Origin of the sequence: Micromonospora sp. NPDC050397, assembly GCF_044901685.1 — a bacterium.
In the GTDB taxonomy this organism is placed as follows: Bacteria; Actinomycetota; Actinomycetes; order Mycobacteriales; family Micromonosporaceae; genus Micromonospora_G.
Map to the genome: position 1 here is coordinate 1,247,201 of NZ_JBJDPS010000001.1, position 115,343 is coordinate 1,362,543.

General features: G+C 72.0%; 97 protein-coding genes (2 of these 97 running past the window's edge). 43 read left to right on the forward strand and 54 right to left on the reverse strand.

What is annotated here, in order from left to right:
• The 7 genes from ACI2K4_RS04965 to ACI2K4_RS04995 form a co-directional block, all read right to left on the reverse strand.
• Window positions 1–181: the beginning of a beta-N-acetylhexosaminidase gene (locus tag ACI2K4_RS04965; RefSeq protein WP_404508835.1), read on the reverse strand. Its footprint begins 1,481 nt before the window's first position; the window shows 181 of its 1,662 coding nt (coding positions 1–181); the start codon lies at window positions 179–181; the stop codon falls past the left edge of the window.
• A complete protein-coding gene (locus ACI2K4_RS04970; protein WP_404509193.1) occupies window positions 181–1,014 on the reverse strand; it encodes a carbohydrate ABC transporter permease in 834 nt (277 codons plus the stop codon). Before ACI2K4_RS04970 ends, ACI2K4_RS04965 begins: the two co-directional genes overlap by 1 nt.
• Complete coding sequence (locus tag ACI2K4_RS04975) at window positions 1,014–1,898, reverse strand: carbohydrate ABC transporter permease (RefSeq protein ID WP_404508837.1); 885 nt, start codon at window positions 1,896–1,898, stop codon at window positions 1,014–1,016. Before ACI2K4_RS04975 ends, ACI2K4_RS04970 begins: the two co-directional genes overlap by 1 nt.
• 11 nt (window positions 1,899–1,909) lie before the next feature.
• Window positions 1,910–3,196, reverse strand: a complete 1,287-nt coding sequence (locus tag ACI2K4_RS04980) for an extracellular solute-binding protein (RefSeq protein WP_404508839.1) — start codon at window positions 3,194–3,196, stop codon at window positions 1,910–1,912.
• A 184-nt stretch (window positions 3,197–3,380) separates the two neighbouring features.
• Complete coding sequence (locus ACI2K4_RS04985) at window positions 3,381–3,761, reverse strand: RidA family protein (RefSeq protein ID WP_404508841.1); 381 nt, start codon at window positions 3,759–3,761, stop codon at window positions 3,381–3,383.
• Between the two features lie 3 nt (window positions 3,762–3,764).
• Window positions 3,765–5,045: an amidohydrolase/deacetylase family metallohydrolase gene (locus ACI2K4_RS04990; protein WP_404508843.1), complete on the reverse strand. Its 1,281-nt coding sequence runs from the start codon at window positions 5,043–5,045 to the stop codon at window positions 3,765–3,767.
• Window positions 5,042–6,352, reverse strand: a complete 1,311-nt coding sequence (locus ACI2K4_RS04995) for a transcriptional regulator (protein WP_404508845.1) — start codon at window positions 6,350–6,352, stop codon at window positions 5,042–5,044. Before ACI2K4_RS04995 ends, ACI2K4_RS04990 begins: the two co-directional genes overlap by 4 nt.
• A gap of 151 nt (window positions 6,353–6,503) precedes the next feature.
• Here ACI2K4_RS04995 and ACI2K4_RS05000 point away from each other — a divergent pair, with 151 nt between their 5' ends.
• Complete coding sequence (locus ACI2K4_RS05000) at window positions 6,504–7,748, forward strand: alanine racemase (protein WP_404508847.1); 1,245 nt, start codon at window positions 6,504–6,506, stop codon at window positions 7,746–7,748.
• 6 nt (window positions 7,749–7,754) lie between these two features.
• On the opposite strand, the gene ACI2K4_RS05005 is transcribed toward ACI2K4_RS05000, so the two are convergent.
• The gene (locus tag ACI2K4_RS05005) at window positions 7,755–10,580 is read right to left on the reverse strand and encodes an FtsX-like permease family protein (RefSeq protein ID WP_404508849.1); all 2,826 of its coding nucleotides are present in this window, start codon (window positions 10,578–10,580) and stop codon (window positions 7,755–7,757) included.
• Window positions 10,581–10,808: 228 nt separating this feature from the next.
• Between ACI2K4_RS05005 and ACI2K4_RS05010 the strand changes: the two genes are divergently transcribed.
• Window positions 10,809–10,997: a DUF397 domain-containing protein gene (locus ACI2K4_RS05010; RefSeq protein ID WP_404508851.1), complete on the forward strand. Its 189-nt coding sequence runs from the start codon at window positions 10,809–10,811 to the stop codon at window positions 10,995–10,997.
• A 326-nt stretch (window positions 10,998–11,323) separates the two neighbouring features.
• Window positions 11,324–13,000 carry a heme peroxidase family protein gene (locus ACI2K4_RS05015; RefSeq protein ID WP_404508852.1) on the forward strand — a complete coding sequence of 559 codons (1,677 nt, stop codon included), beginning with the start codon at window positions 11,324–11,326 and terminating at the stop codon, window positions 12,998–13,000.
• Window positions 13,001–13,070: 70 nt separating this feature from the next.
• Here the strand turns inward: ACI2K4_RS05015 and ACI2K4_RS05020 are convergent, their stop codons facing one another.
• Window positions 13,071–14,018 carry an aldo/keto reductase gene (locus ACI2K4_RS05020; RefSeq protein WP_404508854.1) on the reverse strand — a complete coding sequence of 316 codons (948 nt, stop codon included), beginning with the start codon at window positions 14,016–14,018 and terminating at the stop codon, window positions 13,071–13,073.
• 233 nt (window positions 14,019–14,251) lie between these two features.
• Entirely contained in the window at window positions 14,252–14,473 is a 222-nt protein-coding gene (locus ACI2K4_RS05025; RefSeq protein WP_404508856.1) for a hypothetical protein, read from the reverse strand.
• 199 nt (window positions 14,474–14,672) lie between these two features.
• Between ACI2K4_RS05025 and ACI2K4_RS05030 the strand changes: the two genes are divergently transcribed.
• Complete coding sequence (locus ACI2K4_RS05030; protein ID WP_404508858.1) at window positions 14,673–15,104, forward strand: hypothetical protein; 432 nt, start codon at window positions 14,673–14,675, stop codon at window positions 15,102–15,104.
• A gap of 43 nt (window positions 15,105–15,147) precedes the next feature.
• On the opposite strand, the gene ACI2K4_RS05035 is transcribed toward ACI2K4_RS05030, so the two are convergent.
• The 8 genes from ACI2K4_RS05035 to ACI2K4_RS05070 form a co-directional block, all read right to left on the reverse strand.
• Window positions 15,148–15,723, reverse strand: a complete 576-nt coding sequence (locus tag ACI2K4_RS05035) for a helix-turn-helix domain-containing protein (protein WP_404508860.1) — start codon at window positions 15,721–15,723, stop codon at window positions 15,148–15,150.
• A gap of 97 nt (window positions 15,724–15,820) precedes the next feature.
• A complete protein-coding gene (locus ACI2K4_RS05040) occupies window positions 15,821–17,023 on the reverse strand; it encodes a Dyp-type peroxidase (RefSeq protein ID WP_404509194.1) in 1,203 nt (400 codons plus the stop codon).
• 56 nt (window positions 17,024–17,079) lie between these two features.
• Window positions 17,080–17,688, reverse strand: a complete 609-nt coding sequence (locus ACI2K4_RS05045) for a copper chaperone PCu(A)C (RefSeq protein WP_404508861.1) — start codon at window positions 17,686–17,688, stop codon at window positions 17,080–17,082.
• Between the two features lie 147 nt (window positions 17,689–17,835).
• On the reverse strand, window positions 17,836–19,587 hold the full coding sequence (locus tag ACI2K4_RS05050; RefSeq protein ID WP_404508863.1) for an ABC transporter ATP-binding protein: 1,752 nt from the start codon (window positions 19,585–19,587) through the stop codon (window positions 17,836–17,838).
• Between the two features lie 79 nt (window positions 19,588–19,666).
• Window positions 19,667–21,421: an ABC transporter ATP-binding protein gene (locus ACI2K4_RS05055; RefSeq protein ID WP_404508865.1), complete on the reverse strand. Its 1,755-nt coding sequence runs from the start codon at window positions 21,419–21,421 to the stop codon at window positions 19,667–19,669.
• Window positions 21,418–22,353: an ABC transporter ATP-binding protein gene (locus ACI2K4_RS05060; RefSeq protein ID WP_404508867.1), complete on the reverse strand. Its 936-nt coding sequence runs from the start codon at window positions 22,351–22,353 to the stop codon at window positions 21,418–21,420. Before ACI2K4_RS05060 ends, ACI2K4_RS05055 begins: the two co-directional genes overlap by 4 nt.
• A gap of 2 nt (window positions 22,354–22,355) precedes the next feature.
• Window positions 22,356–23,423, reverse strand: coding sequence for a FecCD family ABC transporter permease (locus tag ACI2K4_RS05065; protein WP_404508869.1), 1,068 nt, complete (start codon window positions 23,421–23,423; stop codon window positions 22,356–22,358).
• Complete coding sequence (locus tag ACI2K4_RS05070; RefSeq protein ID WP_404509195.1) at window positions 23,423–24,388, reverse strand: FecCD family ABC transporter permease; 966 nt, start codon at window positions 24,386–24,388, stop codon at window positions 23,423–23,425. The genes ACI2K4_RS05065 and ACI2K4_RS05070 overlap by 1 nt, the downstream gene beginning before the upstream one ends.
• 255 nt (window positions 24,389–24,643) lie before the next feature.
• Between ACI2K4_RS05070 and ACI2K4_RS05075 the strand changes: the two genes are divergently transcribed.
• Window positions 24,644–25,681, forward strand: coding sequence for an iron-siderophore ABC transporter substrate-binding protein (locus ACI2K4_RS05075; RefSeq protein ID WP_404508871.1), 1,038 nt, complete (start codon window positions 24,644–24,646; stop codon window positions 25,679–25,681).
• Complete coding sequence (locus ACI2K4_RS05080; protein WP_404508873.1) at window positions 25,681–26,595, forward strand: siderophore-interacting protein; 915 nt, start codon at window positions 25,681–25,683, stop codon at window positions 26,593–26,595. The genes ACI2K4_RS05075 and ACI2K4_RS05080 overlap by 1 nt, the downstream gene beginning before the upstream one ends.
• Window positions 26,596–26,658: 63 nt before the next feature.
• On the opposite strand, the gene ACI2K4_RS05085 is transcribed toward ACI2K4_RS05080, so the two are convergent.
• On the reverse strand, window positions 26,659–27,603 hold the full coding sequence (locus ACI2K4_RS05085) for a methionyl-tRNA formyltransferase (RefSeq protein WP_404508875.1): 945 nt from the start codon (window positions 27,601–27,603) through the stop codon (window positions 26,659–26,661).
• 141 nt (window positions 27,604–27,744) lie between these two features.
• On the opposite strand from ACI2K4_RS05085, the gene ACI2K4_RS05090 reads away from it, so the two are divergent.
• The 4 genes from ACI2K4_RS05090 to ACI2K4_RS05105 all read left to right on the forward strand — a co-directional run bounded on the left by ACI2K4_RS05090 (window position 27,745) and on the right by ACI2K4_RS05105 (window position 51,276).
• Window positions 27,745–29,094 (forward strand): lysine N(6)-hydroxylase/L-ornithine N(5)-oxygenase family protein, encoded by a 1,350-nt coding sequence (locus ACI2K4_RS05090; RefSeq protein WP_404508876.1) that lies wholly within the window; start codon window positions 27,745–27,747, stop codon window positions 29,092–29,094.
• Between the two features lie 161 nt (window positions 29,095–29,255).
• Window positions 29,256–50,201 carry an amino acid adenylation domain-containing protein gene (locus ACI2K4_RS05095; RefSeq protein ID WP_404508878.1) on the forward strand — a complete coding sequence of 6,982 codons (20,946 nt, stop codon included), beginning with the start codon at window positions 29,256–29,258 and terminating at the stop codon, window positions 50,199–50,201.
• Window positions 50,198–50,413 (forward strand): MbtH family protein, encoded by a 216-nt coding sequence (locus ACI2K4_RS05100; protein ID WP_404508880.1) that lies wholly within the window; start codon window positions 50,198–50,200, stop codon window positions 50,411–50,413. The genes ACI2K4_RS05095 and ACI2K4_RS05100 overlap by 4 nt, the downstream gene beginning before the upstream one ends.
• Before the next feature lie 170 nt (window positions 50,414–50,583).
• Complete coding sequence (locus ACI2K4_RS05105; protein ID WP_404508882.1) at window positions 50,584–51,276, forward strand: RraA family protein; 693 nt, start codon at window positions 50,584–50,586, stop codon at window positions 51,274–51,276.
• Window positions 51,277–51,380: 104 nt separating this feature from the next.
• On the opposite strand, the gene ACI2K4_RS05110 is transcribed toward ACI2K4_RS05105, so the two are convergent.
• Window positions 51,381–52,289 (reverse strand): hypothetical protein, encoded by a 909-nt coding sequence (locus tag ACI2K4_RS05110; RefSeq protein ID WP_404508884.1) that lies wholly within the window; start codon window positions 52,287–52,289, stop codon window positions 51,381–51,383.
• 154 nt (window positions 52,290–52,443) lie between these two features.
• Here ACI2K4_RS05110 and ACI2K4_RS05115 point away from each other — a divergent pair, with 154 nt between their 5' ends.
• Both ACI2K4_RS05115 and ACI2K4_RS05120 read left to right on the forward strand, forming a co-directional pair.
• On the forward strand, window positions 52,444–56,349 hold the full coding sequence (locus ACI2K4_RS05115) for a hypothetical protein (RefSeq protein WP_404508885.1): 3,906 nt from the start codon (window positions 52,444–52,446) through the stop codon (window positions 56,347–56,349).
• 109 nt (window positions 56,350–56,458) lie between these two features.
• On the forward strand, window positions 56,459–57,376 hold the full coding sequence (locus ACI2K4_RS05120; RefSeq protein ID WP_404508887.1) for a lytic polysaccharide monooxygenase: 918 nt from the start codon (window positions 56,459–56,461) through the stop codon (window positions 57,374–57,376).
• A 33-nt stretch (window positions 57,377–57,409) separates the two neighbouring features.
• Here the strand turns inward: ACI2K4_RS05120 and ACI2K4_RS05125 are convergent, their stop codons facing one another.
• The 4 genes from ACI2K4_RS05125 to ACI2K4_RS05140 all read right to left on the reverse strand — a co-directional run bounded on the left by ACI2K4_RS05125 (window position 57,410) and on the right by ACI2K4_RS05140 (window position 60,229).
• Window positions 57,410–58,390: an NAD(+)/NADH kinase gene (locus ACI2K4_RS05125; RefSeq protein ID WP_404508888.1), complete on the reverse strand. Its 981-nt coding sequence runs from the start codon at window positions 58,388–58,390 to the stop codon at window positions 57,410–57,412.
• A gap of 97 nt (window positions 58,391–58,487) precedes the next feature.
• Window positions 58,488–58,991 carry a DUF664 domain-containing protein gene (locus ACI2K4_RS05130; RefSeq protein WP_404508889.1) on the reverse strand — a complete coding sequence of 168 codons (504 nt, stop codon included), beginning with the start codon at window positions 58,989–58,991 and terminating at the stop codon, window positions 58,488–58,490.
• 179 nt (window positions 58,992–59,170) lie between these two features.
• Window positions 59,171–59,407, reverse strand: coding sequence for a SecDF P1 head subdomain-containing protein (locus ACI2K4_RS05135; protein ID WP_404509196.1), 237 nt, complete (start codon window positions 59,405–59,407; stop codon window positions 59,171–59,173).
• A 93-nt stretch (window positions 59,408–59,500) separates the two neighbouring features.
• Window positions 59,501–60,229, reverse strand: a complete 729-nt coding sequence (locus tag ACI2K4_RS05140) for a DUF7003 family protein (protein ID WP_404508890.1) — start codon at window positions 60,227–60,229, stop codon at window positions 59,501–59,503.
• 87 nt (window positions 60,230–60,316) lie between these two features.
• Between ACI2K4_RS05140 and ACI2K4_RS05145 the strand changes: the two genes are divergently transcribed.
• Window positions 60,317–61,240: an NAD-dependent epimerase/dehydratase family protein gene (locus tag ACI2K4_RS05145; protein WP_404508891.1), complete on the forward strand. Its 924-nt coding sequence runs from the start codon at window positions 60,317–60,319 to the stop codon at window positions 61,238–61,240.
• 34 nt (window positions 61,241–61,274) lie between these two features.
• On the opposite strand, the gene ACI2K4_RS05150 is transcribed toward ACI2K4_RS05145, so the two are convergent.
• Both ACI2K4_RS05150 and ACI2K4_RS05155 read right to left on the reverse strand, forming a co-directional pair.
• Window positions 61,275–61,982 (reverse strand): response regulator, encoded by a 708-nt coding sequence (locus ACI2K4_RS05150; RefSeq protein ID WP_404508893.1) that lies wholly within the window; start codon window positions 61,980–61,982, stop codon window positions 61,275–61,277.
• Entirely contained in the window at window positions 61,979–63,199 is a 1,221-nt protein-coding gene (locus tag ACI2K4_RS05155) for a sensor histidine kinase (RefSeq protein ID WP_404508895.1), read from the reverse strand. Before ACI2K4_RS05155 ends, ACI2K4_RS05150 begins: the two co-directional genes overlap by 4 nt.
• A 110-nt stretch (window positions 63,200–63,309) precedes the next feature.
• Here ACI2K4_RS05155 and ACI2K4_RS05160 point away from each other — a divergent pair, with 110 nt between their 5' ends.
• The 6 genes from ACI2K4_RS05160 to ACI2K4_RS05185 all read left to right on the forward strand — a co-directional run bounded on the left by ACI2K4_RS05160 (window position 63,310) and on the right by ACI2K4_RS05185 (window position 68,556).
• Window positions 63,310–64,230, forward strand: a complete 921-nt coding sequence (locus ACI2K4_RS05160) for an ABC transporter ATP-binding protein (RefSeq protein WP_404508897.1) — start codon at window positions 63,310–63,312, stop codon at window positions 64,228–64,230.
• The gene (locus ACI2K4_RS05165; protein ID WP_404508899.1) at window positions 64,227–65,069 is read left to right on the forward strand and encodes an ABC transporter permease; all 843 of its coding nucleotides are present in this window, start codon (window positions 64,227–64,229) and stop codon (window positions 65,067–65,069) included. Before ACI2K4_RS05160 ends, ACI2K4_RS05165 begins: the two co-directional genes overlap by 4 nt.
• Before the next feature lie 245 nt (window positions 65,070–65,314).
• The gene (locus ACI2K4_RS05170) at window positions 65,315–65,785 is read left to right on the forward strand and encodes a hypothetical protein (RefSeq protein WP_404508901.1); all 471 of its coding nucleotides are present in this window, start codon (window positions 65,315–65,317) and stop codon (window positions 65,783–65,785) included.
• A 12-nt stretch (window positions 65,786–65,797) separates the two neighbouring features.
• Entirely contained in the window at window positions 65,798–66,970 is a 1,173-nt protein-coding gene (locus ACI2K4_RS05175; protein ID WP_404508903.1) for a sensor histidine kinase, read from the forward strand.
• A 49-nt stretch (window positions 66,971–67,019) separates the two neighbouring features.
• On the forward strand, window positions 67,020–67,625 hold the full coding sequence (locus ACI2K4_RS05180; RefSeq protein WP_404508905.1) for a DNA-binding response regulator: 606 nt from the start codon (window positions 67,020–67,022) through the stop codon (window positions 67,623–67,625).
• 13 nt (window positions 67,626–67,638) lie between these two features.
• On the forward strand, window positions 67,639–68,556 hold the full coding sequence (locus ACI2K4_RS05185) for an aminoglycoside phosphotransferase family protein (protein ID WP_404508907.1): 918 nt from the start codon (window positions 67,639–67,641) through the stop codon (window positions 68,554–68,556).
• A gap of 74 nt (window positions 68,557–68,630) precedes the next feature.
• On the opposite strand, the gene ACI2K4_RS05190 is transcribed toward ACI2K4_RS05185, so the two are convergent.
• From ACI2K4_RS05190 to ACI2K4_RS05205, 4 genes are all read right to left on the reverse strand, one after another.
• Window positions 68,631–68,822: a DUF397 domain-containing protein gene (locus tag ACI2K4_RS05190; protein WP_404508909.1), complete on the reverse strand. Its 192-nt coding sequence runs from the start codon at window positions 68,820–68,822 to the stop codon at window positions 68,631–68,633.
• A gap of 4 nt (window positions 68,823–68,826) precedes the next feature.
• Complete coding sequence (locus tag ACI2K4_RS05195) at window positions 68,827–69,228, reverse strand: Scr1 family TA system antitoxin-like transcriptional regulator (RefSeq protein ID WP_404508910.1); 402 nt, start codon at window positions 69,226–69,228, stop codon at window positions 68,827–68,829.
• Window positions 69,229–69,552: 324 nt separating this feature from the next.
• Window positions 69,553–69,735, reverse strand: a complete 183-nt coding sequence (locus ACI2K4_RS05200) for a DUF397 domain-containing protein (RefSeq protein WP_404509197.1) — start codon at window positions 69,733–69,735, stop codon at window positions 69,553–69,555.
• Complete coding sequence (locus ACI2K4_RS05205; protein WP_404508912.1) at window positions 69,732–70,529, reverse strand: helix-turn-helix transcriptional regulator; 798 nt, start codon at window positions 70,527–70,529, stop codon at window positions 69,732–69,734. The genes ACI2K4_RS05200 and ACI2K4_RS05205 overlap by 4 nt, the downstream gene beginning before the upstream one ends.
• A 483-nt stretch (window positions 70,530–71,012) precedes the next feature.
• Between ACI2K4_RS05205 and ACI2K4_RS05210 the strand changes: the two genes are divergently transcribed.
• Genes ACI2K4_RS05210 through ACI2K4_RS05220 form a run of 3 tightly spaced genes read left to right on the forward strand, consistent with a single transcriptional unit; the run spans window position 71,013 to window position 72,781 of the window.
• Window positions 71,013–72,233: a helix-turn-helix domain-containing protein gene (locus ACI2K4_RS05210; RefSeq protein WP_404508914.1), complete on the forward strand. Its 1,221-nt coding sequence runs from the start codon at window positions 71,013–71,015 to the stop codon at window positions 72,231–72,233.
• Between the two features lie 35 nt (window positions 72,234–72,268).
• Complete coding sequence (locus ACI2K4_RS05215) at window positions 72,269–72,520, forward strand: hypothetical protein (RefSeq protein ID WP_404508915.1); 252 nt, start codon at window positions 72,269–72,271, stop codon at window positions 72,518–72,520.
• A 30-nt stretch (window positions 72,521–72,550) separates the two neighbouring features.
• The gene (locus tag ACI2K4_RS05220; protein ID WP_404508917.1) at window positions 72,551–72,781 is read left to right on the forward strand and encodes a hypothetical protein; all 231 of its coding nucleotides are present in this window, start codon (window positions 72,551–72,553) and stop codon (window positions 72,779–72,781) included.
• Window positions 72,782–72,923: 142 nt separating this feature from the next.
• Here ACI2K4_RS05220 and ACI2K4_RS05225 read toward each other — a convergent pair whose 3' ends face one another.
• The 7 genes from ACI2K4_RS05225 to ACI2K4_RS05255 all read right to left on the reverse strand — a co-directional run bounded on the left by ACI2K4_RS05225 (window position 72,924) and on the right by ACI2K4_RS05255 (window position 79,398).
• A complete protein-coding gene (locus tag ACI2K4_RS05225; RefSeq protein ID WP_404508919.1) occupies window positions 72,924–73,388 on the reverse strand; it encodes a peptidoglycan-binding protein in 465 nt (154 codons plus the stop codon).
• Window positions 73,389–73,680: 292 nt separating this feature from the next.
• Window positions 73,681–75,255 (reverse strand): tripartite tricarboxylate transporter permease, encoded by a 1,575-nt coding sequence (locus ACI2K4_RS05230; RefSeq protein ID WP_404508920.1) that lies wholly within the window; start codon window positions 75,253–75,255, stop codon window positions 73,681–73,683.
• The gene (locus ACI2K4_RS05235) at window positions 75,256–75,798 is read right to left on the reverse strand and encodes a tripartite tricarboxylate transporter TctB family protein (RefSeq protein WP_404508921.1); all 543 of its coding nucleotides are present in this window, start codon (window positions 75,796–75,798) and stop codon (window positions 75,256–75,258) included. It abuts the gene before it with no gap.
• On the reverse strand, window positions 75,795–76,817 hold the full coding sequence (locus ACI2K4_RS05240) for a tripartite tricarboxylate transporter substrate binding protein (RefSeq protein WP_404508923.1): 1,023 nt from the start codon (window positions 76,815–76,817) through the stop codon (window positions 75,795–75,797). Before ACI2K4_RS05240 ends, ACI2K4_RS05235 begins: the two co-directional genes overlap by 4 nt.
• Before the next feature lie 147 nt (window positions 76,818–76,964).
• Complete coding sequence (locus ACI2K4_RS05245) at window positions 76,965–77,480, reverse strand: 2'-5' RNA ligase family protein (RefSeq protein ID WP_404508924.1); 516 nt, start codon at window positions 77,478–77,480, stop codon at window positions 76,965–76,967.
• A gap of 32 nt (window positions 77,481–77,512) precedes the next feature.
• Window positions 77,513–78,517: an ion transporter gene (locus tag ACI2K4_RS05250; protein ID WP_404508926.1), complete on the reverse strand. Its 1,005-nt coding sequence runs from the start codon at window positions 78,515–78,517 to the stop codon at window positions 77,513–77,515.
• 293 nt (window positions 78,518–78,810) lie between these two features.
• Window positions 78,811–79,398: a TetR/AcrR family transcriptional regulator gene (locus ACI2K4_RS05255; RefSeq protein WP_404508927.1), complete on the reverse strand. Its 588-nt coding sequence runs from the start codon at window positions 79,396–79,398 to the stop codon at window positions 78,811–78,813.
• Window positions 79,399–79,493: 95 nt separating this feature from the next.
• Between ACI2K4_RS05255 and ACI2K4_RS05260 the strand changes: the two genes are divergently transcribed.
• Complete coding sequence (locus tag ACI2K4_RS05260) at window positions 79,494–80,333, forward strand: alpha/beta fold hydrolase (RefSeq protein WP_404508929.1); 840 nt, start codon at window positions 79,494–79,496, stop codon at window positions 80,331–80,333.
• Here the strand turns inward: ACI2K4_RS05260 and ACI2K4_RS05265 are convergent.
• Window positions 80,273–81,250, reverse strand: coding sequence for a LysR family transcriptional regulator (locus ACI2K4_RS05265; RefSeq protein ID WP_404508930.1), 978 nt, complete (start codon window positions 81,248–81,250; stop codon window positions 80,273–80,275). The genes ACI2K4_RS05260 and ACI2K4_RS05265 overlap by 61 nt on opposite strands.
• Window positions 81,251–81,331: 81 nt before the next feature.
• Here ACI2K4_RS05265 and ACI2K4_RS05270 point away from each other — a divergent pair, with 81 nt between their 5' ends.
• Window positions 81,332–82,300: an FAD-dependent oxidoreductase gene (locus ACI2K4_RS05270; RefSeq protein ID WP_404508931.1), complete on the forward strand. Its 969-nt coding sequence runs from the start codon at window positions 81,332–81,334 to the stop codon at window positions 82,298–82,300.
• A 12-nt stretch (window positions 82,301–82,312) separates the two neighbouring features.
• Here the strand turns inward: ACI2K4_RS05270 and ACI2K4_RS05275 are convergent, their stop codons facing one another.
• Window positions 82,313–83,206 (reverse strand): shikimate dehydrogenase family protein, encoded by an 894-nt coding sequence (locus tag ACI2K4_RS05275; RefSeq protein WP_404508932.1) that lies wholly within the window; start codon window positions 83,204–83,206, stop codon window positions 82,313–82,315.
• A gap of 348 nt (window positions 83,207–83,554) precedes the next feature.
• On the opposite strand from ACI2K4_RS05275, the gene mmsA reads away from it, so the two are divergent.
• The 4 genes from mmsA to ACI2K4_RS05295 all read left to right on the forward strand — a co-directional run bounded on the left by mmsA (window position 83,555) and on the right by ACI2K4_RS05295 (window position 88,505).
• Window positions 83,555–85,075, forward strand: a complete 1,521-nt coding sequence (gene mmsA / locus ACI2K4_RS05280; RefSeq protein ID WP_404509199.1) for a multiple monosaccharide ABC transporter ATP-binding protein — start codon at window positions 83,555–83,557, stop codon at window positions 85,073–85,075.
• A complete protein-coding gene (mmsB, locus tag ACI2K4_RS05285; protein WP_404508933.1) occupies window positions 85,072–86,370 on the forward strand; it encodes a multiple monosaccharide ABC transporter permease in 1,299 nt (432 codons plus the stop codon). The genes mmsA and mmsB overlap by 4 nt, the downstream gene beginning before the upstream one ends.
• Window positions 86,371–86,437: 67 nt before the next feature.
• Window positions 86,438–87,541, forward strand: a complete 1,104-nt coding sequence (locus tag ACI2K4_RS05290; RefSeq protein WP_404508935.1) for a substrate-binding domain-containing protein — start codon at window positions 86,438–86,440, stop codon at window positions 87,539–87,541.
• Window positions 87,542–87,713: 172 nt separating this feature from the next.
• Entirely contained in the window at window positions 87,714–88,505 is a 792-nt protein-coding gene (locus tag ACI2K4_RS05295) for a maleylpyruvate isomerase family mycothiol-dependent enzyme (protein ID WP_404508936.1), read from the forward strand.
• Between the two features lie 119 nt (window positions 88,506–88,624).
• On the opposite strand, the gene ACI2K4_RS05300 is transcribed toward ACI2K4_RS05295, so the two are convergent.
• The 9 genes from ACI2K4_RS05300 to ACI2K4_RS05340 all read right to left on the reverse strand — a co-directional run bounded on the left by ACI2K4_RS05300 (window position 88,625) and on the right by ACI2K4_RS05340 (window position 97,407).
• Window positions 88,625–89,002, reverse strand: coding sequence for a DUF3037 domain-containing protein (locus tag ACI2K4_RS05300; RefSeq protein WP_404508937.1), 378 nt, complete (start codon window positions 89,000–89,002; stop codon window positions 88,625–88,627).
• Window positions 88,999–89,757, reverse strand: coding sequence for a HipA family kinase (locus ACI2K4_RS05305; RefSeq protein ID WP_404508938.1), 759 nt, complete (start codon window positions 89,755–89,757; stop codon window positions 88,999–89,001). Before ACI2K4_RS05305 ends, ACI2K4_RS05300 begins: the two co-directional genes overlap by 4 nt.
• 105 nt (window positions 89,758–89,862) lie before the next feature.
• A complete protein-coding gene (locus ACI2K4_RS05310; protein WP_404508940.1) occupies window positions 89,863–90,915 on the reverse strand; it encodes an LLM class flavin-dependent oxidoreductase in 1,053 nt (350 codons plus the stop codon).
• Between the two features lie 298 nt (window positions 90,916–91,213).
• On the reverse strand, window positions 91,214–91,558 hold the full coding sequence (locus ACI2K4_RS05315) for a hypothetical protein (protein WP_404508942.1): 345 nt from the start codon (window positions 91,556–91,558) through the stop codon (window positions 91,214–91,216).
• Window positions 91,559–91,591: 33 nt separating this feature from the next.
• A complete protein-coding gene (locus ACI2K4_RS05320) occupies window positions 91,592–92,824 on the reverse strand; it encodes an extracellular solute-binding protein (RefSeq protein ID WP_404508944.1) in 1,233 nt (410 codons plus the stop codon).
• A gap of 168 nt (window positions 92,825–92,992) precedes the next feature.
• The gene (locus ACI2K4_RS05325) at window positions 92,993–94,015 is read right to left on the reverse strand and encodes an SEC-C metal-binding domain-containing protein (protein ID WP_404508946.1); all 1,023 of its coding nucleotides are present in this window, start codon (window positions 94,013–94,015) and stop codon (window positions 92,993–92,995) included.
• Window positions 94,016–94,073: 58 nt separating this feature from the next.
• The gene (locus ACI2K4_RS05330) at window positions 94,074–95,198 is read right to left on the reverse strand and encodes an alcohol dehydrogenase catalytic domain-containing protein (RefSeq protein ID WP_404508948.1); all 1,125 of its coding nucleotides are present in this window, start codon (window positions 95,196–95,198) and stop codon (window positions 94,074–94,076) included.
• On the reverse strand, window positions 95,195–96,613 hold the full coding sequence (locus tag ACI2K4_RS05335; protein ID WP_404508949.1) for an aldehyde dehydrogenase family protein: 1,419 nt from the start codon (window positions 96,611–96,613) through the stop codon (window positions 95,195–95,197). The genes ACI2K4_RS05330 and ACI2K4_RS05335 overlap by 4 nt, the downstream gene beginning before the upstream one ends.
• Before the next feature lie 149 nt (window positions 96,614–96,762).
• A complete protein-coding gene (locus tag ACI2K4_RS05340; protein ID WP_404508951.1) occupies window positions 96,763–97,407 on the reverse strand; it encodes a TetR/AcrR family transcriptional regulator in 645 nt (214 codons plus the stop codon).
• A 135-nt stretch (window positions 97,408–97,542) separates the two neighbouring features.
• Between ACI2K4_RS05340 and ACI2K4_RS05345 the strand changes: the two genes are divergently transcribed.
• The 5 genes from ACI2K4_RS05345 to ACI2K4_RS05365 are packed head-to-tail and all read left to right on the forward strand — an operon-like array spanning window position 97,543 to window position 101,168.
• The gene (locus ACI2K4_RS05345; RefSeq protein ID WP_404508953.1) at window positions 97,543–97,893 is read left to right on the forward strand and encodes an acyl-CoA dehydrogenase family protein; all 351 of its coding nucleotides are present in this window, start codon (window positions 97,543–97,545) and stop codon (window positions 97,891–97,893) included.
• On the forward strand, window positions 97,871–97,948 hold the full coding sequence (locus ACI2K4_RS05350; RefSeq protein ID WP_404509201.1) for a hypothetical protein: 78 nt from the start codon (window positions 97,871–97,873) through the stop codon (window positions 97,946–97,948). The genes ACI2K4_RS05345 and ACI2K4_RS05350 overlap by 23 nt, the downstream gene beginning before the upstream one ends.
• 30 nt (window positions 97,949–97,978) lie before the next feature.
• Entirely contained in the window at window positions 97,979–99,151 is a 1,173-nt protein-coding gene (locus ACI2K4_RS05355) for an acyl-CoA dehydrogenase family protein (protein ID WP_404508955.1), read from the forward strand.
• Complete coding sequence (locus tag ACI2K4_RS05360) at window positions 99,148–99,612, forward strand: MaoC family dehydratase (protein WP_404508957.1); 465 nt, start codon at window positions 99,148–99,150, stop codon at window positions 99,610–99,612. The genes ACI2K4_RS05355 and ACI2K4_RS05360 overlap by 4 nt, the downstream gene beginning before the upstream one ends.
• Window positions 99,609–101,168: a long-chain fatty acid--CoA ligase gene (locus tag ACI2K4_RS05365; protein WP_404508958.1), complete on the forward strand. Its 1,560-nt coding sequence runs from the start codon at window positions 99,609–99,611 to the stop codon at window positions 101,166–101,168. The genes ACI2K4_RS05360 and ACI2K4_RS05365 overlap by 4 nt, the downstream gene beginning before the upstream one ends.
• A 3-nt stretch (window positions 101,169–101,171) precedes the next feature.
• Here the strand turns inward: ACI2K4_RS05365 and ACI2K4_RS05370 are convergent, their stop codons facing one another.
• Window positions 101,172–101,579 (reverse strand): VOC family protein, encoded by a 408-nt coding sequence (locus ACI2K4_RS05370; RefSeq protein ID WP_404508960.1) that lies wholly within the window; start codon window positions 101,577–101,579, stop codon window positions 101,172–101,174.
• A 122-nt stretch (window positions 101,580–101,701) separates the two neighbouring features.
• Here ACI2K4_RS05370 and ACI2K4_RS05375 point away from each other — a divergent pair, with 122 nt between their 5' ends.
• Window positions 101,702–102,358, forward strand: coding sequence for a hypothetical protein (locus ACI2K4_RS05375; RefSeq protein WP_404508961.1), 657 nt, complete (start codon window positions 101,702–101,704; stop codon window positions 102,356–102,358).
• 230 nt (window positions 102,359–102,588) lie between these two features.
• Here ACI2K4_RS05375 and ACI2K4_RS05380 read toward each other — a convergent pair whose 3' ends face one another.
• Together ACI2K4_RS05380 and ACI2K4_RS05385 are read right to left on the reverse strand one after the other, a co-directional pair.
• Entirely contained in the window at window positions 102,589–103,242 is a 654-nt protein-coding gene (locus tag ACI2K4_RS05380) for a DUF1345 domain-containing protein (RefSeq protein WP_404508963.1), read from the reverse strand.
• Window positions 103,243–103,278: 36 nt separating this feature from the next.
• Window positions 103,279–103,557 (reverse strand): DUF2795 domain-containing protein, encoded by a 279-nt coding sequence (locus ACI2K4_RS05385; protein ID WP_404508964.1) that lies wholly within the window; start codon window positions 103,555–103,557, stop codon window positions 103,279–103,281.
• Between the two features lie 184 nt (window positions 103,558–103,741).
• Between ACI2K4_RS05385 and ACI2K4_RS05390 the strand changes: the two genes are divergently transcribed.
• From ACI2K4_RS05390 to ACI2K4_RS05410, 5 genes are all read left to right on the forward strand, one after another.
• Window positions 103,742–104,146 (forward strand): DUF2267 domain-containing protein, encoded by a 405-nt coding sequence (locus ACI2K4_RS05390; RefSeq protein WP_404508965.1) that lies wholly within the window; start codon window positions 103,742–103,744, stop codon window positions 104,144–104,146.
• A 139-nt stretch (window positions 104,147–104,285) separates the two neighbouring features.
• Complete coding sequence (locus ACI2K4_RS05395; RefSeq protein ID WP_404508967.1) at window positions 104,286–104,960, forward strand: hypothetical protein; 675 nt, start codon at window positions 104,286–104,288, stop codon at window positions 104,958–104,960.
• Between the two features lie 88 nt (window positions 104,961–105,048).
• Entirely contained in the window at window positions 105,049–105,648 is a 600-nt protein-coding gene (locus ACI2K4_RS05400; protein ID WP_404508969.1) for a sulfite oxidase-like oxidoreductase, read from the forward strand.
• Window positions 105,618–106,382, forward strand: a complete 765-nt coding sequence (locus ACI2K4_RS05405) for a ferredoxin reductase (protein ID WP_404508971.1) — start codon at window positions 105,618–105,620, stop codon at window positions 106,380–106,382. Before ACI2K4_RS05400 ends, ACI2K4_RS05405 begins: the two co-directional genes overlap by 31 nt.
• Before the next feature lies 1 nt (window position 106,383).
• On the forward strand, window positions 106,384–106,671 hold the full coding sequence (locus ACI2K4_RS05410) for a DUF6510 family protein (RefSeq protein ID WP_404508972.1): 288 nt from the start codon (window positions 106,384–106,386) through the stop codon (window positions 106,669–106,671).
• A 5-nt stretch (window positions 106,672–106,676) separates the two neighbouring features.
• Here ACI2K4_RS05410 and ACI2K4_RS05415 read toward each other — a convergent pair whose 3' ends face one another.
• A complete protein-coding gene (locus ACI2K4_RS05415) occupies window positions 106,677–107,435 on the reverse strand; it encodes a hypothetical protein (protein WP_404508974.1) in 759 nt (252 codons plus the stop codon).
• A 341-nt stretch (window positions 107,436–107,776) separates the two neighbouring features.
• Here ACI2K4_RS05415 and ACI2K4_RS05420 point away from each other — a divergent pair, with 341 nt between their 5' ends.
• The 3 genes from ACI2K4_RS05420 (at window position 107,777) to ACI2K4_RS05430 (ending at window position 111,363) form a co-directional block, all read left to right on the forward strand.
• Entirely contained in the window at window positions 107,777–108,961 is a 1,185-nt protein-coding gene (locus tag ACI2K4_RS05420; protein ID WP_404508976.1) for a 4-hydroxybenzoate 3-monooxygenase, read from the forward strand.
• 201 nt (window positions 108,962–109,162) lie between these two features.
• Complete coding sequence (locus ACI2K4_RS05425; RefSeq protein WP_404508978.1) at window positions 109,163–110,281, forward strand: phosphatase PAP2 family protein; 1,119 nt, start codon at window positions 109,163–109,165, stop codon at window positions 110,279–110,281.
• Between the two features lie 74 nt (window positions 110,282–110,355).
• Window positions 110,356–111,363 carry an alpha/beta hydrolase gene (locus tag ACI2K4_RS05430; protein ID WP_404508980.1) on the forward strand — a complete coding sequence of 336 codons (1,008 nt, stop codon included), beginning with the start codon at window positions 110,356–110,358 and terminating at the stop codon, window positions 111,361–111,363.
• Between the two features lie 56 nt (window positions 111,364–111,419).
• On the opposite strand, the gene ACI2K4_RS05435 is transcribed toward ACI2K4_RS05430, so the two are convergent.
• Window positions 111,420–113,156 carry a DEAD/DEAH box helicase gene (locus ACI2K4_RS05435; protein WP_404508981.1) on the reverse strand — a complete coding sequence of 579 codons (1,737 nt, stop codon included), beginning with the start codon at window positions 113,154–113,156 and terminating at the stop codon, window positions 111,420–111,422.
• Between the two features lie 204 nt (window positions 113,157–113,360).
• A complete protein-coding gene (locus ACI2K4_RS05440; protein ID WP_404508983.1) occupies window positions 113,361–114,806 on the reverse strand; it encodes a M20/M25/M40 family metallo-hydrolase in 1,446 nt (481 codons plus the stop codon).
• Window positions 114,807–114,927: 121 nt separating this feature from the next.
• Between ACI2K4_RS05440 and ACI2K4_RS05445 the strand changes: the two genes are divergently transcribed.
• On the forward strand, window positions 114,928–115,343 hold the 5' end (the start) of the coding sequence (locus ACI2K4_RS05445; protein WP_404508984.1) for an NAD(P)/FAD-dependent oxidoreductase. Its footprint extends 892 nt past the window's final position; the window shows 416 of its 1,308 coding nt (coding positions 1–416); its start codon is at window positions 114,928–114,930; its stop codon lies beyond the right edge, outside the window.

Sequence of the window (115,343 nt, forward strand, 5' to 3'; positions counted from 1 at the left end):
TGACCGGCGCGGCGGTCAGCGGCAGCCCGGTGGGTTGGGCCAGCGCCCCGGCCAGCCAGCGGGCCACCCCGGCGCAGGCCGGCTCCGCGCCGACCGTCGTCGTCCCGTCGAGAGCGAACAACCCCGCATCGGTACGGGCGCTGACCGGCAGCGGCAGCACCGGCATCGGCAGCGGCGGCATCAGTCCTTCACCGCCCCGCCGAGCCCGGAGACCAGCCGGCGCCGGACCAGGATGAAGAAGACCAGCACCGGGATGGTCATCAGGGTCGACGCGGCCATGATCCCGCCCCAGTCGTTCTCGTCCGGCTTGAAGAAGACCAACAGCGCGGCCGGCAGGGTCTGGTTCTCGGTCGCGCTGATGATGAACGTCTTGGCGAACAGGAAGTCGTTCCACGCGGTGATGAACGAGAACACCCCGGTTGCCGCCAGGCCCGGTGCCACCAGCGGGAACAGGATGCGCCACAGGATGGTGAAGCGCCCGGCGCCGTCGAGCGTGGCGGCCTCCTCGACCTCCTGCGGCACCGCCGCGACAAAGCCGCGCAGCATCCAGATCGCGAACGGCAGGCTGAACGCCAGTTGCACCAGCACCAGCGCGCCGAGCGTGTTCAGCCCCACGCCGGGTACGGTCCGGCCCAGGTCGCGGATCTGGAAGAAGAGCGGAATGCTCAGCGCCTCCACCGGCACCATCTGCGCCACCAGGAAGAGCACCAGGATGGTGGTCCGGGTGCGGAACCGGTAACGGGTCAGCGCGACCGCGGCCAGGAACGAGACCAGCGCGCTCAGCGCGACCACGCAGAGCGCGACGACAGCGCTGTTCAGGAAGTAGCGGCCGAAGCCGCTGACCCCGAGTGCTGCGCCGAAGTGCTCCAGGGTCGGGTGCAGCGTCCACGGACGGGGATCGGCGGACCGGATCTCGCCGGTCGGCTTGAGCGCCGACAGCACCATCCAGTAGATCGGGAACACCGTCACGGCCGCGACCACGATCGCCACGGCGTCGGCGACACGTCGGCGGATCACAGCGCCTCCCCGCTCCGGCGCAGCGCGCGCAGGTAGAACAGCGTCACCACGAGCAGGATCACCGTCATCACGATGCCGATCGCCGAGCCGAGGCCGTACTGGGACGAGGCAAAGGCTTTCTGGTACGCGTACACGTTGAGCACCAGGTTCTGCCCGGCGATGCCGCCGCCACCGGTCATCACGTAGATCTGGGTGAACACCTTGAAGTCCCAGATGATCGACTGGATCACCACGATCACGATCAGCGGTCGCAGGATCGGGGCGGTGACCCGCCGGAACGTCGCGAACGGGCCCGCCCCGTCCAGCGCGGCGGCCTCCAGCACCGAGGCCGGGACGGCCTGGATGCCGGCGTACAGGGTGATCATGACGAACGGGAACGAGTGCCAGACCACCACCGCGCCGACCAGCGCGAACGCCACGTCGCGCTGGTAGAACCAGTTGTAGCCGTCGAGCCCGAGCACCTCGTTGACCATGCCGAGGTTGCTGTCGAACAGGAACGCCCACACCACCGAGCCGGTCATCGCCGGTGCGGCCCAGGCGGTCAGCGCGGCGAACGAGAGCGCGCCCCGGGCCACCCGGCCGACCCGGGTCAGCAGCACCGCCAGCACCGCGCCGACGGCGAGCGTCACCAGCACGCACCCGGTGGCGAAGACCACCGTCTGACCGAGCACCGTCCAGAAGGTCGGGTCGTCGGCCAGTGCCCGGAAGTTGCCGGCCCCGACGAACCGGGCCGGCTCGCCCCCGCTCACCTGCGGTTGACCGTAGTCGAAGAGGGAGAGCAGGCCGAGTTGGTAGAGCGGGTAGGCGAACATCGGCACCAGCACGGCGAGCGCCGGCAGCAGCAGCCACACCGGGGTCAGCCGCTGCCGGCGGATCGTCACGGAGGTGGTCATTACTTGCCGAACGCGCCGGTGATCCGGGTGTTCGCCTCGGCCGCCGCCGCGTCGACGGTCGCCTGCTTGGTGATCACCTTCTGGAGCAGGTTCGGCAGGATCTTCTCGGCGTCGATGGTGGTCCACGCCTTGTCCACCGGTACGAACCTGGTGCCCGCCTCCATCGTGTCGATGAACGGCTTGAGCTGCGGATCCTTGCTGATCACCTCGGTCCGCGCGGACTTCATCGCGGGCACGAAGCCCATCGCGTCGTAGAGCTTGAGGGTGTACTTGCGGCTGGCCAGCAACTCGGTGAACCCGACCGCCAGGCTCCGGTGCGCCGTCGAGCGGAAGACGCCGAGGCTGCTGCCACCGGCGAAGGCGGGGGCGATCGAACCCGGCTTCGCCCCGGGCAGCGGCACCACCGCGTACTTGCCCTTGACCGCGCCGGCCTCCACCGCCGAGCGGTTGAAGTTGCCCAGGATGCCCATCCCGGCCCGGCCGGCGGCAAACGCCTCGACCGTGCCGCCACCGGTCAGGTCGACGCACTGCCGGGCCGGGCAGATGTCGTCGCCGAACAGGTCCGTGTACGCGGTGATGCCGGCCTTCGACGCGGCCGAGTCGATGGTGGCGGTGTAGCCGTCGCCGGAACGGGTGGCGATGTCGCCCCCGGCGTCCCAGACGAACGGCAGGGCGCCGAAGACGTACAGGCCGCCGACGGCGATGCCGAGCATCTCCTTCCGCTCGGCACGGATCTTCCGCGCGGTGGTGACCAGTTCGGCGTACGAGGTCGGTGGCGTCAGGCCGAGTTCGGTGAAGACGTCGGTACGGTAGTAGAGCGCCCGTACCCCGATCCACCACGGTACGCCGAACGCCTTGTCGCCCACGGTCACCGTGTTGACCAGGTCGGCCGGCAGGTCGCCCGCCTCCGACCAGTTCTTCAGGTCGGCGCTGAGATCCGCCATCCCGTTGTTGGCGACGAACCCGGCCAGGTCGGTGTTGCCGACCTCGGTCACGTCCGGCGCGCTGGCCGGGTCGTTCAACGCGCCCTTGTACTTCTCCGCCCGGGTGTCGGTCGCCAGGTAGCTGACGTCCACGGTGACCCCGGGGTGGGCGGCCGTGAACTCGGCGACGGCCTCCTTCACGACCGCCTCCTTGGCGGCGCGGTTCGCCTCGTCGAACAGCCAGACCCGCAGCGTGCCGGTCTTGTCGTCGGCGCTCTCCGTGGGTGTGCCGGTCGACGGTGCGCAGGCACCGGCGGTCAGGGCCAGTGTGAGCAGTGCGGCGAGGGCCAGGGGTTTGCGCACGGGCTCTCCTCCCTCCAATAACGAGCCAGGTTCGGAATTAGGTCGGTATCGATGCCCTCCAGGTTGGGCTCCGCGAGGTCTCCCGTCAAGCCGTGTTTGCGCAGGTGAGAGCCGGTATCCGGGCAGGGTGACGGTGCCGCCCGGCGAGGCCGGGCGGCACCCTCGAGGGCGCGGGACCAGCGCCCTAGTCACCCAGGTACAACACCGCGTCGATCTCGATGTCGAACCCCTGCAACGCCACCGGCAGGGTGGTACGGGCCGGCAGGTTCTCGGTGCCGAAGAACTCCACGTAGATCTCGTTCATCGCCGGGAAGTCGGCGAAGTCGCGCAGGTAGACCCCGACCCGTACAGCCTTGGACAGGTCGCCGCCGGCCGCCTCGGCGACCCGGGCCAGGTTGGTGAAGGCGGCCCGCGCCTGCTCGGCGAAGTCACCGGTGACCCAGGTCCCGTCCGGCCGCACCGGGCAGGCCCCGGCCAGGTACGCGTGGTCACCCGCGACCACCGCGTGCGAGTACGGGCCACCGGGCGGGGCCGCCTGGTCGGCCATGATGATCTTCTTCGGCATGGGTCAACCTCCGTGTCGGGGAAACTGTTCGGCGAGCCCGTCCGGGCCCACCAGTGGCGAGGTCAGCAGGCGGCGTACCGCGGTTTCGCGTCGCCGCAGGGCGCCGCGCTGGGCGTCGGTCAGTGGGATCCAGGACGGCACCGGCTCGGGCAGTCGGGGCGTCAGCGGACGGCCGTCCCGGTAGGTCGTCTCGTTGACCAGTCGCAGCGGCGAGGCCCGGCGCTGCCCGTGCACGTCGGCCAACTCGAACCGGCCGTGCTCGACGGCGAACACGGCGATGTCCGCCGGGGCGCCCGGCGCCAGGGTGCCGACCCCACCGGCCAGGCCCAGCGCCCGCGCCGGTCCGATCGTCGTCGCCTCGACCACCCGCTCCAGCCCCATGCCGGCGGCCAGCATCTTCGCCATCGTCGTCGGCAGGTCGAACGCCGGCCCGTGCAACGACCGGCTGTGCAGGTCGGTGGAGACCGTGTGCGGCGGCATGCCGGCGGCGAGCTGCGCCTCCAGCACGTCGAAGGCAAAGCCACCGGAACCGTGCCCGACGTCGAACAACACCCCGGCCTGGTACGCCTCCCGGCTCGCCGGGTCGAACCCGTCCGGACCGGCGGCGATGCCGCTGGCACAGTGTGTGATCAGGTCGCCCGGGCGCAGCAGCGGCAGCAGGTCCGCCACGGCGGGCGGAGCCGCTCCGATGTGGACCATCAGCGGCAGCCCGCAGGCGTCGGCCGCCTCCACGGCCCGCCGCAGCGGCTCGACCCCGTGGACCCCGACGTTGTGCCGATCCATCCGCACCTTGAACCCCACGATCCGGCCCCGGTACGCCCGCGCGGTCGTCACCGCCAGCTCGACGTCGCAGTTGGCCAGCTCCCGCGATTCACCCACCGGCGCGATCAGCCCGACCGCGGAGATGTTCAGCAGCGCGGGTACGCGCACCGCGTACCGGGCGGCGGTGGCCGCGAACGCCGGGAACGAGTACGCCCCGGACGAACCCGCGTCGACCCAGGTGGTCACGCCGGAGTGCCAGGCCACCGGATCGGGGTCGATGCCCCAGTACGTCGCCCCGCCGTACACGTGCGTGTGCAGGTCGACCAGGCCCGGGGTGACCAGCCGCCCGCTCACGTCGACCACCTCGGCGGCAGCCGCGCGGGGCAGCGACGGCCCCACCTCGGCCACCCGCCCGTCCCGTACGGCCACGTCGTGGCGTCCGGCCCGCCCACCGCCCGGGTCGAGCAGATCCCCGCCGGTGAGCAGCAGGTCCCAACGTGCCGAAGGCCGGTCCCCGCTCACGCGTCACCCGCCGGGCGTTCGATCGCGGCACCGATCCGCAACCGGTACAGCCGCGCCGGCCGACCCTTGCGATGCACCTGGGTGCTCCCCTCCACCTCGACCAGTCCGGAGTCGCCCAGTTTGCGGATCAGCCGCCGGCCGGACGGGTCGGTGATGCCGAGCTGGGACGCCAGGTCACTGGGGGAGACCGCCCGGCCCATCTGGGCCCGTTCGATCGCCGCCAACCGGGACAGGGTCGCGGCGCTCAGCCCCACCTCGCCGGCCAGCCGCTCCAACTCGACGCCGTGCTCCCGGTACGTGAACGCGACCGCCGCGCCGGCCGGGCCCATCGGGCCGATGATCAGACCACCGTCCTCGACCAGGTACGCGCTCGGTGTCTCCTCCTGCTCGGCCCGGTCGGCGGCCCGTTCGGCGAGGTGTACGCAGCTCCGGGCGGAGGCGCCGACCCCGAAACCGGCGGCCACCCGTACGCCGAGCGTCTCCTGCGCCTGGCCCAGCGCCGGCAGCGACACCCAACCGCTGGTGGCGGCCTCGAACAGCGCCTGGTGAGCGAAGACCACCACCCCACGCCGGCCCCGGTTCTCGATCCACGCGTCGCCGAACTCGGGGGTGTTGAGCAGCAGGTTCATCAGCCCCACCCGGGCCCGGTCCAGGTCCAGCCCCGGCCCGGCCCGGCCGACCAGGAAGACCCCGGCGGCGAACCGCAGCGCACTGGCCCGCCTGGACTGCGCCCGCAGGGCCAGTTCGTGCAACTGGGCCCGGAGTGTGGCCGGGCCGGGCAGTCCGCCGAGCACCCGGGTCTCCCGGTCGAGCTGCGCGGCGACCGCCGTGCGAAGGCTGATCACGTACCCGGCGCCGGTGCGGGCCAGCGCCTCCCGGTGGAACGCGACGATCTGCGCCACGCTCTGCTCCGGGTCGTACGGCAGCGAGCTGACCTGGGTCGGGTCCAGTTCCAGGGCCCGGACCACCTCGTCCACCGTTTGCGCGTCGTAGGTGTCGATACTGACCGGGGTCGGGCCCCAGCCCCGGGCGGCGGCCTTGAACAGGGCCAGCGACAGGTCCAGACCGGCCGACCGGAGGATCGTCACCGGAAGGTCGGCCGGGAGCAGGTGGCGGCACTTCGCGTACGGCACCGGGCCGAGCAATAGCCCGTCGATCCGCTGCCGGGCGAGCAGGTTCTCCACCCGTACCCGGATCTCGTCCTCGTGCTCGTAGACCACCCATTCGAGGTTCACCCCGGCCAGCGTCCGGGCCGCGTCCTCGAACACGGCACGGTGCGTGGCGTGGATGACGAGACCGATCACCATCGGCGCTCCAGGTTCGGAAATGGTCCGCTGAACGGGGGTCCCGACAGCCTGGACCTTCGGCCGCACTCCGTCAAGACGTTGACGCGGGGGAGAGGATCCGGCAGGCTCTGCCTCCGACAGCGAGCCACATCCGAACCTGTGGGGAGGACCGTTGCTCCGGGACCGGTTCGACGAGGGCACCCTCGACTGGCGGGCGAAGGGGTTCTGGCAACCGGACCCGCCGGTGCCCGACGCCGAGTTCGTCGCCGCCCGACACCACCTCTTCGGCGGCGCGGTCACCTGGCCGGTGCTGGTCGCCCGGCAGGCGGCGCTCGACCACAACCTCACCACGATGGCCGACTTCTGCGCCCGGCACGGCCTGACCTTCGCCCCGCACGGCAAGACCACCATGGCCCCGTCGCTGCTCTCCCGGCAGCTCGCCGCCGGTGCCTGGGCGATCACCGTCGCCACCGCCAACCAACTGCTGGCCTGCCGGGCCCTGGGCGTACCCCGGGTGCTGCTGGCCAACCAGCTACTGGACCCGGTCCCGCTGCGCTGGCTGGCGAACGAGGTCGCGCACGGCTTCGAGGCGCTCTTCTTCGTCGACTCGGTCGCCGGGGTGGAGGCGATCACCGCCGCCCTCGCCGACCAGCCCGGGCAACACCCGCTGCCGGTCCTGGTCGAACTCGGCCATCCCGGTGGGCGTACCGGCTGCCGGACCGTCGCCGAGCTGGTCGAGGTCGCCGAGGCGGTCGCGGCGGCGCCCCGGGTACGCCTGGACGGAGTGACCGCGTACGAGGGTGGCCTGCGCGACGTCGAGTCCGTGGTCGCGTACCTCGACCGGACCAGGGCGGCGGTTGTCGAACTCGCCGACCGGGGGCTGCTCGGGTCGGAGGTGGTCGTCAGCGCCGGTGGCAGCGCCTGGTTCGACGTGGTCGCCGACCGGCTCGGCGGCGACTGGCTGCCCGGTCACCACCTGCGGGCGGTGCTGCGCAGCGGCGCGTACGTCACCCACGACCACGGCTTCTACGCCGAACACACACCGTTTCGGCGGCGGCCCGACGACGGTCAACTCGAACCGGCGTTGGAGCTCTGGGCCCAGGTGACCTCCACCCCCGAACCGGGACTGGCGATCGTCGGCATGGGCAAGCGCGACGCCCCGTACGACGAGGGCCTGCCACTGCCGCTGCGGGTGCGTCGGGCCGGCGGGGCGGTCCACCCGGCCGACGGGATCAGGGTGACCCGGCTCAACGACCACCACACCTACCTGCACGTGCCGCCCGGCGTCGAGATCAGCCCCGGCGACCTGCTCTGCTTCGGCATCTCCCACCCGTGCACCGCGTTCGACAAGTGGCGGACCATCCCGGTCGTCGACGAGCACGACTCCATCGTGGACATTTTGCGTACCTACTTCTGACCCGCGTCATCCCTGCTCGCCGAGGCGAAGCACCGCGCCGAGGCGCAACCGCCGGTTGGCCGCCTCCTCCACCAGGCACGCGACGAGCAGGGCGACCGGTACCAGCAGCAGCACGCCGGCCGCCAGCGACGGATCGGGGTACGCCCGGGTGGCCACCCCGGCGGTGACGTCGGAGAGCGCCAGGGCCGACCCCAGCAGCCCCGGCAACAGGGCACCCACCGCCCCACCCGCGAGTACGGCCACCCCCACCAGCGGCACCAACTCGTAGACCAGCAGCCAGCGGCCCTGCCACCGGGACAACCCCACGGTCCGTAACCGGGACAGCGTGCGCCCCCGGGCCGGTGCCCCTGCCAGCACCACGAACCCGACCGCGAGCAGCGCCAGCACCACCGCTCCACCCGCCCCGGCGACAAAGGTGAAGCTGAGCACCCGGTTCACCCCGGCCCGCTCCAACGCCCGGCGATGGTCCGGCCAGGTGGTCACGGCGGCGGGCACGGCCAGCGCGGTGTCACCGACCGGGTGCCCCAGCACACCGGCAAGGTACTCACGCTGCCCGGCGTCGGCCACCTCGCGCAGCGCGGGGGCGGTGAGGTCGGTGCCGGCGAGCAGGAACCGGTTCGGCGCGATCGGCTGGTCGACCGGACTCGGCAACGCCTGCCAGGGCAGCACGACAAACCGCCGGGTGCCGAGGTCCAGGCCCGGGTGCGCGGGCAGCACGCCGGCCACCCGGAACGCGTACCGCCGGCCCCGCAGCTCGACGCTCCCGCCCGCCCCGACATCCGCCGCCACCGCCGGGGACACCACCGCCGGCACCGGGCCGTCGACCCGTCCCGCGCGGACCAGTTCGGTCGGGAGTCGCAGGTCGGCCCGGCTCGCCGCGTCCACCCGGGCGCTGGCCGGTCCGTCCAGCAGCAGCACCTGCACCTGACCGGGCGGCGTACCGCCGGACCCGGACCCGGACCCGTCGCCGGACCCGGACCCGTCGCCGGAGCCGGAGGCGGGGTGGAGTCGGGCGGCCGAGTCGACCAGCATCGGGGCGACCGCGCTCACCCCGGGCAGGGCGGCGAGCCGGTCGGTGGTCGCCGGGGCGAAGGCGAACCCGGTCAGCCGGGCATCCCCGGCTATTTCCTGGTCGGTGGCGCGGTCCCGGGCGTCGGCGATGCCGTCGCGTACCACGGTGGTGAACACCCCGGTCGCGACCGCGACCACCAGCACGGTGAGCGGAAGCACCCCGGCCGGCGTGTCTCGTCCGGCCCGGACCAGCCCGACAAAGGGCGCCACCGACCGGCCCCGGGCCGCGAACCGGCCCAGCCGCCGCAGCGGCCACGGCACCAGCCGTACGGTGAGCAACCCCGCCGCCACGGCCAGCAGCACCGGCACCGACACCAGGTACCCGTCCACCCCGTCCGACGAGTCCAGACCACGCCGACGGAGCAGGACCACGCCGACGACGGCGAGCAGCAGCACCAACGACTCGGCGGTGAGCCGGCGCACCGACGGCCGGGGCCGGACCAGGTCCTGCCGCCGGGTGAGCCCGCCGGAGCCGCGTCGCCTGCCGTCGGTGGTGCGCGGGCTCCAACCGTCGGCCATCGCCGACACCGGTGCGGCCACGGTGGCCACCAGTGCCACGGCTGCCACCAGCGACATCTCCCACCCGGACGGGCGACCCGGCACGAGTGAACCGAGCAGCCAGCCGGCGGCCACCGCCACCGGCACCACCACCAGACACTCGACCAGCGTCCGCAGACCGATCGTCGCCGACCCCGCGCCCCTGGCCCGGAGCAGGGCGAATTCGTCCGCCCGACGACGTACCGCGAGGCGCGCGGCGAGCAGCATCAGACCGGACAGGCAGGCGACCAGACCCGCCTGCACCACGGCGAGCTGCGCCCTCACCCCGCGCACCTGCCGATCGAAGGTGAGCATCGCGACATCCAGCCCGCTGTGCAGGGCGAGCCCTTCGGCCGGGGGAGTGCGCCGCGCAGCCACCACCGCCGTGGTCACCGTGGCGGTGTCCGCCGCCCGCAGCCTCGTCTCGTCCAGGCGGTAGCGCCACTCGTACGTCAGCACCCCGGTCCGCCGCGCGGCGTTCGCGAGCCCGGCCGGGTCGGTGAGCAGGACAGCCCGGTACGTGTCCCCGTCGGTCAACACCGTGCACGTCCGGGGCGCGAGCGCCATCTCGTCCCAGGACGGCGCGGACCGCTCGACCGGCTCGTAGACCCCGACGACCCGCACCGGAACCGGCACGGGTGCGGCACCATCCACTGTGGACTCGGTCGCGCTCATGCCGAGACCGGTGCCGACCCGTATCCCGAGGGTCTGCGCGACCTGCCGCGATACGACCGTCTCGACCACCTCCCGCGACGCCGGCCAACGGCCATCCACCAGCCGGCTCACCCGCTCCAAGCCGGTCTGGAAACGCAGCGACAGCTCCGGTCGGCAGTTGCCGTCGAAGGGCGCGGCGTCGCCGGAGACCGCCACCCGCTCCGGGCCGACCCGGGCGGCGAACCACTCCTGGCCGACCAGCTCCGGCAACGGGCCGGGCAGCGACGCCCGGTACGGGTCGAGCGTGGCCGCCGCCGCGTCCGGATCGATGTCGCTTAGCTCCGGGGCGGCCGTGAACCGCAGGTCGCGTACCGGATACAGCAGCTCACCGACGTCGTGCCGCAGACCCTGGTCGGTGAACTCGTTCGCCAGTCTCGGCACACCACTCACCAGTGCCGCCGCCACCAGGGCGAGTACGCCGAGCAGGCCGAGGTAGCCGGCGAACGCCCGTACCCGGCGCAGTGGACCGGCTGGACGGGACAGGCTGTTGTGCGCGCGGATCGGGCTCACCTCCATGGCGGGGGCGCCGCTCGCCCCACCACTGTGAGAGTGGCCGGAGCGGGCGAAAGGTTCGCACCACATCGCGACGATCGACGCCGTACCGGAGGCTCGTCGATCCACCGAGAAACGAGGAGGTCGCCGCGTACGCTCAGGCATGGACGATGCTTGAGGATGCGGCGCTGGACCCGCAACGGTCGGCGGCCCTGATCAGAGAGATCAAGGAAGGTAGCGGCGAGCATGACTGAGCTGACCGGCGCCCGGTGGCGCAAGAGCACCCGGAGCGGTAGCACCGGGGGCAACTGTGTGGAGGTCGCGGACAACCTGCCCGGTGTCGTCGGCGTACGGGACAGCAAGGACCCGACCGGGCCGGCACTGGTGTTCGAGCCGTCGGCCTGGGGCCGGTTCACCCGGTCGGTCAAGGTGTAACCCACCCCTGCAACGACAGAAAACCCCGGCCACATCTCGCGGTGTGGCCGGGGTTTGTCGTCGGACGAGCATCGCGACGATCGGCGCCGTCGCATCGGTGACACTTCATGGACGGTACGGACACCCCGTTGCAGGCTGGGATCTAGTCGACTGAGACCGGCAGGGTGGTTCAGCCGAGTCGGCTGGTCCGCGCCGATCGCGGACGTTCACGGGGGCTCGGACTGGGCGGACGCGCGTTCCGCCGTCATCGCGCGGCGATGCCGTCGCGACTTTCCCCGTGGGGCGACCAGGGCCCTGTGCCGGTCCACACTGGGGAGGATCGACTGATGAAGCGGCACATGCGGGAGGACTACTTCGTCGTGGGCGAGGGCCTGCTGTCGTTCGAGGGCCGGCGCGAGCCCGCCGTACGACGACCGTCGACCACCGCCGAACTGCGCAAGTTCCGGTTTTCCCGGCTCGGCCCGCAGGGCGACGCACTGACCGAGGAGGCGCGCGCCGCCCTGGCCCGGGCGATGGTCGCGGGCACCTCCACCGACTCCGCGGAACCGGCCGTGCCCGCCGGTTTTACCTATCTCGGGCAGTTCGTCGACCACGACCTGACGATGGACGCGACCGCCGCCGCGCTCGGCGAGGACGTCTCGGTCGATGACCTGCTCCAGGGGCGCTCGCCCGCGCTCGACCTCGACTCGCTCTACGGTCGGGGACCGCAGGACAAGAAGGACAAGGTCTTCTACGCCGAGGACGGCTTGCACCTTCGGGTCGGCACCACCGCCGCGGTGCCGCTCGACGCCACCACGAACCAGGACCGGGACGGGTTCGACCTGCCCCGGTCCGGACTCGGGTCGTCGAAACGGGAGCGGCAGGCGGCGCTGATCCCGGACGCCCGCAACGACGAGAACCTCGCGGTCGCCCAGACCCACCTGGCCTTCATCCGGTTCCACAACCGGGTCGTCGACCAGTTGGCCACCGGCGGACTCTCCGGGCCGGCGCTGTTCCGGACCGCGCGTTCGGTGGTCGTCAAGCACTACCAGTGGATGCTGCGTACGGACTTTCTGCCGCGCATCGTGGCACCGGCCATCGTGGACGACGTCTTTACCAACGGACGACGCTTCTTCGAGGTCTCGCCCGGCTACGAGCAGCGCCGACGCGGCCGGTGGGTGCAGCCGGGAGACCGGCCGACCATGCCCATCGAGTTCTCCGTCGCGGCCTACCGGCTGGGGCACAGCATGGTCCGCGAGGTGTACGAGTGGAACCGGTTCTTCAACACCCAGAGTCAGTTCGGGTTGCCGGCCGGCACCCTCGAACTGCTGTTCCAGTTCTCCGGCACCAGTGGCAACCTCTCCCCGGACGGCACCGTCGACGATCCCGAATCGGGTTCGTTCGAGCGGCTGCCGACCAACTGGATCGCGGACTTCCGCCGCCTCTACGACTTCGCCGAGGCCGGACGGGACGACCTGGTGGTACGCCCGGAGGAGGGACCGGGTCTCAACCTCACCCGCCGGGTGGACACCCGGATGGTCGACCCGCTGCGCAACCTGCCGCTCGGCTCGTTCGGCGAGCGGACCGCGACGCCCGCCGAGATCGAACGAAACCTCGCCTTCCGCAACCTCACCCGGGCCGTCATGGTCCGGCTCGCCAGCGGCCAGCAGATGGCCGAACTGTTCGACCTGGTGCCGCTCAAGCCGGACGAGATCCTGCACGGGGAGAACGGCGCCGTGCTCGACGAGCTGACCGACGCGCAGAAGGACGAGGTGGCCCGGAACACGCCGCTGTGGTTCTACATCCTGCGTGAGGCCGAGTTCAACGGTGGTCGGCTCGACGGGGTCGGCGGGCGGATCGTCGCCGAGGTCTTCCACCGGGCCATGCAGGGCAGCCGCAACTCGATGCTGCGGGACACCAGTTGGCGCCCGACCCTGGGGCCGGACCGGGACACCTTCCGGATGGTGGACCTGCTGCTCTTCGCGTACGAGGGCAAGGCGGAACTGCTCAACCCGCTCGGCTGAGCCCGTCACCCGCCCCGGGGCGGCGGTTCGCTCGTGCACCAGCGGGCGAACCACCGGCCCGGGGCCGTGTTCACCAGTCGAGGGGCTGCGCGGCGAGCCGGGTGTCGTACCAGGACCGGATCGCGGCGTACGTCTCCTCGGGCAGCGGCCCGCTCGCGGCGGCGATGCTCGCCCGCAACTGCGCCACCGACTTCGTGCCCGGTATGACGGTGGAGACCGCGTCGTAGCCGAGCAGGAAGCGCAGCGCCCCGTCGAGCAGGCCGACCCCCTCGGGCAGCAACGCCCGCAGCTCGTCCACGAGTCCGGCCCGGTGCGCCACGTCCGCCCGCGACCACCGGTCCCGTACGTCGGTGAAGACGCTGTCCGCGTCGTAGCGGCCGGAGAGCCAGCCGGACTCCAGCGGAACCTTGACGATCGTCCCGACACCCCGGTCCCGGGCCCGGCCCATCGCGTCCCACGGTTCCTGGTACAGCGCGGAGAGACGTACCTCCAGTGCGTTCGCGTCGCTGGTGGTCAGGACGGTGTCGATGTCGGCGGCCCAGTCCACCGAGGACCCGTACGCCCGGATCGTGCCCTTGTCCTGGAGTCGTTGCAACACCTGGTAGTGGTCGGACCGGGTGCCGTCGAGGATCTCCGGCGGCGGGTTGTGCAGCACCACGATGTCGACGTGGTCGACGTTCATCCGGCGGGCGCTGCGCTCGATCGACTCCTCGATCGCCCCGGCCGACCAGTTGTCGCTGCCGTCGGGGTGGTAGCCGACCTTCGTGCAGATCACCGTCTCGTCACGGCGACGGCCGGTCAACGCCCGACCGATGTTGGTCTCGCTCTCGCCGTCGGCGTAACCGGGGGCGGTGTCGATGAGGTTGATCCCCGCGTCGAGCGCGGCGTGCACGATCCGTACCGCCTCCGATCGGTCCGGGCCGTCGGGCCACTGCGCCGAGCGGCCGAGTTGCCACGCGCCGAGCCCGATCTCGCTGACCCGCAAGCCGGTCGAACCGAACGCCCTGATCCGCACCATCGAGATTTACCTCCCCGTTCCGGCGATGCCGGATGGTCCCGTCTCGCCCGGATCGGCGACGTCGAGCCAGCGTATCGACAGCGGTATCGTCGCGTTGCCCCGTGGGAAAGTCCGGTCCCCGTCCGGTATCGCGTCGGACGGGCTGGCCACGCGCGAGCACGACTCCCGGATGGATCTTGCCGGTGGCACACCGAAAAGATCACCAGGAATCGTGCTCGCCGCCAGCAGAATGGTCAGCCGGCCTTCGTGGCGAGGAACACGCTGGTAGGGCCGACCCAGTTGACCGTGGCTCCGCTGCCGCTGCCCACCGGCTCGGTAACGATGCTCAGGCCGGGGCCGGTGCTCTGTGCCCGCTGCCACACCTCCGCGGGCAGTGGCGACGTTTCCCGGTGCCGCAGAAACAGATCTTGGTCGTCCTCGTTGAGGCCGTTCCACCATTGATCGAGTTCACTCATAGGGAGCAGAATATGCCTGCCGTGCAACGCCATTTGGATCGAACGTGACCGAGTCCCGACTCGGCCCGTCGCTGCCTTCCGGTGGCCGGGAAACCACTTCGGACTGAACGTGCCACGAGTCCCCCGGCCGAGCGCGCCGCCGCGCTGTCGGTGACCACGCTGATTCGGCCACCGCCTGATGATCCGTTAGCCTGCCACCATGACCGAGGCCACCGCCACACCTACCGACCGTTCCTGGTTCCGCCGCCCGCTCACGGTCGGGGTCGCGGCCGTCCTTGTGGTCGGACTGGCCGTCTGGGCGGGTGTCACGCTGCTCGGCGGGAACGACCGCGTGATCCGGATGGAGGTCACCTCCAGCACCGGCGAGGTGGAGGGCATCACCTGGCGCAGCCCGGACGACAACAACGAGAACCACACGCTCTCCGGCGACGAGACGCCGATCAAGAGCCCGTGGAGCCAGGACGTCGAGGTGGCGGCGAAGACGGGGCCGATCCTGCTCAACGCCCTCGCGCCGCTGGGCGGCACGGCCACCTGCCGGCTGCTCGTCGGTGACGAGGTGCTGCACGAGGACACCGGAAGCCCGTTCGCCAACTGCATGGTCACCGCGCAGCGGGCCTTCCCCGCCTCCTGACCGCCCCGGCGACCGTGCCCTGACGAGCGGCCCCTGGGCCGCCTCAGCGTACGGATCTTGCCCGTAGGTGAGCGCGTTCTCCCTGACGGCCGAAGAGGCTGAGCACCTCGACCGGTTCACCGTCGACGCAGCCGAACCAGTGCGGCACCCGGGTGTCGAACTCGGCAGCCTCACCCGGGGTGAGCGCGATGTCCTGCTCACCGAGGACCAGACGGAGCCGCCCGTTGAGCACGTAGATCCACTCGTAGCCCTCGTGGGTCTGCTGCTCGGGCATGTTCCGGGTCGAGTGGATGATCAGCTTGTACGCCTGGAGGCCACCGGCCCGACGGGTCAGCGGCACCATCGTCAACCCGTTGCGGACCACCGGGCGCAGGTGGACCCGGGGATCACCGGTCGTCGGCGCACCGACCAGCTCGTCGATCTGCACCCCGTACGCCCGTGCCAGCGGCAGGAGCAGCTCCAGGGTGGGGCGGCGCTGGCCGGACTCCAGCCGGGACAGGGTGGAGATGGAGATGCCGGTGGTCTTGGACAGGTGCGCCAACGTGGTCTCGCGTTGCCGCCGCAGGGCCCGCAGCCGGGGTCCGACCTGGCTGAGCACGGCGTCCAAGTTCTCGTCCACGCTCCTAGTCTGCCGGGTCCCCGCAGCCGGAAACGGGTAGGTCAGGGTTTTTTGATCATCCTCTCGTCCGTCGGGCGGGGCGTTCGCCGACCGGGTCTCAGCCGAGTAGCTGCTCGCCGATCCAGCCGTCCGGGGCGCACCCGGGCGGGATGGCGAAGACGGCGGAACCGATCGGGGTGATCCACTCGTTGAACAGGTCCCGCTCCGCCAGCCGCCGCTGGATGGGCAGGAACTGCCGTGTGACGTCCGCCTGGTAGGCCGCGAAGATCAGGCCGCTGTCCGCCCGCCCGGCGCCGTCCGGCGCCCGGTCGTAGTTGTACGGCCGCCGGAGGATCTTCGACCGGTCGTCGGGCACCTGCGCCAGGCTGATGTGGGAGAAGTCCGGGATGACGGTGAAGCCGAGTTCGTCGGTGGCGGCGAAGTCCGGCAGATCCTCCTCCACCCGCCCGGTGAGCGGGGCGCCGCTGTCCAACCGCCGGCCGACGGCGAGTTCCTTGTCCGCGCGGCCGAGCAGGTCCCAGGTCTCCAACTCGGCCCGGATCCGGCGTACCACCAGGGTGCTGCTGTCCCGCAGCCACGGCGGACCGTCCGGCACCCAGACGGCCTGCTCGAACGCGGCGGTGCCGGGTTTCGGGTTGGCGGTCCCGTCGAGCTGACCGAAGACGTTGCGCGACGTACGGGACCGGTCCTCGATCCCCGCTCCCCGCCGGAACCCCTGTTGCGTCCAGCGGACCGTGCCGAAGGGACGGGTGTCCTTCACGAGCATCCGCTGGGCGTGCGTGACGGTGAGCGGGTCGTCGGCGCAGATCTGGACCAGGAGGTCGCCGCCGGACCAGGCCGCCTCCAACCGGTCGATGGAGAACGGTGGCAGGTCGGCGACCGACGCCGGCCGGCGTTCCTCCAGCCCGGCGGCGCGGAACAGTCCCGGCCCGAACCCGAAGGTGATGGTGAGCCGGGCCGGAAGCAGGGCGAGTTCCCGTTCGGTGTCACCCAGCGCCGGCTCACCCCGGGTGAGCCGGGCGGCGTCGTCGCTGAGCAGCCGCATCAGCCGCACCAGTGCCGCCCTGTCCGTCCCCGGCAGCAGGGTGAAGGCGAGAAAGGAGGCGTGCGCCTGCGGGTGGGTGGCGATCCCGGACTGACGTGGGCCGTGGAACGGCTCGGTGACCGTACCGGTTTGCGGGTCGGCCCGTACGGTGGCGGCGGGCCGGTCGTCGGCGGTCCCGGCGGCGACGGCGCCACCACCGGCGAGCGCCCCGCCGACGGCGACGGCGCCGCCGGCCAGCAGACGGCGACGGCTCATCCGGTCGCGCGACCCGGCCGAGAGCGGCACCGGTCCGGTGTCGCCGAACTGCCCGGTCATGCCGCCGGACCCGGGCTCGGGGTCGGGCTCGCCCCCGGATGCCCGTCCGGCTGCGGGTCGTAGCTCTCACCGGCACCGGCGAACGGCTTCGCGATCGCGGTGAACTCGGCCGTCCGACCGTCGGCGAAGGTCAGCGTGATGGTGACCTCGTCACCTGGGAGGACGGGGCGGGCCAGGTCCATCAGCATCAGGTGGTCGCCGCTGGGCTCCAGGGTGTGGACGCCCTTGGTCGGTACGGTGAGCCCGCCGGCCTTGGGGCGCATGACCATCCGCCCCTCCGTCATGGCCATCTCGTGCACCTCCACCGGGGAGACCGACGAGGTCGCGCCGACGATGGTGGCGTCGGTGCCGCCGTCGTTGACCAGGACACCGAACACGGCGGTCATGCCACCGTCGGCGGCCTTGACCCAGGGGTCGCGTACGTGGAAGACGCTGGTCACCGAGGCGCTCGCGGAGACCGGCGGGCTCGGTGGCGCGGCCGACGGCTCGGCCGCGCCGCACCCGGCGAGCGTGCCGACCAGTGCGGCGAGCAGGACACCGAACGCCGGTAGGGGAACGGCCCGTACGGGGCGGGGTCGGGTCTGTCGCGGTGTGGTTCGTCGCACGCTGGCCTCCGGTGACTGGATTCGACCGTTAGTCGTCACCAACCGGGGTGCGGTTCCCGGACCCGAGCACTTCGTCGCCGGGGTCTGCGCACTCCTCGCCCGCACCGGACAGTGCGGGCGGCACGGACCCAAGGGCGTGCTGCCGGGTCAGCGCTCCCGGGACCAGGCCCGCCAGAGCGTCGCGTAGCGGCCGGACTCGCGGCCGACCAGCTCCTCGTGGGTGCCGGAGTCGAGCACCCGGCCCCCCTCCAGCACCACGATCCGGTCCGCCGTGACCGCCTGGGTCAGGCGGTGGGCGACGATCAGGGCGGTACGCCCACGCAGCGCGCGCTCGGCCGCCCGTTCCAGCACCCGCGCCCCGGCACTGCCGGCGTCGGCGGTCGCCTCGTCCAGGATCACCACCCCGGGGTCGGCCAGCACCACCCGGGCCAGCGCCAACTGTTGGGCCTGGGTCACGGTGAGCTGGTGCCCGCCGTCGCCGACGACCGTGTCCAGACCGTCGGGGAGCGCGAGCGCCCAGTCCAGTGCCTCGACCTCGGCCAGCGCCGCGCGCAGCTCGTCGTCGGTCGCCCCGGTCCGGGCCAGCCGCAGGTCGTCGGCGAGCGGACCGGCGAAGACGTGCACCTCCTGGGTGACCACGGCGACCGTACGGCGACGCTGTTCCGGCGGCAGGTCACCGACCTCCACCCCACCGAGCAGGATCGTCCCCGCGCTCGGGCGGTGTACGCCGGCCACGAGCTGGGCCAGGGTGGTCTTGCCGGCCCCGCTCGCCCCGACCAGCGCCACCCGCTGCCCGGCGGCGATCTCCAGCGTCACCCCCGCCAGCACCGGCCGCCCGGGGACGTAGGCGTACTCGACGTCGACCGCCTTGACCGAGGCGTCCACCGGCCCGGCATGGTCCGGTGCCGTCGCCGGCCCCGGTAGCTGGGTCACCCCGACCAGCCGGGCCAGGCTCGCCGTGGCGACCTGGGCGTCGTCCACCAGCCGCAGGGCCGAGTTGATCGGGCCGAACAGGTTGTGGAAGTAGAGCGTGGCGGCGGCGGTCGTACCGATCGTGACGGCGCCGGAGTCGGTGAGCAGGAAGCCGGTCACCAGCACCGCCGACAGCCCGACGAACTCGGCCAGGTTGAGCCGGCCGTAGAACCGGGTGATCAGTCGTACGGCGCGCAGCGCCAGGTCCACCGCACCCTGGGACCGCTCGGTGACCTGGTCCAGGTGCCGCTCACCCAGTCGCAGGGCACGAACCGTGGCAGCGCCCCCGATGCTCTCCAGCAGTTGCTGCTGCTGGGCGCCGACCGCCAACCGCTGCGCGGCGTACAGGGCCGGGCTGCGGCGCAGGTACCAGCGCACGGTGTGCCACTGGATCGGGGCGGCCAGCAGGGCGGCGAGCAGGAAGCGCGGGTCGAGTACGGCGAGGCCGGCCAGGGTCAGGCCGATCACCAGCACCGAGCGGACCAGTTCCGGCAGTGCGGCGCGTACCGCCTCGGCGATCGCGGTGACGTCGTTGGTGACACGCGAGGTGAGGTCACCCGAGCCGGCCCGCTCCAACTGCCCCAACGGCAGGTGCAGCGCCCGGTCGACGAACCGTTCGCGCAGGTCGGCCAGCATCCCCTCGCCGAGCCGGGCGATCATCCCGAGGCCGATCGCGGTGCTGACCGCGTGCGCGACCGCGATGGCGATCAGTGCCACCGCCGGTACGGTGAGCGCGCCGACCGTGCCGCCCCCGGCCACCAGGTCCACGACGTGTCCCAGCAGCGGCGGGGTGAGCAGCCCGATCGCGGTGGCGGCGCCGAGTACGCCGAGCGAGCCGACCGCCAAGGCGCGGCGCCCGCGCAGCAGTTGCCGCACCATGGCGGTGGTCTGCGCCGGGGTGGCGGTCGGTAGCACGTGCGGGGTCACGGTTCTCCCTCGTCGGCGGGCGGTTCTCGGTCCCGCACCGGACGACAGCGCGGCGGGCGGGGTGGGACGGCGGGGACGTTCAGGCCAGGACGGTGGCGCGGTAGCGCTCGTGGGTGCGTACCAGGTCGTGGTGTTGGCCGGTGACCGGATCCTGGTCGCCGTCGAGCAGCACCACCCGGTCGGTAACCGCCAGCAGCGCCGGGCTGCTGGTCACCAGGACGGTGGTCCGGCCGTCGCGTACCTGGCGCAGCCGGCTGGCGATCCTCGCCTCGGTGGCGGTGTCGACCGCGGTGGTGGGCTCGTGCACCACCAGCACCGGGGGCTCGGCGTTCAGCGCGCGGGCCAGGACGATCCGTTGCCGCTGGCCCCCGGAGAGCGACCGGCCGCGTTCGGCGACCGGCGTCCGCATCCCGTCCGGCAGTACGGCGGCGACCTGGTCCACCGTGGTGGCGGCGAGCACCGCGTCGAACCTGGCCCCGCCGCCGGCCGAGGCGACGTTGCCGCCGGCCGAGGCGACGTTGTCGAGCAGACTGCCCTCGAACAGCACCGCGTCGTGGCTGGCGGTGAGGATCGCCGCGCGTACCAGGGCCGGGTCCAGGTCGGCGAGCGGAATGCCGTCGAGGGTGATCGTGCCCGCCTCGGGGTCGGCCTCGCGGGCCAGGCAACGTACCAGTGTGGCGGCTGCGGCCGGGTCGGGCGCGACCACGCCGAGCAGTTCGCCGGCTGGCACCCGTAGTTCGGTGATCCGCAGTGGGCCGTCGGTGACCTGTTCGAAGCGCAGCTCGCCCCGGACCGGGCTGACCGGCGCGAGGCCGCCGGGGCGCACGGCCGGCGCGGCGGCGTGCACCGCCGCGATCCGGTCGGCGGAGGCGCGGGCCTGGGCGAATTCGGCGTTCACCCAGCTCAGCAGCGAGAGCGGGTTGAGCAGGAAAAGCGCGAGGCCGACCGCGGCGATCAGTTCACCGATGCTGATCTCCCCCTGGATCGCCAGCCGGGCACCGAGCAGCGCCACCGCCGTGATGAACACGCCGGTGATGACGATCAGGGCGCCGTCGTGCCACGCCTGGGCGTTGGCAGCGCGCAGCGTGGCGTCCAGCGACCGCCGGTTGATCAGTCGGTAGCGGGCCCAGGCGGCGCGTTCGGCGCCGATTCCCTTGAGCACGCGCAGGCCGGCGACCAGGTCTGCGGCAACACCGGAGGCGTACGCCACGTTCTCCTGTTCGGCCGCGCTGCGGCGTTGCAGCGGGCCGCCGACCAGGTGCGCGATCCAGAGCACCGGCGGCGCGCCGAGCAGGATCAGCAGACCCAGCGGTACGGACGCGTGCAGCAGCGCGACGGCGGTGGTGACCAGCGCGGCCAGTGCCGCGAACCCGGCCGTCACCGCCATGTTCACCGCGCCGACCCGGCTGGCGTCGCTGGTGGCGATGCTGACCAACGCGCCCGGCAGGTGCCCGCGTTCCACCCCGCCGTACGGGGCGATCACCCGTCCGGTCAGCTCCCGGCGGATCTGGTGCGCGGCCCGCTCGGCGGCCCGCTCGCCGAACCGCGCGGCGAACCGGAAACTGGTCGACAGGCCGGCGAAGACCAGTGCCAGCACGACCAGCCACTGGGTCAGCGCGGTGGCCGAGCCGGTCGCCACCGCCCGGTCCACCACCAGCCCGATGACGACCGGTACGAGTGCCTCGCCGGCCTGGTGTCCGGTGGCGAGCAGGCTGCCGAGGGCGACGTCCCGCCCCTGACCGGTGACGGCCCGGCGGAGCACCTTACGTCCGGTCGTCGGGCCGCCGGTCGCCACCGGGTCGGTCGCCGCCCCGGGTGTGTCGATCGGGCTCATCCGACGGCCACCGGGCTGGTCCGGTCCCGGTGGTGCCGGCCCATCGGAATGATCATGGGTGTTCCGGTCACCGGGTCGAGGGTGACCTGACAGTCCAGGTCGAAGACCTGCTCGACCAGGTCGGCGGTGATCACCTCGTCCGGGCTGCCCTGCCGGACGATCCGGCCCGCCTTCATCGCGATCAGGTGGTCGGCGTACCGGCTGGCCTGGTTGAGGTCGTGCAGCACCATCACGACGGTCCGGTTCTCCTGCCGGTTCAGGTCGACGACCAGGTCGAGTACGTCGATCTGGTGGGCCAGGTCGAGAAAGGTCGTCGGCTCGTCGAGCAGGAGCACCGGGGTGGCCTGGGCGATGGCCATCGCGATCCAGGCCCGTTGCCGCTGGCCACCGGAGAGTTCGTCGACCGGCCGGTGCGCGTGCTTCAGCATGTCGGTCGCGGTGAGCGCGTCGGTCACCGCCCCCTCGTCCTGGCTGGACCACTGCCGCCACCACGTCTGGTGCGGCGCGCGTCCCCGGGTGACCAGGTCGATCACGGTCAGACCGGCCGGCGCCACCGGCGCCTGCGGCAGGATGCCGATCTGCCGGGCCACCTGCCGGGTCGGCATGGACTGGATCGACCGGCCGTCCAGTTCCACCGCACCGGAGCGCGGGGCGAGCAGTCGGGCCAGTGCCTGGAGCAGGGTGGATTTGCCGCACGCGTTGGCGCCGACGATGACCGTGATCCGACCGGCCGGGATGGACACCTCGAGGCCGTCCACGACGAGGACCTTGTCGTAGCCGAGGCAGAGGTCGGTCGCGCGCAGGTCGGGCAGCGCGGTCGGTTCGGGTGCGGCCGACGGTTCGGGCAGCGCGGCCGGTTCGGCCGGTGCGGGCGACCGGCGGTGGGCGGGCGCGGGATCGGTCACGGCTACGCCGAGGGGTTCAGCGGGCACGGTCATCCTCCGGAGCCGGTTCGGTTGGCGCGGGCGAGGAGCCAGAGCAGGACCGGTGCGCCCAGCACACCGGTCACCACCCCGACGGGCAGGTGGTCGTCCGGCAGCACGTGCCGGGCGAGCAGGTCACCGGTGACCACGATCAGGGACCCGGTCAGGGCGGAGAGCAGCGGCGGCGGGGTCGCCACGGCGGCCAGCCGCAGCGCGATCTGCGGTGCGATCAGCGCGACGAAGAGGATCGGCCCGGCCGCCGCGGTGCCGAAGGCGGCCAGCCCGACGGCGGTCACCAGCAACGCCAACTGGGTACGGGCCACCGGCGTGCCCAGCCCGGTCGCGACCGCCTCGCCGAGTTGCAGCGTACGCAGCCAGCGCCCGAGCAGCAGGGTGGCGGGGAGCAGCACCGCCATCGCCAGCGCCAACGGGCGTACGTGCTGCCAGCCGCGTTCGTTCAGGCTGCCGACCAGCCAGCCGACCGCCTTCTGCGCCTCGAACGGCAACGCCCTGGCCAGCAGGTAGTCGGTGGCGCTGGTGCACATCCAGGCGACCCCGACCCCGACCAGCACGATCCGGTAGCCGGTCGCCCCGCGTCCCCAGGCCAGCGCGTAGACCAGCAGGGCCGCCAGCAGCGCGCCGAGCAGTCCCAGCGTCTGGGTGCCGAGCCCGGCGCCGAAGCCGAGCACGATGCCGCCGACCACCGCGGTCTGCGCCCCGGCGATCACGCCGATCATGTCCGGGCTGGCCAGCGGGTTGCGGGTCATGGTCTGGAAGACCGCGCCGGAGATGCCGAAGGCGGCGCCGACCAGCAGGCCGACCAGCGCCCGGGGCAGCCGCAGTTCGTTCACCACCAGCAGGGTCCCGGCGTCGCCGACACCGAACAGCGCCGGCACGACCTCGGCCACGGTGAGCGGGTAGTCCCCGGTGGCGATGCCGACGCAGAACACACCGAAGGTGACCAGCGCGAGCACGGTGCCGACCGCGAGGGCGCGCAGCGACAGCACCGCGCTGATCGCCGGCCGGGCGATCCGGACGGTGGCCCGCCCGGCGGTGGCGGAGAGTTCGACGAAGGCCATCAGAGTTCCGCCAGCCGTCGCCGCCGGACCAGGGCGATGAAGAACGGCGCGCCGAGGAAGGCCACGATGACCCCCACCTGGATCTCACCCGGCCGGGCCACCACCCGGCCGGTGATGTCCGCCGCGAGCAGCAGGATCGGTGCCAGGACCAGGGTGTACGGCAGCAGCCAGCGGTAGTCCGGCCCGGTGACGATCCGCACCAGGTGCGGTACGACGAGCCCGACGAAGACGATCGGTCCGGTCACCGCCACCGTCGCGGCGGCCAGCACGGTGACCGCCCCGGCGCCGCAGACCCGGATCAGGCCGACCCGCCGGCCCAGTCCGGTGGCGAGCTGGTCCCCCAGGGCGAGGCTGTTCAGCGCGGGTGCGAGGGCGAGCGCGGCGACGATGCCGACGGCGAGGAACGGCAGCACCCGCAGCAGCGCCCCGCCGTCCTGCCCGGCCAGCGAGCCGGCGGTCCAGAACCGGTACCGGTCCAGGGCCAGCGGGCTGGCCAGCACGATGGCGCTGGTCAGCGAGCCGAGCAGCAGCGTCACCCCGACCCCGGCCAGGGCCAGCTTGACCGGGGTGGCGCCGCCGCGCCCGACCCCGCCGAGCAGGTAGACCACGGCGCTGGCGAGCAGCGCGCCGAGGATGGCGAACCAGATGTAGCCGTACAGGCCGGTGAGATGCAGCACAGCGCTCGCGGTCACGATGCCGAGGGCGGCCCCGGCGCTGACGCCGAGCAGTCCGGGATCGGCCAGCGGGTTGCGGGTCAGGCCCTGCATGACCGCGCCGGCCAGGCCGATCGCCGCTCCGGCGAGCAGCCCCAGTGCGGTACGCGGCAGCCGCAGACCGCGTACTATCGCCAATACGTCCTCCGGGGTCCGTCCGGGGTCCACAAGGGACCGCACGACCTCGCCGAGCGGGATCTGGCGGGCGCCGACCGCGATCGACAGCAGGCAGACCAACCCGAGCAGGAGCACCCCGGCGGTGAGCGCGACCAGGTGGCGGCGGGTCGCGCCGCGCACGGTGGGTGGCCGGATCGGTGCGCTCACATGGTCTCCCTCGAAGGTGCTGCCGGCGGCGACGGTCCACCTCGCCCGACACGTGTGAGAGCATCTTACGGCTTGAGGTTAGGTTAGCCGACCCTTACTATATGGCAACCTCTCCTCGGCCGGTGCCGAGGTCCCGTCTCGCTGCCGATTTCCTGTCTTGCCGCCGATTCCCGAAGGGGACCCATGCACAGTCCGTCGAAGACAGTCACTCGCCGTCGCCTCGGCCCGCTCTCCCGGATCCTGCTCGCGGTGGCGCTGACCGCCACGGTGGCCGCCTGCGGCGGCGGTTCGGAGGAGCCGGAGAGCACGGCGTCGGCATCGGCGGCGCCGGGAGCCTTCCCGGTCACCATCGAGCACAAGTACGGGTCCACCACCGTCACCAAGGCGTCCAGTCGGGTGGTCACGCTCGGGCTGAGCGACCAGGACACCGTCCTCGCCCTCGGGATCAAGCCGGTCGGCGCGGTGGACTGGTTCGGCGAGCGCCCGTACGGCAACTGGGCCTGGACGAAGGACCTCTGGGGCAGTACGCCACCGGAGATCGTCGGCGAGCGGGACGAGTACAACGTCGAGAAGATCGTCGCGCTGAAGCCCGACCTGATCGTCGCGCAGTACACCGGCATGACCCAGGAGCAGTACACCACGCTGTCCAAGATCGCCCCGGTGGTCGCCCAGTCCAAGCAGTACGACGACTACTCCACCCCGTGGGACGAGATGGCCAAGGTGATCGGCAGGGCCCTCGGCGCACAGCCGAAGGTCGAGCAGCTCCTCGCCGACATCGACAAGCGGCTCGCCGACATCCGGGCGCAGCACCCCGAGTTCGCCACCCAGACCGCGGTGGTGGCGGACCCGAGCGAGCCGGGCACGTACGCCGCCTTCGCCAAGGCCGACCCGAAGGCGCAGTTGCTCGCCGAGATGGGCTACAAGCTCTCCGACCAGGTCGAGCAGGTCGCCGGCAAGGAGACCGCGGCGGTGCTCAGCGCCGAGCGGCTCGACCTGCTCGACGTGGACCGGCTGGTACTGCTGACCACGGAGCCCTCCGTGCAGGCGCGGGTGAAGGCCGACCCGGTCTACGCGGCGTTGAAGGTGGCCAAGGAGGATCGGGCCGTCTTCGTGCCGTACATGGAGCCGCCGGTCGGCGCCGCACTGTCGTTCGTGACGGTGCTCAGCGTGCCGTACGCGATCGACCAGCTCCTGCCGATGCTCGTGGCACCCGGTCGCTAATGCCGGCCTACCTGCCCTTCGCCGTACGGGTGTCCCGGGTCCAGCGGTTGAGCCCGACCTTCGTACGCGTCACCGTGTCCGGTGAATCCCTCGCCGGGTTCGCCGGACACGGCTACGACCAGCGGATCAACCTGATCTTCCCGCTCCCGGGCGAGGACGCGGGGACGCTGCCGACCGGGCCGGACTGGGTGGAGCGCTGGCAGGCGGTGCCGGTCGAGCGTCGGCCTCCACTGCGGACGTACACGGTTCGGGCGTTCCGCCCCGACCGGCGCGAGCTGGACCTGGACTTCGTGCTGCACGGCGTCGCCGGCCCGGCCTCGCGCTGGGCGACCGAGGCCCGCCCCGGCGACCCGCTCACCGTCATCGGGCCGGTCGCCGGGCACCCGGGCCCGTTCAACGACGTGGCCTGGGCACCACCCGCGCACGCGGGGCGGCTGCTGCTCGCCGCCGACGAGGCGGCCGTGCCGGCGGCCTCGGCGATCGTCGAGATGCTCGGGCCGCACAACCGGGCGACGGTGGTGCTGGAGGTGCCGGAGCCGGCGGACGTGCTCGACCTGACCGTCCCGGACGGGGTCCGGCTGGTCTGGCTGGCCCGCAGCCGGGGCGAACGGCTCGGTCCGGTGGTCCGGGAACTGGTCGCGGACCTGGTCCCGGTCGCGGCGGCGGCGGGTCCGGCCCGCGAGCCCCGACTGGCGAGCGGGGCGACGCCCGAGGAGCCGGACGAGGACGATCTCTGGGAGGTGCCCACGTCCGAGGAGACCGTCGGCCGACCCGACGGCTTCTACGCCTGGCTCGCCGGTGAGTCCGGTGCGGTGGTGGGCATGCGTCGTCACCTGGTGGGGGAGCGGGGCATGGACCGCCGCGCGGTGGCGTTCATGGGCTACTGGCGTCGGGGCAGGGCACAGGCGAACTGACGGCCGGACCGCCCGGCCTCCCCTCGGGGGACGGACCGGGCGGTCGGGTCGGCCGGACCAGACTCAGGGCTGGTTGGTGAGGTAACCGCCCATGGTGTGGAAGTACTCGGTCGCCGGATATTCGGTGCCGTCGTCGGTGCGTACCCGCTTCACCAGCAGGCCGTGGCTGCGCCCCCGGCGGGCCTCGGCCCCGGCAACGATGACGATGCCGTCGTCCTCCCGGATGAAGACCCGGCCCGGGGTGCCGCCGTAGATTCCGCGCGAGACGGCCGCCTCGATGATCCGGATCCGCTCGCCCCGGTGGTAGGTGAACGCGTTCGGGTACGGGTCGGCGAGCGCCCGGACCACCCGCTCCAGATCCTCCGCCGGCCAGGTCCAGTCGATCAGGCTGTCCTGCACGGAGCGCTTGTGGAAGAAGCTGCCCCTGCTCGGGTCCTGCTTGGTCCACTCCGTCTGACCGGATTCGATCAGCGCCAGCCCGTCCAGCGTGATCGGCCCGAACAGCGCCAGCGTGCGGTGGAACAGGTCGGCGGTGGTGTCGGTCGGCCCGACCGGGACGGCCCGCTGGAGCACGATGTCGCCACCGTCGAGCTTGTCGTCCATCAGGTGCGCGGTGACGCCCACCTCCGGCTCGCCGTTGATCAGCGCCCAGATCAGCGGGGAGAATCCGGCGTACGCCGGCAGCAGCGAGTCGTGCACGTTCAGGGTGCCGTGACGAGGGAGGTTGAAGATCTCCGGGGGCAGCCAGGTACGCCAGTTGGTGGCCACCATGATGTCCGCGTCGACCTGCTTGACCTGGTCGGCCAGCTCCTCGTCGGGACGCTGGCGCAACAGCACCGGTACGCCGTGCGCCTGCGCGAGGTCGGCGACGGAGTCGTCCCACATCTGTTCGTACGCGTGGTCGCTCTTGGGGTGCGTGACCACCATCGCGACCTCATGTTCCGAGTCCAGCAGCGCCTGTAGGGTTCGATGCCCCCAGGTCTGGTAGCCGAACATGATTACTCGCATGTGGACGCCTCCTGGCATTCCGGCGGATACTAGTCAGGCAAGCCTTACCTAGCTAGCGTGTGTGGTGTTGCTGTCTCCGCATTGACCCGGTTTTGAAGCAAGGGTAGCCTACCCTAAATCGACGATCTAGGGGTGTGGTCCATGGCGCACGTACCGCCGCACGACGAGCTGCCCGTACACGACATCGTCGGAGTGGGGTTCGGCCCGTCCAATCTGGCGTTGGCCATCGCCCTTACCGAGCAGGAGCTGCCGACCGGACCGGCCGGCAGCCAGCAGCCGGTCTCCGCGGTCTTCCTCGAACGCCAGCAGAGCTTCGGCTGGCACCGGGGCATGCTCCTCGACGACGCGACCATGCAGGTCTCGTTCCTCAAGGACCTGGTGACCCTGCGGAACCCGACCAGCCGGTTCAGCTTCCTGTCCTACCTGCACGCCAAGGACCGGCTGATCGACTTCATCAACCACAAGACGCTCTACCCGCTGCGGATCGAGTTCCACGACTACCTCGAATGGGCCGCCGCCCAGGTCGACCACCTGGTGCGCTACGGGCACGAGGTGATCGGCGTACGGCCGGTGACCGGCGAGAACGGCATCGAACTGGTCGACGTGCTGGTCGACACCGGCCGGGGCACCACCGTGCACCGGGCCCGCAACCTGGTCCTCGCCACCGGCCTGCAACCCCGGCTACCCGCCGGCGTGATCGCCGACGACCGGATCTGGCACAGCCGTGACCTGCTGTTCCAGCTCGACCGGGGGATCGACCCCGCGCCGTCGAGGTTCGTCGTGGTCGGCGCCGGCCAGAGCGCCGCCGAGGTCACCGCCCACCTGCACGACCGGTTCCCCGAGGCCGAGGTCTGCGCGGTCTTCTCCCGGTACGGCTACAGCCCGGCCGACGACAGCTCCTTCGCCAACCGGATCTTCGACCCCGGGGCGGTCGACGACTACTTCGACGCGCCGGCCGAGGTCAAGGCCGAACTGATGGGCTACCACGGCAACACTAACTACTCCGTGGTCGACGGCGACCTGATCGCCGAACTGTACCGGCGCAGCTACCGGGAACAGGTCCTCGGCCAGTCCCGGCTGCGCCTGCTCAACACCTCCCGGCTGCGCGGCGCGGTGTCGCACGCCGACGGCGTACAGGTCAGCATCGAGACCCTGATCACCGGACAACCGGCCACCCTGGACGCGGACATCCTGGTCTGCGCCACCGGCTACGACCCGGTCGACCCGGCCAACATGCTCGGCGAGCTGAGCGGCCACTGCCACCGCGACGAACTCGGTCAGCTCCGCCTCGGCCGGGACTACCGGGTCGCCACCGACGACGAACTGCGCTGCGGCATCTACCTCCAGGGCGGCACCGAACACAGCCACGGCATCAGCTCCTCGCTGCTCTCCAACGGCTCGATCCGGGCGGCCGAGATCCTGGAGTCGATCGTCACCCGCCGTGACCTGCCCGCACCGGTCCCGGCGCCGGCCGGCGCCGGCCGCGCCTGACCGTTACCCCACCACCGGGCGGCCGACCACGGCCGCTCGGTCCACCGGGTACGGGCAGGTGCGGCAACCCGCACGCCCCGGCCCCGGCGCGGAACCGGCCCCGACCGTCGCCGTCCCGCGTACGTCCATGCGCGAACCCCGTCGAAGAGGTGTGATTCTTCTTGTCCGCCAGCGAACTGACCACCGTGCACGATGCCCTCCGGTACTGGCGGGACCGGCTCACCCCGGCCGCGTCGGAGATCGTGCTGCCGTCGGACGTACCGGACGGGGACCTGGCCGGCTCCGGCCCGCGCACCGGCACCGAAACCCGTACGGTGCACCGGGTGCTCCCGTCCGCGCTGGCGGCCCGGCTCACGGAGCACGCCCGGCGGGCCGACGCGGGCGCCGACGACGTGCTGCTCGCCGGGCTGGCGGCCGTGCTGCTGCGCTACGGCGCCGGCCCGGACCTGCTGCTGAACGTGGCGGACCGGCCACTGCGGCTGGACCTGGACGGCGGGGCCGGACTGGGTGCCCTGGTCGAGCGGGTCGTCGCCGCCCGCGCCGAGGCGGCGGCGTACGCGCTGCCGCTGGCCGAGATCGCCGCTCACCTCGGCGCCCGGCCGACCCGCCGGGGCGCGCCGCTGACCAACGTCGGCTACGCCGGCACCCCCGACCCGCGCCTCGACCTCTGGCTCGGGCTCGCCGAGACCACGGGCGGGTACGCGCTGGAGCTGCGACCCGCCGACGGGGTGCTGGCCGGGGCCGCCGCCGACCGGCTCGCCGACCACCTGCTGCGACTGCTCGACGACGGGCTCCGCCGACCGGACCAGCCGATCGGCCGGCTCGAACTGCTCACCGACGACGAGCGTCACCTGATCCTGCACGGCTGGAACGACACCGCGACGGCGGTGCCACCGGCGACGCTGCCGCACCTGTTCCAGGAGTGGGTCCGCCGTACGCCGGACGCCGTCGCGCTGGTCCTCGACCGGGTCGAGCTGACCTACCGAAAGCTCAACGAGCGGGCCAACCGGCTCGCCCACCGGCTCGTCGCGGCCGGTGTCGGCCCGGAGCGGCTGGTCGCGCTCGCGCTGCCCCGCTCGGTCGACCTGATCGTGGCGGAACTGGCCGTGCTCAAGGCCGGCGGCGCGTACCTGCCACTGGACGTGGACTACCCGGCCGAGCGGATCGCGTACATGCTCGCCGACGCGGCACCGGTCTGCCTGCTGACCACCACCGATCTCGCCGCCGACGTACCGGCCCGGGAGGGCACCGCCCGGCTGCTGCTCGACGACCCCGAGCTGGCCCGGGAGATCGCCGCCGGCCGGGCCGACGACCCGACCGACGCCGACCGGACCGCACCGCTCGGCGTGCTCAACACCGCGTACGTCATCTACACCTCCGGCTCCACCGGGCAGCCCAAGGGCGTCGTGCTCTCGCACACCGGGGTGGCCAAACTGCTCGCCACCCAGACCGAGCGCTTCGGTGTCGGACCGCACAGCCGGGTCCTCCAGTTCGCCTCGCCGAGCTTCGACGTCGCGTTCTGGGACCTCTGCCTCGCCCTGCTCTCCGGCGGCCGGCTGGTGGTGGTACCCACCGAGCGACGGCTACCCACCGCCGACCTGGCCGAGTACGCCCATCGCCACGGCGCCACCTTCATGATCCTGCCGCCGGCCCTGCTCGCCGCCCTGCCGCCGGAGGTCGAGCTGCCGCAGGGGGCGACCCTGCTCGCCGGCACCGAACGGGTCAGCCCCGAACTCGTCGCCCGCTACGCCACCCGGCAGCGGATGTTCAACGCGTACGGGCCGACCGAGGCGACCGTCAACTCCACCCTGGGCCGCTGCGACCCGGCCACCCGCACCGGATCATCGGTGCCGATCGGTCGCCCCGACCCGGGCACCCGGGCGTACGTGCTCGACGGTGCCCTACGGCCGGTCCCCGCCGGGGTGCTCGGTGAGCTCTACCTCGGTGGTCCGGGCCTGGCCCGGGGCTACCTCGGTCGCCCGGCGCTGACCGCGCAGCGGTTTGTCGCCGACCCGTTCGGTGCCCCCGGCGAGCGGCTCTACCGCACCGGTGACCTGGTCCGGTGGCGCTCCGACGGCCAGCTCGACTTTGTCGGCCGCGCCGACGACCAGGTGAAGGTCCGTGGGTACCGGATCGAACTCGGCGAGGTCGAGTCCGCCCTCGCCCGGGATCCCGACATCAGCCAGGTCGTCGCGACCGTACGCGAGGACCGGCCCGGCGAGCGCCGACTGGTCGCGTACGTCGTCCCGGCCACCGGCGGCCAACCCGGCGCCACCACCGGCGACCGTCAGGTCGCCCAGTGGAAGGACCTGCACGAACTGCTCTACTCCGCCGGCCGGGCCGAACCCGCCGCGCAGAACTTCACCGGCTGGAACAGCAGCTACGACGGGCAGCCGATCCCGCTGGCCCAGATGCGCGCCTGGCGCGACGCCACCGTCGCCCGGATCGCCGCCCTGCGGCCCCGGCGCATCCTGGAGATCGGCGTCGGCAGCGGCCTGCTGCTCTCCGGACTCGCGCCCGACTGCGACGAGTACTGGGGCACCGACCTCTCCGAGCAGGCGGTCGCCTCCCTGCGCCGGCAGGTGGACCAGGACCCCGAGCTGGGGGCGAAGGTCACCCTGCGGGCCCAGCCGGCACACCGCTTCGACAGCCTGCCCGGCGGGCGGTTCGACACCATCGTGATCAACTCGGTGGTGCAGTACTTCCCGGACGCCGACTACCTGACCGAGGTGCTGCGCCAGGCGGTGGAGCTGGTCGCCCCCGGCGGCCGGGTCTTCGTCGGCGACGTACGCAACCTGCGGTTGCTGCGCGCCCTGCGCGCCGCCATCCAGGTTGGCCGCAGCGGCGGCGGTGCCGAACCGGTCGACCTCGACGCCGCCCGGACGGCGGTGGAGCAGGACCTCGCCTGGGAGGGCGAACTGCTGCTCGACCCGGAGTTCTTCCCCGCCCTCGCCCGCGAACTGCCGCAGGTCGCCACCGCCGACCTCTGGCTCAAACGGGGCGAGGACCACAACGAACTGACCCGCTACCGGTACGACGTGGTGCTCCACCGCCGCCCGGCCGGCATTCCCGCCGTTTCGCCCGATGCCGGCGCCGCGGCGGCTTCGCCGGCTGCCGACGTTCCCGTGCGTCGGTGGCGTCACGATCTGCCAGGCGTCGAGGCGCTGGAGCACCTGCTCGCCGAGGCCCGTCCGCCGGTGTTCCGGGTGACCGGCGTGCCGAACGCACGCCTCACCGTCGACCTGGCCGCCGCACGGACGCTGACCGAGGAACCGACCGACGAGCCGACCGACGAGCCGACCGGCCCGGACACGGACCCGGTCGACCCGGAGAGCCTGTACCAACTCGGCGACCGGTACGGCTACACCGTTACCGCGACCTGGACCACGGACACCACCGACGGCAGCCTCGACGTGCTGTTCAGCACCGGCGACGCCGTACCCGGCCCGGTCTACCGACCCGGCTGGTCCGGCGCACCCCGACCCGAGCACGCCAACCGTCCGGTCCGCTTCCGCGACATCACCACCCTGCTGCGCCGGCTGCGCGAGCGGGCGCGGGCCTGGCTGCCCGACTACATGGTGCCGGCCGCGATCGTGGCGCTGCACCGGCTGCCCGTCACCGGCAGCGGCAAACTCGACCGGGCCGCGCTGCCGGTCCCGGACCGGGGCGCGCTGAGCACCGGCGTACGTCCGCGCAGCGCCCGCGAGGAACTGCTCTGCACGCTCTACGCCGAGGTGCTGGACCTGCCCACGGTCGGCATCGACGACGACTTCTTCGCCCTCGGCGGGGACAGCATCGTGGCCATCCAACTCGTCATCCGGGCCCGTCAGGCCGGTCTCGCGATCACCCTGCGGCAGGTCTTCGTCCGGCGTACGGTCGCCCAGCTCGCCCCGGTCGCGGTCCCCGCCGCCGCGCCGGTCGCCGACGACCTGCCGCCGCTGCTCGACCAGGATGCCACCGCCCAACTCGCGGCCGACCTGCCGGGGCTGGTCGAGGCGCTGCCGGTCACGCCGATGCAGGAGGGGTTCTACTTCCACGCCCTGGCCGACGGCACCGGCACCGACGCGTACCTGGTGCAGCTCGTCGTCGACCTCGACGGACCGCTCGACCCGGCCGTGCTGCGGGTCGCCGGGCAGCGGCTGCTGGACCGGCACGCCCCGCTGCGGGCCGGGTTCCGGCTCGGACCGGACGGGCGGCTGATCCAGGCCGTCGTCGCCGGGGTCGAACTGCCGTGGCGCACCGTCGACCTCACCGGGCTGGACGAACCGGCCCAACGGGCCCGGCTGCTCGCCGAGACCGACACCGAACGGGCCCGCCCGTTCGACCTCGGCCGACCGCCGCTGCTGCGGGCGCTGTTGCTGCGCCGCGACGACGTACGGCACTGGCTGGTGTTGCAGTTCCCGCACATCGTAGCCGACGGCTGGTCGGTGCCGGTCCTGCTCCGGGACCTGCTCGCCCTCTACGGTCCGGTCGACCGGGCACCCGGGCTGGCGCCGGTCACCCCGTACCGCCGGCACCTGGCCTGGCTCGCCCGCCAGGACCGCGACGGCGCGCGTGCCGCCTGGCGGCAGGTGCTCGCCGGGGTGGACGAGCCGACCCGGCTGGTGCCGGTCACCGGGCCGGACCGGCCGGCGCGCCCGGCGGAGCTGCGGGTCACACTGCCCGAACCGCTCGCCGCCGGCCTCACCGCCCGCGCCCGCGAGTACGGCATCACCCTCGGCGCCGTGCTCCAGGGCACCTGGGGCCTGCTGCTGGGACAGCTCACCGGAGCCCGCGACGTGCTCTTCGGCACCACCGTGAGCGGCCGGGGCGCCGACCTGGACGGCATCGGCGACCTGGTCGGCCTGCTGATCAACACTCTCCCGGTCCGGGTCCGCTGGCGACCCGAGCAGCCACTGTCCGACGTGCTCTCCCGGCTGCACGCCGAGCAGTCGGACCTGCTCGACCACCAGCACCTCGGGCTCGCCGAACTGCACCGGATCACCGGGCTGGACGAACTCTTCGACACCCTCGTGGTGCTGGAAAACTACCCGGACCAGGCCGACCTGCGTGACCCGAGCGGCAGCGTCACGGTCGCGGGGCTCGACTACCGCGACGCGGGGCACTACCCGCTCGCGCTGATCGTGGTACCCGGCGACCGGCTCGAGCTGCGGTTCAAGTACGACGCCGTACGGGTGGACGCGGACCGGGTGGAGCGGATCGGCGCCTGGCTCACCCGACTCCTGCACCAGGTGGTGGACGATCCGAACCGGCCCGCCGGGCGAGTCGACCTGCTGACCGACGACGAACGACGGGACATCCTGGCCCGCCTGACCGGCCCGGCCACGTACGTCGCCGCTTCCCCGGCCCCGGCTCCGCTGCTCCGTGGTTCCCTGGCCCCGGCTCCGCTGCTCGCCGCTTCCCCGGCTCCGGCTCCGCTGTTCCGTGGTTCCCTGGCTCCGGCTCCGGTCACGTTGGTCGCCGCGATCGAGGCGCAGGTCGCGCGGACGCCGGACGCGCCGGCTCTGGTCGCCGACGATCACACGCTCAGCTACCGAGACCTGGACTCCCGCGCGGCGGCACTCGCCGACCGGCTGCGGGCCGGGGGCACCGGCCCCGAACACGTCGTCGCCGTCGCCGTGCCCCGCTCGGCGGAACTGGTGGTGGCGCTGCTCGGCGTACTCAAGGCTGGTGCGGCGTACCTGCCGCTGGACGTCGACCACCCGACCGAGCGGTTGGCGTACCTGCTCGCCGACTCCGGCGTACGCACCGTCGTCACCACCACGTCCGCCGCCGTCCGCCTACCGGCCTCCGCCGATCTCGACCGCCTCCTGCTCGACGCCCCCGCCGAAGCGTTAGGAAGGGCCCCCTCTACAACGGAAAGCGATAACAAGGGGCCCTTCCTTACCCCGCAGCGGGGGGCGTATCTGCTGTATACGTCGGGGTCTACGGGGCGGCCCAAGGGGGTGCTCGTACCGCATGGGGCGGTTGTCAGTCAGCTTGGGTGGGTGCAGGGGCGGTTCGGGTTGGGCTCGGACGACCGGGTGTTGCACCACCTGTCGGCGAGTTTCGACCCGGCGGCGCTGGAGATCTTCTGGCCGCTGACCGCTGGCGCGGCGGTGGTGCTGACCCCGCCCGAGGCGACCGGTGACCCGGCGCGACTGGCGGCGGCGGTCGACCGGCACCGGGTGACCACGCTGGTGGTCGTCTCGTCGATGCTCGGCGCGTTCGCCGACGCGGTCGAGGTGGCCGGTGCCGCGACGCTGGGCAGCCTGCGCCGGGTGCTGGCCGGCGGCGACGTGCTGACCCGGTCGGTGGCCGCGCGCTGGCAGGCGGTGACCAACGTGCCGCTGCACAACGTGTACGGGCCGACCGAGGCCACCATCCAGGTCACCTGCGCGCAGGCGACGCCGTCGCCGGTCGACTCGGCGACCGGTGCGACCGTGCCGATCGGACAGGCGGTCGCGGGCACCCGGCTCTACGTCCTCGACGACGGGCTGCGGCCGGTGCCGTACGGGGTGGCCGGCGAACTCTACGTCGCCGGGGTACAACTCGCCCGGGGCTACCACGGGCGGGCCGGGCTGACCGCGCACCGGTTCGTGGCGGACCCGTACGGCCCGGCGGGGGAGCGGATGTACCGGACCGGTGACCTGGTCCGGTCCGCCGCCGACGGCAACCTCGAATACCTCGGGCGGACCGACCGGCAGGTCAAGATCCGGGGGCACCGGGTGGAACTCGGCGAGGTCGAGGCACACCTGAGCGCCCGTACCGAACTGGCCGCCGCCGCGGTCGTCGCCCGTACCGGCAGCAGCGGAGGGGCGCGGCTGGTCGCGTACGTGGTCGCCCGGCCCGGCGTACGGGTCGAGCCGGAGACGCTGCTCGCCGCGCTGGCCGAGACCGTGCCGGCCGCACTCGTGCCGGCCGCGATCGTGGTGCTGGACGAACTGCCGCGTACGGCGAGCGGCAAGCTCGACCTCGCCGCGCTGCCCGAGGTCCGGGTGAGCCGGACACCGACCAGGGCCCCACGTACCGATCGGGAACGGCTGTTCTGCGAGGTCTTCGCGTCGGTGCTCGGGCTGCCCGAGGTCGGGCCGGACGACGACTTCTTTGTCCTCGGCGGGGACAGCATCCAGTCGATCGGGGTCGCCAACCAGGCGCACGCCGCCGACGTCGCGATCAGCCCCCGGGACGTGTTCGTCCACCGGACCCCGGCCGCGTTGGCCGAACTCGCCGCTCCGGAGCCGGCCCCGACCACACCGACCCAGCCGGCACCAGGGCGGGCGGTGCCCGAGCAGGTGGCAGGCGAGCGGGCAACACCCGAGCAGGCAACACGCGACTCGGAGCGGTACGGCGATCTGCCGCCGACGCCGGCCGTACACCGGCTGCGGGAGAGCGGCCTGCCGGTCGGCCCGGCGGGTAGCGGGGTGCTCACCCGTACGCCGGCCGGGCTGACCCTGACCCACCTGCGCGCGGCGCTGGCCGCGCTGCTGCACCGGCACGACGGCCTGCGCCAGCGGTTGACCCGGATCGGTGCGCTGCTCTGGACCTCGCAGGTCACCCCGGCCGAACCCACCACCGTCGACCGGCTACCCCGGATCGTCGACGGACCGTTCCCGGAGGATCGGGCCGACGTCGGCGGCGAGCTGCGCGACGCGCTCGACCGGCTCGACCCGGAGGCCGGCGCGGTGTTCGAGGCCGTCTGGTACGACGCCGGTCCCGACCGGCCGGGCCGGTTGCTGCTGGTGGCGCACCGGTTGGCCGTCGACGAGGCGTCCTGGCCGACCCTCCTGGCCGACCTGGGCGAACTGTGCCGGGCGGCGCTGGCCGGCCGCGCCCCGGTTGCCGAGCCGGCGCGGGACCCGGTCCACCTGCGCGACCACGTCCGTGACCTCGGCGAGCAGGCGCAGCGCGCGGAACGTCTCGCCGAGCTGACCCACTGGGCGGCGATCCTTTCGCCCGGCGCCGACGCTCTCGCCCGGCCGCTGCCGGTCGGTGCCGACTCGGCCGCCCGGTCCACCATGGAACTGCCGATCGCCCGCATCTGGAGCGACGGCGACCCGACCGACCTGCTGGTCGCGGCGCTGCGGGTGGCGGCGACCCGGTGGTCGGGCCCCGAGGACGACGCGGACCTGCTGGTCGACGTGCTGACCACCGGACGCCAGCCGCTCGGCGCCGACGCCCCCCGTACGGTGGGACCGCTGCACCGGGTGACCCCGGTGCGCCTGCCCGCCGTGACCGATCCCGCCGACGCCCTGCCCGAGGTGGTACGTCACCGCCGCGCGGCACCGGACCACGGCTCCGGTCACGACCTGCTGCGTTACCTCAACCCGCAGGCCGGTCCGGTCCTCGCCCAACTGGCCCGGCCGGCGGTGCTGGTCGACTACGCGGGACCGCTGGCGGGCGGCGAGTGGCTGGGCACCGGCACCGCCCAGCCGCACCCGCTGCAACTTGTCGTCCGCGACGGCGACACCCCGACGGTGACCTGGTCCTGGTCCACCGTGGTCTGGACCGAGCCGGAGGTACGCCAGCTCGCCGACCACTGGTTCGCGGCCCTGGCCGAGCTGACCGGCAGCACCGACGACGACCACGCCACGGCCGAAGGTCCCGGTGTGCCCGGGAAGTTCGCCGTGCTCGAACCGGCCGGACCGGAACTCGAACCGGCCGAACTGGAACTGGTACGGGCCCGCAGCCCGTGGCCGGTGGCCGAGGTGTGGCCGCTGTCGCCGTTGCAGGAGGGCCTGTTCTTCCACGCCAGCTACGACCAGGGCGAGTTGGACGTGTACACCGCCCAGGTGGCGTTCGAGACGGCGGAGCGGATCGACGCGGACCGGCTGCGGAGCGCGCTCGCCAGCCTGCTCGCCCGTAACCCGGGCCTGCGGGCCGGGTTCACCGGCGACGGTCTCCCCACGCCGGTGCAGTTCATCACCACCGCCCCGGCACCACCGCTGAGCGTGGTCGACCTCGGCGACATCGTCGAGACCGAGCGGGCGGCCCGGATCGACGCGCTGCTCGCCGACGACCGGACCCGCCGGTTCGACCTGGCCCGGCCGCCGCTGTTCCGGCTGCTGCTGATCCGCCTCGGCGACGGCACCGACCGCCTGGTCATCACCCACCACGTGCTGCTCTGGGACGGCTGGTCGGCCCGGATCGTACTGGACCAGCTCCTCGCCCTGTACGCCGCCGACGGCGACGACCGTGACCTGGCCCCGGCCGGCTCCTACCGGGACTACCTGACCTGGCTCGGCGCGCAGGACCGGGAGGCGGCGCTGGCCGCGTGGCGGGACGAGTTCGCCGACCTCGCCGAACCCACCCTGGTCGCCCCGGCGGACCGGGCCCGACAGCCGGTGCTGCCGAGCCGCCGCCGCGCGACCCTGCCCGAGGCGGTCACCGACCGGCTCCGGGTGGCCGCGCGGGAGAGCGGCGTCACCTTCAACACCCTGCTCAACGCCGCCTGGGCGCTGGTGCTCTCCACCTCGGTCGGCCGGTCCGACGTGGTGTTCGGCGCCACCGTCGCCGGTCGCCCGGCCGAGATCCCGCACGTCGGCAACGCGGTCGGGCTCTTCCTCAACACCGTGCCGGTCCGGGTCGCGCTCGATCCGACCGAGCGGATCGGCGACCTGCTGCGGCGGATGCAGACGACCCGGACCGGGCTGATGCCGCACGAGTACCTCGGCCTCGGCGAGGTCCAGCGGGCCAGTGGGCACGGCCAGCTCTTCGACACCCTCTTCGCGCTGCAACAGGTCGGCGGCGAGGACGAGGCCGCCGACCTGCGGGAGCGTCACGGGCTGACCGAGGTGGGCAGCGTCGACGCCACCCACTACCCGCTGACCCTGGTGGTCGCGCCGGGCGCGACGCTGCGCGCGACCCTGGCCTACCGGGACGACGCGGTCGCTTCGAGTACCGCCGCGAGCCTGCTGGCCCGCTTCACCACCGTGCTCGAACGGCTGGCCGGCGACCCGACCCGCCCGGTCGGCCGGCTGGACCCGCTCCCGGCCCCGGAGCGCGCGGCGCTCGCGGCCCAGGCCCACGCCACCGCCCGCCCGCTGCCCGGCGAGACGGTCGCGGACCTGCTCGGCGCCCAGGCTCGGCGTACGCCGGACGAGACCGCCCTGGTCTTCGGCGCCTCGTCGTGGACGTACGCGGAACTCGACGCTCGGGTGAACCGGCTGGCCCGGCTGCTGCTGTCCCGGGGAGCCGGGCCGGAACGGGTGGTCGCGCTGGCCCTGCCCCGCTCGGCGGAGATGGTGGCCGCGCTCTTCGCGGTGCTGCGTACGGGTGCGGCGTACCTGCCGTTGGAACTGGACCACCCGGTCGAGCGGCTGGCGCACATGGTGGCCGACGCGGCACCGGTCTGCGTGCTCACCACCACCGCCGTGGCGACCCGACTGGCACTGCCCGGCACGCTCGCGGTCGACGTTCCGGCGGTCGTCCTCCCGGTCGACGTTCCGGCGGTCGTCCTCCCGGTCGACGTTCCGGCGGTCGTCCTCCCGGTCGACGATCCGGCGGTCGCCGCCGAACTCGACGCGTTGGCCCCGACCGAGATCACCGACGGCGAGCACCCGGCGTTCGCCCGTACCCGGGCCGACCGGCTCGAACACCCGGCGTACGTCATCTACACCTCCGGGTCGACCGGACGGCCCAAGGGCGTGGTGACCCCGTACCGGGGGCTGACCAACATGCAGCTCAACCACCAGGAGGCGATTTTCGGGCCGACGGTGGCGGCGGCCGGCGGGCGGCGACTGCGGATCGCGCACACCGTCTCGTTCGCCTTCGACATGTCCTGGGAGGAACTGCTCTGGCTGGTCGAGGGGCATGAGGTGCACGTCTGCGACGAGGACCTGCGCCGCGACGCCGAGGCGCTGGTGGCGTACTGCGACCGGCACCGGATCGACGTGGTCAACGTGACCCCCACGTACGCCGACCACCTGATCGCCGAGGGGCTGCTGCACCAGGACCCGGCGACCGGGCGGCACCGGCCGGTGCTCGTGCTGCTCGGCGGTGAGGCTGTCTCCGACCAGGTGTGGGGCCGGCTGCGCGACACCGACGGCACGCTCGGCTACAACCTGTACGGGCCGACCGAGTACACCATCAACACCCTCGGCGGTGGCACCGAGGACAGTGCCACCCCGACGGTCGGGCGGGAGATCTGGAACACCCGGGCGTACCTGCTCGACCCGTGGTTGCGGCCGGTGCCCGACGGCCGTCCCGGTGAGCTGTACATCGGCGGCGCCGGTCTGGCCCGGGGCTACCTGGGCGCACCGGGCCTGACCGCGTCCCGGTTCGTCGCCGACCCGTTCGGTGGTCCCGGGCAGCGCCTCTACCGCACCGGGGACCTGGTCCGGCGCCGCCCGGACGGCAACCTCGACTTCCTCGGCCGGACCGACGACCAGGTCAAGATCCGGGGTTACCGGGTGGAACTGGGCGAGATCGAGTCGGTCCTGGTCGAGCACCCGGACGTGGCCCGCGCCGCCGTCATCACCAAGGAGGGCGCGAACGGCGCCGGCAAGCGGCTGGTCGGCTACCTGGTCCCGGCGACCGGTGTCGACGCCGGCAACGAGCGCGACCACCTGGCCGAGTGGCAGCAGATCTACCACGACGAGTACGCCGCCATCGGCACCGCCGTCGCCGAGGAGGACTTCGCCGGCTGGGACAGCAGCTACGACGGGCAGCCGATCCCGCTCGACGACATGCGCGAGTGGCGGGAGGCGACCGTCGCCCGGATCCGGGAGCTGCGCCCCCGGCGGGTGCTGGAGATCGGCGTCGGCACCGGACTGCTGCTGTCCCGGCTCGCGCCGGACTGTGAGGCATACTGGGGCACCGACTTCGCCGGCCCGGTGATCGAGAAACTGCGGGCCGACACCGCGACGATGCCGGAGCTGGCCGGTCGGGTCGAGCTGCGGCACCAGCCGGCCGACACGCTCGACGGGCTGCCCCGGGACTACTTCGACACCATCGTGATCAACTCGGTGGTGCAGTACTTCCCGAGCGTCGAGTACCTGGTCGAGGTGCTCGCCGGTGCGGTGGACCTGCTGGTCCCGGGCGGCTCGCTCTTTGTCGGCGACGTACGCAACCTGCGCCTGGCCCGGACGTTCCACGCCGCCGTACAGGCGAGCCGGTCCGGGGCCGGCACCGACCTCGACCGGCTCCGCCGCGCGGTCGAGCGCAGCCTGCTGCTGGAGAAGGAACTACTGCTCGACCCGGACCTGTTCGTCGCCCTGCCGGCGGCCTGGGAACGGACCACCCCGGTCGCGGTCGACGTACGGACCAAGCGCGGGCACCGGCACAACGAACTGAGCCGCCACCGGTACGACGTCGTCCTGCGCCGACTCGGCTCGACACCCGCCCGGCAAAGCTCGACACCCGCCCAGCGGACACTGTCGCTCGGCGACGCGCCCACCGTCCGCTGGGGCGGGTCCGGTGCCGTCGCGGACCTGGGTGACCTGGCGGCGTACCTGGAGCGGCAACGCCCGGACCGGTTGCGGGTGGAGCGCGTACCGAACGCCCGGCTAGCCGCCGAACTCGCCGTGCTGCACGACCTGGAGCCGGACCGGGCCGAGGCCGCCCGGTCCGAGGCCGCCACCGGGCCCGGCGTGGAGCCGGAAGCCCTGCACGAACTCGGTGAACGGCTCGGCTACCGGGTCCTCAGCACCTGGTCACCGGTCTCCGACGGCAGCCTGGACGCGGTCTTCGTCCGTCCGGAACTGCTCGACGACCGGCTCCCGGTCGACCTCTGCCGGCCGCTGCGGGTCGCCGCGACACCGGACGAGTGCGCGAACCGGCCGGCGGTCGCCCGGGGCGTCGCCGCCCTCACCACCCGCCTGCGCGAACACCTCAAGTCACGGCTGCCCGACTACATGGTGCCGGCCGCGCTGGTCACCCTCGCCGCGCTGCCGCTGACCGTCAACGGCAAACTCGACGTACGGGCGCTGCCGGACGCCGAACCGGCCGCCACCGTCACCGGCGACCAGGCCCCGGCCACCGAGCGGGAGAAGGCGCTCTGCCAGCTCTTCGCCGACGTACTCGGGCTGCCCGCGGTCGGCGTCCGGGACAGCTTCTTCGACCTCGGTGGACACTCGCTGCTCGCCACCCGGCTGATCGGCCGCGCCCGCAGTGTGATCGGCGCGGAACTCTCCATCCGGGACCTGTTCGAGGCACCCACCGTGGCCGAACTGGCCACCCGGATCGCACCCGAGTCCGGGGCACCCGTACGGCCGGCGCTGCTCCCCGCCGACCGGCCCGACCCGCTCCCCGCCGCGTACGCCCAGCAGCGGCTCTGGGTCATCCAGCAGCTCGAACCGGAGTCACCGGCGTACAACTTCCCGCTGGTGGCCCGGTTGCGCGGGGCACTCGACGAGACGGCGTTCACCGCCGCGATCCGCGACGTTCTGCTCCGCCACGAGGCGCTGCGTACCCTGATCGTCGAGCACGACGGGCTGCCGACGCAGCGGGTCGTGCCGCCGGCCGAGGCCCACCCGGTGGTGCGGGTTGTCGCCGTCGACCGGGCCGACCTCGCCGACGTGGTCCGGGCCGCCGCGACCCGCCCGTTCGACCTCGCCACCGAACTGCCGCTGCGGGTCACCATCGCCCGGCTCACCCCGGACGAACACGTGGTGATCTTCCTGCTGCACCACATCACCACCGACGAGTGGTCCGACGGGCCGTTCCTGCGCGACCTCGGGACCGCGTACGCGGCCCGGCGCGTCGGCGCCGCCCCGGACTGGTCCCCGCTCCCGGTCCAGTACGCCGACTACACGCTCTGGCAGCGTGACCTGCTCGGCGACCCGGAAGACCGGGACAGCCTCGCCGCCCGGCAACTCGCCTTCTGGCGGGAGACGCTGCGCGACGCGCCGCAGCGGCTGGAACTGCCGACCGACCGGGTGCCCCGCCCCGGGCAGGGGGTCCGGGCCGGCGGCGAGACCACGCTCGCGCTCGACCCGGTGGCCGTACGCGCCCTGCGCCAACTCGCCCAGGCCACCGGCGCCAGTATGTTCATGGTCGGGCAGGCGGCGGTGGCGGCACTGCTGCACCGGCTCGGCGCCGGCACCGACATCCCGCTCGGCGCCCCGATCGCCGGCCGCACCGACGAGGCACTCGACCACCTGATCGGGTTCTTCGTCAACACGCTGGTGCTGCGTACCGACGTCAGCGGCGACCCGAGCTTCACCGAACTGCTCGGCCGGGTACGCACCGCCGACCTGGCCGCGTTCTCGCACCAGGACGTGCCGTTCGAGGCCGTGGTCCGGGCCCTCAACCCGGACCGCTCGGTCACCGACAACCCGCTGTTCCAGGTGATGGTGGTCTACCGCAACCGCAGCGGTGACCGGCTGGAACTCGGCGGCCTGGAGGCCACCCCGGAGCCGTACGCGGCCGGTGCCGCCCGGTTCGACCTGGTGTTCGGCTTCGCCGAGCAGTCCGACGAGGACTCGATCGAGGTCCTGCTCGAATACCGGGCCGACCTGTTCGACGCCGGCACGGTAGCCGCGATCGGCCGGCGACTGAGTCGGCTGGTCGAGGCGGTCGCCGCCGACCCCGACGCCCCGGTCAGCCGGGTCGACCTGCTCGACGAGACCGAGCGGCAGCGGGTCCTGCACCACCTCAACGACGCCGACCGGCCGGTCGACGAGGGGACCGTGCCCGAGCTGTTCGGCGCCCGGGTGGCGGAGCGCCCGGACGCGGTCGCGGTGGTCGACACCGACGGCGAGTGGACGTACGCCCAACTCGACGCCCGCTCCAACCGGATCGCCCGGCTGCTCGCCGGGCACGAGGTCCGGGTCGGTGACGTGGTCGGCCTCGCCGTACCCCGGTCCCGGGAGATGGTGGCGGCGGTGCTCGGCGTGCTCAAGCTCGGTGCCGCGTACCTGCCGCTGGAGCTGACCCTGCCGGCGGACCGGCTCGACTACCTGCTCACCGACAGCGGCACCCGGTTGGTGCTGCTCACCGGGGCGGCGGCGGACCGGCTGCCGGAGCGTGCCGACGTACGCCGGCTGATCCTGGACGAGCCCGGGACGGCCGCCGAACTGGCCGGGCTGCCCGACGGCCCGCTCGACCCGGCGTCGACCCGGATACCGGTCGGGCTCGACCACGCCGCGTACGTCATCTACACCTCCGGCTCGACCGGTCGCCCGAAGGGCGTCGTGGTCAGCCACGAGGGCATCGGCAGCCTGATCGCCACCGCCGTGGACCGGATGGGCGTCACCCCGACCAGCCGGGTGTCGCAGTTCGCCTCGGTCGGCTTCGACGTGGCCGTGTTCGACCTGGTCATGTCGTTGTGCGTGGGTGGGCGACTGGTGCTGGTCCCGGACGAGGCCCGGGTCGCCGACCACCCGCTCACCGACTTCCTGCGGGTGCACGGCGTGACCCACATGATCCTGCCGCCGTCGCTGCTCTCGGCGCTGCCGGCGGACTGCGAACTGCCGGACGGCGGCACCATCCTGGTCGGCACCGAGACGGTGCCGCCGGACCTGATCCGCCGGCTGGCCCGCCGCCAGCGGGTCTTCGGCGCGTACGGGCTGACCGAGGCGACGGTCAACTCCACCCTCTGGGCGGCGCAGCCGGACTGGGACGCGGCCGTACCGATCGGCCGCCCCGACCCGAACACCCGGGTCTACGTGCTCGACGCCGCCCTGCGACCGGTCCCGCCCGGCGTGGTCGGCGAGTTGTACGTCGCCGGCCGGGGCCTGGCCCGTGGTTACCTCGGCCGACCGGGGTTGACCGCCGAGCGCTTTGTCGCCGACCCGTTCGGTCGGCCCGGCGCCCGGATGTACCGCACCGGTGACCGGGCCCGCTGGCGGGCCGACGGCAACCTCGACTTCCTCGGTCGGGTCGACGACCAGGTCAAGATCCGTGGCTTCCGGATCGAGCTGGGGGAGATCGAGGCTGCGCTGGCCGGACACCCGGCGGTGGCCCAGGCCGCCGTCGTCGCCGACCGCACCGGCACCGTGGTCCGGCTCGCCGGGTACGTGGTACCCGAAACCGGCGGCGTACCCGAAACCGGTGACCCGGCCGCACTCGACCCGGCGGCGCTGCGGGAACACGTGTCCGGGCTGCTGCCCGAGTACATGGTGCCGGCCGCGCTGGTGGTGCTCGCCGGCCCGCTACCGCTGACCGCGAACGGCAAACTCGACCGTCGGGCCCTGCCCGCGCCCGACTTCGGCGCGGCGACCGGCGGTCGGGCCCCCGCCACCGCCCGGGAGGAGGTGTTCTGCCGGCTCGTCGCCGAGTTGCTGCACCTGCCCCGGGTCGGCGCCGACGACGACTTCTTCGCCCTCGGCGGGGACAGCATCGTCGCCATCCAACTCGTCAGCCGGGCCCGCCGTGAGGGTCTGGCGCTCCGGCCGGCGGCGGTGTTCCAGGCCCGTACGCCCGCCGGGCTGGCCCGTGAGGCGACCGAGCTGACCACGACGGCCGCCCCGAACGGCAGCGCCCCGGACGGCAGCGGCCTGCTGGCGTTGGACCCGGCCGAGCGGGCCGAGGTCGGCACCTTCGACCCGGCTCCGGCCGAACTGCTGCCGCTGACCCCGCTCCAGGCCGGGCTGCTCTTCCACGCCTCGCTCGACGCCGACGGGCCGGACGTCTACACCGTGCAGACCTGGTTCGAGCTGACCGGACCGGTCGACCCGGCCCGGTTGCGCCGGGCCGGGCAGGCACTGCTCGACCGGCACCCGAACCTGCGCGCCGGGTTCCGCTACCTCGGCTCCGGCCGACCGGTGGCGCTGGTGCCGGCGTACGCCCCGGTGCCCTGGGCGGAAGAGGACCTGTCCGGTCTTGGCGAGGGGGAGACCGCCGACGCCTGGCGGGCGCTGCTCGACCAGCAGGCCACCCGGTTCGACCCGGCCCGCCCGCCGCTGCTGCGGCTGCTGCTGGTCCGGTACGGCACCGGTTGGCACCGGCTCCTCCTCACCCACCAGCACCTGCTGCTCGACGGCTGGTCCGGGCCACCCCTGGTCGGCGAACTCGCCGCCCTGTACGCCGCCGACGGCGACCCGTCCGCGCTCGCCCCGGCCGTACCGTTCCGCGACTACCTCGGCTGGCTCGCCCGGCAGGACCGGGACGCGGCCCGCTCGGCCTGGGCGGCGGAGCTGGCCGGACTGGACGAGCCGACGCTGCTCGCGCCGGCCGAGCCGACCCGGCTGCCGGTCGCGCCCCGGCTGCACGAGGTCGTGCTTCCGGCGACGGTGACGGCGGCGCTGACCGCGCTGGCCCGCTCCCGGGGCCTGACCCTCGGCGCCGTCGTGCGCGCCGCCTGGGGCATCGCGCTGGGCCGGCTGCGTGGCCGGGACGACGTGGTCTTCGGTGCCACCGTCTCCGGTCGCCCGGCCGACCTGCCCGGCATGGAGTCGATGCTCGGCCTGTTCATCACCACCGTGCCGGTACGGGTCCGCTGCGCCCCGGCCGAATCGCTCGGCGAGGTGCTGGACCGGGTCTGGCAGACCCAGTCCCGGCTGGTCGAGCACGAGCACCTGGGCCTGGCGGAGATCCAGCGGGCCGCCGGCCTCGGCGAACTCTTCGACAGCCTGGTGGTGTTCGAGAACTTCCCCTCGATCCCCGACCCGACCGCTTCCGAGCCGACCGCTTCCGAGCCGACCGACGGGGGCGAGGTCCCGGTCGAGACCGGGCTGCGGATCCGGCCGGCCGGCGGACGCGACGCCACCCACTATCCGCTGACCTGGGCGGTGGCCCCCGGCGACAGACTGTCCCTGGTGGCCGAGTACCGCCCCGACCTGTTCGACGCCGACACCGTACGCCGGTTCACCGACGCCTTCGTCCGGGTGCTGACCGCGCTGGCCCAGGACCCGGACCGACCCGTCGGCTCCGTCGACCTCCTGCCCGGCGCCGAACGGGAACGGATCCTCGCCACCGGCGTCGGCGACCCGCTGGACGTACCGGTCGGCACCATGCCGGCGCTGTTCGCCGCGCGGGTGGTCGAGTCGCCGGACGCGGTCGCGGTGGTCGGACCCGACACCGACCCGGGCGGCTGGTCGTACGCCGAACTCGCCGCCCGGGTGAACCGGCTGGCCCGGGTGCTCGTCGCCCGGGGCGCCGGACCGGAGCGGGTGGTCGCGCTGGCGCTGCCCCGAGGCGCACAGATGATCACCGCGATCCTCGCCACCCAGCAGGCCGGTGCCGCGTACCTTCCGGTCGACCCGGACCTGCCGACCGACCGGGTGGCGATGATGCTCGACGACGCCGACCCGGTGCTGCTGGTGACCACCACCGCACTCGCCCGGGACCTGCCGGCGACCGGTCGGGCCACGCTGCCGCTCGACACGGCCGACACCGCCGAGCTGCTCGCCGGGCAGGCCGCCCACCCGTTCGGCGACGCCGACCGGCTCATCCCGCTGCGACCCGACCACCCGGCGTACGTGATCTACACCTCCGGGTCGACCGGGCGGCCCAAGGGCGTCGTGGTCAGCCACCGGAGCCTGGTCAACCTCTTCCACAGCCACCGGGAGACGCTCTACCGCCCGGCGGTCGCGGCGACCGGCCGGCGACACCTGCGGGTCGGCCATGCCTGGTCGTTCTCCTTCGACGCCGCCTGGCAGCCCCAGCTCTGGCTCTTCGACGGGCACGCGCTGCACGTCGTCGACGACGAGACCCGGCGCGACCCGGCCCGGCTGGCCGCCGAGGTCGCACACGCCGCGCTCGACTTCGTCGAGGTCACCCCGGCGCACTTCGCCGCGATGGCCGACGCCGGCCTGATCCGGGACGGCCGCTGCGGGCTCGCCGTGGTCGGGGTCGGCGGCGAGGCGGTCCCACCGGCGCTCTGGACCAGGCTGCGGGAGCTGACCGGGACCGAGAGCTACAACCTGTACGGCCCGACCGAGTGCACCGTCGACGCGCTGGTCGGCCGGTTCCGGGACAGTGCCGTACCGGTGGTCGGCCGCCCGGTGCACAACACCCGGGCGTACGTCCTCGACCCCGCGCTGCGGCCGGTGGCGCCCGGGGTCACCGGGGAGCTCTACCTCGCCGGTGCCGGTCTGGCCCGGGGTTACCTGCGCCGACCCGGGCTCACCGCCGAGCGGTTCGTCGCCGACCCGTACGGTCCGCCCGGCGCGCGCATGTACCGCACCGGGGACCTGGCCCGCTGGACGGCGGACGGGCAACTCGACTACGCCGGGCGCGCCGACGACCAGGTGAAGATCCGGGGCTTCCGGATCGAACCGGGCGAGATCGAGGCGGCCCTGGTCCGCCACCCCGAGGTCGGCCGAGCCAGCGTGGTGGTACGCGACGACCGGGCGCGCGGCCGGCACCTGGTGGCGTACCTGGTCGGCACGACCGGGGCAACGCTCGACCCGGCGTCGCTGCGGGCACACCTGACCGGGCTGCTGCCGGAGTACATGACCCCGACCGCGTTTGTGGTCCTGCCCCGGCTGCCGGTGCTTTCCAACGGCAAGCTCGACCGGGCGGCCCTGCCCACGCCGGAGTACCCGGCGCCGGCCCAGGGCCGGGACCCACGTACGCCGACCGAACGGACCCTGCTCGGCGTCGCCGCGCGAGCGCTGGACCGACCGGGCATCGGGGTGGAGGACGACTTCTTCGCCGTCGGTGGGGACAGCGCCGGCTCGATCCAGTTGGTGGTGCTGGCCCGCCGCGCCGGCCTGGAGATCCGCCCCCGGGACGTGTTCCGGCTGCGTACCGTCGCCGCGTTGGCCGAGGTCGCGGTGCCGGTGCAGACCGTGGTCCCGCTGACCCCGGTGATGCGTTGGCTGCGGGAACTGACCGGTCCGATCGCCGGGTTCAACCAGTCGGTGGTGCTGCGGGTGCCGGCCGGGGCCGGGACGGATCGGCTGGCCGGGGCACTGCGTTCGGTGCTGGACCGGCACGACATGCTGCGGGCCCGGCTGGACCGGGGCGGGTCGGACGCCGACGGCTGGACACTGCGGGTCCCGGCGCCGGGCACGGTCGACGTACGGCCGCTGCTGCGCCGGGTGGACGTGTCGACCCTGGACGACGCGGGTCTGCGGGACGTGGTGGACGAGCAGGCGCGCCAGGCCCGGCAGCGGCTCGACCCCGATCGTGGCGTGATGGTCCAGGCGGTCTGGTTCGACGCCGGGCAGCGCCCGGGTCGGCTGCTGCTGATGCTGCACCACCTCGTTGTCGACGGCGTCTCCTGGCGGGTGCTGGTCCCGGAACTGGCCGCCGCCTGGGCGTCCGGCGAGCCGGGCGACGCCGACCCGGTGACCCCGGCGGGCACCACCTTCGCCCGTTGGGCGGAGGTGCTCCTCCGGCACGCGGTGGAGCCGTCCCGGGAGGCGGAGTTGCCATACTGGGCCGACGTGATGTCCGGAGCGACCCCGCTGTTCGACCCGGTGGACCCCGTTCGGGACACCGCCGCCACCGTCCGGGAGGTACGTGTGACGCTCGGCCCGGCCGAGGTGGCGCCACTGCTGACCCGGGTCCCGGCCGCGCTCGACGTCTCGGTCAACGAGCTGCTGATGACCGGGCTCGCCCTGGCCGTGGCGCGGTTCCGCCGAGCGTCCGCCGATCCCGGCGCAGACGTCGAGGTCACCCGGGAGGCCACCGGCGACGGCGTCTGGTTCTCGGTCGAGGGACACGGGCGGGAGGAGACGGTCGCCGGCCCGGACGGGCGGGTCGACGGGCTCGACCTCACCCGTACCGTCGGCTGGTTCACCAGCGTCTACCCGGTCCGTCTGGACCCCGGTCCGGTCCGGCTCGACCAGCCGGCCGGCGCGGTCGCGGACCTGGCCGAAGTCGTCACCCGGGTACGGGACCAACTTCGCGCGGTGCCGGACAACGGCATCGGCTACGGGCTCCTGCGTTACCTGAACCCCCGTACCGCACCGACGCTCGGGGCGCTCGGACTGCCCCAGATCCAGGTGAACTACCTGGGCCGGTTCGGGCTGCCGGAGGCCACCGACTGGGCCTTCGCGCCGGAGATGGCGGTCGCGGCGGCACAGAACGCGGATCCGGAGATGACCCAGACGTACGGTCTCGGCGTCACCGTGCACGTGGAGGACCGCGCCGACGGGCCGTACCTGGTCACCGGCTGGAGCTGGCCCGGCGCGGTGCTGACCGAGGCTGCCGTACGGCGCCTGGGCGATACGTTCACCGGGGCGCTGCGGGCACTCGTCGCGTCCGTCGAATCCAACCCGAGGAGAGATCGATGACCAACCCGTTCGAAGACCCGGATGGCACCTACCTGGTGCTGGTCAACGACGAGAACCAGCACAGCCTCTGGCCGTCGTTCGTGGACGTACCCGGGGGCTGGACGATCGCGCACGGCCCGGGGGCCCGGCAGGAGTGCCTGGACTACGTCGAGACCAACTGGACGGACCTGCGGCCGAAGTCTCTCGTCGAGGCGATGGACGCCGACCGGTAACGGCTCGTCACCGGGTCGCCCGCCGGAGCGGGTCGGGTGACCCGGTGCCGTGCGGGTGACCCGCTGTCGTGCGGGCCGATCAAGGGGAGTCCGGCCGTCGGTAGGATCATGACCACGCCCGGGACGTCCGGCGGCGCCGGCCGCGTCGGCGGCGAGTCAGGGGGTACACCATGCTGAAGGACTTCGCCGCCCTCTCCACCCCACTGCTGGCCGACGCCTGCGTACGCGAGAACGTGCCGCTGCGCGCCGCGCCGGCCGGTGTCCGCCCACTCGTCGACGGGCACCGGATCGCCGGACGGGTGTTGCCGGCCCGGCACTACGGCAGCGTCGACGTCTTCCTGGAGGCGTACGGCCGGGCCGAACCCGGTGACGTGCTGGTGGTCGACAACGGTGGGCGTACGGACGAGGCCTGCGTCGGTGACCTGGCAGTGCTGGAGGCCGAGGCCGCCGGCGTGACCGGACTGGCGATCTGGGGGCTGCACCGCGACACCCCGGAACTGGTCGAGATCGGGTTGCCGGTGTTCAGCTACGGCGCCTACCCGCCCGGCCCGCTGCGGGTCGACGAGCGGGAACCCGAGGCGCTCTCCACCGCCCGGTTCGGACCGCACCTGGTCAGCGTCGACGACATCGTCTTCGGCGACGCCGACGGTGTGCTGTTCGTCGCCGCCGATGACCTCGAGCGGGTGCTCGCGACGGCGGAGCGGATCCGGCGGACGGAACGTGAGCAGGCCGACCTGATCCGGGCCGGCCGTACGCTGCGGCAGCAGACTCAGTTCGACGAGTACCTGACCCGCCGCGCCGTCGACCCGACGTACACCTTCCGCCGGCACCTGCGCCGCGTCGGTGGCGCGATCGAGGAGTGACCGGCGTGATCCAGGAATGACCGGCGTGATCGAGGCGTGAGCGGCGCGGACGGCGGTGGGGAGGGCGGCCACCGCCGCCCTCCCCACCGGATCTGCTCGCCCGATCAGCTCGGGCTCAGGTACCCCTGGACCACCGTCAGCCGGTAGCCCGCGGCCCACAACTCCGCGTTCTTCGCCATCAGCTCGGCGAAGGCGGGAGCGGTGATGACCGGCCGCCCGTCGCTGCCCGGCTCCCAGATCACGTCGTAGCGCAACTGGCCCACGTGGTTGCGCCAGACGTTCAGGTACTTCATCCGGTAGCCGCTGGTCCAGTGGTTGCCGTTCGCCTGGATCATCTCGTCCCAGGTCGCACCGAACATCGTCGGTCGGGCGTCGGTGCCCGGCACCCAGATGCCGATGTAGCGGATCTCGGTGCCGAGAGCGTTCTGCCGCACCCCGCTCGCCTGGACCAGGCGGTAGCCCAGGGCCCGCATCCGGGCGTCCTCGGCCCGGAACGCGTCCACCGTCCAGTCCACCACGACCCGTCGCCCGTCGGTGCCGGGCTTCCAGACACCGTCGTAGCGGAAGCTGCCGTTGTGCAGGTAACGGTTGACCCGCCACAGCCGCAGCCCCTGACCCCAGTAGATCGCGTTCTGGTCGAAGAACTGCTGCTCCGACCAGCCGATCACGACCGGGCTGACCCCGCTGCCCGGTCGCCAGATCGCGTCGTAACGCGGCTCGCCGTTGTCCATCGTCGTCTGGGTCAGCGAGTCGATCCGGTAACCCTGGTTGAACAGTTCGCTGTTGCGTTGGAGCAGGTCGTGGGAGGTGTACGTGTGCACCGCCGGCCGGCCGTCGCTGCCCGGCTCCCAGATCGCGTTGTAACGCACCACCCCCGCGTTGGTCGAGGCCCGGTCCGCCGTCGGCTCCGCCGCCGCCGTGCCGGCACCCGCCACCAGCGACGCCAGCGTGACGAGTACGCCGAACAAGCTGGTCAGGGTGGTCGGACTCCTCCTGGTAGAGATCTTGGACATCGCTGGGTTCCCCCTCGTTGAACATCACGGCGGGTACCGTCCGGGACCCGCTGCATCGATGTCTAGTCGCCGACTCGTTGTCCGGCTTCGGGCCGCCCGGCCGGACAATCAACTCCGGACGGGCCGGACCGGGACGTTGTGGGGGTGCGTGCGAGTGCCACGACCGGAGGGCGACCTCGGACCCGGTGACCCGGAGATCACGGAGTTCGCCGCCGGGCTGCGCCTGCTCCGGGAGAAGGCCGGCCGACCGGGTTACCGGGAACTGGCCCGGAGGGCGCACTTCTCCGCGACCACCCTCTCCGACGCCGCCGGTGGCCGCCGGCTGCCGACCCTCGCGGTCACCCTCGCGTACGTCAATGCCTGCGGCGGGAACGGGGTCGAGTGGGAGGAACGGTGGCGCCGAGCCGTCCGGCTGACCTCACCGGTCGACCCGACGGCCACCGACGGGGACCCGCTGGAGGCCCCCTACCAGGGGCTGGCGGCGTACGGGCCGGAGCGGGCCGGCTGGTTCTTCGGCCGGGAGGAACTCGTCGACGACCTGCTGCGGCGGTTGGCCCGCCAGCGCCTGCTCGCCGTGTTCGGCGCCTCCGGCAGCGGTAAGTCCTCACTGCTACGCGCGGGGTTGGTGCCGGCGGTGCTCACCGGTGGCGTCCCCGTTCCAGGAGCGGAACCCGGGGCGGAGGCGCCGACGAGCCCCGCACGGCGGGTCGGACCAGAATCCGGCGGCCGTCTCCCACCGGTGGTGCTGGTGACCACACCCGGCCCGGACCCGCTGGGCGAACTGGCGGTGCGGCTGGCCCGGTTGACCGGCGTACCGGCCGGGGCGCTTCGGGCCGACCTGGCCGCCGACCCCGCACACCTGCACCTGGCGGTCCGGCAGGCCGTCGGCGGGGACGCCGACGGGCCCGAGTTGCTCCTGGTGGTGGACCAGTTCGAAGAGATCTTCACGCTCTGCCGCGACGACGACACCCGGTCCCGTTTCGTGGCCGCCCTGCTCGCCGCCGTACGGACCCCGCGCAGCCGGCTGCGGGTGGTGCTCGGCGTCCGCGCCGACTTCTACGGCCGCTGTGCCGAGTCGCCCGACCTTCCGGCGGCACTCTCCGGTGCCCAGGTGCTCGTCGGTCCGATGACGCCGCCGCAGGTCCGGGACGCGGTGGTACGACCGGCGGAACGCGCCGGTGCGATGGTCGAGGGAGCGTTGGTCTCGACCATCGTCGCGCAGGTGGCCGACCGGGTCGGGGCCCTGCCGATGGCCTCGCACGCGCTGCTGGAGACGTGGTGGCGCCGTCGCGGCAGCGCCGTCACCCTGGCCGGGTACGAGGCGGCCGGCGGAATGGACGGCGCCGTCGCGCAGACCGCCGAACGGGTCTGGCAGGAGTTCGACGCCGACCAGCGGCGCACGGCCCGGCACGTGCTGCTGCGGATGGTGGAGCTCGGCACCGGGGACGAGCCGGTGACCGGCCGCCGGTTGGCACGTGACGAGCTTGACGAGGGCGAACCGCTCACCGCCACGGTGGTGGAGCGGTTGGCCGGTGCCCGCCTGGTGACCGTGGACGACCACTCGGTACGCCTGGCTCACGAGGCGCTGCTCAACGCCTGGCCCCGGCTGCGTGAATGGATCGACGAGGACCGGGAGGGCGTACGGACCCATCGCCGGCTCACCCAGGCGGCGGTGGCCTGGCAGTCACTCGACCGGGACCCGGGCGCGTTGCTGCGTGGGCTCGCCCTGTCCCGGATCCAAGCCTGGGCCGGCAGCCGACCGGACAGCCTGAGCCGGGCCGAGCGGCAGTTCCTCGGCGACAGCCACCGGGCCGAGGAGCAGCGCCTGGCGGTGCGGCGCAGGCGTGGGCGGATCGTCCGCGCCACGCTGGCCGGGGTCGCGGTCGTGGTCACCGCGCTCGCCTCGGTGGCCGTGGTGCAGGCCGGACGCGCCGCCGACGAGCGGGACCGGGCCCAGCACGGGCAACTCATCGCCAGCGCCCGGGCGCAGATGAGCCGGGATCCGCAACTGGCGTTCCTGCTCGCCCGGCAGGCGTACCGACTGCGACCGGACCCGCTGGCCGAGGCGGTGTTGCGGCAGGCGACCCTGAACTGGCGCGGACTCTCCGCCGAGCCGGTGTTCGGTCCGGGCAACAAGGCGGCGGCGCTGAGCCGGGACGGCCGCCACGCCGTCGCCGGCACCGGGGACGGCACGGTACGCGTCTGGCACGCCGCCGAACCACCCACCGCCGCGACGGCGCTGCCCGGGTCCGGCCGGGACCTGTACGCGGTGGCGATCAGCGACGACGGTCGGCTCGTCGCCAGCGCCCACAACGAACCGGTGGTCCGGCTCTGGGACACCGCCGAACCCACCCGTGCCCCGATCCTGCTGCCCGGCCACACCGGCCCGGTACGCGACATCCGGTTCAGCCCCGACGGCACGACGCTGGCCAGTGGCGACGCGGACGGGAACGTACGGCTGTGGAAGGTGACCGGCCCGCCGACGCCCCGGCTGCTGCCCGGCGGCGGCCGGGGTGCCGTCTACACCCTCGGCTGGTCGGCCGACGGTCGTCGACTGGCCGCCGGCACCGAACGGGCACCGGTCCGGATCTGGGACGCGGTCGACCCCGACCGGGCTCCGGTCGAGTTGGGTGACTCGGTCGACACCGACGAACTGCTGTTCAGCCCGGACGGCAGCCGGATCGCCGCCGGCACCGACGGCACCCTGCGGATCTGGTCGTCGACCGGTGGCGCGCCGACCGTGCTCGGTCGGCTCCGGGGCGTGACCCCGACCGCGTTCAGTCGAGACGGAGAACGCCTGATCACCACCAACGGGTACGGCGTCCTCGGCTTCTGGGACACCTCGGCCCCGGGCGACCCACTGACCCTGCGCGGGCACGCCGGCGCGGTCCGGGCCGCCACCATCCGTGCGGACGGTCACCTGGTCAGCGTCGGCGAGGACGGCACGGTCCGATCGTGGGACACCGGCGGACCGTGGCAGCCCGCCGTCGCCCACCCGCACGTCGAGCTGGCACACATCGCCCGGTTCAGCCCGGACGGCCGTCACCTCGCCAGCGGTGGCATCACCGACGGCCAGGTCCGGATCACCGCCGTCGCCCCGAGTCCCGGCGCGACGACGGACGGCGGCGCGACCGGGAACGGTCCGGTGCGCAGCGGTCCAGCGAGGGTGGACGGGGACGGGCACGGGGACGGGGACCGGACGGGTGACCCGGTGGTGCTGGCCGGGCACGCCGGCATGGTGCTGGACCTGGCGTTCGCCCCGGACGGGGTCCGGCTGGCCAGCCTCGACTCGGCCGGCACCGTCCGGATCTGGGACTGGCGCACCGGCACGCCCGTCACCACCGTCGACGCCGCCGGCTCCACCCGACTCGCCTTCGCCCCGGACAGCCGGCAGGTGCTGACCAGCGGTCCCGGCGGCGTACGGGTCCGGGACGGGATCGATCCGTCCGCACCGGCCGGCGTACCGCTGGATCCCGGCAGGGCGGTGGCGGCCTTCGCCCCGGACGGTCGGCGGATCGCGACCGGCGCGGCCGACGGCACCGTGTCGATTCGTCCGGTCCCGCCGCGCGGGCAGGTTCGGAACGAGGTTGTCGTGCTCGGCCGGCACGAGGGAGCGGTGACCTCGGTGGTGTTCAGCCCGAACGGCGGGAGCGTGGCCAGCCTCGGCCTGGACAGCACCATCCGGATCTGGCCCGCCACCGGTGGCTCACCGACCCTGCTCGCCGCCGCCGGACAGGGTGCGGCCACCACCCGGCTGACCTACACCCCGGACGGTCGGCATCTCGCACTGCTGGGCGGTGAGGAGCTGACCGGCATCCAACTCTGGGCCACCGCCGCCGCGACCGAACCGGTCACCCTGCACCCACTCGGCCCCGGACCGCTGGGTTTCGCGTTCGCCCCGGACGGCGAACGCGTGGTGACCGTCCACTCCGACGGCTCCGTACGCACCTGGGACTGCGATCTCTGTGGATCGGTGGAACGGCTGCTCACCGTCGCCGCCACCCGCCTCTCCCGGCAGTTCAGCCCGGACGAGCGCCGGGCCTTCCTGCTCGACCGCTGAGCACCGACCGCGCAGCCTCTCCCGCCACCCGACGGCGGGGACGAAAGACATCACCGGGCTTGAACCTTTCGCGGGCGCTTCCCGTACCCATGCCCGGGAGGTCAGCCGCATGATGACCGTACGTCGCCGATTTGTCGGATCTGTCGCCGTGATTGCCGTCGGGCTGCTGCTCGGCGGCCTGGCCGCCGGTCCAGCCCTCGCCCACGGCGCGCCGGGCAGCCCGGTCAGCCGGGCGGCGGCGTGCGGCCCGGAGGCACGCCAGACCAACCGGTCCGCAGCCTGTACGGCGGCCGTCGCGGCCGGCAACGTGGCCGAGCAGTGGGACAACATCCGGGTGCCCGACGTGGCCGGGCGGGACCGGCAGAAGATCCCCGACGGGCGGCTGTGCAGCGCCGGCATCGCCCGGTTCAAGGGCCTGGACCTGCCCCGGGCGGACTGGCCGGCGACGAAGCTCAAGGCGGGGGTGGAGCTGAGCTTCACCTACCGCACCACGATCCCGCACAAGGGCACCTTCCGCTGGTACGTCACCGACCAGGGCTACGACCCCAGCCAGCCGCTGACCTGGTCCGACCTGGGAGACAAGCCGTTCCTGACCGCCACCGACCCACCCGTGGTCGACGGCTCCTACCGGATGCGCGGCAAACTCCCCGCCGGCTTGTCCGGCCGGCACCTGGTCTACGCGATCTGGCAGAACTCGAACACCCCGGACACCTACTACTCCTGCTCGGACGTGCTCGTCGAGGCCGCCCCGCCGGCCGGGGCCGTGAACGCCACCCGTCCCGCCGCCTCGGCCCGTCCCAGCGCCGTCGCCTCCGCGAGCGCCCCGCCGGCCGGCGACCAGGCCGAGGTCGCGAGCGGCATCGGCTCGTCCGACGCCTCGCCCCGCCCGGCCGCCGCCTCGGCGACCGCCGACGGAGTCGGCCGGGCCGGGCTCGTCCTGGGCGCGTTGGTCCTCGTCGGGGCGCTCGGCGTACCGACCGTCCTCTGGCTGCGTCGCCGCCGTCGACCTGCCCGCGCCGGCTGGTGACCGCCGACCCGGCGGCCGACCCATGCCGTCGGGTTACCGTCCGGCGTCCTCGGCGTCGGCCCGGTCCTGGATCGGCTGGACGCTGCCGTTCGGGCGGAGTTCCTCCGGGATCAGCTCCAGCAACTGGTCGCGGCGCAACGGCAGGTCGAGCAGGCTCAGCTTGATCCGGCTGCGGTTCGCGTGGGTGCCGGCGGCCAGACGTACGACCTGGGCCGCGTCCTCGTCCATGCGCAGGCTCAGTACGTCACCCGGGGCGAGTTCGGCGGACGCGGTGCCGTCCACGTTGACCGCCACCGGGACACTGTCCGCCGCGACGTGCAGCGACACCCGGTCACCGGCACCGAGCACGATCGACCGGTTGATGCCGGCCATCGGCGCCACCGGGGTGATCACGATCGCGGCCGCCGAGGGGGAGACGATCGGCCCACCGGCGGCGTAGTTGTACGCGGTGGAGCCGTTGGGCGTGGAGACCACCACGGCGTCGCCCCGGTAGTACCCGTACTGCTGGTCGTTGAGACTGAGGTCGATCGAGACGGTCCCGGTGCGGCCCTGCCGGGCCAGGATGAAGTCGTTGAAGCCCACGTCGGTCCTGAGCGGCCGGACACTGCTGCACTCGGCGACCAGGCAGCCGTGTGTCTCGATGGTGTAGTCGTCGGCGACCAGCCGGGCCAGCGCGTCCTCCAGCGTGGCGGGGGTGACCTCGACCAGGAAGCCGAGATTGCCGTGGTTGACGCCGAGCACCGGCACCGGCCGGTCGACGACCAGCCGCATCGCCCCGAGCATGGTGCCGTCACCGCCGAGCGAGACGAGCCCCTTGATCCGAGCCCGGAACTGGTCGTCGGGCACCGTGGCGACCTCCGGCGGCAGCCGGCCCGCGTCCTGGTCGCGCCCGATCACCGGGACCGAGCGGCTGGTCGCCCAGTCGGTGATCGTGCGGACCGAGTCGCGTACGTCCGCGCTGGGATGGACGACCAGCCCCAGGGCGGTCGGTCCGGCGGCGTCAGCCTTCTCCACGCTCACTCCGCCCACCCTAACCAGGCCGCCGCCCCCCAGGTGTAAGGAAGGGCCCCTTGTTAACGCATAGCGTTAACAAGGGGCCCTTCCTTACACCTCAGCGGAGCAGGATGCCCCGGATGAACGCGGCCTGCCCGGCGTGTTGCAGGTCGTCGCCGATCACACTGACCAGCCGTACGCCCAACGTGACCGGCGGATCCCAGGTCGTGTCCACGATCCGGTCCATCTCCGGGTCGGTGAGGCCGGCGACGTACTCGACGGACCTCCGGTTGACCGCGTCGTAGTACCCGGTCAGCAGGTCGCGGTCCACCCGGACCGCCGCCACGTCCTCGGTGGTGTGGCCGAACCCGGTCGAGCCCGGGTCGAACGGCAGCCCGAACCGCTCCATCCAGCCGTCGGCGGTCCACACCTGCTCAGTCCCGGCCACGTCGGCCACGTGGTCGTCCTCGTTACGGGCCAGGTGCCAGACCAGCCACGCGATTGTGTTCGCCTCCGGACCCACCCGGTGGGCCAACTGTTCCTGACCCAGGTCTCGCACCACGTCGTGTACGAGCCCACGGACCCGTCCGAACGCGTCGATCAGGATCTCCGCCCCGCCCATCTTGCCCCCTTGTGCCGATCGCCCACCCGCTGGTCGATCAAGCTCCACTCAACCATGCGCCCACCCGGCCCCGCCGGGACACCCGACGCTCGGAGGGCCAGCGGACAGGGCCGACCGTCGGACGGCCAGGGACGGGCTCGACGGTTGGAGGGTCAGCGGGCGGGCTCGACCGTCGAGGCTCAGCGGACGGTCTCGATGGAGGCGATGACCAGCCGCAGCGGCAGCACGCCGTGGTTGAGGGTCGCCGCGAGTGCGGTCGTTCCGTCCCGGGTCGACAGCGTCCCACCGGAGATCTGCGCGTCGCCGGTCATCACACCGTTGATGGTCGGCGCGGTGATCACCGTGTTGTCCATCAAAATGGCGACCTGTGTCTCCTGGCCCGTCCCGGCAGCCGACTCGGTCGCCTCCTTACTCAGCGCGTGCCTTCGACCGCGAACAGGTCGCGGCGCACTGGCGGCGGGTCGCCGACATCATCGACGACCGCGTCGACTGGCGCTGAGAGGTCGTTGTCAGAGAGCCCCTGACATGGGCCAGTTGCTCCAGTGCGTGTTCGGCGGCGCGGTCGGCCGGTAGTGGGCGGGGTCGGCGGTGGCAAGCACCTCGGCGATCTGCCGGTACGTCTCCACATCGCTCGGCCGGACCTCGAACGGCACCCGCTGCTCGGGCGGCGTGTGTCGGGCGAGGATCTCGTGCTGGCGGCGTCGTCTTTCCCGTTCGGCGCTGGGCGGCTGGACCCGTAGGGCGACGTGGTGCCAGTCGTCCAGCCTCAGCACGCGCGGCAGGTCCGCCGGGACAAGGTGGCGCAGCTCGGTCTCGTCGGCGAGCAGCAGGTCGCGGTGTTCCGGCACGAGGAGCCGGAACAGCTCCTCGGGACGGATCGTGGTGGCGGCGTCCACGAGCAGCGGCCGTCCCCGGACGATGATCGGCACCTGGCGGTACCGGGGTGGCCACGGTTGCTCCTCGAACAGGTCCAGGAAGTTGTCGACCCGGTTGTGGTGCCACACCTCGTCATCCTCGATGCCGACGATGCTGTCGCCGAGACGGTGCAGGACGTTGACCACGTTGGCCGCGCGCGGGTTGTATCCCACCGTCTCGACCACGAGTGCCCAGCGATCCGCTTCGCTGTACGCGTGCAGCCGGGCCGCCATCAGGTAGTAGTGAGGGTGTTCCGGCTCGGGAAACCGCAACTGCTCGGCCATCCGGTCGAACACCGCGAGAATTCCGTCGGCCCGCGCCACGTCCCGCATCGTACGTGGCGACGACCCGACACGGCGGAATCAGCCAGCGTCTTGACAAGCAACCCGGTCCGGAGTGGACGATGCAGCGTGCGGATTCTCGTGGTGGGTGGCAGTGGCCTGATCGGTGCCCATGTGGTGGACGTGCTGCGCGAGCGGGGTCACGCCGCGACCACGGTGGCGCGTACCGCACATCCGGGAATCGATCACCTCCTCGATCTCCAGGCCGCCTCGGTCGACGACCTGCGACCGTTGCTCGCCGGTCACGACGGAGTGGTGTACGCGACCCGCAGCGAGGAGCAGCGACCGCTGCCCAAGCCGATCCACCCGGTGTTCCGCCGGGACATGGTCGAGCCCGTGGTGCGGCTGTTCGACGCCGCCCGCCAGGAAGGGCTCACCCGTGGCGTGATCATGGGCTCCTACTACACCTACTTCGAGCGGCTGCACCCGCAGTGGCGACTCGCGGACCGACACACGTACGTCCGGTGCCGGGTGGAGCAGGCCCGGGAGGGTCGGGCGGCGGCCGGTCCGGATCTCCCCGTCGCCGTACTCGAACTGCCCTTCGTCTTCGGCCGGGCGGGTGACCGGCTGCCGAACTGGGCTGGCCCGTTGGACCGCTGGGCCAGGTCACGCACACCCCTGGTCGTACCCGGGGGTGGCAGCGCCGGGGCCTCCGCCCGCAGCGTGGCCGAGATCGCGGTCGACGCCCTCGAACGGGCCAGCGGCGACGATATCCCGGTCGCCGACGAGAACCTGACCTGGGAAGACATGATCTCGCGCATCGCCGAGGCGGTCGGTCGGCGCCGCCGGGTCCGTCGCCTGCCGCCCGGCGCGGTACGGGCCGCACTACGACTCGGCGGGGCGCTACAGTCCCTCGGGGGCAAGGAGTCGGGCGTCAACCCCAGCCACGCCGCCGACCTCTTCCTCACCGAACTCTTCGTCGAGCCGACGACCGGCCGGTCGGTGGACCCGGCCCTGCGCGAGACCTTCGCCGACCCGGCCCCGCCCGCCTGACCGCCGCAACCGACACCACGCCCGGGGCGCGCACTCATCGCGGCTCCGGCGTCACCAGACCCGTCTCGTACGCGGCGATGACCAGTTGCGCCCGGTCCCGGGCGGCGAGCTTGCTGAGCAGGCGCCCGATGTGGGTCTTCACGGTGCCGACCGTCACGTGCAGGTGCTGCGCGATCTCCGTGTTCGACAGCCCCCGGGCGATCAGCACCAGCACCTCACGTTCCCGCTCGGTGATCGCCTCCAGGCCGGGCGGCGGACCGGTGGAGGGCCGAGTCTGCCGGGTGAACGCGGCGATCAGCCGCTGGGTGATCCGGGGGGCCAGCAGCGCCTCGCCGGCGGCGACGACCCGGATGCCGGCCAGCAACTCGGCGGCGGTGCCGTCCTTGACCAGGAAGCCACTGGCACCTGCCCGCAGGGCGGCGTAGACGTACTCGTCCAGGTCGAAGGTGGTGAGGATGAGCACCCGTACGGATGCGGTCTCCGGACCCGCGCAGATCTGCCGGGTCGCCTCGATCCCGTCCATCTCCGGCATCCGGACATCCATCAACACCACGTCGGGCAGATGCCGCCGGGCCAGTCGCACCGCCTCCGCGCCGGTACCGGCCTCACCCACCGTGGCAAAACCCGGCGACGCGTCGAGCAGGGCCCGGAAACTCTCCCGCATCAGCGGGTGGTCGTCGGCGAGCAGCACCCGTACGTCCGACGAGGACCGCTGGTCCGGGACGGCGGAGGGATCGTTCACGCGCTCTCCTCCACGGCGACGTACGGGATGTCGGCGACCACCTGGAACCCGCCCTCCTGGCGCGGCCCCGTGGTCAGGGTGCCGCCGTACATGGTCACACGCTCACGCATGCCGATCAGGCCCTGCCCGCCGGGCTGCCGGGCGGACGACCGGTGCGCGCGGCCGTCGTCCAGGACCTCGACGCGTACGTCGCCGTCGCGGGCGCGTACCGCCACCCGGCAGTGGCTGGCGTTGGCGTGCTTCACGACGTTTGTCAGCGACTCCTGCACGATCCGGTACACGGTCAGGTCGACCGCCTGCGGCAGGTCGTCGACACCGTCGAGCCGCAGGTCCACCCGCAACCCGGCGGACCGTAGCCGATCGGCGAGGTCGGACAGGTCGGCGGTCCCGGGCGACGGGCCGAGCTCGACCGCCGGATCGTCCTCCGCGCGCAGCACGTCGAGCAGCCGGCGGATCTCGGTGAGCGCGGCCCGGCTGGTCCGCTCGATGGTGACCAGCGCGGCGCGCGTCTCGTCCGGTCGCTGGGCGGCGATGTGGTTGGCCACCGTCGCCTTCACCGCGATCAGGCTCATGCTGTGCCCGACGATGTCGTGCAACTCCCGGGCGATCCGCAGCCGCTCGGCGGCCACCGCGTCCCGGGCGAGCTGGCGGGCGACACCGGCCTGGACCGACCGGCGCCAGCGCACCAGCCGGCCGACCGTCCAGGCCACGGTCACCAGCACGGTGACCAGCCCGAGGTCGAACGCCCACCACAACGGCACCTCGCTGCCGGGCGCGTCGGCCGTCACGATCCCGGTCCGGTCGTAGAGCCAGACGATCGTGGTTGCCGGCGCGGCCAGGCCGCCGGCCAGCGCGACCGTCGCGCCGAGGTGACCCGTCACGGTCGCCGCCGTGTAGAGCGCCAGTGCGACCGGCGCGTACGTCACCCAGATGACGCCCGTACCGACGGCGCCGATCGCGGTCGCGGTCGCCGCGGCCAGCACCACGAAACCGAGCACCGGCAGCGGCCACCGGCGGCGGACCGCCAGCGGAAGCCCGACCGCCGCCCCGACCAGCCACACCACCCACACCGGGCCGCCGTAGGCCGGACCCGGCGGGTCGCGGGTCGCGTCGACCGCAAGGTACGCCAGCCCGACCGCGACCAGGGCGTCGACCACCGTGCCGGGTACCTCGAACGTGGGGGGACGTACCGCGCCCCGATCCTGTCTGGAACGCACGGGCACACGCTATACCGGTGCGTCGGGCAGCGCGTCTGACCGTGGTAGGACACCGATTTCTGACCGTGGCCAGACGCGCCGGACCACTCGATCCTGAAAACCTTCTCCCCATGATCGTGGTACGGGAACTGACCAAGCGGTACGGGCCGACGCTGGCACTCGACCAGTTGTCGTTCGAAGTCCGCCCGGGAGTGGTGACCGGTTTTCTCGGCCCGAACGGTGCCGGCAAGTCCACCGCCCTCCGAATCATCCTCGGCCTGCACCGTCCCACCTCCGGCGAGGCGTTGATCGGCAACCGGCGGTACGACCGGATCCGCCGACCGATGCGCGAGGTGGGCGCGGTGCTCGACGCCGGTGCCGCCCACCCCGGCCGTACCGCCTTCCACCACCTCGCCTGCCTGGCCCGGAGCAACGGGATCGGAGGCGCCCGGGTGAGCGCGGTGCTGGAGCGGGTCGGCCTGGCGGGGGTGGCGCAGAAGCGGGTGGGCGGGTTCTCGCTCGGTATGCGTCAGCGCCTCGGGATCGCCGGTGCGCTGCTCGGCGACCCGGCCGTGGTCCTGCTCGACGAGCCGGTGAACGGGCTGGACGCGGCCGGTATCCGGTGGATCCGCTCCACCCTGCGGTCCCTCGCGGCGGAGGGCCGCACCGTACTGCTCTCCAGTCACCTGATGAGCGAGATGGCGCTCACCGTCGACCACGTGCTGATCATCGGCCGGGGTCGGCTGCTCGCGGAGACCTCCGTGGCGGCACTGCGCGACCGGTTCCAACGCGACGTACTCGTGCGGTCGCCACGGGCGGCCGAACTCGCCCCCGTCCTGACCGGCCTCGGCGCCACCGTCACGGCCGGTGAGGACGGCGGACTCGTCGTGGTCGGCGTCAACGCCGCCACCATCGGCGACGCGGCAGCGGCGGCGTCGATTCCCGTCCACGGGCTCACCCCGCGCGGCGCCACCCTCGAGGACGTCTACCTGGAGATGACCGGCGAGGCGACCGAGTACCGCACCGACACCACGAGGACGGCACGACCATGACCACACGGCAACTCGCTCCGCGCAGCAGCAGCGCCGCTCTCGTCGCACCCGGTACGCGTTCACGGGTCTTCCGGGACACCGTCGCCGCCGAGTGGATGAAGCTACGCACCGTACGGTCGACGTACGCGTTCCTCGCCGCCGGCCTCGCCGCGACCCTGCTCGGGATGCTCGTCCTGTCCCTGCTGATCGGCTCCTTCGACCGGGCGACAGCGGCCGAGCAGGCGAACTACGAGACGGCTGATCTCACCGTGGTGGTCATGCCGTTCGTGGAGTTCTTCGTCGGGGCGATCGGCGCAATGCTGATCACGACCGAGTTCGCCACCGGCACCATCGGCCCCGGCCTGCTGGCCGTGCCGCAACGCCGGACACTGCTCGGCGCCAAGGCGGCGATCGCCGGCATGCTGGGCATTCTCGGCGGGTCGCTGTTCGCGCTGCTCACCCTCGGCGGCGCGGCCCTGCTGCTGGGCAACCGCCCGGCACCGCTGAACCCCTGGCCGACCTGGACCGACGCGCTGCCGACGGTCTTCTGCGCGGCGCTCGTCGTGATGGTCACCAGCGCCGTCGCGCTGGGGCTGGGAGCCGTGCTGCGCTCGACCGCGTCGACGCTGCTGACCCTGGGCGGCCTCGTCCTGGTGGCGCCGGTCTTCGCGCACTTCCTACCGACGACGTGGCATCTCAGGTTCGCCTCGGTCCTGCTGCCGAACCTCACCCCGCAACTCGCCGGCAACAACCACCCCTACCTGCTGTCACAGGTCGGTGCGGTCGCCGTGACGGTCGCGTACGTGGTCCTCGCGCTCGGCGCCGGCCTGTTCGGTTTCACCCGTCGCGACGCCTCCTGACCCCCCAATCCCGCTCATCCTCGTTTCCAGGAGACCCGCCGCCCGAGAGTGACGCCGGCCAGGGCAGGAGCATGTGTCCGGTTCGGTCATACACGAGAAAACGTGTACGTACACGAAATTCCATGTAGGAAATTGGCGCGTCACATCTCCGGCTCGGCCACGCGGGCGGCGGTGTGTAGAACGCACGGTCGGAAGGTGACAGAACACGGGTACACCGTGCGCACCGCCGCCAGCAGCCTGGAGGCATGACGCAGCAGGAGACACAACCTCTTCGTACGACCTCACCGGACCGCCTCAGGCATCTGCTGGTCAGACCGTGGACCTGCGCCGGCATCACCCTCGGCGTGCTCTCCTTCGTCGACCCGCAGCCGTTCACCCCGTTCACTCTGCTGACCGGCGTGCTGCCACTGGTCGCGCTCGCGTACCTGGTCTACGCGCTCCTTCGCAGCTGGCGACCCGCCGCGACCACCGGCGGGGGAGCGCGTCCGGTCACCCGGCAGGCCGTCGGCGTCGTCCTGTTCGCCGGCATCGCGCTGGTCACCGTCGCGGTCGACCCGACCATCGGGCAGTACGTGCTCGCCGCCGGCTGGCTCGGGCACGCGTTCTGGGACTACGCGCACCGTGACGGCCGCGTTGTGCCGCGCGGGTTCGTCGACTTCTGCCTGCCGTTCGACGTGCTCGTCGCGGCATCGATCGTCGTCGCGGCGCTGACCTGAGGATCGGCGCCGTTGACTAGCATCGACGCCGTGCTGCCCGAACCCGACCAGTCGCGGGCCGACCCTCGGCTGCGCCGGGCACGGATGGTCACCCTGCTGGCCCTCGCGGTGAACCTGATGACCAGCCTGCTCATGCCGCTCGTCGGGCTGGTACGCGAACCCCGGCAGCTCTGGCTCGTGCTCGGTGCGACCGGGGTCCTCGTCTTCACCGCCACCCACGTCGGCGTGCTGTACACGCTGGTCACGCCATGGCTGGCCGAGCCGGCCCGGCGGGCACTGCTGCTCGCGTTCGCCGGAGCGACCCTGCTCTCCGTGCCGCTGGTCGGCCCGGTGGCCGCAGGGGTGTGGCCGACCTGGGCCTGGCTCGGGGCCACCGTCATCGGTGTGGTCCCGCTGCTGTCGCGTTGGCCGGTCGCGGTCGCCACCACGGTGCTGACGTTCGCCGCCAGCGTGGGCGTCGCCCGATGGACCGGTGGCTCGGCCACCGGTCACCTCCTCGTCACCGGCGCCTTCGGACTCGGCACCGCCGTGATCAACTGGCTACAGGTCTGGTTCTGGGACCTGCTCGTCCAGGCCCGACAGGGGCGCACGGCACAGGCACAACTCGCCGCCGCGGAGGAGCGGCTGCGGTTCGCCCGCGACGTACACGACCTGCTCGGCCACAACCTCACGGTGATCGCGCTCAAGGCCGAACTGGCGGCCCGCCTGGCGCCGGTCGACGCCGTACGGGCCGGACTCGAAGCGGCAGAGGCACAGCGGCTGGCCGTCTCGGCGCTGCACGACGTACGCGAGGCGGTGCACGGCTACCGCCGCGTCGACCTGCCCGCACACCTGGCCGCCATCGCGCAGGTCCTGCGCTCGTCCGGCGTACGCTGCACCGTCACCGCGCCCGACGCCGAGCTGCCGGCGCCGGTCGCGGCCCAACTGGCCCCGATCCTGCGCGAGGCGAGCAGCAACGTGCTGCGACACAGCCGGGCCCAGTGGTGCACGATCGACATCGACCAGGAACCGGACGGGATACGGCTCACCGTGACCAACGACGGCGTCACCGACGCCGGACCGGACCGGTACAGTCACGGGCTGCGCGGCCTGGCCGACCGGCTCGGCGAGACCGGCGGCACGCTGCGGACCGGCAGCGCCGACGGCGTGTTCACCCTCCGGGCCGTGGTGAAATTGGAGCCGTGACCGTGCGCGGCGACGGACTGCTCCGACTCCCACGGGAAGTGGTGACACGGTGATCCGGGTGCTGCTCGCCGACGACGAGGAACTCATCCGGGTCGCCCTGGCCGCGCTGCTCGGCCTGGAGGACGACATCGAGGTCGTGGCCCAGGCGGCGAACGGAAGGACGGCCGTCACCGCCGCCCTCGCACATCAGCCGGACGTGGCCGTGGTCGACCTGGAGATGCCCGTCTCGGACGGTTGGGCGGTGATCACCGAGCTGACCAGGGCACTGCCGGCCTGCGCGGTGGTGATCCTGACCGGCCGTGGGCGACCACAGCATCTCCAGCGGGCGCTCACCGCCGGTGCGAAGGGCTTCCTGCCGAAAGGTTCACCGGGCGGGACGCTGGCCGACGTGATCCGGCGGGTGCACGGCGGCGACCGCTACGTCGACCCGTCGCTGGCCGCAGCCGCCCTCGCCGCGCCGGTCTGTCCGCTGACCCCGCGAGAGCTGGAGGTGCTGCGGCTGGCCGAGTACGGCACCCCGGTCGCGGTGATCGCCCGGCGTACGCACCTCTCGAACGGGACGGTCCGCAACTATCTGGCCGCCGTCGTCGGCAAGCTCGGGGCCACCAACCGTGCCGAGGCAATCGAGACCGCGCGCGAGCACGGTTGGTTGTAGCGTGTCCCCAATCATGGACGACAAGCGTTGGCGCGACCGCGACTGGCTGGCCGGGGCACACACCTGGATCGACGGCCGCCTCGACGAGTTGGGCATGAGCCGGACCGGCGTGATCGAGCAGCCGCACGTCTACCCGTGGTCGACGGTGCTGCGTGCCCCCACCGAGGCCGGCGACGTCTGGTTCAAGGCCAACGCCGAGCCGCTACGACACGAGGCCGCCGTCGTCGAACGACTCGCCGCCCGCCGACCCGACGCGGTGCCGCCCCTGCTCGCCGCCGACACCACCATCGGCTGGATGCTGATGTCCGACGGCGGGGAGAGCCTGCGTACGGTGGCGCCCCGCGAAGCCAGCCTGAAGCGCTGGTACGACATCCTCCCGCTCTACGCCGGCATCCAACTCGACCTCGCCCCGGACGTGGACGACCTGCTCGCGCTCGGCGTTCCGGACATGCGGCTGGCCGTGCTCCCGTCGGCCTACGAGCGGCTGATGGACGAGATCGACGCCGAGCGGCGGTTCCGTGACGCCGCGCCGATGGTGGCCGACCTCTGCGGCGAACTCGCCGCGTACGGGCTGCCCGAACTCCTCCAGCACGACGACCTGCACGACGGGCAGGTCTTCGTCCGCGACGGCCGTCACCTGGTGCTCGACTGGGGCGACGCCTGCGTCTCGCACCCGTTCTTCACCCTCTCGGTCACCCTCGAAGGGGTGCTGGCGTGGGGCTTGGACGACGTCGAGAACTCGGTCGACGTCGCCCCGTTCCGCGACGCCTACCTGGCCCCGTACGCCGAGCGCTTCGCCGGAGACCTCGTGGCCGCCAGCCGGGTGGCGATGCGCCTGGGCTGGGCCTGCCGCGCGGTCAACGGTCACGTGCCCGGTGCCAACAACAGCACCTTCACCCGTCTGCGCATGTTCCTCGACGGCCGACCGTAGCGCCCGAGGCGGTTCCGTCGCTGGAACGACAACGTCCCCCGTACCTGCCACGGCACGGGGGACGTTGGGTGAGGTCAGTGCTGCTTCGCCAGTCCGACGAACGCGCGCCACGCGGTCGGCTCGAAGGTCAGGGCGGGCCCTGTGGGGTCCTTGCTGTCGCGTACGCCGACGACGCCCGGGAGGTTCTTCGCCACCTCGACGCAGGTGGACCCGCCGTTACCGCTGCGGGTCGACTTCCGCCAGATGGCGCCGGTCAGGTCTGCCATGTCGCTACCACTTCCTTGAGTAGGTCGAGGGCGGGTGTGGTCGGCCGTGATACCGCAGGATGGCCCTCCACATGCTTTGCGGCGTATCGATGTCGGCCTGCTGAAAGACCACGCGCGGTTGTAGCGAATCGTCCAGGTGCACGGCCTCACTGAGCGGATCCATTGTCATGATGAAGCCCCCAGCAAGTCCAGCTTGAGCCCCGGCATCGGCTGGCACCACCTGAATATGCACATGGGGTCGCTCCGCAAGCCGGACCAGGTGGGTGCACTGCACTGCACTGGAAACTTCTCGGCTATCGACGCCGGTCGTAGGAGGGCTTCGTCGATGATGACGAAGAACTGCGGCCGCCTCGATCCGGACAGGAGCACCTGCTGCTCGATCCGGAGGTTGCACGCTGCTCGACATCGTCCGCGTTCGTCAGGCCGCCCACGACAACACAGCTCGCGCGTACGCCTCGCTGTAGCAGGACCGGCACCAGCGCGGGTTCGAACCAGCGCAGCAGACGTGCGTCTTGTTCATGTCCGATTTGCCCCCGTAGCCACGCTGGGTCGCGGCGCCGCACTACGTCCGGCCGTAGGTTCTCTACGCCCCTCCCAACAAATTCAGCAGCACCTTCCCCGCCTACGGGTGTTCCTTGACGGCCGACCGTAGTCCTGCGTCGCGGCAGTAGGACTTCAGACCGACAGCGTCCCCCGTACCTGCCACGGCACGGGGGACGCTGGGGTGAGGTCAGTGCTGCTTCGCCAGCCCGACGAACGCGCGCCACGCGTCTGGGCCGAAACTGAGGGTGCCGCCGTCACGGTCCTTGGTGTCTCGGACCAGTACGCGGCCGGGGAGATTGTCGGCGACCTCCACGCATGACCCGCCGTTAGAGGACGAGCGGGTCGACTTCCGCCACTGGGCGCCGGTCATGTCCATGTCTTCGCCACTTCCTTGAGGAGATCGAGGGACTGCCCACGTGGGAGGGCGATTCCACGGACGCTCTCCCACGTCATGCTGAGGTTAGCAACGTCGTCCGCACGCAAGACGATCTGCGCCTTGAGTTGGGTGTCGACGTGACCCACCCGGAAGTTGTCCGGCAGCTCGGCGAGGATGAAGGCGCCGGCCAGCCCTGGGTACATCCCCACCTCGGCTGGTACGAGGTGCAGTTGAATGTGCTCCTGTTCTGCCTGGGTCACCAGGTGCTCCAACTGCTCCGCCATCACACCTGGGCGGCCGCACGGCCGCCTGATCACCTGCTCGTCAAGCACGAAGTATGCCTGTGGAAGCGGGTCACGCGTTAGCACGGATTGCCGTTCGAGCCGCGAGAGAACCCGCTGTTCGGCCTGGTCGGGGGTAAGACGAGCGCCCATGACCGTCGCCCGAGCGTATGCCTCAGTCTGGAGCAGACCGGGAACGTAGGCAGGCTCGTACCAGCGGAGCGCGATGGCTTCGCGTTCGTACTCCAGCCACTCGCGGAGCCATCTTGGTGCCGCCTCGTCCTTCACCAGGTCCTGCCACATGGACAGGAACAAACCGCCCGTGTTCAGGGCCTGGTCGAGCACTGTCAGGTAGTCCTCTTTTGGCGGCCGGTTGCCCAGCTCAACGGCGCTTACGTGAGAAGCCGAGAACGCGATCTTTCTGCCCAACTCGTCCTGGGTCAGGGGTACCGCCTCGCGCCGTTTCCGTAGCTCGCGAAGGAAGAACTGCAGGGGGGTTACGGGCATCGGTACTCCTGCCTCTCTACAAAACTGTCCACTGGATCTACAGGGCTGCCCAGGTGACGACTGTCCTCGTGGGGATCACTCAATGTTCGTGATCTCTACCTGTTCGTGCTCTGACCCGCCCGTTGCTGTTCCGAGAATAGGCTCATCCACACGAGAGTGTCATTAGCGGAACTGCTCTGAGCTACGGCAAGAGCCGGGGCAGAACTGCGGGGCCGCCTCGTGTATCTCACACTGCTGCTCGCGCACCCGGGGCGGCCCCTTCCAGATCCCGAAAGGAGACTCAAATGTTCGACCACTACGATCAGCCGACGGATCCCACCACGCCGCCACGCGAGGTGACGCCTGATCTACCTCCGGCTCCTGGCACTCGTCGTCGGCAGCCGAACCGGGGCCGGTTTGACACCGGTAGTAAGCCTCTGCCGTTGGAGTTTTTCGCGGTCGGGGTGTCCGGGCGGGTCCGTCGTAACTCTGCGGGCTGAGCCGGTGGGTGAGGAGCTGCCGATCGGGCGGCGGGTGGCGTACTGGCGGGGGCGGCGGAAGTTGTCCCAGCAGGTGTTCGCCGACCGGCTCGGGAAGTCGAAGAGCTGGGTGGACAAGGTCGAGCGTGGTGAACGGCGGTTGGACAAGTTCAGCGTCCTGCTCGACATGGCCGGGGTGCTTCAGATCAGCGTCGACATGCTGACCAGCCAGGTCGAGAGCACGCAGACCGTGCCGACCACCGACCAGATCGACCTCGACAAGCTTCGACTGACGCTCACCCACTTTGCGCCGGCCGCGTACCTCGGCACTCCGGCGTCTCCGCTGCCCGTGGCCGATTTGCGCAAAGCGGTCACGCACGCGTGGCTGAGCCTCCAGCACGCCCGGTACGACATCCTCGTCCGTGAGCTGCCGACCCTGCTGGGTCAGGTGCAGGCGGCTGACGCGTACTACAGCGGGGGTAACGGTGAGCAGGCGGCGAGCCTGCTCGGGCAGGTGTACCAGGTCACCTCGTCGGCGTTGCGGAAGCTCGGCGCGTACGACCTGGCCAGGTTGACCGCCGAGCGGGCGATCTCGATCGCGGTTCGGACCGGTGACGCGCTGCGCGCCGGGACCGGCACCACCAGGTTCGCCAACGCGTTGCTCGCCGCCGGCCACGTCCGGCAGGCGTTCGAGGCGAACATCGTCACCGCCCACCGCCTCGCCCCCGACGGCGCGACCTGGGCCGACCGCGACCGGGTCTCCGTGTACGGATCATTACTGCTCCAGGCCACTATGGCGGCGGCACACCTGGGCGACCACACGAGCGTCCGGGAACTGCTGCGCGAGGCGAAGGTCGCCGCCACCACCATCGGCAAGGACGACAACCGCCACTGGACCTCCTTCGGCCCGACGAATCTGCAACTCCACGCCGCCGCAGCAGCGGTCGAACTGGGCGACGGCGGCCGAGCGGTCACCATCAACCAGGGTCTGCCCCTACGCCGGTTCGGTGCCCTGATGCCCGAACGTAGGGCACAACACCTGCTCGACATCGCCCGAGGACACGTCATCGAGGGCAACCTGAGTAACGGTGGCGAATGCCTCGTCGAAGCCGACCGCGTCGCCCCAGCCGAAATCCGCACCCGCCCGGTCGCCCACGCCGTGATGGCCGAGATCCTGCGCCGTACCCCGGGCAGCCCGTCCGCGCTGGTGACCGACCTCGCCGACCGGATGGGAGTACGGGTGTGAACGGGCGGCATGACGACCCGGAGGACGGCGATCCGGTGGGCACCCCGCACCGGCCGGGCGAGGACTGGTGCTGTCGTGACGACGGCGAGGAGTGGCCATGCCAGACCTTCAAACGCCGCATGTGGAGCTGGTACCGAACCGACCGACGACGTCTGGCCTGGGTGATGGCCAGCTTCCGCGACAAGGCGATGGTCGGCCTGCCCGAGCTGAGCCGCGAGCAGGCCGAAGCGAGGTTCGTTGCCTGGGTCGATGACCCGCCGCTGCGGCGGCGGCTGCGATCGATCTGAGTGTGGCTTTGCCTCACTATCGTCGGCCTCATGTCCGAAGGCGTCGGCTCGCTCCTCCTCAACGTCCTGTGCATCGTGGTCTTCCTCGCACTCGTCGTCGGTGCCATCCGACTGCGTCAGCGGGTGGCCCGTCTGCCCGGCCTGCCCGCCGTGCCCAATGGGAGGCGTGACGAACACGGCGACGGATACGACTCCCACTCGCGAGGCGGCGGCGACGCGTCGGACGACGGCGATGACGGTGGGGACGGAGGGGACGCCTGATCCGGTCGCCTCGAATCGCGCGCCCCCTCTTCGGGGTTGAACCGATCGCGCGAGATCGGCTTACCGACCGAAGAGGGGGCAAAGAGGCGCGACGCGTGCAGGGATGGAGCCGGTCAGCTCCCCACGCACATCAGAAATGGTCTCACTGGCCGAAGCGAGCGCAGACATTCGTGTGGGTGGTGACGAACAGGATGGTCTGCCGAGTTTGCGGACCGTAAACACCATCGTCGGCGATTGAATGAGATCTCTGAGCCGCAGCCAGAGCAGAGCGCGTATTGCCACCGAAGTCGCCGTCAACCACGAGGGCGGTACCGAACACGTTGCGGTGCCCTCCTGCGCTGGATCCGGACCAGTAGCAGGCGTTCAGGTGTCTCTGGAGATTCGAGACGGCCGCGCTCTGATTGCCTACCCCCAGCACGCAGTTGACGTTTGCGGTACTGTTTCCAACGGTTGGCATCGTGAACTGACGGTCCCCGACAAAGAATTGCGTTGTGCCGGTGCAGGAGGCGGCGGCGCTGGCCGGTGAGGCCGCGACTCCGACAAGGAAGGGCACGGCAGCGAGTACTCCGGCGGCAAGCCGGACGGCCCGTCGTTTGAGCAGATTCATGTTGACCCCCGTAGTGTCGACTGATTGCATTCTTGGACTCTGCGCCATGCGGAAAACCGCAGCGAAGCCATTTCAGGCTAGGCCCGAGCGCTCTCGGAATCACCCTAACATGTAAGATCGTCGATGGCAACGTCGTCGTTTCTTCCTGCGACCCGAACCATTGATATCGGTCTTCCTCTCGGCTGACCTGTGGTCACATCGAGTGGTACAAGTGCGGCGACATGAATGTGGGCGGTGTGTGGCACCGGCTACCCAACGGCGGGCCGGGTCAGTCGCGCCGACCGGGCGGGGCCTACCGCGATCCGCCCGGCACGTCGCTGTCGAGCGGCTCGGCCGATTCGGTCGGCTCCGTCGCGTTGGTCGGCACGCTCGCCTCGGTACGGCTACGCCGTGCCCGCAGCAGCCGCAGCCCGACCGGTACGAGCAGCGCCAGCACACCGGCCACGAAGAGGGTGCCGGAGATCGGGCGGGTGACAAAGCCGGTCGGGTCGCCGTCGAAGATCCGCATCGACTGCCGGATCGCCGTCTCCAGCAGGCTGCCCAGCACGAAGGCGAGCACCAGCGGTCCGGGTTCGAACCCGGTCTTCTTCATCAGGTAGCCGATCACGCCGAAGAAGATCACCAGCAGCATGTCGAAGATGCTGTTGTTCACGGTGTAGACGCCGAGCATGGTCACCATCACCACGATCGGCGCGAGGATGCTGTCGCGTACGGAGACGAGCCGGACGAAGACGCCGACCAGCGGCACGCTGAGGATCAGCAGGAAGATGTTGCCGACGTACATCGAGTCGACCACGCCCCAGAAGACCTCGGGGTTCTCGTCGATCAGGCGTGGGCCGGGGGCGATGCCCTGCAACAGCAGCGCACCGAAGATCAGCGCCATCACCGGGTTGGTCGGGATGCCCAGGGTGAGCAGCGGGATGAACGACGAGGTCGCGGCGGCGTTGTTCGCGGTCTCCGGGGCCGCGACCCCTTCGATCGCGCCCCGGCCGAACCGCTCCGGCTGCCGGCTGCGCCGCTTCTCCAACGCGTACGCGGCCATCGACGACAGCACCCCGCCGCCGCCCGGCAGCAGGCCGATGAAGAAGCCGACCACCGAGCCGCGCCCGATCGCGCCCCGGGACTGTCGCCACTCGGCCCGCGACGGCCAGACGTTGCTGACCTTCGGCTTCGGCACCGTGTTCCGGGCCCGGTGTTCCAGGTGGTAGAGGATCTCGCCGAGCCCGAACAGCCCCATCGCGAGGGCGATGAAGTCGACCCCGTCGGCCAGGTTGATGTTGCCGAAGGTGAACCGGGGTGAGGCGAACAGCGGGTCCGGACCGACCGCGGCCAGCAGCAGCCCGAGCGCGGCGGCGGCCAGGCTCTTGGCGGTCGACACCGTGCCGAGGCTGGCGACGAGCAGGATGCCCATCGCAGCCAGCACCGCGTTCTCCGGTGGCCCGAAGCCGAGCGAGAGGCTGGCGAGCAGCGGGGCGACCAGGGTCAGCCCGACGATGCTGACCGTGCCGCCGATGAACGACCCGATCGCCGCGATGCCGAGTGCCGAGCCGGCCCGGCCCTGGCGGGCCATCTGGTACCCGTCGATCGTGGTGATCACGGTGGCCGCCTCGCCGGGCAGGCGCAACAGGACCGAGGTGATCGTTCCGCCGTACATGGCGCCGTAGTAGATGCCGGCGAGCAGGATGATCGCGCCCTCGGCCGGGATCTCGTACGTGATCGGCAGCAGCAGTGCGATCGTCGCCACCGGGCCGAGGCCGGGCAGGACCCCGATGACCATTCCGATCACGACACCGGCGAGGACGTAGGCCAGGTTCACCGGAGTGAAGACCACCCCGAAGCCGGAGAGCGCGGGCTCGAGGAAGTCCACTCAGAAGGCCAATCTCGGTAACGGGACGCCGATCAGGATCACGAACAGCAGGTAGAGCGCCGCGGTGGTGACGACGCTGACCACGGCGGTGGTCAGCCACCCTTCCCGGCCGAGCACCTTCAGCCAGAGCACCATGGTCAGCAGGGTCGGGATCTCGAACCCGATCCGGCTGATCAGCAGGACGAAGACGACCAGGCCGGCGATCCCGACGGCGATCCCGACCGCGCCCCGGCTGAACTGCTCGGCGCCCTGGGTGTGCCGCTCGAAGACCAGCGACCAGAGCCCGGCCGCGACCAGGAGCAGGCTCGCGATCGCGGGCCAGAGCCCCGGCCCGGCCTCGGTCGCCGTGCCGAGGCCGAGCGAGACCGCGTACGCGAGGCAGGTCAGGCCGAGGGCGACCGGTACGGCTCCGGCGACGAGTTGCCCGACCGGGCCGGCGGGCGGGATCTCCGCCTCGGCCACATAGGCATCGGGGTCGACGGCGGCGAGGCCGGGTTGCGGGGGAGGGGAGGCCGACTCGTCCTGGTCGAGCCGGCCGGTCACGGGCGCAGCCCGAACCGGTCGATCAGGACCTTGTACCGGTCGAAGTCACTCTTGATCTTACTGGCCACGTCGGGGCCCGGGACCTCGAACCGGTCGATGTAGTTCTTCTTCAGGAAGTCGTCGTACGCCGGGTCCGTGACCGCCTGCTGGAACGCGGCCCGCAGCGCCTCCACCACCTGGTCGGAGATCGCCTTCGGTCCGGCGATGAACCGGGCCTGGTCGACGACCAGGTCGAACCCCTTCTCGGTGGCGGTGGGCAGGTCCGGCAGGGACGGACTGCGCTGCTGGCTGAACACGCCCAGCCAGCGCAACTCGCCGGACTGGACCAGCCGCATCGACTCCGCCGGCTGCGAGGCGCCGATGTCGACCTGCTTGCCGAGCACGGCGGTGACGGCCGGACCGCCGCCGCCGAACGGTACGTCGGTCGCGTTGATCCCGGCGAGCTTGTAGAAGGCGGTCTGGGCGAAGTACGCCCCGGTCCCCACCCCGGAGTGCCCGTACGTGATCCGTCGGCCGCTGTTCTTGAGCGCGATCACGTCGTCGAGTGTCTTGAACGGTGAGTCCCGGTGCGCGACCAGGACGATGTTCTCCACGGTCAGCCCGGTGACCACGCGGAGATCGTCCAGTGGCACCGTGTCGGCGTTCTTCACCAGTTGCGGGGTGAGCGTGAACAGCGAACTCGGCGGAAAGCCGACCTTGTAGCCGTCCGCCGCCGCGGCGGCGACCTCCTTGGTGCCGACCGCGGCGGCGGCGCCGTCCCGGTTGACGATCACCATGGAGTGGCCGAGTGGCTTCTCGATCGCCTTGCCGAGGGTGCGGGCGATCAGGTCGGTGCTGCCGCCCGGGGCGAACGGGACGATCAGCTCGACCGCGCGTTGCGGGTAGTCGGATTCGCCGTCACCGCCGCCGTTGCTCGTCGTCACGCCGCAGCCGGCGAGGAAGGCCGCCGCACCGAAGCCGGCACCCATCCGTAGGGCGGAACGCCTGCTGAAGACGTCCGCCACACCCGAGTCGTTCACTGACCCTCCCCGTCGGCCCAGGCCAAGATCGTATACACATACGTGTGTCAATCTTGATACCGGTCGATCTAGGGGCTGTCAATCAATCCAGCGACATTGGAATAATCTGGACACCTTGCCGGGCGCCGGAGCACCCGCCGACCGGGCTCAGGCCAGCGGCGCGACGATGTCCCGGGCGTGATCGGCGACGGCCGCGCCGACCACCGTCGCCTCCAGTGGCAGCACCTCCAGACAACGCCGTACGGCGGCGGCCATCAGCGAGTTCGGCACCCGCATCGAGAGCGTGCAGTGCGGGACCCAGTGATCCGGCTGGTAGTGCTCGGCGAGCGACACGCCGGCCCGGCTCAGCCGGTCGTACACCCGCGCGTGGTGGGCCAGCATCTCCACGGTCGGCGTCGGCCCGAGCCACAGCACCCGCCCGAGGAACTGCCCGGCGTGCCGGAACGACAGCCGCAGCGGCGCGGCCACCACCATCCCGGTCAGCGCCTCGGCGACCACGACCGGGTCGAGGCGCGGCGCGACCGCCAGCGACACGTGCGGGCGGTGCCGCTGGCCGAGCAGTGACCGCATGCTCTGCACGCCCTCGGACTCCAGCGCGTCCCACAGCGTCCGGATTCGCCGGGTGGCGTCCGGGTCCAGATACAGTTCCAGCGCCGCGACCATTTGATCACGATAGTGGGCTCCGGGGAGCTGGCTCAGGCGCGGTCGGCGGTCGCCCGCTCGATCGCCGCCCACGCGGCCGGGGGCCCCTCGTCCGTCTCGTCCCGCCGCTGCTGGTCCAACTCCGCTTCCAGGGCGTCCAGGGCGGCGCGCAGCTCGCGCAGTCGTTCGCCGATCAGCCGGGTGTCCTGGGGCGACCCGGGCGGCTGTTCCGCCCGTCCCGACACGGCTCCCGCACCCGTCGGCGCCGACGGAACCGGCGGCGGGGGCGGGAGAGGCGACGTGGCCGGAACGGGCGCGTTCCGGCCCGGCTGCTCGGCCTGGTGCGCCTCCTCCAACGCCTTCAGCACGATGCCGATCAGCAGGTTGGTGAGCAGGTACGACGCCACCACGATGTACGAGGTGAAGTAGAGGATGCTCCACTCGGAGACAACCCGACCCGCCTCCAGGGCGTCGGTGATGCCGTCCAGCGACAGCAGCAGGAAGAGCGTCAGCATGGCCTGCCCGACGGTGCCGTACCGGTCCGGGTAGGCGTCGCCCAGCGTCATCCAGCCGACCATCGCGTACAGGTAGATGGTCAGCGTCGCGATCAGCAGGAAACTGCCCAGTCCGGGCAGGCTGCGCAGCACACCACCGAGGATCACCCGGAGGCTGGGGAAGAGCCGGACCGCGCGGACCACCCGGGCCAGTCGCAGCAGCCGCAGCAGCGTGACGCTCTCCCGTACGCCGGGCAGCAGCGGCGCGCAGACGATCACCAGGTCGAAGAGGTTCCAGCCGTCACGGAAGAACTCGCGTGGCGCGGTGAGGTGGGCGCCGAAGCGGATCGCGAGCTCGACCGCGAAGCAGAGCAGACAGGCGTACTCGACGGCCAGCAGGGCGGTGCCGGCCCGGTCGAGAAACCGGTCGTACGTCTCCAGCCCGAGCACGATCGCGTTCACGATGATCACGCCGAACGAGGCGGCGTTGAACCACTCGGCACCGACCAGACCCGTACACCAGCTCGCCACGCGCGACCTGACGGCCGCCGGCACCTCGTTCACCCCGAGCACTCTCCCCTGTGGATCACCTTCTTCGCGGGGCAGCCTACGGCGGTACGGGGCATTCTTCGGAATCTGGGTGCGCGGCGGGGGAGTGGATTGGCACGCCCTCAGCAGGCGGTGGTGTAGTCCGCCCGCCCGGTGCGCCGCAGTTCGAACCGGACCGGCGCCTCGGCCGACCGGGCGGTGTCGCTGCTGGTCCGCACGATGCCGGCGGGGTCGACGACCGTGACCGAGGTGCCGATGGCGAGCAGGTCACCCGCCCACCGGCCGTCGAGGGTGTCGCCCGGCGCCGACTACCGGGGGCGGAGTGTGGCGAGCGTGGCGTCGACCATTCCGGTGAGGCGGACCGGGTCCGGGTCGACCTTGACCACGACCTGGAGCCCCTGGAGCAGGGTCATGAGCATGGTTGCGTGGGCCGCCAGGTCGAGATCCGGCGAGATCTCGCCCTGCCGGGCCGCGGCCCGCAGTCCCTGCCGGAAGCCGTCCTCGACCAGGGTCAGGATCTCCTGCACGATCCGCGCGGCGGAGGGGTCGAGCGGAAGCCGCTCACCCACGGTGTTGACGGCCACGCAGCCGCGTGGCAGGGACTCGGCGGCGGCGGCCTCGATGTAGTCGACCAGGACCGCGCGGACGCGTGGCAGCACCGGGCCGCCCGCGAGCAGGGTCGGGGCCAGTCGGCGGGTGTGGGTGTCCCGGTAGTGCTCCAGCGTGCGCAGGAACAGCGTGTGCTTGTCGCCGAAGGTGCGGTAGAGGCTGCCCGGGTGTAGGCCGAGGTGGGCGATCAGGGTGTTGATCGACGTACCGGCGTACCCGTTTGTCCAGAAATAGTCTAATGCTCGGTCGAGGATCTCCTCCTCGGCGAAGCCACGCGGTTTGGGCACGACGCCATGCTACCCGTGCGTGAATGTGAATTCACGTTACTGGTACCGTCCGTGAGGAATGAGAACTTGGGTTCACGTACCTGAAAGGGATCTTGATGCTCGACGGATTCGACGACGGCTACGCCGAGGTCAACGGCACCCGGTTGCACTACGTCGCCGGTGGGACGGGTCAACCGCTGCTGCTGCTACCGGGCTGGCCGATGACCTGGTGGGAGTTCCACAAGATCATGCCGGAGTTGGCGCGGCGCCACCGCGTGATCGCGGTCGACCTGCGCGGCATGGGTGACTCCGCCAAGCCCGACACCGGGTACGACAAGAAGACCATGGCACGTGACGTGGCCGAACTGGTCCGGCACCTCGGCTACGACCGGGTCGACATCGCCGGCAGCGACATCGGGGCGATGGTGGCGTTCAGCTTCGCGGCCAACCACCCCGAGGTGGTGAACCGGGTCGCGATCCTCGACGTGCCGCACCCCGACACGTTCTTCAACTCGTTCGCCATGCTGCCCCAGCCCGGTCAGCCGCACCTGTGGTGGTTCGCGTTCAACCAGGTCGCCGACCTGCCGGAGAAACTGCTCGCCGGTCGGGCCCGTCTGCTCATCGACTGGCTGATCGAACACCAGGCCAGGGACGTCGGCGCGATCAGCGAACGGAGCCGCGCCATCTACGCCGACGCCTACGACCAGCCCGGCGCGATCCGGGCCGCGAACGGCTGGTACCAGGCATTCGGGCAGGACATCACCGACATGCAAACGTACGGCAGGCTCCCGATGCCGGTGCTCGCCCTCGGTGGCCTCTACTACGCGCCGCTACCGATGGCCCTGGCGGACCGGGCCGACGACATCCGGTTCGTCGAACTGGCCGGCGCGGGTCACTACCTCGCCGAGGAACGCCCGGACGACGTCGTACGGGTGCTCACCGAGTTCTTCGGCTGAGCCGGCGCGGGCGGGTCCACCGTCAACGTGGACGGCTGGTCGAGCAGGGCGAGCAGCCGGAGCACCACCGGGGTCACGGTCCGGACGTGGTAGGCCAGTCCGATGTCGACGGTCGGCACCGGGGCGGTGAAGTGTCGTAGCCGGACCCCGGGCACCCGCAGGGCGGTGGCCCGTCCGGCCGGTACGGCGGCGAGCACGCCGCCGGCCGAGACCGCCCGGAGCAACTGCTCGTCGTCGGGCTCGTGCCGGACCGGGCTGAAGCCGTGCGGCCAGATCTGCCGGACGATCCGGTCGTACATGCCGGGACCGTTCTCCCTCGGCCACATCACCGCCGGTTCGTCCACCACCAACTCGCGGGGAATCCGCCGCCGCTTCGCCAACGGGTGGTCCGCCGGCACCGCCAGCAGCAGTTCCTCGGTGTCGACGAAGTGGCACCGGATCCCGGGTTCGTCCACCGGAGGGCGGACGAACGCCGCGTCGTAGCGACCGGAGAGCAGGCCGGCGACGTTCGGCGCGGTCCAGCCGGTCTCCGGCGCCACCTCGACGTACGGGTTCTCCGCCCGGAACCGGGCCACCAACGCGTCCACCCGGCCGCCCCGGGCCGAGCGGGTGTAGGCCAGCCGCAACCGTCCGCCCTGCCCGCGTACGGCCGCCGCGATCCGGTCCCGGGCCGCTCCGGCCTGGGTGAGCAGTGTCCGGGCCTCGTCCGCGACCACCACCCCCACCGGGGTGAGCACGCACCCCCGCGCGGTCCGGTCGACCAGTCGCGCGCCGAGCTCCCGTTCCAACGCCCGCACCTGCTGGCTGAGCGCGGGCTGGGCGATGCGCAGGCGTTCGGCGGCCCGGGTGAAGTGCAACTCCTCGGCGAGTACGGCGAAGTAACGCAGCCGGCGCAGCTCCATCGACCGCAGCTCCATCGACCAAGGATAAGCATCTCTTATCAGGTGGTAGGTGACCCGTCTTGGACGCCGGCCGCCCCGGCGGGTTCGCTGGGAGGCATGACGGATGTGGTGGTTGTCGGCGCCGGCGTGATCGGGCTGACCTGTGCGATGAGACTGCGGCGGGCCGGGGCCCGGGTGACGGTGGTGACGGCCGACGACAGCGCGGAGACGGTCTCGCGGGTCGCGGCGGCCGTCTGGTACCCGACCCACACCGACGGCGACCCCCGGGTGCTGGGCTGGGCCAGCCGTACCCTCGACGAGTTCACCGAACAGGCGGGACACGCGGCGCCGGGGGTGGTGCTGCGACCGACCCGGATGCTGTTGCGTACGTCGCCGGGGTCGCCGCCGTGGTGGGCGCCGGCCGTGCCGGACTTCCGCCAGGCGCCGGCGGCCGAGGTGCCGTCCGGCTACGCCGGTGAGTGGCGGTTCACCGTGCCCACGGTGGACATGGGTCCGTACCTCGAGTGGTTGCTGCGGCAGCTCGCCGCCGGGGGAGTGGCGGTGCTGCGACGGCGGCTGGACCGGCTCGCGGATGTCGCCGACCTGGCGCCGGTGGTGGTGAACGCCACCGGGCTGGCCTCGGGCGGACTGGCCGCCGACCCGGCGGTCCATCCGGCCCGGGGTCAGATCGTCCTGGTGGAGAACCCGGGCCTGGTCACCTCGGTACGCGACGAGCAGAACCCGGCCGGGATCACGTACGTCCACCCGCGCGGTGCCGACGTGGTGCTCGGCGGCACCTTCGAGCGGGACGTCCGGGGCACCGAACCGGACCGGGACGAGGGTGCGGCGATCCTGCGCCGGTGCGCCGCCCTGGTGCCGGAACTGGCCGACGCGCGGGTGCTGGCACACCTGGTCGGGCTGCGCCCGGCGCGGCACGGCGGGGCGCGGGTGGCGGTCGACCCGGTCGGGCTGCCGGGTGGGCGGCGACTGGTGCACAGCTACGGGCACGGCGGTGCCGGCGTCACCCTCTCCTGGGGCTGCGCGGACGAGGTGGTCGAGTTGTCCGGCGTCGTGCCGGTTGGCTAGCGGATTCGGCGGTCAGCCGGACGGACGCAGGTGCGCGGCGAGTACGGCGAACCGTTCCGCCCGCTCCGCCTCGTCGTCGAGACCGAGGATCGGACCGAGTGCGGCGGCCCAGCCGTGGCAGAACAGGCGCCAACCGTCGTGGACCACGAGGCCCTCGCCGGAGTCGGCGGCCTGGCGCAGCATGGTCAGGTCGCCCCGGTAGTTCAGCTCCCAGACCACCGCGTCGGGTGGAAAGGTGGCGGTCGGCGAAAGCGGACTTCCGGGACGGTCCTTGCCCAGGCCGGTGGCGTTCACCACGAGCGTGCCGGCCGGGCTGCTCCGGACCAGGTGGTTCCAGGGTCCGGCGCCCACGTGCACCTCCAGCCGTACCCGTCGGGCCTGCGCCCACGGGCCCAGCACCGACCGCAGGTGGCGGCCCGCTTCCGGGCTCGGGTCGGCGAAGACCAACCGGGCGGGTGCGACCGTACGGGTGAGCAGGTGACGCCCGAGGGCGATGGCGGTCCCGCCGGCCCCGAGGCAGACCACGTCCCGACCGTCGGGCCAGATCTCGTCGACCACCCGGCCGACGGAGATCGGGTCCCGGGCGAAACCGGCCAGACCGTCCGGGTCCCGTCGGAGCGCGTTGGCCTCGCCACACTCGGCCGCCAACGGGTCGAGCCGGTCGACCAGGTCGCCCGCGGCCCGCAGGACGGCTACCTTGTGCGAGGTCACCACCGCGCCGAGAACATGATTACTGTCACGTAGCTCGGTCAGCAGCGCGCGATAGGCCGGGGCCGGCGCGTCCGGTGGCAGGTCGCGGCCGACGAGTCGCAGGTCAAGACCGAGGTCGGCGATCCAGAGCGGGAAAGCCTCATTGATGAGGGATTGTCCCGTCGACACCCCGACGAACCACAACGTGGGAACCACCGGGCAAGTATGCCGGCGCCCGACCGATCGACGGCGGGCCGCATCCGCCGAAAGCGTGCTTACTCTGCGTGCTCAATTGACTACAAGAGGCGGGCAATCGAATGTTGCGAAACATGCTCGTCTCCAATAGGTTGCTTCCCGCAACAAACGCATGAGCTGTTGACATCTCCCCACGGAGGCAACGATGACGTTGGTGACGTGGCGCGCCCCCCTTGCGGTGGACGCGCGCGGACGCCTCCGGCGACCGGGATCCGGCCGGCCGGTGGCTCCGGCCGCCGTGCGAGCGCGCCCGATGGGGAACCCGACCGTGGAGCCGCTGTCGTGAGCGCCGCCCCGGTTCTCCTCGAGATGCGCTCGATCACCAAGGAGTTCCCCGGCGTCAAGGCGCTGTCGGACGTGAACCTGGTGGTCCGGGCCGGTGAGATCCACGCGATCTGCGGTGAGAACGGCGCCGGCAAGTCCACCCTGATGAAGGTCCTCAGCGGGGTCTACCCGTACGGCACCTACTCGGGCCAGATCGTGTACCAGGGCACGGAGTCCCGCTTCTCCGACATCCGGAGCAGCGAGCACGCCGGCATCGTGATCATCCACCAGGAACTCGCGCTGGTTCCCGGCATGTCGATCACCGAGAACCTCTTCCTCGGCAACGAACCGCGCCGGGGAGGTGCGATCGACTGGAAGGTCGCCAACCGCCGGGCGATCGAGTTGATGGCCCGGGTGGGTCTCCAGGAGGACCCGGACACCCTGGTCAAGGACATCGGGGTCGGCAAGCAGCAGCTCATCGAGATCGCCAAGGCGTTCGCGAAGGACGTGAAGCTGCTCATCCTCGACGAGCCCACCGCCGCCCTGAACGAGGACGACTCCCAGCACCTGCTGGACCTGCTGCGCGGGTTCAGGGAGCGGGGCATCACCTCGATCATCATCTCGCACAAGCTGAACGAGATCGCGCAGATCGCCGACTCCATCACCATCCTGCGTGACGGCCACACCATCGAGACCCTCGACGTCAAGGCCGACGGTGTCGACGAGGACCGGATCGTGCGGGGCATGGTCGGCCGGGAACTGCACAGCCGCTTTCCGGAGCGCACCCCGTCGATCGGCGAGGTCTTCTTCGAGGTACGCGACTGGACCGTACGGCACCCGATCTCGGCGGAACGTCTCGTCGCCAAGGGGTCCAGCTTCAACGTACGGCGTGGCGAGATCGTCGGCTTCGCCGGGCTGATGGGGGCCGGACGTACCGAACTCGCGATGAGCGTCTTCGGCCGGTCGTACGGCATGTACCTCTCCGGCAAGATCTTCAAGGACGGCCGGGAGATCGAGCTGAAGTCGGTCTCGGACGCGATCGAGAACGGCCTGGCGTACGTCAGCGAGGACCGCAAGTCGATCGGGCTCAACCTGCTCGACGACATCAAGACCTCGGTCGTCTCGGCGAAGCTGTCCAAGATCGCCCGACGCGGGGTGCTCGACCGGGTGCTGGAGTACCGGGCCGCCGAGGGCTACCGCAAGAGCCTGCGGGTCAAGGCCCCGACCGTCGACGAGGGCGTCACCAAGCTCTCCGGCGGCAACCAGCAGAAGGTGGTCCTGGCGAAGTGGATGTTCACCGACCCGGACCTGCTCATCCTCGATGAACCGACCCGGGGCATCGACGTGGGCGCCAAGTACGAGATCTACGGCATCATCCAGCGGCTCGCGGACCAGGGCAAGGGCGTCATCGTCATCTCCTCGGAGCTGCCCGAGCTGATCGGCCTGTGCGACCGCATCTACACCGTGTTCGAAGGCACCATCACCGGCGACGTCGAGAAGCGGGACGCGGACCCGGAGACCCTGTTGAAGCAGATGACCTCAGCGAAGAAGACGCATACGCCATGAGTCGAATCAAAGACCTTCGGAAGTCCCTGTTCGGAGGGACCACCTCCAACGCCCGACAGTTCGGGATGATCTTCACGCTGGTGGCGATCGTCCTGCTGTTCCAAATCCTGACCAACGGTCTCACGCTGAACTCCGCCAACCTCATCTCGCTGGTGAGTCAGTACTCCTACATCCTCATCCTGGCGATCGGGATGCTGATGGTGATCGTCGCCGGTCACATCGACCTCTCGGTGGGCTCGATCGCCGCGTTTGTCGGCATCGTGGTCGCGAAGGTCATGCAGGAGTACTCGGTCCCGTGGTTCGTCGCGATCCTCATCGGGCTCGCGGTGGGCGCGCTGGTCGGGGCCTGGCAGGGGTTCTGGGTGGCGTACGTCGGCGTGCCGGCGTTCATCGTCACCCTCGCCGGGATGCTGCTGTTCCGGGGCGGCAACCAGTACATCGGTAACGCCGACACCGTTCCCGTACCCCAGGACTTCAAGTTCATCGGGGCCGGCTTCCTGCCCGAGGTGGGACCGGACACCGGGTACAACAACCTCACCCTGCTGCTCGGGCTCGTGGCCTGCGTGGCCGTGGTGATCCGGGAGTGGCGGCTGCGCCAGACCCGCCGGGAGATGGAAGCCGACGTCGCACCGATGTGGATCTCGGTGCTCCGGGCCGCCGTGCTGATCGGTGTGATCGTGTACGCGACCCTGCGCTTCGCCGGCGGACGGGTCGGCACCAGCTTCCCGGTCTCCGGCATCATCCTCGCGGTCCTGGTCCTGATCTACTCGTTCATCACCCGCAACACCGCTGGCGGCCGGCACATCTACGCCGTCGGCGGCAACTCCCGGGCCGCCGAGCTCTCCGGTGTGCGGCTCCGGCGGGTCAACTTCTACGTGATGATGAACATGTCGATCCTCGCCGCCATCGCCGGCATGATCTTCGTCGCCCGCTCCGCCGCCTCCGGGCCACAGGACGGACTGAGCTGGGAGCTCGACGCGATCGCGGCCGTCTTCATCGGTGGTGCCGCCGTCTCCGGTGGCCTGGGCACCATCAGCGGCTCGATCGTCGGTGGCCTGGTGATGGCCGTACTCAACAACGGTCTGCAGCTCATGGGCGTCGGATCGGACCGGGTCCAGATCATCAAGGGTCTGGTCCTGCTGCTCGCGGTCGCGCTCGACGTCTGGAACAAGAACCAGGGCCGTCCCTCGATCAGCGGAATCTTCATGAGGCAGTTCCGGCGGGACGCACCAGCGCCGACGGGCTCGACGCCCGCGACGGGCGCCGAGCCCGCGAAAACCCCGGTGGCCGGCTGACGGTCACCGTTCAACGGGCCGGAAAACCCATCCGTCCCGGTTCACTTCGAAGAAGGGCTACCGCACTATGCGCAAGTTCCTCGCCAGGGGTGTCGCGGTTGGCGCCGTCGCCCTGCTGGCGCTCACCGCCTGCTCGTCGCGGAACGACTCGGACGACGCCGGTTCGACCGGTTCCGAGAAGGGCTTCGCGGCCAACTCGCTGATCGGCGTGGCACTGCCGGCCAAGACCTCGGAGAACTGGGTCCTCGCGGGTGACCTGTTCAGCAACGGTCTCAAGGAGGCCGGGTTCCAGGCCGACGTGCAGTACGCCGCCGCCTCGGGCACCGTCGCCGACCAGCAGTCGCAGATCTCGGCGATGGTCACCAAGGGCGCCAAGGTGATCGTCATCGGCGCGACCGACGCGGCCCAGCTCTCCACCCAGGTGGAGACCGCGAAGCAGAACGGCGTCACGGTCATCGCGTACGACCGCCTGATCACCAACACCAAGGACGTCGACTACTACGTCGCGTACGACAACTTCAAGGTCGGCCAGCTCCAGGGTGAGGCCCTGCTCAAGGGCATGAAGGAGAAGAAGCCGAACGGCCCGTACACGATCGAGCTCTTCGCCGGCTCGTCGGACGACAACAACTCGGGCGTGTTCTTCAACGGCGCGATGGACGTGCTGAAGAAGGAGATCGACGCCGGAAACGTCGTCGTCGGCTCCGGCCAGACCGACATCAAGCAGGTCGCCACCGACGGCTGGAAGGCCGAGAACGCACAGCGCCGGATGGACACGCTGCTCAACGGCACCTACACCGGCAGCAAGACCCTCGACGGTGTGCTCTCGCCGAACGACACCCTGGCCCGCGCGGTCATCACCTCGGTGAAGTCGGCCGGCAAGCCGGTCCCGGTCGTCACCGGCCAGGACTCCGAGGTCGAGTCGGTCAAGTCGATCGTCGCCGGTGAGCAGTACTCCACCATCAACAAGGACACCCGCAACCTGGTCAAGCAGACCATCCAGATGGTCAAGGACCTCCAGGGTGGCAAGGACCCCGAGGTCAACGACACCAAGTCGTACAACAACGGTGTCAAGGTCGTCCCGGCGTTCCTGCTGCCGCCGCTGATCGTCACCAAGGCGAACGTCGTCGAGGCGTACGCCAACGACCCCAAGCTGGCCCCGCTCACCAAGTAGTACCGGCCCGCACGGAGTCAGGCAGCACAGCGACACAAGCACCACAGGGGTCCCCGGCGCACCAGTGCCGGGGACCCCTGCCGCGTCCGCGTCCGGAGCGTGGTCACCCGGTGTCGGGGTGATCCGCTGGCGGCATAAAGTCGGTGTCGCAGAACTTCTTCGAAGGAGAAGCATGACCACGCTTGCCGACCAGACCATCGCCGCCCTCCGCTCGGGCCACGACGCACTCGCCGCGTTCGTCCGCGAACTCGGCCCGGACGACCTAATGAAGCCCTCGGGCGCCAGCGAGTGGCAGATCTCCCAGGTGCTCAGCCACCTCGGCAGCGGCGCCGAGATCGGCCTGGCCGCGCTGACCGCCGCGCTCGCCGGGGAGCCCACCCCGGGCGGCGACTTCAACCGCCAGGTCTGGGCCCGGTGGGACGCCATGCCGCCGGCTGAGCAGACCAGCGGGTTCCTCGCCGCCAACCAGCGGCTGGTCGAGGCGTACGAGGCACTCGACCCGGCCACCCGGGCGAACCTCCGGGTAGACCTCGGCTACCTGCCCGCGCCCGTCGACGTCGCCACCGCCGCCCGGTTCCGGCTCAGCGAGCTCACCCTGCACCAGTGGGACGTCGAGGTTGGCTTCAACCCGTACGCGACGCTGACGCCGGAGGCCGTCGGGCTGCTGTTCGACCACATCGCCGGCATGCTCGGCTGGACCGCCCGGCCGGAGACGCTCGGCGGTCGACAGGCCACCCTCACCGTGCGGCTGCACAAGCCGGACCGCACGTACGGGCTGCGGCTGGGCGAGCGGGTCGAGCTGACCGACGCGCCGGAGCAGGCCGACGGAGAGTTGGACGCCCCGGCCGAGGCGTGGTTGCGGCTGGCCGTCGGGCGGCTCGGCCCCCGGCACACCCCGGAGGACGTACGCGTGACCGGGCCGCTCAGCCTCGACGACCTGCGCGCCCTGTTCCCCGGCTTCTGACCAGCCCCGCCCGGGTGGCTTCTCGACGTGCCGGCCGACCGCCGTCGTGCGGTTCGGCCGGCCCGCTCTCGACCTCGGCCGGCGATCCGGCACCCCGATCCGGCAGCCGGTCCGGCCGTTCAGCGCACCAGCAGGTCGAGCAGGCGTTCCAGTTCGGCCGGCGGGTCCTCGGTCAGTCCGGTGTGCACCGGCCCGGACTGGATCATGGTGCTGCGGGGCGCGGTGAGCCACCGGAACCGCTCACCGAGGCGCATCCGCGCCGCCGGGCCGCCGGACGGGCCGCCGGTGCAGGTGGTGTCCCAGCCACGCAGTGCGGTGGCGACCGCCTCGACGTCGACGCCGGGGTCCAGGCAGCGCAGCCGCTCGGCGTCCAGGTGGAACCGCGCCGCGAGAAAGTCCCGGGCCTGGCAGTAGAGCACCACCCCGACGTTGATCTGCTCGCCCCGCTCGATCCGGGGAATGGCGCGGACGGCCGCGTACTCGAAGGGCTTCCTCATGCGGCGGCCACCTGCGGCAGCCAGGCGCTCGTGTCGGCGACCCGGTCGGTGAGGTGGTCGCGGTACGCCGCACGCGCCGCCTGCGCGGACTCGAAGTCCGGTCCGACCAACCAGTCCTCCGGCACCATGGCGAGCACCTCCGCGAGCAGGTCGGCCGTCACCCGGGTGGCGAACTCGGCGTCGGCCTCGGCGAGCCGGGTGGCGAACGGCGCCAGCACGTGGTCGTCGGCGCGGAACGGCCGGCGTACGGCAGCCGCCGCCCGGGGCCAGTTGTGGTGGAAGTAGATCGACGCGCCGTGGTCGATCAGCCAGGGTTGGCGGTGCCAGACCAGCAGGTTCGGGTTACGCCAGCTCCGGTCCACGTTCTCCAGGTACGCGTCCAGCCAGAGCACCCGCGAGGCAAGCTCCGGGTCCACCGGGTGGGCGACCGGGTCGAAGCCGAGCGCGCCGGGCAGGAAGTCCAGGCCCAGGTTGGTGCCGCCGCTCGCCGCGAGCAGCTCCTGCACCTCCTGGTCCGGCTCGGCCCGGGCGATCACCGGATCGATGTCGATCACCACGAGTCGGGGCACCGGCAGGTCCAGGCGCCGGGCCAGCTCACCGGCGACCACCTCGGCCACCAGCGTCTTCGGCCCCTGCCCGGCGCCCCGGAACTTCACCACGTACGTCCCCAGGTCGTCGGCCTCGACCAGACCCGGCAGTGACCCGCCCTCGCGCAGCGGGGTCACGTAGCGGGTCCCGGTGACGTGGCGCAGCATGGCGACCACCCTAGTGCCGGCCCGATCCCCGCCAACGGCCGGATCCCCTGGTGCGGCGCCACCGCGGCCGTCCGATCGCGACCAGGTCCCGGCGCGCCCGGAGGCTCAGGACCCTTCGGTCGCGTCCGCCGCGAGCAGTTCGCGGACCCTCGGGATCACCTCGGTGGCGTACAGCTCGATCGCGGTCATCATCCGCTCGTGCGGGAGGGTGCCGCTGGAGTACTTCAGGTCGAACCGCTGCACACCGAGGCTGCGTACGGTGCTCGCGATCTTCTGGGCCACCGTCTCGGGCGAGCCCACGTGCATCGCGCCGTCGGTGATGTCGTCCTGGAACCGCTCCCGGGTCATCGGCGGCCAGCCCCGCTCCCGGCCGATCCGGTTGAACATCGCCCGGGTGTGCGGCCAGAGGACCTCGGCGGCCTCCTCGTCGGTCCGGGCGACGAAGCCCGGCGAGTGCACGGCGATCGGCAGTGGTTCCTTGCCGAACTCGGTCAGCGCCCGGTGGTACAGGTCGACGTACGGGGCGAACCGGCTCGGGTGGCCGCCGATGATCGCCAGCACCAGCGGGAAGCCGTACCGGGCGGCACGGACCACCGACTCCGGGCTGCCGCCGACCCCGACCCAGGTACGCAACCGGCCCGACTCCGTCTTCGGGTAGACCTCCTGCTTGTCCAGGGCCGCGCGGACCGAGCCCTGCCAGGTGACCGGACCCTCGGTGAGCAGGTGCGACATCAGGTCGGCCTTCTCGGCGAAGAGCCGCTCGTAGTCGGCGAGGTCGTACCCGAACAGCGGGAACGACTCGGTGAACGAACCCCGGCCCAGGGTGATCTCCGCCCGGCCCCGGGAGAGCGCGTCGAGCGTGGCGAACCGCTCGAACACCCGTACCGGGTCGTCGGAGCTGAGTACCGTGACCGCCGTACCGAGGCGGATCCGCTCGGTCCGGCTCGCGATGGCGGCGAGCACGATTTCCGGCGCCGAGACCGCGAAGTCGTCGCGGTGGTGCTCGCCGAGCCCGAACGCGTCGACCCCGAGCCGGTCGGCGAGCACGGCCTGCTCCACCACGTTGCGGATCACCTCCGCGTACGGGAGGCGGTTGCCCTCGCCGTCGACGGTGACGTCGCCGAAGGTGTCCAGGCCAAACTCCACGGCCGTCGCCATGATTTTCTCCTCCGTCGGTCGCCGGCACGCCTGCTCGCGGTCCGGCTGCTTCCGGCGGTGCAACCGCGCTGCCGACGATCACATTCCCGTCCGGAACGGCACTCATACCCGCTCGCGCACGGGTGCTCTCCGCCCGGTGCGATCGGCCGGAAACAGGGTACGGGCGGCTACGTTCTGCCGTAGCGTGGGAGTCGCCGCCCGTGTCCCACCGCCTGTGACGTTCCCGCCGCCGCCCGTGACGTTCCCGCCGCCGGTCGTCGCCCCGCGGCTGGTCGTGAGTTCGCGGCGGGGCCGGTCGTCAGTGTTCCGGCTTTGCCGGCGTGGCCGGTTCGGGCTGCTTGTCGGGAGCCGGTCGGCTCGCGCCGTCGACGCTCAATGCCTGGTAGGAGCGGTAGGTCAACCACAGCGCCACGATGCCGGCGACGGCGGCGGCGACGCTGGCGAGCTGGTCGGCGAGGTCCGGACCGAGTGCGGCCACCCCGACCGCCAGTACGAGCGCGGTCAGGGCACCCAGCGCGGCGGTCCGTAGCCGTTTCCCGCCGACCGTGTCGCCCCACCTGCGCAGCGCCGTACGGATCAGGAAGTCCAGCACGATGATGCCGGTCATGACCATGATCGGTGTCTGCCAGGGTTCGATTCTCATCCGCGTGCCACCCTTCGTTCGCGCCGACGCCGGTTACGACAGTGCTGCCCTGAGTTCGGTGACGAACTCCGGCTGGAGGTCGCGCTTGCCGTGGAGCAACTGGTAGGCATGGTCGCGGACGGTCCTGGAGAATTCGGCGTAGTTCGCGTGGATCGGCCGGGGCCGGGCGGCACCCACCGCACCCCGGAGTTTGCCGAGGTGGGGAATGAGCGCCCGCAGGTTCCCGTCGCCGTACGCGCCCCGGCGGGTGGGCGCCAGGCCGTGCGCGGCGAGCACCTTCTGTGCCGGTTCGCCGGTCATGAAGGTGATGAACTCACGGGCCCGGTCGGCGTGCGGCGAATCGGTGACCAGGGCGAGGTTCTGGCCGCCGAGGATGCCGATCGGCAGCGGGTCGAGCTGGATCTGCTCGGGCTCGGCGTCGGGATTCTCCAACTGCTGCAACTCGCGGTATTTCACCGGCCAGTTACGCATGTACGCGAGCCGGCGGTCGGCGAATATCCGCATGGTGTCGTTCTCGTCGTCGCCGAGGGTGATCCGTTGCCGCGCGACGGCGTCCCGCAACGGGTGCAGAGCCTGCTGCCAACGCCCCAGGTACTCGTTGACCGGGGTGTCCATGTCGATGGTCCCGTCCGGCTTGAGGATGTTCTCGTCCCGGGACAGCGCGTGCTCCAAGACGTTGATGACAAACGCCTCGTTGGAGGTCTCCGCGCTGGGCCTGAGCTGGCTCACGAACTGCTGGTTCGTGACCGTGTCGAGCACCTCGCCCAGGGTCGGCCCGGCCTGGTCGCCGCGACCGGGGGACCGGCGGGAGAAGAGCATGCCGACGTCGGTGTTGAACGGCGCCGCCCAGAACCGGTCCGGCTCACCCCGCACCTGACTGATCGTCCGGATCGGATCGAGCAGTTCCAGGCTGTCGGGGAGCAGGATCGGTGTGATGAGTCCTCTCTGGGCGAACTCCGGAATGTGGATCACGTCGAGGTTGACGACGTCGGCCTCACCGTTCTGGGCCCGGCTCAGCATCTGCACCCGCTCGTCGAGCGTGCCGCTGGAAACGATGTCGAGCCGCACCTTCGTACGCGGATTCGCCCGTTCCCACAGGGCGATCAGCAGGTCACGGGCGCCGGTGGAATCCCGGCCGGTGGTGAGTCGCAGTTCGATCGAGGGGAGCGAGCGTCCGCCCGGAAGCAAATAGATCGCACCGGCGGAAAGCGTTCCGCATGCCAGCACACCGGTCAGAAAGGACCGGCGGGAATATTGGTCGGCCACAGCGATGTGACTCCCCTCGATGTCTACGGACTACGAGCAATAGCACGAGGTGTCGAGCTGTCGCAAGACGGTCCGTGGACACGGGGAGATTTGCGGCGGGTGTCGCCGGTGTTTCGAGCGGGTGTCGGGTCGGGCGTCATGCGACCCAACCCGACACCGCGCGAGTGGTCAGCCGCGCGAACGCGGCAGGCAGCACTTCTTGTACTTGTTGCCCGATCCGCACCAGCAGGCGGAGTTGCGATCCGGCGGCCACGCGATCCGGCCGGGCCGGCTGATGAGTTCCTGCGCGTAGCCGGAGCGGGTCCGCTGGTCGGTTGGGTCGCCGTTGGTGCGGGCGGCGAAGCCGGACAGCCCCTCGGTCGAGCCCTTCAGCACCGCCAGGCCGGTCCGGCCGTTGTTGGCCAGCCGGACGAGCTGCCGCTCCAGGCGGGCCCGGTGCTCGTCCCAGTCCTGGCCGTACGCCTCGGTCAGGTCCGGCCAGCGCGCGACCAGGTCGTCGAACTGGTCCTCCGGGAAGAACAGCGGCTCGGTCGTGCTCTGCGCACCGGCGGTGACCTGCTGCGCCCGGCTGGTGAGTTCGTTCTCCAGCCGGTCGGCCAGGTTGTCGTTCTGGTCGTGCGCCAGCCCCAGGTCACGGCGCACCCGGTGGCGCTGCTGGAGCAGGAAGAACAGCAGGCCCGACGCGTTCTCGCCGGTCGGGATGGCGGTCGGGCCGGACGGTGTGGAGCGCTCGGCCTGCACGGTCTGCACGGCGGCGCTGAGCCACTGCTCGGCGGTGGCGCTCTGTCCACCGGCGTCCAGCGCCGCGCTGACGTACGCGGCGGCGTCGGGCTGCTCGGTCAGCAGCGGCCGCAGCTCGGTGAGTTCGGCGAGCGCCTCGTCCCCGCGACCGACGCGGAAGAGGATCCGCGCCCGCAGCGCCCGGGCGAAACCGGCCCGTCCGTCCCCCTGCGTCCGGTACGCCTCGACGGCCTGGTCGGCGTAGCGCAGGGCGGCGTCGAGCTTCGCCCTGCTCTCGGCGATCTCGGCGGCCAGGGTCAGCGCGTAGCCGGTGTCCGTCGGATCGGCCAGTCGTCCCTGCTCGGCCGCGTCGGCGAGTTCGGCGGCGATACCGAGTGGGTTGGCCGCGCCCAGCGCGGACTGGCGCAGGTCGGTGAGCTCTGCGCTGGTGAGAACGTTTGTCGTCGGCACGGTCTCACGGTACTGCGCCGGCCGCCCGGAACACCCCGACCACACTGTTGCGCCCGTCTCACGCCGGAGCGGAATGTACGCGCCCCCGCGCGGGTTCACCGGTCTCCTCGAAGAGCACCACCGAGCGGGCGCCCTCGCCCCGGGCCATCCGGTGCAGGGCCTCGGGCGCCTCGTCCAGATTGATCCGGTCGGTGATCAGCGTGGTCAGGTCGAGCGAACCGTCCGACGCGGCCCGGGCCAGCTCCGGCAGGTCCCGGTCGGGGTCGGAGGAGCCGTAGACCGAGGAGCGCAGCACCCGCGCGGAGTGGAAGATGTCGAGCGCGCCGAGTTCCAGCACGTCGTCCTTGGCCCCCATGCCGACCACCAGCACCTGGCCGCCCCGGCGGGTGGCCCGCCAGGCCAGCCGGATCGTCGCCGCCCGGCCGACGCACTCGAACGCGTGGTCGACGCCTCGGCCGCCGGTGAGGGCCCGTACCGACCGGGTCGACGTCTCGTCCGAAACCAGGAAGTCGGTGGCACCGGCGGCGGTGGCCAATCCGCGTTTTGCCTCGGCGAGGTCGACCGCGATGACCGGATCGGCGCCGGCCGCGCGGGCGGCGGCGACGGTGGAGAGTCCCACCCCGCCCAGGCCGATCACCGCGACCGCGTCGCCGGGGGCGACCCCGGCGGTGCGGCGTACCGCGCCGACCCCGGTGAGCACCGCGCAGCCGAGCAGCGCGGCGAGTTCGGAGGGCAGGTCGGCGGGGACCGGGATGACCGCGTTGCCGGCCACCACCACCTCCTCGGCCAGCGCACCGAGCCCGAGGGTGACGTGCAACGGCGCCCCGTCGGCGGCGCTGGTCCCGCGCGGGGTTCCCGGGGCACCGGTGGCTGCGCAGAGCCACGGCTCGCCGTGTCGGCAGTGCCAGCACCGCCGGCACGGGGGTGCCCAGTTGAGCACCACGTGGTCGCCGGCCCGGACCCGGTCGACCCGGTCGCCGACGGTGCGTACCACACCCGCGGCCTCGTGCCCGAGGACCAGCGGGTACGGCGGTGCCAGGGTGCCGTTGACCATCGAGAGGTCGGAGTGGCAGATCCCGGCGGCGCGGATCGCCACCCGTACCTCGTCCGGGCCGGGCGCCGGCAGGATGACCTCCTCCACCCGTGGTGGCACCCTGGCGGCCCTGGCCACCAGGGCCCTCACCGCTGGATCGCCTTGGTCTGGAGGAACTCGTCCAACCCGAAGGTGCCCAGCTCACGGCCGATGCCGGACTGCTTGTAGCCGCCGAACGGGGCGAGCGGGTTGAACGCGGCCCCGTTGATGTCGACCGCGCCGGTCCGCATCCGCCGGGCGACCGCCAGCGCCCGGTTGTCGTCGCCGGACCAGACCGCGCCGGACAGGCCGTAACGGGAGTTGTTGGCGATGGCGACGGCGTGGTCGTCGTCGTCGAACGGGATGACCGCCAGCACCGGACCGAAGATCTCCTCCTGGGCCAGGGCGCTGTCCGGGTCGACGTCGGCGAGCACCGTCGGCGCGACGAAGTGTCCCCGTTCGGGCACCTCAGCGTCGAGCCCACCGGTCAGCAGTCGGGCCCCGTCGGCGATGCCCCGCTCGACGTGGTCGCGTACCCGGGTCCGTTGCGACGACGAGACCAGCGGACCGAGCCGGGTGGCGGCGTCGAACGGGTCGCCGAGCGGGTAGCCCTCGGCGGCGCGGGCGGCGAGCGCGAGCGCCTCGTCGTAGCGGCTGCGGTGCACCAGCATCCGGGTCCAGGCGGCGCAGGTCTGGCCCGAGTTGAGCAGGGCGTTGCCGACGCCGACCTTCACCGCGGCGCCGAGGTCGGCGTCGTCGAGGATGACGTTGGCCGACTTGCCACCGAGTTCCAGCGCGACCCGGGCGATCCGGTCGGCGGCGAGGTGGGAGATCCGCCGACCGGTGCCGGTCGAACCGGTGAAGGAGACCATGTCGACGCCGTCGTGCCCGGCGATCGCCTCGCCGACCACCGCACCGGTGCCGGTGACCAGGTTGACCACGCCCGGCGGCAGCCCGGCCTCGTCGACCGCGTCGAAGAGCAGGTACGCCACCAGCGGGGTCAGTTCGCTCGGCTTGAGCACGACGGTGCAACCGGCGGCCAGGGCGGGGGCGAGCTTGGCGACGACCTGGTGCAGTGGGTAGTTCCACGGGGTGATGGCACCGACGACGCCGATCGGTTCGCGTACCACCAGGGAGTGACCGACGCGTTGGGTGGCCGGGGGTGCGGCGGCGAGTTCGACGTAGCCGCGCAGGACGGTGAGCGGCAGTCCGGCCTGGACCCGGGTGGCCACCTTGAGCGGGGTGCCCAGTTCCAGGGCGACGATGCGGGCGATCTCGTCGGTCCGCGCGGTGAGCGCGGCGTGCAGCCGGTCGAGCGCGGCGGCCCGGTCGGCGGGGTCGGTCGCGGCCCAGCTCTCGAACGCGGTGTGGGCGGCGGCGACGGCCCGGTCGACGTCGGCGGCGGTGCCGGCCGGCACGCTGCCGACGAGCTGTTCGGTGGCCGGGTTCTCGACCGAAATGGTGTCGTCGGCGGCGGGGGAGACCCACCGCCCGTCGAGGTAGAAGGCGGTGCGGTGGAGGTCCATCGGGGGCCCCTAGGGTCGACGGAAACTAGCGCTGCAAGTTTTACCCTAATACGCCCCCGCCCCCCAACGCGAGCCCCGCCGTGGAGTAAGGAAGGGCCCCTTGTTATCGCTTTTTGTATAGGAAGGGGCCCTTCCTAACCTCGCTGCCGTCAGGGTGACGGCAGCGGGCCGACCAGCCGCTCGTACGTGTGGGAGAGGCCTTCGAGCAGCGCGTCCAGACCGAGCGCGAACGCGCCCTCGTCCACGCTCTGCTGGTGCTCGGCGAGCCGGTGCGCCTGGGTCAGATGTGGATACTGCTGGGCGTAGAAGCCGGGGTCCTCGACGAACCCCCGGGCGAACGAACCGAGTGCCGAGCCGGTCACGAAGTAGCGCATCAGCGCGCCGATGTGGGTGGCGCGGGCCGGTGGCCAGCCGGCGTCGACCAGGCCGCCGTAGACGGCGTCCGCCATGGCCAGCGCGACCGGCCGGCGACCCGGGCCCTGGGCCAGGTGCGGCACGATGTGCGGGTGGGCGGCGAGCGCCGACCGGTAGGAGCGGGCCCACCGGCGCAGCGCCTCGCGCCACTCCAGCGTGCCGAAGAACGACACGTCGACCTGTGCGGTGATGTGGTCGGCCACCGCGTCCAGGATCTCGTCCTTGGTGGCGAAGTGGTTGTACAGGGACGGTCCGCGTACGCCGAGTTCGGCGGCGAGCCGGCGGGTGGAGAAGGCGCCGAGCCCGTCGGCGTCGATCAGGTCGGCGGCGGTCTCGATGATCCGCTGCCGGCTCAGCAGTGCCTGCCGTGGGCGGGGCATCGCGTACCTCCCTCTCCTGGTCCCTGTCCTGGTCGGCGGGGGACGTCGTCGGCGCGTGATCGTGGCGGGCCTCGTTGCGAAACTCTGCCACACGGGGTCTGGACGAGATAAAACTTCCAGCGCTAGTTTATACCCATGGAGCTACAGCTCTCGATGGAGCAGGTGGCGGTCCGCCGGCTCGCCGCCGAGATCACCAACGGCACCACGGCCGACGTCGCGCTGCTCTTCGCCCGTACCGGCGGGCCCGGGTCACGGGGCATCACCGTCTTTCTGGTGCCGACCGACGCGCGGGGACTGAGCCGCCGGGAGATCCACGGCAAGCTCGGACTGCGCGGCCAGGCCACCGGGGAACTCGCCCTCGACGCCGTACGGGTGCCCGACACCGCCCGTCTCGGCGCGGCGAGTGCCGGCCTGCGCCTGGCCCTGTCCACGCCGGGTCGCCCAGCCCGAGGAGATCGCCTCGGTGATCGCCTTCCTCGGCAGTGACGACGCATCGTACGTGAGCGGGCAGACACTGTATGTAAATGGCCGGGCCCGCTGACGTACCCGCCGCAACCCCTCGGAGGACACTGTGGACTTTTCGCTCAGCGACGAGGAGCGGGCGATCCGTGACACCGCCCGTGACTTCATCACCCGTGAGGTCGTACCGCTCGAGGCCGAGGTGCTGCGCCGCGAGCGGGCCCACGGCCCCGGACTCGACCGGACCGAACTGCGCGAGTTGCAGCTCAAGGCGAAGAAGTTCGGGTTCTGGGGCCTGGCCACCCCGCCCGAGTACGGCGGGATGGACCTGCCGGCGGTCACCCAGTCACTGATCTGGACCGAGATTGGACGTACCTTCGTGCCGTTCCGGTTCGGCGGCGAGGCGGACAACATCCTGTTCCACGCCAACGACGCCCAGAAGCACGAGTACCTGGTGCCGACGATCGAGGGCGAACGCCGCTCCTGCTTCGCCATCACCGAGCCCGGGGCCGGCTCCGACGCGGCGAACATCACGCTGCGCGCCAGCCGGGACGGCGACGACTGGATCCTTAACGGTGAGAAGACCTTCATCACCGGCGGCAACGAGGCCGACTTCGCGATCGTCGTCGCGGTCACCGACCGGAACAGGGGCGTACGCGACGGCGGCAGCACGGCGTTCCTGGTCGACCGCTCGATGGGCTGGCGGTCGGAGTTCATCCAGACGATGGGGGAGGGCGGGCCGGCCGCACTGGTCTTCGACGACGTACGGGTCCCGGGCGCCAACATCCTCGGCGAACCCGGCCAGGGCTTCGCCCTGGGCATGCAGTGGATCGCCAAGGGGCGCTACACCATTCCCTCGCACGCCGTCGGCATCGCCGAGCGGGCCCTGCGGATGGCGATCGAGCACGCCAACACCCGGCACACCTTCGGCGCACCGATCGGCGCCAACCAGGCGATCCAGTGGATGATCGCCGACTCGGAGACCGAGCTGGAGGCGGCCCGCTGGCTGATCCTGCGCGCGGCCTGGACGGTGGACCAGGGACTCGACCCCCGGCACGCGTCGTCGATGGCCAAGCTCTACGGCGCCGGCATGGTCAACCGGGTGGTCGACCGGGTGATGCAGATCCACGGCGGGATGGGTTACACCCGGGAACTGCCGATCGAGCGCTGGTACCGGCAGGTCCGGCTCTACCGCATCTTCGAGGGCACCGACGAGATGCAACGCCTGATCATCGCCCGTGACCTGCTGCGCGGTTACACCAAGCTGGGCGGGCACCTCGGATGAGGACGTTCGCCTCGCCCGCCGAACTCGCCGCCTCGGCCGGCGAGTCGTTCGGCCCAGGCCGGTGGCACCAGGTCGACCAGGGCCGGGTGAGCCTGTTCGCCGACGCCACCGACGACCACCAGTGGATCCACGTCGACCCGGAACGGGCCGCCGCCGGCCCGTTCGGTGGGACCGTCGCGCACGGCTACCTCACCCTCTCCCTGCTCCCGGCCCTGGTCACCGAGCTCTACCAGGTGCGGGGGGTCCGGATGGGGATCAACTACGGACTCAACCGGGTGCGTTTCCCCGCCCCGGTGCGGGTCGGCACCCGGATCCGGGCCACCGCCGCCATCGTGGAGGTGGTCGCGGTGACCGGCGGCTTGCAGGTGGTCACGGAGGTGACCGTGGAGAGCGAGGCCGGCGGCAAGCCGGTCTGCGTTGCCCAGACGATCAGCCGGTTCTACTTCGAGGAGGGACAGTGACCGCGCTCTCGCTGGCGATGATCCTCGCCGAGGCCGCCCGCCGCCACCCGGACACGGTGGCCGTGGTCGACGGCGACATCCGGGTCACGTACGCCGAGCTGTGGCTGGAAGCCCGGTCGGCCGCCGCCGGACTGGGGCATCTCGGCATCGGAGCGGGGGACACGGTCGCCCTGCTCGCGCCGAACGTGGTCGACTTTCCCCGGGTCTACTACGGAGCGTTGGCCGCGGGTGCCGTGGTGGTGCCGGTGCACCTGCTGTTGACCGCCGAGGAGATGGCCTACGTCCTCCGGGACAGCCACGCCGACCTGCTCGTCTGCCACACCAGCCAGTTGGCGATCGGGGCCGAGGCGGCGCACCGGGCGGGCGTCCGCCTGGTCACCGTCGGTCCGGTGCCGAGCGGGCTGGACGTGCACCGGTTGGAGCAGGTCAGCGACACCGTCGAACCACTGCCGTCGTACGTCACCCGGGAGGCCGAGGAGACCGCCGTGGTCTTCTACACCAGCGGCACCACCGGCACCTCCAAGGGAGCCCTGCTCACCCACCTCAACCTGGTGATGAACGCCACCGTCAACGTCTTCGACGCCAACGACGCGCGCAGCGCCGACGTGGTGCTCGGCTGCCTGCCGCTGTTCCACACCTTCGGTCAGACGGTGGCGATGAACGGCACCTTCCGGGTCGGCGGGACCCTGGTGCTGCTGAGCCGGTTCACCGGTGTGGCGGCGATCGAGCTGATGCTGCGCGAGGGCGTCACCGTCTTCCACGGCGTACCGACGATGTACATCGGGCTGCTGACCGCCGCCGCCGACGCGGCCACCCTGCCCCGGCTGCGACTCTGCGTCTCCGGTGGCGCGTCCCTGCCGGTCGCGGTGCTGGAGCGGTTCAACGCCGCCTTCGACACCACGGTCTTCGAGGGGTACGGGCTCTCCGAGACCTCACCGACCGCCACCACCAACCAGCCGCACTACGGCACCCGCGCCGGCACGGTCGGACACCCGATCTGGGGCGTGGAGGTGGAGATCGCCCGGCCCGAACTGGACGACCGGATCGAGTTGCTGCCCCCGGGTGAGCTCGGCGAGATCGTCATCCGGGGCCACAACGTCTTCGCCGGTTACCTGGGTCGTCCGGAGGCGACCGCCGAGGCCCTGGTCGACGGCTGGTTTCGCAGCGGCGACCTGGGCACGAAGGACGAGTCCGGCTTCGTCACGATCGTCGACCGGAAGAAGGACATCGTCATCCGGGGCGGGTTCAACGTCTATCCGCGCGAGGTCGAGGAGGCGTTGGCCCGGCACCCGGCGGTGGCCCAGGTGGCGGTGATCGGCGTACCCGACCCGGTGCACGGCGAGGAGATCTGCGCGGTGGTGGTGCTCGACCCGACCGCCGAGGCCAAACCGACCGAGCGGGAGCTGGTCGACTGGGCGCGGGAGCGGCTCGGCCGGCACAAGTACCCGCGCCAGGTCCGCTACCGAGACGAGCTGCCGATGGGCCCCAGCCACAAGGTGCTCAAGCGGGAGCTGCGTCGGCTGCTCGCCCCCCGACCCCCGTCCGACGGGTCGTGACGGTCAGCCCCGGGAGGAGATCTGCTGGACGGTCCACTCGTTGCCGTCCGGGTCGCTGAAGAACACGAAGCCGACGTTGTCCAGCGGGTCCGGGGTCGGGGTCGGGTTCTCGCCCAGCACCCGGACCTCGCTGACGTCCACCCCGCGCTCGACGAGCTGGGCGTGGGCCTTGTGGATGTCGGGGACGACCAGTTGCAGACCCTTGAGCGAGCCGGGTGGCATCCGCGGTACGGCGCCGTAACCGAGCACGATCGAGCAGCCCGAGCCCGGCGGTGTCAACTGGACGATGCGCACCTGCTCGCCGAACCGCATGTCGTGGTCGAGGTGGAAGCCGAGGCGCTCGGAGTAGAAGGTCTTCGCCCGGTCCACGTCCGACACCGGGACCACCACGACTTCCAACGTCCAGTTCACGGCCGGTCTCCGTTCGGTTTCGGTACGCGTTCGGGGCAGCGTACCGAATTCGGACCTGTTGTCCCGCACGGTCGCGCGGTGGTGGCCGGCGTGGTCGGGGCGGTAACGGGTAGTCGCCCGGCATGGCGACGACGATGAGCACCCAGGACAAGAAGCGTTTCGTACGGCGGCTCGCCGCCACCGGCCGGGGCTTCGCCGACCAGCAGGGCTTCCGGGTCACGAACAATCCGGCGGCGCTGTTCCAACTGCTCTGCCTCTCCGTCCTGTTGCGCCGACCCGGCGACCCGCGTCGGTCGGCGCGGACGGCACTGGCGCTGCGGGACGCGGGCGGCGACAGCGCGGCCCGGCTGGCCCGGTCGTCGTACGAGAGCCGGGCGGCCCTGCTGCGCGCCCACGCCCGGCGGGACGCGGACGAGTTGGCGACCAGCCTCGGTGAGCTGGCCGTGCAGGTCACCGAGCGGTACGGCGGCGACCTGCGGCGGCTACGCGCGGTGTCGAGGTACGACGCCGCCCGGGAGCGGGTCGCGCTGACCCGGTTGCCGGCCGTGGACGACGAGGTTGTGGTCCTGTTCTTCCGCGAGGTCCAGGCATTGTGGGCGGAGGTGCCGCCGAGCGCGGATCGGCGGGCGCTGGCCGCCGCGCGCCGGCTGGGCCTGGGGCGCTCCGCCGACGACCTGGCCGCGCTGGCCGGCGGTCGGGAGTCGGAGCGGCTGGCGTGGCTCGTCGGCGCACTGGCGATGGTGGATCTTGACAACAGATACCGGCAAATCGCCGCATAAGGCCCAATCGTACGTTAGCTCGCCCACAATTATGGTGTTCATTCGTCGTTCGTACGAGGCCGGCTCGTAGGATGGTCGTGCGCGGATCGCCCAACCGGTTCGGCTGGTCATCCGCCATCCGGTGGATACGTCCGGTTCGGACGTGATTACGCCGGAGTTTCGTCGGGCGTGGTGTCCCGGTCATGCCTGTCGTGACCGGCACCTCGTCCGGTGTCCCGGAACCCGCCCGCTCACCGGGCCAGGCCCGCGATCAGGTTCACCGTCGAGGCGATGATCACGGCACCGAACAGGTACGACAACAGCGCGTGCCGCAGCGCCGTACGCCTGATGTCCGGGCTGCTCAGTGCGGTGTCGGAGACCTGGAAGGTCATCCCGATGGTGAAGGCCAGGTAGGCGAAGTCGGTGTAGCGCGGCGGCGTCTGCTGGTGGAACCGGACGCCCCCGTCGGTGCCGGTGTAGTAGAGCCGGGCGTAGCGACCGCTGAAGACGGTGTGGATGACCGCCCAGGAGAAGAGCACGCTCACCACACCGAGCGCGATGTGCAACTGCTCGGAGAACCCGTCCAACGGCTGGGCCCGTACCAGCACCACCCCGATCGCCAGCAGGCTCGCCAGGCACGCGAACAGCAGCAGCGAGTCGCGCAGCCCCCGGTTGGCGTCCTCCCGCAGGGCGAACCGCGCGGTCTCGGCGGCATCCAGCGGCCAGAGCCGGAACCGTGCCCAGAGCAGGTAGAACGCCGCTGCGCAGTCCCAACCCACCAGCGGCCCCAGCACCGCCGCGTCGTACAGGCCCACCGGCACGGCGCCGGACGCCGCCACCACCGCCATCATGGTGAGCAGCACCGACGACCGGACCGGTTCCCGGCGCGGCCCGGACCGGGTCAACGCGGCTGACCGGGAGATCTGTCGGGGCGCACCGAGTCAGCTCTGGCGAAGGTGCCGGGCGACCCGCTGGTGCTTCTTGTCCCGGGCGCGGGCGGCCAGGTCGGCCGGGGTGACCTCGGGGTTGGAGTTGGTCGCCGCCGACCGGGCGACCTCGTTGACGTTGCCGTAGTCCACGGGCGGCATCGCCCGCAGCGCGCGGAGCACACCGTGCGGAGCTCCGGCCCGTTCGGCCTCCGCGACGATGTCGTCCCTGGTGGCGGGAAAGTCGAGTGCGGTGAGGTAGCGCAGCACCTCGGCGTTGGTGACCATGAACATCCCGCTCCTCGCCGGTCGTCTGGTTCTGCCGCCGCAGCGCTTACCCCACATTCGCGTGATCACGCCCCGACCGGGGCCGGGTTCGCGATCGTTTCACCGGTCCCGGCCCGGGTACCCGCCCGGCACGCGTCGCCGCAGCGGCCGAGGTCGAAGCCGTAGCAGCCGAGGTCAGACAGGAGCCGTCATGAACTACGACACCTTCGTCGACATGGTCGCCCAACGTGCCGGGGTGGACCAGGAACGCGCCGTCGAGCTGAGCCGGGCCACGCTCCAGACGTTGGCCGACCGCCTGACCAGCGGCGAGGTGATGGACCTCGCGGCCCAACTGCCGCAGCCGCTACAGGCGCTGATCCAGAACCCGCCGGACATCGCGGAGCGCTTCGACGCCTCCGTGTTCGTCGACCGGGTGGCCGAGCGGGCGAACGTCGATGCGGGGCTGGCCCGCAACGGGGCCCGTGCCGTGCTCACGACCGTACGCGAGGCGGTCACCGGCGGCGAGTTCGACGACGTGATGAGCCAGCTTCCCCGGGACTTCCGGGACCTGGTCGAGCCATCCCTGATGCCCGGCGGACGGGCGCGCAAGCGGTAGGAAACGCGGCCGGAACCGACTTTTGTCGGACTGGACAGAAGTTCGAGCGAAATTGTCCCGGGCAATGGACGACCCTGCGGCAAAGCCGTAACCTCTACGCAACGTGCGTGCGGTGGTCGATGCCCCGGGAGGAACGGACATGTCCCGCAGGACCGGAAAGCCCTCCTACACCAAGGCGTCGACGGGGCAGCGGCTCAGCGTCAACACCATCGTCTTCGCGATGCTGCTGCCGGTGGTGCTCGCCGGCTTCATCGGCGCCGGCATCGCGTACGCGGTGGTCGGGCCGAGTGACACCGAGGTCGCGGTCAACGAGCTGCGCGAGGCCGAGGCACGGCGGGACAACGAACAGATCGGCCAACTGACCGCCGCCGCCCGGACCACCCGCGACGAACTCGGTCCCGTGCTGTCCGAGATGGACACGGCGCTCAAGGGCGGCCAGCCGGCGCCCGCCGACAAGATCGCCGGCTGGCGGCAGACCATGCGTAAGGCGGTCGAGCGGCACGCCGAGAGCCCGTCGGGCAGCACCGCCACGAACGTGGCCCGGGGCGGTCTGCGGGCCGCCGTCGACGGGCTGGCCACCGCCCTGGACACCTACGCCCTGGTCGGTACGCTGCCAACCGGCTCCCAACGCGCCGTGATCGACCTGGCCCAACGGCAGCGTACGGCCGCCGGCACCGCGTGGTCGATCGCCGCCGCCCAGCTCGACCAGATCAACATCGACGCCGGCCACGGACACCAGCACGTCTATCTCGAGACCGAGGCCGGCAGTGGCGCGTTCACCTCGGACGGATCCCCGGAGGGCACCACCAAGTAGTCCCGCCGGGGCGCTCGGCTCGGGCGCCCCTATGATCACCTGCCGGGAACCCGATCTGGCACCCCGGCAAAGGTGATAGGAGTAGCGGATGGGATTCGTATCGCCGGGCTTCCAGGGCCGGCCCAGGTCGTCGCAGCCGTCGCTGCCACCCGGGCAGTATCTGACCGAGGACTTCCCGGTGCTGTCGGCCGGGCCCACCCCCCGCGTCTCCCTGGACAACTGGGAGTTCGTGGTGACCACCGAGAGCGGGGCCGAGCACCGCTGGTCCTGGCCGGAGATGCTGGCACTGCCGAACGAGACCCCGACCGTCGACATCCACTGTGTGACCCGTTGGTCGAAGCTGAACACCACCTGGCGCGGGGTCTCGCTGGACACCCTGCTGGCCGACGTGGAGACCGCCGCCGACTACGCGCTGGTGCACTCGTACGGGGGCTACAGCACCAACCTCCCGCTGGAGGACCTGCTCGACGGGCGGGCCTGGGTGGTGCACCAGTTCGAGGGCGGTGAGCTGCCGGCCGAGCACGGCGGCCCGGCCCGGCTGCTGGTGCCGCACCTCTACTTCTGGAAGTCGGCGAAGTGGGTGCGGGGCATTCAGTTGATGTTGACCGACGAGCCGGGCTTCTGGGAGACCGCCGGCTACCACGACTACGGTGACCCGTGGCGCGAGCAGCGGTACCAGGGCGACTGAACCGGGCGGCGAGCTGGCGCATTGCCCAGCTCGTCGAGACCCGGGACGAGACCGACACCGCCCGTACGCTGGTGCTGGAGGTGCCGGACTGGCCGGGGCACACGCCCGGCCAGCACGTCGACGTACGCCTGACCGCGCCGGACGGCTACCGCGCGGAGCGCTCGTACTCGATCGCGTCGGCGGCCGACGCCAACCGGGTCGAGCTGACCGTGCAGCGGGTGCCCGACGGGGAGGTGTCGCCGTACCTGCTCGACATCCTCTCCGTCGGCCAACCGGTGGAGATCCGGGGGCCGGTCGGTGGCTGGTTCGTCTGGCGCGCGGCCGAACCCGCGCCGGTGCTGCTGGTCGCCGGTGGTTCCGGCATCGTGCCGTTGATGGCCATGGTCCGGGCCCGGCGGGCGGCGGGCAGCCGGGTGCCGTTCCGGCTGATCTACTCGGCCCGGACGCCCCGGGACGTCTACTTCGCCGACGAGTTGCGGCGGCGGGCGCGCGACGACGGCGGCCTCGACATCGCGTACGTCTACACCCGTGAGACCCCGGACGGCTGGCCCTCCTCCGCCCACCGGATCGGGGTCGCCGACGTCAACAGCCAGGGGTGGCCGTCCGAGCTCGCACCCACCTGTTTTGTCTGCGGCCCGACGGGGTTTGTCGAGACCGTCGCCGATATCCTCGTCGCCCTCGGTCACGACTCCCGCCGGGTCAAGACCGAGCGCTTCGGTCCCACCGGAGGTTGAGATGGTCGATGGGCACTACATGGACGGCAACATGCTCGCCGGCCCGATGCGCGAACTCTTCGCGGTGGACCTCACCTCGGCCACCGGCCGGTGCGCCAACTGCGGCGTGACCGGACCCATCGCCGAGATGCACGTCTACCAGCACGCACCCGGCCTGGTCGCCCGGTGCCCGAGCTGCGAAGAGGTGATCATGCGACTGGTACGCACTCCCACCAGCGCCTGGCTCGACCTGCGCGGCGCGGTCTTCGTCCAGGTGCCGATGCCGCCGGAGACGCCCGCCGGTTGGTGACGGCGTCAGTCCCCGACGGCCGCCCCGCTGGTCGCCGGTTCCGCGGTGACGCTGTCGTAGTGGGCCAGCACGCCGCGCGCCCCCTCGAACGCCAGCGCCGCCCCGGGGGTGGCCGGCACGCCGAGTTCGACCACGGCGCGCAGGTGGCGATCGACCGCGTCGGCCAGGTGCGGCCAGCGGGCCGGGCGACCGGTCTCCGGTGTGACGACGGTTCCGGAGTCCAGGTCGGCCCGGACCCTGTCCAGGGCCTCGCGTAGGGCGGGCACGGCCCGGTCGAGGGCGTCGGCGGAGCCCGGCGCCGCGCCGATCTCCGGGCTGTGCTCCAGCACCTGCCGGATCACCGTGATCAGGTCCTGGTCGTGTCCGGCCAGCCAGCGCCGGGTGCGGTAGATCAGGCCCAGGTCGGGCCAGCGCTTGCGGGCGGCCTGCCGACTGTTGCCGGTGGACGAGCCGAGGTCGGCCAGGCTGGCTCCGAGCCAGACCGCGTCCGCCGCGTCCTGCGCCGCGCACTCGGCGGACACCTCGGCCAGCAGGGCGTCGGTGAGCTGCCCGGCGTGGACCCGGCGTAACCGGGTGCTCCGGTGCTCGCGCTCGTCGTCGACGTCACCCGGCTTCGCGGCCGGGTCGGGGCCGCCCAGGGTCGGGTTGGCGGCGAGTCGGCCGGTGATCTGACGTACCAGGTCCCGGGTGCGCGCGCGTAGCTCGTCGTACTCGGCCTCGCCGAGTCGCTCCAGGGGGCCGGTCGGCCGGGGATTCCGGGACATCTCTCTCCTTCTGCCTCGGGTGGGGCGAACGACCACACCGTAGCACTGTAAACCGCAGGTTTACACCCGCTGGACTCGGGTCCGGGTGCCGGTCGCGGATGCCGTGCCGCGCGGCCCGGGTCCGCCCGACAGTGAAAGGGATTGACACTCGTCAGCGGCCCAAGTGAGAATTCCTCTGCGTTTCGCTCATCGGCGGACGGCCGTGAACGGCGAGGACCCGCCATGCTGCCGTCCATGTCGGGCGCTCGACCGGGCGGGCTGCCAGGAGGCGATACGTCTGTGCGTGAGACTCTCTCGCGGCCCCCGAACCGGGCACTTCCTCCGCACGCCGGTGACGCCGGATGACCGGCCGTACCCGGGTCGGGATCGTCGGCGCGGGTCCGGCCGGCATGCTGGTCGCGGTCCTGTTGCAGCGGGCCGGCATCGACTGTGTGGTGGTCGAGCGGCGTGACCGGGCCCACGTCGAGCAACGGGCCCGGGGTGCCGCGGTCGAGCACCGGGTGGTCGAACTGCTGCGCCGGCACGACCTCGCGGGCGGCCTGCTCGCCGCCGGGGCGGTGCAGGACCGGATCGAGTTCCGGATGGGGGGCCGGCGTTACCCGCTCGCCTACCACCCGGTCGCCGCCGCTCATGGTCACTTCGTCTATCCGCAGCAGTACCTCGTCCGGGACCTGGTCGACGTCTTCCTCGCCGCCGGTGGCGACCTGCGGTTCGAGACTCCCGCCTCGACCGTCACCGATCTCGACGGCGACCGGCCGGTGATCCGGCTCGGCGGTGCCGCCGGTCCGAGCGAGTTGCGCTGCGACGTGGTGGTCGGCGCCGACGGCGAGTACGGCGTGGTCCGTCGTGCCATCCCGCGCGCCGCCCTCACCATCCACGAGCACCAGTACGACTACGCCTGGCTGGCGGTGCTCGCCGAGGCGGCCCCGTCCAGCGACTGCGTGGTCAACGCCATCCACGCCTCGGGGGCGTGCGTGCACGTACGCCGTACCCCGACGGTGAGCCGGTTCTATCTCCAGTGCCCACGGGAGGACAGTCGGGCCGACTGGCCGGACGAGCGGATCTGGAAGGAGATCCGGCTCCGGCTCGCGCTGGACGAGCCGTGGACCCTGAACGAGGGGCCGATCCTCTCCACCAGCAGCGTACGGATGCGCTCTTTGGTCTGTGCCCCGTTGCGGTACGGCCCGGTCTTCCTGGTCGGCGACGCCGCGCACGTCGTGCCCCTGGTCGGCGGCAAGGGCTTCAACCTCGCCCTCGCCGACGCCGAGGAGCTTGCCCTGGCTCTGGTCGAGCGGTTCACCGGCGGTCGGCCCGCCCGCCTGGACGCGTACTCGGAGACCCGGCTGGCCAGGGTGTGGCGGGCGCAGGAGTTCGTCGGCTGGATGATGGATCTGGTCAACACCCCGGCGCCGGGAATCCGTGAGGCGCCGTTCCTGCACCGGCTGCAGCGGGCCCGGCTGGAGCGGCTCGTCGAGTCGCCGGCATACGCCGCCGCGTTCCTCCAGGACTACATCGGGTGGGACTGAGCGTTCGAACCGTCGCACCACGCGGCCGGGGCCGGACGCAAGCGACTGTGGCGTGCGGAACTTCTCGGCATCAAAGCTGCGACCTGCCGCGTTACAACTTGTAGTCTCGCTAGCTGAACCAACGTCGCTACTCAATTAGAAGCGGCTAGCGGGATTTTGTCATGTTTCGGGGTGGGGGAACCAGTGCGCGGGTCAACGCCGATGGTCGGTGTCCCGACCCCCACCGACTGGACCGGGGTCACGGGCTGGTGGAACCGACCGGTTCCCCCACCCGCCCACCGTCGGGCCAGCCGTCCCCGAGCGCTGCGCGAACTGGTGCTCGTCGCCCTGCTCTGGGCCGGGTACAACCTCGGACGGCTGCTCGCCGACGGCCACGCGACCGTCGCGGTCGACAACGGCCACCGGATCTGGCACCTGGAGCGGTTTCTCCGGCTGCCGAACGAGGCGACCGTCCAGGACCTGCTGTCCCGGACCGAGACCCTCGTCCGGACCGCGAACAGCTACTACGCGTACGTGCACTTCCCCGCCACCGCGGCCTTCCTGGTCTGGCTCTACCTGCGCCGCCCGGGGTACTACCGCTGGGCCCGCAACTCGCTCGCCACGCTGACCGGGGCGGCGCTGGTCGTACACCTGGTCTTTCCGTTGGCACCGCCCCGGATGCTGGCCGACACCGGCCTGTTCGACGCCGCCGCGCGATACGGCCCGTCGGTGTACGGCACACCGACCACCGACGACCTCACCAACCAGTACGCCGCCATGCCCTCGCTGCACGTGGGGTGGGCGCTGCTGGTCGCGACCGGGCTCGTGCTGGCCACCCGGACCCGCTGGCGCTGGCTCTGGCTGCTGCACCCGGCCGTCACCCTCGCCGTGGTGGTCGTCACCGCCAACCACTACTGGCTCGACGGCATCGTCGCCGCGGCGATCGTGGCGGTCATCCCGCTCCTGGTGCCGGTGCCCAAGGGCGAAGGTCGGCCCTGGCGCTCCACCCGACGCCCGCGCTGGTCGTCGGGGCCGTCCGTGCCACGGCACCGGAACCCGCCCGGCCGCCGGCCGGGGCGCCGTCGCGGTCGACCCGGCCGGCGACGAACCCTGCGCCGGATCGGCATCGCGGTCGCGGGCGGCGTCGTCATCCTGGCCGGGCTGCTGATGCTGGTGCTGCCCGGACCCGGGTGGCTGACCATCTTCGCCGGACTCTCCCTGCTCGGCCGCGAGTTCCCGTGGGCCCGACGCCTGGCCGACCGGCCGCGACGCGGACTGGTACGGCTGCGGGACCGGATCCGCCGATCGCCGCCGCACCGACCCCGGGCCCGGCCCCGGTGAGACCCGGTCGGCGTGCCGGCCGCCGCATCGCCACCATCCCCGGCCCGACCGTGGACCCGAAGGAGTCGTTGACCGTGCTCAGTCTCGGAAGTCGCATCCTCACCGTCTCGCTGACCCTCGCCCGGGTGAAGCGGTGGCAGTTCGCGCCGAAGCGCTTCATCGGCGCCTCCGCCGCGCCACGGGACCCACTCGCCCACCGTCCGCCGATCCTGCGGCACGTCACCGTCGAGCGACAGGACTTCGAGGACTGGCCGACGTACGTGGTCACGCCGGTCACCGGGGCCCCCAACGGACAGATCCTCTACCTGCACGGGGGCGCGTACGCGGCCGAGATCACCGTCGGGCACTGGAACCTGGTCGCGCGGCTGGCCGAGCGGACCGGCCGAAGCGTCACCGTACCGATCTACCCGCTCACCCCGGAGTACGGCCACCGCGACGTCTTCCCGACCCTGCTCCGCCTCTACCGGCGGGTGGTGGGCCGGATGGCGGCCGACCGGCTGGCCGTGATCGGCGACTCGGCCGGGGCCGGCATGGCGTTGGCGCTGGTGCAGTCGCTTCCCGCCGACACCGCCCGCCCCGGTGACCTCGTGCTGCTCTCGCCCTGGCTCGACGCGACCATGACCAACCCGGAGATCCCCGCGATCGCCCGCCGCGACCCGTTGCTCAACGCCGCCCACCTGCGCTCCCTCGGCCACCTGTACGCGCTGCCGGACCTGCCGTCGGTGCCCGGGGTGAGCCCGATCAACGGCCCGCTGCGCGACCTCGGCCGGGTGACCCTGTTCACCGGCACCCGGGACGTACTCAACCCCGACGCCCGGCGACTGCGCCAACTCGCCTCCGAACAGGGCACCGAGATCGTCCTGCGCGAGTACCCGGGGATGCTGCACGACTTTGTGCTCACGCCGATCCCCGAGGCCAGACGGGTGGTCGCCGAGATCGTCGAGGTGCTGGGCGGCCACGCCCGAGGATCGGTCGAGGCGACGCCGCCGGCCCACCCGGAGCCGGCGGCCTTTCCCGGTGTCCGACTCCGCCTCGCCCGGACCGGCCGGCGCGGCGTCGCCGAGGACGCCCCGGTCCGTTGAGCGGTGGACCGGGGCGGGGCGAGGGTGCGGCCGGTGGTGCCGAGGGTGTCGGCCGCTTACTCCCGGGCGCCGTCCCGGTCCCGGCGTACGGTCGCCCGGCGGCCCTTGATGGTGGTGCCGCGCAGCCGGTTGATCACCTCGTCGGCGGCCGCCTGCGGCACCTCGACCAGGGAGAACCGGTCGGCGATCTCGATCGAGCCGATCTCCCGGCCGCTGACCCGGGTCTCCCCGGTGATCGCGCCCACCAGGTCCTGCGGGCGGATGCCCGAGCGCCGGCCCACCCCGATGAAGAGGCAGGTCATGCCCCCCTGCCGGGACCGGCCGGACCGCTGCCCGTCCCGACCCCGAGCGTCGCGCGCGTTCCGGCCGTCCCGTCCGCCCCGCTCCTCGCGGAGCGTGACCTGTGGGATCTCCTCGTCGTCGACCGGCACCCCGGCCGCCTCGTGGGCCAGCTTCACCGCGGCGAGCGCCACCTCCATCACGTCGAACTCGTCGGCCAGCGTCTCCACGATCACCCGGAACTGATCCAGGTCGTCCTCGAGCAGGCTCTCCTGTAGCGCCGCCCGGGTCAGCTCCAGCCGCCGGGTACGCATGTCCGCCACCGTCGGCACCTTGTCGATCGAGATCCGTTGCCCGGTCACCCGCTCGATCGTCTTGAGCATCCGGTGCTCGCGCGGTTCCGCCAGGGTGATCGCCACGCCCTGCCGTCCGGCCCGGCCGACCCGCCCGATCCGGTGCACGTACGACTCCGGGGCGGAGGGCACGTCGTAGTTGAAGACGTGGGTGAGCTGCTCGATGTCCAGCCCGCGCGCCGCCACGTCGGTCGCCACCAGCAGGTCCGCCGTGCCGGTCCGCAGCCGGCCCATCACCCGGTCCCGCTGCTCCTGGCTCATCCCGCCGTGCAGCGCCTCGGCCCGGTAGCCCCGGCCGTTCATCGTCTCGGTGAGCCGGTCGACCTCCTCCCGGCTGCGGCAGAAGACGATCGCGGCGGCCGGGGACTCGGCGTCCAGCACCCGTCCGAGCGCGGCCGGCTTGTGCGCCCGGGCCACCACGTACGCGGTCTGCCGGACCAGGGGAGCGGTGCCGGTGGTGGGGGACGGGCGGCCGATCTCGATCCGTACCGGCTGGCGCAGGTGCTGGCGGGCCAGACCGTCGATCCGGGACGGCATGGTGGCGGAGAAGAGCACCGTCTGCCGCTGCGGCGGGGTCTCGGCGAGGATCGCCTCGATGTCCTCGGCGAAGCCCATGTCGAGCATCTCGTCGGCCTCGTCGAGCACCACCGTGGCGAGCGAGCCGAGCCGCAGGGTGCCCCGGGCGATGTGGTCCAGCGCCCGGCCGGGGGTGGCGACCACCACGTCCACGCCGCCGTCGAGGACCCGTAGCTGCCGGCCGATCGGCTGGCCGCCGTAGATCGGCAGCACCCGTACGCCGAGTTCCCGGCCGTAGCGGTGGACCGCCTCGGAGACCTGCACGGCCAGTTCCCGGGTCGGTACCAGCACCAGCGCGGACGGGTCGTCGGGCCGCCGCCCGGCCGGCATCCGGTGCAGCAGCGGCAGGGCGAAGGCCGCCGTCTTGCCGGTGCCGGTGGCCGCCTGTCCGAGCAGGTCGCTCCCGGCGAGCAGGGGCGGGATCGTCTCCCGCTGGATCGCGGTCGGTTCCTCGTAGCCGAGAGCGCTCAACGCCCCGAGAAGTTCGTCCCGCAATCCGAGGTCGGCGAAGGTGCCGGCGTCGTCGTCGGCACCGGTGCCATCGACAGGGGTTACTGGATCGGGACTTACGCTCTCGGAACTCATGCCCACAAGCCTTTCATTACCCCGGTCGGCGTGTTTCGGCTACCGGGGTACCTGCCCCTCGCGGGGCTGTGCTTGGGCCTCGACCGAGGCGGTTACCTCGCCCGGGTGGCCCGGTGCCCGCCCGGTCGGCGGGCGCCGGGCGGGCGCGATCGGAACCGCCCCGGTCACCCCGCGGGGTCAGGGTGCCGAGGAACGGTACGGGCGTCAGCTCCCCGGCTGGGGGAAGGCGACCGGGCTGCGGTGACCGTCCCGGTCCACCGCCCGGATGCCGAAGAACACGTTGTCCTTCGACAGGTTGATGGTGACCGTGGTGACGTCACCGACCTCGATCACGTGGGTCCACTCCGAGGCGGTCGTCTCCCGCCAGAGCACCTCGTAACCGGCCAGGTCCGGCTCGGTGCCCCGGTCCCAACGCAGTTCGGTGTCGTTGGTCAGGTTCGTGGTCACGATGGTCGCCCGCTTCGGCGTACCGGGCGCCTGGGCCAGCGAGTACAGCACCGCCCCGTTCACCTTGGTCACCCGGGTGATGTAGCCGAAGTCGCAGAACTCCGGCAGGTCGCCGAACTGCTTGCCGTCCACCACCCGTACGTCCTGGTGCTGGTGGGCGAAGTCCTCGTTCGGCTCGGTGAACCGACCGGCCGGCCAGCCCTCGCGCAGGAACGCGATGTGGTCGCTGCCGCGCAGGTAGCGGTCCCGCCGGTAGACCACCCGTACGTTCATCCCGGTGGCGCTGTTCTCCGCCACGTCGCTGACGAACCGGGCGAGCTGGCGCGACGGGGAGTCGTTCTCGCCGCCGACCGACTGGCGGGTGCTCGCCTGCCCCGGCGTCTCCGAGGTCGGCACACCCTCCGCGAACAGCCGTACCGACCTCGGGTCCCGGGTGCCGTCGTCGGCGGTGCTGCTGCCGATGATGTCGCAGCTGAACATGCCCTGGATGTCGGTGCCGGCCGCCTTGTACTGCTGGGCCAGGTAGGTCGAGCCGTACAGGTTCTGCTCCTCGCCGGCCACCGCGGCGAAGACCACCGTCGCCTCGATCGGACGCTTGGACATCACCCGGGCCAGTTCCATCAGCAGCGCCACGCCGGAGGCGTCGTCGTCGGCGCCGGGGGCGTCGCTGGTGAAGTCCATGACGTCGGTGCACCGCGAGTCGTAGTGACCGGTCACCACGTACACCCGCCCGGGGGAGGTGGTGCCGCGCAGGGTGGCGACCACGTTGCTGATCCGGGTCGGCACCGGGATCCGGGAGGCGGGCTGCTGGATGTACGACTGCACCTCCACCGTCAGCCGGCCACCCGAGGCCGCCGCGTAGCCCCGCATCTGCTCGTGGATCCAGTCCCGGGCGGCGCCGATGCCCCGTACCGGGTCGTCCTGGCTGGACAGGGTGTGCCGGGTGCCGAAGGCGGCCAGCCGCCGGACGATCGCCTCGATCCGCCGCTGGTCGATCTCGTCCAGCAGCCGGCGCAGCTCCCGGTCCGGGGCCTGCGGCCGGACCGGTCGGCCGGGGCCGTCGTCGTCGTGCCCCCCGGCGCTGGCCGGCGCGGCGACCATCGGCACGGTCACCGCCGCGGCGGCGGTCACCGTGGCGGCGGAGAGAAAGGTACGGCGGGTCGGCTTCGTGGGCTCTGGGCCGTGTGATTCATCAGAAGACATGAGATCATCGTCATCAATCGAGGTGGCGAGTGTCAATGGCCCCGGGGGCGGTGCGCGGCGCCCTGGTCGATCGTCGTCTTCCCGAGGTTTGTCCCGCTTGTGCCCGGGAACGGCACTGGTTATGACCACACCACGTGTCGTGATCGTCGGAGCCGGGTTCGCCGGGTACCACGCGGCGAGACGGCTCTCCCGGATCGCCCGTGGCCGGGCCGAGATCACGCTGATCAGCTCGACCGACTACTTCCTCTACCTGCCGCTGCTGCCCGAGGTCGCGGCCGGCGTGCTGGAGCCCACCCGGATCACCGTGCCGCTCACCGGCACGCTCCCCGGCGTACGGGTGATCGTCGGTGAGGTCGACCGGGTCGACCTGCGCGCCCGGCAGGTCGGGTTCACCCGGCCCGAGGGGGACCGCGAGCAGCTCGGTTACGACCGGCTGGTGCTCTCCGTCGGCAGCGTCAACAAGCTCCTCCCGATCCCCGGGGTCACCGAGCACGCGCACGGCTTCCGGGGCATGCCCGAGGCCGTCTTCCTGCACGA

Coding starts and splice junctions, on each gene's coding strand:
- ACI2K4_RS04985 (WP_404508841.1), bottom strand. CDS start 3,761: ATGCCGAAGAAGATCATCATGGCCGACCAGGCGGCCCCGCCCGGTGGC.
- ACI2K4_RS04995 (WP_404508845.1), bottom strand. CDS start 6,352: ATGGTGATCGGTCTCGTCATCCACGCCACGCACCGTGCCGTGTTCGAG.
- ACI2K4_RS05010 (WP_404508851.1), top strand. CDS start 10,809: ATGACTGAGCTGACCGGCGCCCGGTGGCGCAAGAGCACCCGGAGCGGT.
- ACI2K4_RS05015 (WP_404508852.1), top strand. CDS start 11,324: ATGAAGCGGCACATGCGGGAGGACTACTTCGTCGTGGGCGAGGGCCTG.
- ACI2K4_RS05020 (WP_404508854.1), bottom strand. CDS start 14,018: ATGGTGCGGATCAGGGCGTTCGGTTCGACCGGCTTGCGGGTCAGCGAG.
- ACI2K4_RS05025 (WP_404508856.1), bottom strand. CDS start 14,473: ATGAGTGAACTCGATCAATGGTGGAACGGCCTCAACGAGGACGACCAA.
- ACI2K4_RS05030 (WP_404508858.1), top strand. CDS start 14,673: ATGACCGAGGCCACCGCCACACCTACCGACCGTTCCTGGTTCCGCCGC.
- ACI2K4_RS05040 (WP_404509194.1), bottom strand. CDS start 17,023: ATGAGCCGTCGCCGTCTGCTGGCCGGCGGCGCCGTCGCCGTCGGCGGG.
- ACI2K4_RS05055 (WP_404508865.1), bottom strand. CDS start 21,421: ATGAGCCCGATCGACACACCCGGGGCGGCGACCGACCCGGTGGCGACC.
- ACI2K4_RS05065 (WP_404508869.1), bottom strand. CDS start 23,423: ATGGCCTTCGTCGAACTCTCCGCCACCGCCGGGCGGGCCACCGTCCGG.
- ACI2K4_RS05075 (WP_404508871.1), top strand. CDS start 24,644: ATGCACAGTCCGTCGAAGACAGTCACTCGCCGTCGCCTCGGCCCGCTC.
- ACI2K4_RS05080 (WP_404508873.1), top strand. CDS start 25,681: ATGCCGGCCTACCTGCCCTTCGCCGTACGGGTGTCCCGGGTCCAGCGG.
- ACI2K4_RS05085 (WP_404508875.1), bottom strand. CDS start 27,603: ATGCGAGTAATCATGTTCGGCTACCAGACCTGGGGGCATCGAACCCTA.
- ACI2K4_RS05090 (WP_404508876.1), top strand. CDS start 27,745: ATGGCGCACGTACCGCCGCACGACGAGCTGCCCGTACACGACATCGTC.
- ACI2K4_RS05100 (WP_404508880.1), top strand. CDS start 50,198: ATGACCAACCCGTTCGAAGACCCGGATGGCACCTACCTGGTGCTGGTC.
- ACI2K4_RS05105 (WP_404508882.1), top strand. CDS start 50,584: ATGCTGAAGGACTTCGCCGCCCTCTCCACCCCACTGCTGGCCGACGCC.
- ACI2K4_RS05110 (WP_404508884.1), bottom strand. CDS start 52,289: ATGTCCAAGATCTCTACCAGGAGGAGTCCGACCACCCTGACCAGCTTG.
- ACI2K4_RS05120 (WP_404508887.1), top strand. CDS start 56,459: ATGATGACCGTACGTCGCCGATTTGTCGGATCTGTCGCCGTGATTGCC.
- ACI2K4_RS05130 (WP_404508889.1), bottom strand. CDS start 58,991: ATGGGCGGGGCGGAGATCCTGATCGACGCGTTCGGACGGGTCCGTGGG.
- ACI2K4_RS05160 (WP_404508897.1), top strand. CDS start 63,310: ATGATCGTGGTACGGGAACTGACCAAGCGGTACGGGCCGACGCTGGCA.
- ACI2K4_RS05165 (WP_404508899.1), top strand. CDS start 64,227: ATGACCACACGGCAACTCGCTCCGCGCAGCAGCAGCGCCGCTCTCGTC.
- ACI2K4_RS05170 (WP_404508901.1), top strand. CDS start 65,315: ATGACGCAGCAGGAGACACAACCTCTTCGTACGACCTCACCGGACCGC.
- ACI2K4_RS05185 (WP_404508907.1), top strand. CDS start 67,639: ATGGACGACAAGCGTTGGCGCGACCGCGACTGGCTGGCCGGGGCACAC.
- ACI2K4_RS05190 (WP_404508909.1), bottom strand. CDS start 68,822: ATGGCAGACCTGACCGGCGCCATCTGGCGGAAGTCGACCCGCAGCGGT.
- ACI2K4_RS05195 (WP_404508910.1), bottom strand. CDS start 69,228: ATGTCGAGCAGCGTGCAACCTCCGGATCGAGCAGCAGGTGCTCCTGTC.
- ACI2K4_RS05200 (WP_404509197.1), bottom strand. CDS start 69,735: ATGACCGGCGCCCAGTGGCGGAAGTCGACCCGCTCGTCCTCTAACGGC.
- ACI2K4_RS05205 (WP_404508912.1), bottom strand. CDS start 70,529: ATGCCCGTAACCCCCCTGCAGTTCTTCCTTCGCGAGCTACGGAAACGG.
- ACI2K4_RS05220 (WP_404508917.1), top strand. CDS start 72,551: ATGTCCGAAGGCGTCGGCTCGCTCCTCCTCAACGTCCTGTGCATCGTG.
- ACI2K4_RS05225 (WP_404508919.1), bottom strand. CDS start 73,388: ATGAATCTGCTCAAACGACGGGCCGTCCGGCTTGCCGCCGGAGTACTC.
- ACI2K4_RS05245 (WP_404508924.1), bottom strand. CDS start 77,480: ATGGTCGCGGCGCTGGAACTGTATCTGGACCCGGACGCCACCCGGCGA.
- ACI2K4_RS05260 (WP_404508929.1), top strand. CDS start 79,494: ATGCTCGACGGATTCGACGACGGCTACGCCGAGGTCAACGGCACCCGG.
- ACI2K4_RS05265 (WP_404508930.1), bottom strand. CDS start 81,250: ATGGAGCTGCGGTCGATGGAGCTGCGCCGGCTGCGTTACTTCGCCGTA.
- ACI2K4_RS05270 (WP_404508931.1), top strand. CDS start 81,332: ATGACGGATGTGGTGGTTGTCGGCGCCGGCGTGATCGGGCTGACCTGT.
- mmsA (WP_404509199.1), top strand. CDS start 83,555: ATGCGCTCGATCACCAAGGAGTTCCCCGGCGTCAAGGCGCTGTCGGAC.
- mmsB (WP_404508933.1), top strand. CDS start 85,072: ATGAGTCGAATCAAAGACCTTCGGAAGTCCCTGTTCGGAGGGACCACC.
- ACI2K4_RS05290 (WP_404508935.1), top strand. CDS start 86,438: ATGCGCAAGTTCCTCGCCAGGGGTGTCGCGGTTGGCGCCGTCGCCCTG.
- ACI2K4_RS05295 (WP_404508936.1), top strand. CDS start 87,714: ATGACCACGCTTGCCGACCAGACCATCGCCGCCCTCCGCTCGGGCCAC.
- ACI2K4_RS05300 (WP_404508937.1), bottom strand. CDS start 89,002: ATGAGGAAGCCCTTCGAGTACGCGGCCGTCCGCGCCATTCCCCGGATC.
- ACI2K4_RS05305 (WP_404508938.1), bottom strand. CDS start 89,757: ATGCTGCGCCACGTCACCGGGACCCGCTACGTGACCCCGCTGCGCGAG.
- ACI2K4_RS05310 (WP_404508940.1), bottom strand. CDS start 90,915: ATGGCGACGGCCGTGGAGTTTGGCCTGGACACCTTCGGCGACGTCACC.
- ACI2K4_RS05315 (WP_404508942.1), bottom strand. CDS start 91,558: ATGAGAATCGAACCCTGGCAGACACCGATCATGGTCATGACCGGCATC.
- ACI2K4_RS05335 (WP_404508949.1), bottom strand. CDS start 96,613: ATGGACCTCCACCGCACCGCCTTCTACCTCGACGGGCGGTGGGTCTCC.
- ACI2K4_RS05340 (WP_404508951.1), bottom strand. CDS start 97,407: ATGCCCCGCCCACGGCAGGCACTGCTGAGCCGGCAGCGGATCATCGAG.
- ACI2K4_RS05345 (WP_404508953.1), top strand. CDS start 97,543: ATGGAGCTACAGCTCTCGATGGAGCAGGTGGCGGTCCGCCGGCTCGCC.
- ACI2K4_RS05360 (WP_404508957.1), top strand. CDS start 99,148: ATGAGGACGTTCGCCTCGCCCGCCGAACTCGCCGCCTCGGCCGGCGAG.
- ACI2K4_RS05375 (WP_404508961.1), top strand. CDS start 101,702: ATGGCGACGACGATGAGCACCCAGGACAAGAAGCGTTTCGTACGGCGG.
- ACI2K4_RS05385 (WP_404508964.1), bottom strand. CDS start 103,557: ATGTTCATGGTCACCAACGCCGAGGTGCTGCGCTACCTCACCGCACTC.
- ACI2K4_RS05390 (WP_404508965.1), top strand. CDS start 103,742: ATGAACTACGACACCTTCGTCGACATGGTCGCCCAACGTGCCGGGGTG.
- ACI2K4_RS05395 (WP_404508967.1), top strand. CDS start 104,286: ATGTCCCGCAGGACCGGAAAGCCCTCCTACACCAAGGCGTCGACGGGG.
- ACI2K4_RS05400 (WP_404508969.1), top strand. CDS start 105,049: ATGGGATTCGTATCGCCGGGCTTCCAGGGCCGGCCCAGGTCGTCGCAG.
- ACI2K4_RS05410 (WP_404508972.1), top strand. CDS start 106,384: ATGGTCGATGGGCACTACATGGACGGCAACATGCTCGCCGGCCCGATG.
- ACI2K4_RS05415 (WP_404508974.1), bottom strand. CDS start 107,435: ATGTCCCGGAATCCCCGGCCGACCGGCCCCCTGGAGCGACTCGGCGAG.
- ACI2K4_RS05420 (WP_404508976.1), top strand. CDS start 107,777: ATGACCGGCCGTACCCGGGTCGGGATCGTCGGCGCGGGTCCGGCCGGC.
- ACI2K4_RS05425 (WP_404508978.1), top strand. CDS start 109,163: ATGGTCGGTGTCCCGACCCCCACCGACTGGACCGGGGTCACGGGCTGG.
- ACI2K4_RS05435 (WP_404508981.1), bottom strand. CDS start 113,156: ATGAGTTCCGAGAGCGTAAGTCCCGATCCAGTAACCCCTGTCGATGGC.
- ACI2K4_RS05440 (WP_404508983.1), bottom strand. CDS start 114,806: ATGTCTTCTGATGAATCACACGGCCCAGAGCCCACGAAGCCGACCCGC.